General features: G+C 62.7%; 89 protein-coding genes (1 of these 89 cut by a window edge). 38 read left to right on the top strand and 51 right to left on the bottom strand.

Annotation, left to right across the window (positions count from 1 at the left end; translation table 11 throughout):
- The 5 genes from AB4037_RS09245 to AB4037_RS09265 form a co-directional block, all read right to left on the bottom strand.
- A protein-coding gene (locus tag AB4037_RS09245) for an ABC transporter transmembrane domain-containing protein (RefSeq protein WP_441771301.1) crosses the window boundary here: on the bottom strand, window positions 1–340 show its 5' end (the start). Its footprint begins 2,765 nt before the window's first position; 340 of the gene's 3,105 nt are visible here — the first part of the coding sequence; the start codon lies at window positions 338–340; the stop codon falls past the left edge of the window.
- Window positions 341–596: 256 nt separating this feature from the next.
- Complete coding sequence (locus AB4037_RS09250; RefSeq protein WP_441771302.1) at window positions 597–1,382, bottom strand: winged helix-turn-helix domain-containing protein; 786 nt, start codon at window positions 1,380–1,382, stop codon at window positions 597–599.
- A 228-nt stretch (window positions 1,383–1,610) separates the two neighbouring features.
- A complete protein-coding gene (locus tag AB4037_RS09255) occupies window positions 1,611–2,693 on the bottom strand; it encodes a helix-turn-helix transcriptional regulator (RefSeq protein WP_434955071.1) in 1,083 nt (360 codons plus the stop codon).
- Window positions 2,694–2,776: 83 nt separating this feature from the next.
- A complete protein-coding gene (locus AB4037_RS09260) occupies window positions 2,777–3,241 on the bottom strand; it encodes a GNAT family N-acetyltransferase (protein WP_441771303.1) in 465 nt (154 codons plus the stop codon).
- A 28-nt stretch (window positions 3,242–3,269) separates the two neighbouring features.
- The gene (locus AB4037_RS09265; RefSeq protein ID WP_441771304.1) at window positions 3,270–4,187 is read right to left on the bottom strand and encodes a LysR family transcriptional regulator; all 918 of its coding nucleotides are present in this window, start codon (window positions 4,185–4,187) and stop codon (window positions 3,270–3,272) included.
- Between the two features lie 169 nt (window positions 4,188–4,356).
- Here AB4037_RS09265 and AB4037_RS09270 point away from each other — a divergent pair, with 169 nt between their 5' ends.
- Together AB4037_RS09270 and AB4037_RS09275 are read left to right on the top strand one after the other, a co-directional pair.
- The gene (locus AB4037_RS09270; protein ID WP_441771305.1) at window positions 4,357–5,301 is read left to right on the top strand and encodes a ring-cleaving dioxygenase; all 945 of its coding nucleotides are present in this window, start codon (window positions 4,357–4,359) and stop codon (window positions 5,299–5,301) included.
- A gap of 179 nt (window positions 5,302–5,480) precedes the next feature.
- Entirely contained in the window at window positions 5,481–5,852 is a 372-nt protein-coding gene (locus AB4037_RS09275) for a cupin domain-containing protein (RefSeq protein ID WP_441771306.1), read from the top strand.
- Between the two features lie 19 nt (window positions 5,853–5,871).
- Here AB4037_RS09275 and AB4037_RS09280 read toward each other — a convergent pair whose 3' ends face one another.
- The 3 genes from AB4037_RS09280 to AB4037_RS09290 form a co-directional block, all read right to left on the bottom strand.
- Window positions 5,872–6,894: a hypothetical protein gene (locus tag AB4037_RS09280; RefSeq protein WP_441771307.1), complete on the bottom strand. Its 1,023-nt coding sequence runs from the start codon at window positions 6,892–6,894 to the stop codon at window positions 5,872–5,874.
- Between the two features lie 125 nt (window positions 6,895–7,019).
- Window positions 7,020–7,349 carry a GNAT family N-acetyltransferase gene (locus AB4037_RS09285; protein WP_441771308.1) on the bottom strand — a complete coding sequence of 110 codons (330 nt, stop codon included), beginning with the start codon at window positions 7,347–7,349 and terminating at the stop codon, window positions 7,020–7,022.
- Window positions 7,342–8,904: a VOC family protein gene (locus tag AB4037_RS09290; RefSeq protein ID WP_441771309.1), complete on the bottom strand. Its 1,563-nt coding sequence runs from the start codon at window positions 8,902–8,904 to the stop codon at window positions 7,342–7,344. The genes AB4037_RS09285 and AB4037_RS09290 overlap by 8 nt, the downstream gene beginning before the upstream one ends.
- Before the next feature lie 185 nt (window positions 8,905–9,089).
- Here AB4037_RS09290 and AB4037_RS09295 point away from each other — a divergent pair, with 185 nt between their 5' ends.
- The 7 genes from AB4037_RS09295 to tkt all read left to right on the top strand — a co-directional run bounded on the left by AB4037_RS09295 (window position 9,090) and on the right by tkt (window position 16,967).
- Window positions 9,090–10,025, top strand: coding sequence for a pirin family protein (locus tag AB4037_RS09295; protein ID WP_441771310.1), 936 nt, complete (start codon window positions 9,090–9,092; stop codon window positions 10,023–10,025).
- A 259-nt stretch (window positions 10,026–10,284) separates the two neighbouring features.
- Window positions 10,285–11,718: an ABC transporter substrate-binding protein gene (locus tag AB4037_RS09300; protein ID WP_434955062.1), complete on the top strand. Its 1,434-nt coding sequence runs from the start codon at window positions 10,285–10,287 to the stop codon at window positions 11,716–11,718.
- Window positions 11,719–11,834: 116 nt separating this feature from the next.
- Window positions 11,835–12,716, top strand: coding sequence for a carbohydrate ABC transporter permease (locus tag AB4037_RS09305; RefSeq protein WP_434955061.1), 882 nt, complete (start codon window positions 11,835–11,837; stop codon window positions 12,714–12,716).
- On the top strand, window positions 12,716–13,552 hold the full coding sequence (locus tag AB4037_RS09310) for a carbohydrate ABC transporter permease (RefSeq protein WP_434955060.1): 837 nt from the start codon (window positions 12,716–12,718) through the stop codon (window positions 13,550–13,552). The genes AB4037_RS09305 and AB4037_RS09310 overlap by 1 nt, the downstream gene beginning before the upstream one ends.
- A gap of 4 nt (window positions 13,553–13,556) precedes the next feature.
- A complete protein-coding gene (locus AB4037_RS09315) occupies window positions 13,557–13,787 on the top strand; it encodes a DUF2160 family membrane protein (RefSeq protein WP_441771311.1) in 231 nt (76 codons plus the stop codon).
- A gap of 110 nt (window positions 13,788–13,897) precedes the next feature.
- Window positions 13,898–14,794 carry an NAD-dependent epimerase/dehydratase family protein gene (locus tag AB4037_RS09320; RefSeq protein ID WP_434955058.1) on the top strand — a complete coding sequence of 299 codons (897 nt, stop codon included), beginning with the start codon at window positions 13,898–13,900 and terminating at the stop codon, window positions 14,792–14,794.
- 148 nt (window positions 14,795–14,942) lie between these two features.
- Window positions 14,943–16,967, top strand: a complete 2,025-nt coding sequence (gene tkt, locus AB4037_RS09325; RefSeq protein ID WP_441771312.1) for a transketolase — start codon at window positions 14,943–14,945, stop codon at window positions 16,965–16,967.
- A gap of 10 nt (window positions 16,968–16,977) precedes the next feature.
- On the opposite strand, the gene AB4037_RS09330 is transcribed toward tkt, so the two are convergent.
- The 7 genes from AB4037_RS09330 to AB4037_RS09360 form a co-directional block, all read right to left on the bottom strand.
- Window positions 16,978–17,739: a GntR family transcriptional regulator gene (locus AB4037_RS09330; protein WP_441771313.1), complete on the bottom strand. Its 762-nt coding sequence runs from the start codon at window positions 17,737–17,739 to the stop codon at window positions 16,978–16,980.
- A gap of 77 nt (window positions 17,740–17,816) precedes the next feature.
- Window positions 17,817–18,131, bottom strand: a complete 315-nt coding sequence (locus AB4037_RS09335) for a helix-turn-helix domain-containing protein (RefSeq protein ID WP_434955055.1) — start codon at window positions 18,129–18,131, stop codon at window positions 17,817–17,819.
- 309 nt (window positions 18,132–18,440) lie between these two features.
- Window positions 18,441–19,838, bottom strand: a complete 1,398-nt coding sequence (locus AB4037_RS09340) for a porin (RefSeq protein ID WP_441771314.1) — start codon at window positions 19,836–19,838, stop codon at window positions 18,441–18,443.
- A 629-nt stretch (window positions 19,839–20,467) separates the two neighbouring features.
- Window positions 20,468–21,439 carry a 2-hydroxyacid dehydrogenase gene (locus AB4037_RS09345; RefSeq protein ID WP_441771315.1) on the bottom strand — a complete coding sequence of 324 codons (972 nt, stop codon included), beginning with the start codon at window positions 21,437–21,439 and terminating at the stop codon, window positions 20,468–20,470.
- Between the two features lie 218 nt (window positions 21,440–21,657).
- A complete protein-coding gene (gene denD / locus AB4037_RS09350; protein WP_441771316.1) occupies window positions 21,658–22,662 on the bottom strand; it encodes a D-erythronate dehydrogenase in 1,005 nt (334 codons plus the stop codon).
- 270 nt (window positions 22,663–22,932) lie between these two features.
- The gene (locus AB4037_RS09355) at window positions 22,933–23,709 is read right to left on the bottom strand and encodes a VOC family protein (protein WP_441771317.1); all 777 of its coding nucleotides are present in this window, start codon (window positions 23,707–23,709) and stop codon (window positions 22,933–22,935) included.
- A gap of 240 nt (window positions 23,710–23,949) precedes the next feature.
- On the bottom strand, window positions 23,950–24,654 hold the full coding sequence (locus tag AB4037_RS09360) for a DUF899 domain-containing protein (protein ID WP_441771318.1): 705 nt from the start codon (window positions 24,652–24,654) through the stop codon (window positions 23,950–23,952).
- 65 nt (window positions 24,655–24,719) lie between these two features.
- Between AB4037_RS09360 and AB4037_RS09365 the strand changes: the two genes are divergently transcribed.
- The gene (locus AB4037_RS09365; RefSeq protein WP_441771319.1) at window positions 24,720–25,241 is read left to right on the top strand and encodes a MarR family winged helix-turn-helix transcriptional regulator; all 522 of its coding nucleotides are present in this window, start codon (window positions 24,720–24,722) and stop codon (window positions 25,239–25,241) included.
- 65 nt (window positions 25,242–25,306) lie between these two features.
- Here the strand turns inward: AB4037_RS09365 and AB4037_RS09370 are convergent, their stop codons facing one another.
- On the bottom strand, window positions 25,307–35,704 hold the full coding sequence (locus AB4037_RS09370) for a beta strand repeat-containing protein (protein ID WP_441771320.1): 10,398 nt from the start codon (window positions 35,702–35,704) through the stop codon (window positions 25,307–25,309).
- 869 nt (window positions 35,705–36,573) lie between these two features.
- Window positions 36,574–37,353 (bottom strand): hypothetical protein, encoded by a 780-nt coding sequence (locus tag AB4037_RS09375; RefSeq protein WP_441771463.1) that lies wholly within the window; start codon window positions 37,351–37,353, stop codon window positions 36,574–36,576.
- Between the two features lie 158 nt (window positions 37,354–37,511).
- On the opposite strand from AB4037_RS09375, the gene AB4037_RS09380 reads away from it, so the two are divergent.
- From AB4037_RS09380 to AB4037_RS09395, 4 genes are all read left to right on the top strand, one after another.
- Window positions 37,512–38,282: a hypothetical protein gene (locus tag AB4037_RS09380; protein ID WP_441771321.1), complete on the top strand. Its 771-nt coding sequence runs from the start codon at window positions 37,512–37,514 to the stop codon at window positions 38,280–38,282.
- A gap of 149 nt (window positions 38,283–38,431) precedes the next feature.
- Window positions 38,432–39,211 carry a hypothetical protein gene (locus tag AB4037_RS09385; protein WP_434955047.1) on the top strand — a complete coding sequence of 260 codons (780 nt, stop codon included), beginning with the start codon at window positions 38,432–38,434 and terminating at the stop codon, window positions 39,209–39,211.
- Between the two features lie 28 nt (window positions 39,212–39,239).
- On the top strand, window positions 39,240–40,118 hold the full coding sequence (locus AB4037_RS09390; RefSeq protein WP_441771322.1) for an FkbM family methyltransferase: 879 nt from the start codon (window positions 39,240–39,242) through the stop codon (window positions 40,116–40,118).
- Between the two features lie 59 nt (window positions 40,119–40,177).
- On the top strand, window positions 40,178–41,548 hold the full coding sequence (locus AB4037_RS09395; RefSeq protein WP_434955045.1) for a glutamine synthetase family protein: 1,371 nt from the start codon (window positions 40,178–40,180) through the stop codon (window positions 41,546–41,548).
- Window positions 41,549–41,690: 142 nt separating this feature from the next.
- On the opposite strand, the gene AB4037_RS09400 is transcribed toward AB4037_RS09395, so the two are convergent.
- Window positions 41,691–43,526: a chloride channel protein gene (locus tag AB4037_RS09400; RefSeq protein WP_441771323.1), complete on the bottom strand. Its 1,836-nt coding sequence runs from the start codon at window positions 43,524–43,526 to the stop codon at window positions 41,691–41,693.
- 128 nt (window positions 43,527–43,654) lie between these two features.
- Between AB4037_RS09400 and AB4037_RS09405 the strand changes: the two genes are divergently transcribed.
- Together AB4037_RS09405 and msrA are read left to right on the top strand one after the other, a co-directional pair.
- Window positions 43,655–44,059: a MarR family winged helix-turn-helix transcriptional regulator gene (locus AB4037_RS09405; protein WP_441771324.1), complete on the top strand. Its 405-nt coding sequence runs from the start codon at window positions 43,655–43,657 to the stop codon at window positions 44,057–44,059.
- Window positions 44,060–44,307: 248 nt separating this feature from the next.
- Entirely contained in the window at window positions 44,308–45,006 is a 699-nt protein-coding gene (gene msrA, locus AB4037_RS09410; protein WP_441771464.1) for a peptide-methionine (S)-S-oxide reductase MsrA, read from the top strand.
- 7 nt (window positions 45,007–45,013) lie between these two features.
- Here the strand turns inward: msrA and AB4037_RS09415 are convergent, their stop codons facing one another.
- Both AB4037_RS09415 and AB4037_RS09420 read right to left on the bottom strand, forming a co-directional pair.
- Complete coding sequence (locus tag AB4037_RS09415; RefSeq protein WP_441771325.1) at window positions 45,014–45,472, bottom strand: GNAT family N-acetyltransferase; 459 nt, start codon at window positions 45,470–45,472, stop codon at window positions 45,014–45,016.
- 178 nt (window positions 45,473–45,650) lie between these two features.
- Window positions 45,651–46,283, bottom strand: a complete 633-nt coding sequence (locus AB4037_RS09420) for a TetR family transcriptional regulator (protein ID WP_434955041.1) — start codon at window positions 46,281–46,283, stop codon at window positions 45,651–45,653.
- A gap of 92 nt (window positions 46,284–46,375) precedes the next feature.
- Between AB4037_RS09420 and AB4037_RS09425 the strand changes: the two genes are divergently transcribed.
- Both AB4037_RS09425 and AB4037_RS09430 read left to right on the top strand, forming a co-directional pair.
- Window positions 46,376–47,041, top strand: coding sequence for an O-methyltransferase (locus tag AB4037_RS09425; RefSeq protein WP_441771326.1), 666 nt, complete (start codon window positions 46,376–46,378; stop codon window positions 47,039–47,041).
- Between the two features lie 156 nt (window positions 47,042–47,197).
- Window positions 47,198–47,647, top strand: coding sequence for a group II truncated hemoglobin (locus tag AB4037_RS09430; RefSeq protein WP_441771327.1), 450 nt, complete (start codon window positions 47,198–47,200; stop codon window positions 47,645–47,647).
- 49 nt (window positions 47,648–47,696) lie between these two features.
- Here the strand turns inward: AB4037_RS09430 and AB4037_RS09435 are convergent, their stop codons facing one another.
- The 3 genes from AB4037_RS09435 to AB4037_RS09445 all read right to left on the bottom strand — a co-directional run bounded on the left by AB4037_RS09435 (window position 47,697) and on the right by AB4037_RS09445 (window position 51,176).
- A complete protein-coding gene (locus AB4037_RS09435) occupies window positions 47,697–48,359 on the bottom strand; it encodes a GNAT family N-acetyltransferase (RefSeq protein ID WP_441771328.1) in 663 nt (220 codons plus the stop codon).
- 89 nt (window positions 48,360–48,448) lie between these two features.
- Entirely contained in the window at window positions 48,449–49,156 is a 708-nt protein-coding gene (locus AB4037_RS09440; RefSeq protein ID WP_441771329.1) for a DUF2865 domain-containing protein, read from the bottom strand.
- 217 nt (window positions 49,157–49,373) lie between these two features.
- Window positions 49,374–51,176: an IlvD/Edd family dehydratase gene (locus AB4037_RS09445; RefSeq protein WP_441771330.1), complete on the bottom strand. Its 1,803-nt coding sequence runs from the start codon at window positions 51,174–51,176 to the stop codon at window positions 49,374–49,376.
- 196 nt (window positions 51,177–51,372) lie between these two features.
- Between AB4037_RS09445 and AB4037_RS09450 the strand changes: the two genes are divergently transcribed.
- The 8 genes from AB4037_RS09450 to AB4037_RS09485 all read left to right on the top strand — a co-directional run bounded on the left by AB4037_RS09450 (window position 51,373) and on the right by AB4037_RS09485 (window position 64,898).
- Entirely contained in the window at window positions 51,373–52,560 is a 1,188-nt protein-coding gene (locus tag AB4037_RS09450; protein ID WP_441771331.1) for a pyridoxal phosphate-dependent aminotransferase, read from the top strand.
- Between the two features lie 108 nt (window positions 52,561–52,668).
- Window positions 52,669–53,580: a sugar kinase gene (locus tag AB4037_RS09455; protein ID WP_441771332.1), complete on the top strand. Its 912-nt coding sequence runs from the start codon at window positions 52,669–52,671 to the stop codon at window positions 53,578–53,580.
- Between the two features lie 200 nt (window positions 53,581–53,780).
- On the top strand, window positions 53,781–56,450 hold the full coding sequence (gene mprF / locus AB4037_RS09460; RefSeq protein ID WP_441771333.1) for a bifunctional lysylphosphatidylglycerol flippase/synthetase MprF: 2,670 nt from the start codon (window positions 53,781–53,783) through the stop codon (window positions 56,448–56,450).
- Window positions 56,450–57,799, top strand: a complete 1,350-nt coding sequence (locus AB4037_RS09465) for a virulence factor family protein (RefSeq protein ID WP_434955032.1) — start codon at window positions 56,450–56,452, stop codon at window positions 57,797–57,799. The genes mprF and AB4037_RS09465 overlap by 1 nt, the downstream gene beginning before the upstream one ends.
- A 118-nt stretch (window positions 57,800–57,917) precedes the next feature.
- The gene (locus AB4037_RS09470; RefSeq protein WP_434955031.1) at window positions 57,918–58,727 is read left to right on the top strand and encodes an MBL fold metallo-hydrolase; all 810 of its coding nucleotides are present in this window, start codon (window positions 57,918–57,920) and stop codon (window positions 58,725–58,727) included.
- 434 nt (window positions 58,728–59,161) lie between these two features.
- Complete coding sequence (locus tag AB4037_RS09475) at window positions 59,162–60,271, top strand: SIR2 family protein (RefSeq protein ID WP_441771334.1); 1,110 nt, start codon at window positions 59,162–59,164, stop codon at window positions 60,269–60,271.
- Window positions 60,268–63,030: a hypothetical protein gene (locus AB4037_RS09480; protein WP_434955029.1), complete on the top strand. Its 2,763-nt coding sequence runs from the start codon at window positions 60,268–60,270 to the stop codon at window positions 63,028–63,030. The genes AB4037_RS09475 and AB4037_RS09480 overlap by 4 nt, the downstream gene beginning before the upstream one ends.
- A gap of 332 nt (window positions 63,031–63,362) precedes the next feature.
- On the top strand, window positions 63,363–64,898 hold the full coding sequence (locus tag AB4037_RS09485) for a bifunctional metallophosphatase/5'-nucleotidase (RefSeq protein ID WP_441771335.1): 1,536 nt from the start codon (window positions 63,363–63,365) through the stop codon (window positions 64,896–64,898).
- Between the two features lie 220 nt (window positions 64,899–65,118).
- Here AB4037_RS09485 and AB4037_RS09490 read toward each other — a convergent pair whose 3' ends face one another.
- Together AB4037_RS09490 and AB4037_RS09495 are read right to left on the bottom strand one after the other, a co-directional pair.
- The gene (locus AB4037_RS09490) at window positions 65,119–66,441 is read right to left on the bottom strand and encodes an AcvB/VirJ family lysyl-phosphatidylglycerol hydrolase (RefSeq protein WP_441771336.1); all 1,323 of its coding nucleotides are present in this window, start codon (window positions 66,439–66,441) and stop codon (window positions 65,119–65,121) included.
- 101 nt (window positions 66,442–66,542) lie between these two features.
- A complete protein-coding gene (locus AB4037_RS09495) occupies window positions 66,543–67,460 on the bottom strand; it encodes a DMT family transporter (protein ID WP_441771337.1) in 918 nt (305 codons plus the stop codon).
- Window positions 67,461–67,572: 112 nt separating this feature from the next.
- Here AB4037_RS09495 and AB4037_RS09500 point away from each other — a divergent pair, with 112 nt between their 5' ends.
- Complete coding sequence (locus AB4037_RS09500) at window positions 67,573–68,439, top strand: LysR substrate-binding domain-containing protein (protein ID WP_434955025.1); 867 nt, start codon at window positions 67,573–67,575, stop codon at window positions 68,437–68,439.
- Here the strand turns inward: AB4037_RS09500 and AB4037_RS09505 are convergent.
- Entirely contained in the window at window positions 68,436–69,020 is a 585-nt protein-coding gene (locus AB4037_RS09505) for an SDR family NAD(P)-dependent oxidoreductase (protein ID WP_441771338.1), read from the bottom strand. The two genes, AB4037_RS09500 and AB4037_RS09505, sit on opposite strands and share 4 nt — an antisense overlap.
- A 160-nt stretch (window positions 69,021–69,180) precedes the next feature.
- On the bottom strand, window positions 69,181–70,395 hold the full coding sequence (locus AB4037_RS09510) for a ubiquinone biosynthesis hydroxylase (RefSeq protein ID WP_441771339.1): 1,215 nt from the start codon (window positions 70,393–70,395) through the stop codon (window positions 69,181–69,183).
- Between the two features lie 165 nt (window positions 70,396–70,560).
- Here AB4037_RS09510 and tesB point away from each other — a divergent pair, with 165 nt between their 5' ends.
- Complete coding sequence (gene tesB / locus AB4037_RS09515; protein WP_441771340.1) at window positions 70,561–71,433, top strand: acyl-CoA thioesterase II; 873 nt, start codon at window positions 70,561–70,563, stop codon at window positions 71,431–71,433.
- Window positions 71,434–71,468: 35 nt separating this feature from the next.
- Here the strand turns inward: tesB and AB4037_RS09520 are convergent, their stop codons facing one another.
- From AB4037_RS09520 to AB4037_RS09530, 3 genes are all read right to left on the bottom strand, one after another.
- Window positions 71,469–71,801, bottom strand: coding sequence for a hypothetical protein (locus AB4037_RS09520; RefSeq protein WP_441771341.1), 333 nt, complete (start codon window positions 71,799–71,801; stop codon window positions 71,469–71,471).
- Between the two features lie 73 nt (window positions 71,802–71,874).
- Window positions 71,875–72,144 carry a DUF167 family protein gene (locus tag AB4037_RS09525; RefSeq protein WP_441771342.1) on the bottom strand — a complete coding sequence of 90 codons (270 nt, stop codon included), beginning with the start codon at window positions 72,142–72,144 and terminating at the stop codon, window positions 71,875–71,877.
- Window positions 72,145–72,200: 56 nt separating this feature from the next.
- The gene (locus AB4037_RS09530) at window positions 72,201–72,491 is read right to left on the bottom strand and encodes a YggT family protein (RefSeq protein ID WP_434955019.1); all 291 of its coding nucleotides are present in this window, start codon (window positions 72,489–72,491) and stop codon (window positions 72,201–72,203) included.
- 155 nt (window positions 72,492–72,646) lie between these two features.
- On the opposite strand from AB4037_RS09530, the gene nthA reads away from it, so the two are divergent.
- Complete coding sequence (nthA, locus tag AB4037_RS09535) at window positions 72,647–73,282, top strand: nitrile hydratase subunit alpha (protein WP_434955018.1); 636 nt, start codon at window positions 72,647–72,649, stop codon at window positions 73,280–73,282.
- A 39-nt stretch (window positions 73,283–73,321) separates the two neighbouring features.
- Window positions 73,322–74,137 (top strand): phosphate/phosphite/phosphonate ABC transporter substrate-binding protein, encoded by an 816-nt coding sequence (locus AB4037_RS09540; RefSeq protein WP_441771343.1) that lies wholly within the window; start codon window positions 73,322–73,324, stop codon window positions 74,135–74,137.
- A 101-nt stretch (window positions 74,138–74,238) separates the two neighbouring features.
- Here the strand turns inward: AB4037_RS09540 and AB4037_RS09545 are convergent, their stop codons facing one another.
- Window positions 74,239–75,327 carry a cell wall hydrolase gene (locus AB4037_RS09545; RefSeq protein WP_441771344.1) on the bottom strand — a complete coding sequence of 363 codons (1,089 nt, stop codon included), beginning with the start codon at window positions 75,325–75,327 and terminating at the stop codon, window positions 74,239–74,241.
- 311 nt (window positions 75,328–75,638) lie between these two features.
- Complete coding sequence (locus tag AB4037_RS09550; protein WP_441771345.1) at window positions 75,639–76,634, bottom strand: LysR substrate-binding domain-containing protein; 996 nt, start codon at window positions 76,632–76,634, stop codon at window positions 75,639–75,641.
- 319 nt (window positions 76,635–76,953) lie between these two features.
- Here AB4037_RS09550 and gabT point away from each other — a divergent pair, with 319 nt between their 5' ends.
- Complete coding sequence (gene gabT, locus AB4037_RS09555; RefSeq protein ID WP_441771346.1) at window positions 76,954–78,273, top strand: 4-aminobutyrate--2-oxoglutarate transaminase; 1,320 nt, start codon at window positions 76,954–76,956, stop codon at window positions 78,271–78,273.
- 10 nt (window positions 78,274–78,283) lie between these two features.
- Window positions 78,284–78,598: a hypothetical protein gene (locus AB4037_RS09560; RefSeq protein WP_441771347.1), complete on the top strand. Its 315-nt coding sequence runs from the start codon at window positions 78,284–78,286 to the stop codon at window positions 78,596–78,598.
- Here AB4037_RS09560 and AB4037_RS09565 read toward each other — a convergent pair.
- Window positions 78,580–79,137, bottom strand: coding sequence for a hypothetical protein (locus tag AB4037_RS09565; protein WP_441771348.1), 558 nt, complete (start codon window positions 79,135–79,137; stop codon window positions 78,580–78,582). The two genes, AB4037_RS09560 and AB4037_RS09565, sit on opposite strands and share 19 nt — an antisense overlap.
- 104 nt (window positions 79,138–79,241) lie before the next feature.
- Window positions 79,242–80,240, bottom strand: a complete 999-nt coding sequence (locus tag AB4037_RS09570; protein ID WP_441771349.1) for a Gfo/Idh/MocA family protein — start codon at window positions 80,238–80,240, stop codon at window positions 79,242–79,244.
- A 204-nt stretch (window positions 80,241–80,444) separates the two neighbouring features.
- On the opposite strand from AB4037_RS09570, the gene AB4037_RS09575 reads away from it, so the two are divergent.
- Entirely contained in the window at window positions 80,445–80,684 is a 240-nt protein-coding gene (locus tag AB4037_RS09575) for a BrnA antitoxin family protein (protein WP_441771350.1), read from the top strand.
- Window positions 80,685–80,754: 70 nt separating this feature from the next.
- On the opposite strand, the gene AB4037_RS09580 is transcribed toward AB4037_RS09575, so the two are convergent.
- The 5 genes from AB4037_RS09580 to AB4037_RS09600 form a co-directional block, all read right to left on the bottom strand.
- Window positions 80,755–81,165, bottom strand: coding sequence for a carboxymuconolactone decarboxylase family protein (locus tag AB4037_RS09580; protein WP_441771351.1), 411 nt, complete (start codon window positions 81,163–81,165; stop codon window positions 80,755–80,757).
- A gap of 225 nt (window positions 81,166–81,390) precedes the next feature.
- Window positions 81,391–82,440, bottom strand: coding sequence for an ABC transporter ATP-binding protein (locus AB4037_RS09585; RefSeq protein ID WP_441771352.1), 1,050 nt, complete (start codon window positions 82,438–82,440; stop codon window positions 81,391–81,393).
- A 2-nt stretch (window positions 82,441–82,442) separates the two neighbouring features.
- Entirely contained in the window at window positions 82,443–83,495 is a 1,053-nt protein-coding gene (locus AB4037_RS09590; protein WP_441771353.1) for a carbohydrate ABC transporter permease, read from the bottom strand.
- Window positions 83,492–84,628 (bottom strand): carbohydrate ABC transporter permease, encoded by a 1,137-nt coding sequence (locus AB4037_RS09595; RefSeq protein ID WP_434955008.1) that lies wholly within the window; start codon window positions 84,626–84,628, stop codon window positions 83,492–83,494. Before AB4037_RS09595 ends, AB4037_RS09590 begins: the two co-directional genes overlap by 4 nt.
- A 318-nt stretch (window positions 84,629–84,946) precedes the next feature.
- Window positions 84,947–86,416: an ABC transporter substrate-binding protein gene (locus AB4037_RS09600; protein WP_441771354.1), complete on the bottom strand. Its 1,470-nt coding sequence runs from the start codon at window positions 86,414–86,416 to the stop codon at window positions 84,947–84,949.
- Between the two features lie 413 nt (window positions 86,417–86,829).
- On the opposite strand from AB4037_RS09600, the gene AB4037_RS09605 reads away from it, so the two are divergent.
- The 5 genes from AB4037_RS09605 to AB4037_RS09625 all read left to right on the top strand — a co-directional run bounded on the left by AB4037_RS09605 (window position 86,830) and on the right by AB4037_RS09625 (window position 97,155).
- Window positions 86,830–89,067 (top strand): glycosyltransferase family 2 protein, encoded by a 2,238-nt coding sequence (locus AB4037_RS09605; RefSeq protein WP_441771355.1) that lies wholly within the window; start codon window positions 86,830–86,832, stop codon window positions 89,065–89,067.
- A 43-nt stretch (window positions 89,068–89,110) separates the two neighbouring features.
- The gene (locus AB4037_RS09610; protein WP_441771356.1) at window positions 89,111–91,015 is read left to right on the top strand and encodes a glycosyltransferase; all 1,905 of its coding nucleotides are present in this window, start codon (window positions 89,111–89,113) and stop codon (window positions 91,013–91,015) included.
- Between the two features lie 271 nt (window positions 91,016–91,286).
- Entirely contained in the window at window positions 91,287–92,027 is a 741-nt protein-coding gene (locus AB4037_RS09615; RefSeq protein WP_434955004.1) for a class I SAM-dependent methyltransferase, read from the top strand.
- Window positions 92,028–92,120: 93 nt separating this feature from the next.
- Entirely contained in the window at window positions 92,121–93,431 is a 1,311-nt protein-coding gene (locus AB4037_RS09620; protein ID WP_441771357.1) for a capsule biosynthesis protein, read from the top strand.
- Window positions 93,432–93,537: 106 nt separating this feature from the next.
- Window positions 93,538–97,155, top strand: coding sequence for a glycosyltransferase (locus tag AB4037_RS09625; protein WP_441771358.1), 3,618 nt, complete (start codon window positions 93,538–93,540; stop codon window positions 97,153–97,155).
- A 20-nt stretch (window positions 97,156–97,175) separates the two neighbouring features.
- Here the strand turns inward: AB4037_RS09625 and AB4037_RS09630 are convergent, their stop codons facing one another.
- From AB4037_RS09630 to rfbC, 12 genes are all read right to left on the bottom strand, one after another.
- A complete protein-coding gene (locus tag AB4037_RS09630) occupies window positions 97,176–98,432 on the bottom strand; it encodes a lipopolysaccharide biosynthesis protein (protein WP_434955001.1) in 1,257 nt (418 codons plus the stop codon).
- Between the two features lie 7 nt (window positions 98,433–98,439).
- Window positions 98,440–99,093: an ABC transporter ATP-binding protein gene (locus tag AB4037_RS09635; protein ID WP_434955000.1), complete on the bottom strand. Its 654-nt coding sequence runs from the start codon at window positions 99,091–99,093 to the stop codon at window positions 98,440–98,442.
- A 105-nt stretch (window positions 99,094–99,198) separates the two neighbouring features.
- Window positions 99,199–102,174, bottom strand: coding sequence for a glycosyltransferase (locus AB4037_RS09640; protein ID WP_434959583.1), 2,976 nt, complete (start codon window positions 102,172–102,174; stop codon window positions 99,199–99,201).
- A 119-nt stretch (window positions 102,175–102,293) separates the two neighbouring features.
- Window positions 102,294–106,175 (bottom strand): glycosyltransferase, encoded by a 3,882-nt coding sequence (locus AB4037_RS09645; RefSeq protein ID WP_441771359.1) that lies wholly within the window; start codon window positions 106,173–106,175, stop codon window positions 102,294–102,296.
- 564 nt (window positions 106,176–106,739) lie between these two features.
- On the bottom strand, window positions 106,740–107,216 hold the full coding sequence (locus tag AB4037_RS09650) for a hypothetical protein (RefSeq protein ID WP_441771360.1): 477 nt from the start codon (window positions 107,214–107,216) through the stop codon (window positions 106,740–106,742).
- Window positions 107,217–107,642: 426 nt separating this feature from the next.
- Window positions 107,643–108,149: a helix-turn-helix domain-containing protein gene (locus AB4037_RS09655; protein ID WP_441771361.1), complete on the bottom strand. Its 507-nt coding sequence runs from the start codon at window positions 108,147–108,149 to the stop codon at window positions 107,643–107,645.
- Window positions 108,150–108,280: 131 nt separating this feature from the next.
- Window positions 108,281–109,933: a Hint domain-containing protein gene (locus AB4037_RS09660; RefSeq protein ID WP_441771362.1), complete on the bottom strand. Its 1,653-nt coding sequence runs from the start codon at window positions 109,931–109,933 to the stop codon at window positions 108,281–108,283.
- Window positions 109,934–110,305: 372 nt separating this feature from the next.
- Entirely contained in the window at window positions 110,306–111,340 is a 1,035-nt protein-coding gene (locus AB4037_RS09665; RefSeq protein WP_441771363.1) for a hypothetical protein, read from the bottom strand.
- 168 nt (window positions 111,341–111,508) lie between these two features.
- Complete coding sequence (gene rfbA / locus AB4037_RS09670; protein ID WP_434954994.1) at window positions 111,509–112,390, bottom strand: glucose-1-phosphate thymidylyltransferase RfbA; 882 nt, start codon at window positions 112,388–112,390, stop codon at window positions 111,509–111,511.
- A gap of 62 nt (window positions 112,391–112,452) precedes the next feature.
- Window positions 112,453–113,391, bottom strand: coding sequence for a dTDP-4-dehydrorhamnose reductase (gene rfbD, locus AB4037_RS09675; RefSeq protein ID WP_441771364.1), 939 nt, complete (start codon window positions 113,389–113,391; stop codon window positions 112,453–112,455).
- Window positions 113,392–113,540: 149 nt separating this feature from the next.
- On the bottom strand, window positions 113,541–114,593 hold the full coding sequence (gene rfbB, locus AB4037_RS09680) for a dTDP-glucose 4,6-dehydratase (RefSeq protein ID WP_441771465.1): 1,053 nt from the start codon (window positions 114,591–114,593) through the stop codon (window positions 113,541–113,543).
- Window positions 114,593–115,174, bottom strand: coding sequence for a dTDP-4-dehydrorhamnose 3,5-epimerase (gene rfbC / locus AB4037_RS09685; RefSeq protein WP_441771365.1), 582 nt, complete (start codon window positions 115,172–115,174; stop codon window positions 114,593–114,595). Before rfbC ends, rfbB begins: the two co-directional genes overlap by 1 nt.
- Window positions 115,175–115,343: the final 169 nt, after the last annotated feature.

Consider the following 115,343-nt stretch of genomic DNA (forward strand, 5'->3'; position numbering starts at 1 on the left):
TCAGCTTGTAGCGCAGCCGCCGGATCATGCGTTCGCCGATGACGCCCCTGTAGATGCTGAGCTGCATCTTGATGACGCCATTGGCCAAGGTGCAGATCAGGAAGGCAACGCACAGCACCACAAGGAGCGTGGTCTGATCGAGATGAAGACCCAGGCGGTTGAGCGGCGTGGCATGCCCCTGAAGCGCCCCGTTCAGGATGTATTTGGGCAGCTCCAGCGATAGATAGAGGACCGGAAAGGAGGCCACGGTCGCGGCAAGCAACAAAAGCTGATGCCGCCTGCTATGGCGCCAGACGAAGGAAAACAGTCCGGATTTGTCCGGATCGCCATTTTTGGACAAAAGCCGCCTCCCGCCCGTTGCGAGATCCCCACATCTTCATGTGTGACTACAACCCACAATAGCAAGCCACCGGCAGGCGAAAAGCGCTTCGATGTACGTATTGTCGAGCGATGAAGGCCTGTTTCCATAGCGTTTTGCGATTTGACGGTTTCACCTGGAATCGCAAAGGCGCCCAAGCCAATCCGTCGGATTGGCTTGGAAACAAGGAGGCGAAGCAAACCAGCGTTCAGTCATGACCGCGCTTTGCTCAAGGCCATCACCACATATGCAGGGAGGTCGTGCCTTGCGCCGTACCGCACCAGGAGGCCGTCTCGATATTGAAGATGAGCGCGCTGACGACCTGCCTGGCGACGTTCTGGTGGAAGGCCATGACGCTCTCGGCCTTGATGAAGAAGGATTGCGTCAGCAGGCGATGGCCCGATCGGGCATCGGACAGGGTCACGATGACATTGAGGTGGGGCACGCCGGCCACGACCTGCCCTTCGACCAGATAGTCGATACCGGCGACCGATCTGGACGATGTCTTGCGCCGCGCCGGCGGCTGCACCAGGATCACGCGCGAATTGGCGATCGCCCCCCTGATTTCCTGCACGATGGTGTCGAAGGCAGGCTTCATCGCGCCATCCACCCCACGCAGGCTGAATGGCATCACCGCGACTTTGGCCTCCGCCGCACCACCATCGAAGTCAACGTCGTCGGGCGCCTGCTCCAGTGCCTCCGGCGAATCGGTGAGGCCGCCGGTCGGCATGTACATGTAGCCCCGGCCCGGTACGGTATGGATGATGCGATGCCGCTCGTCTCCGACACTCTGCCGCGCATCGCGAATGCAGCGCAGCAGGGCTGCTTCCGTGACCACCGCGCGCGGCCAGACCGCCGCGAACAATTCGTCCTTGCGGACGACCCTCCCGGCATTGCGGGCAAGGTAGCTCAGCAATTTGAAGGTTCTGGAACGCACCGGCACGCGAGCACCGGCCTTGCGCAATGTACCTCGGCTGAGATCCAGAACGGATTCGCCGAGCCTGTATGTCAGCTCCTGATCCATGTCTCTACTCTCTCGGCAGTGGGTCCGGGCGGGGTTTGCCCCTGCTCCATCTGATCTGGTGCCGCCGAGAAAGCGCAGGAGGATTTGCAGGAAGCCTCCGACTGTCTCAGCCGCAGGTCCAGTTTCGCTATTATTGCGAATGAAACATCACCAAAACAGATGAGAGAAAGCCGGTTTTGCCACGACCACGACGCTCTTCGAGCGATTGAAGGGAAGATCCGGCCGGCTTCACGCCATGCGCGGCAGCGGCGCCAGCCCGGCGAGCAGAGCGACCACCTCGGCCTGGCGCCTGCAACCGGTCTTCTCCAGCACACCGCGCACCTGGGTGCGCACCGTATTCGACGTTACCCCGCTATGCTGGGCAATGTCCTCCACGCTGTCGCCCGTGGCGAGGCTGCGGGCGACACGGGCCTCCGCCGGCGTGAGATCGAAAAGGGACTGCACCAGCTCCACCGGCGGTGCCTGCGGCGCCGTCACCGGCGTCAGGATCAGGGTCGCCGCGCTGCTCACGAAAATATCGCGCGCGCTCAGGCGGATCGGCACGATATGGGCAACCATGGCCTCCGGTTCACCCCGTACCGGGAAGGAGCGTACGCTCGCGCCATGCGGCTGATCGATGGTGATGATGGCATCGCGCAGGAGCTTGTCAGCCGCCTTGTCGACGAAGGAGACGCCATCGAAGGCGCGCCAATGCACGAAATCGCCGAGATCCTCGATCAGGTCGTTGGCGGCCAGCACCTTGCCCAGCCGGTCGAGCACCAGCGCCGGCAGACCGAGCGCGGCCAGGGTCTGGCTGGCGACGCGGGCGCGCTCGAGCTGCAAGCGGGCGGTCATCAGCGCACTGCGGGCAAGGTGGGGGCGCAGCGTGTCGAAACGATCGACAAGGGCGCGCTCGGCCGGCCCCTGGGCGAGCCAGCGCGTGAACAAGAGCAGCAGCATTTCCCGGGTCGGCAATTCCACCGTGGTCACGATCATCGAGCCGATGCCGGAGGGGCGCCAGAAATCCCGATAGAGCGGCTCCTGCTCGAGCTCGATCTCCGTCATGATGTCCCGCTCGGTGATGAAGCCCGCTCGCGAGGACGCCAGCACCCGGTTCAGCCCATGGCCGCGCTGCGCGAAACCGCCGGCCAGCGCCGCCTTGGCCCGCTCCCGGGCGCCGGACGACGCCGTGAGCATGGTGGCGTCCTTGCCGAAGACATAGAGGCTGCCGCCAGCGCCCGACGTCATGTCCGAAAGCGCGTCCAGCGTGCCCGGCCATTGCTCCGGCACGAAGGCACATTCGTAGATCCGATCGACCAGTTGCTGATCCATGACGGCTTCCTCGCGAAAGCAACGCTGCATTATTCCAGATCACGTCGCTATTTCACAAAGGAAATAAGGCCTTCGGTCTCTCATCAGTCGAGTTTCAACTCGAAAAACACCTGATCGCGTAAGAATATACCATCAATCAGTATCCCCTCGGGGTAGCCGGTCTCCGGCCGGAAGGCATCCGGCACGATTCGGGTCATGCGAAAACCCCGGCGCTGATAGAAGCGCAGATTGGCAATATCGGCCGTTGCCGTCGAGACGACCAGCGAGTGCGCGCAGCGTTCCCGGCAGAAGGCGATGGCCGCCTCGACCAGTTCTCGCCCGATACCCACGCCCCGATGCTCGGCCAGCACCGCCAAGCTCTTGAGCTCGAGCACGCCGGGCTCGTCGGTGGCGAGGATCTGGGCATGGCCGATGATGGCCTCCCCCTGGCGGGCTACCAGCACATCGCCCAGTCCGATATAGGAGGCGACCTGAACGGGTGAATCATCGGCCAGAGCGAACAGCGCCAGCAAGGCCTCGCGCGGCTCCTCATATCGTTCTATCGGCATCGACACATCCGCAGGCAGGGATCGGGCATCACACGGGTCCGCTCAGCCAGTCCGGGACCTCGCCGAAACCCTCGACCAGGTGATCGACAATGGCCCGCAGCTTGCGCGGCATCGGCTTGACCGGCGGCCAGATCGCGGCGATCGGCAGGGGCAGCGGCGGATGGTCGGGCAGCAGGGCAACCAGCCGGCCATCGGCCAGCGCCTCATGGGCGATGAACATCGGCAGCAGGGCCAGTCCCAGGCCGGCAATCGCCATGTCCCGCATCACCTCGCCATTATTGGCGGCGATGCGCCCGCGCATCGGGACGCTGACGACACCGCCAGAGCCATCGGCCAACTGCCAGACCTGGGTGGCCTGCAGGTTGCGATAGCCGATCGCGGGATGATCGGGCAGGCCGGCAAGATCCTTCGGTGTCCCTCGCCGTTCCAGATAGTCGGGGCTGGCACACACCACCCGCGGATCGTCGCACAATTTGCGGGCGATCAGGCCGGAATCCGACATCTGGCCGATGCGCACGGCGAGGTCGAAGCCGCCGCGCACCAGATCGACGAAGCGATCCTCGTAATCGACCACCAGTTCCAGATCGGGGTGGCGCAGGGCGAAGGCTGCCAGCAACGGGCTGAGATGGCGAATGCCGAAACTCATCGGCGCCGAGATGGCGAGCGAACCGCGCAGGCCCGACATGCCCCAGGCCACGCTCTCGACCGCATTGGTCATCTCGGCCAGAGCCGGCCGCAGCCTCACGGCCAGTTCGGCCGCCGTCTCATTGGGCAGGATGCGCCCGGCATGGCGCTGGAACAGCGGCGCGCCCAAGGCCAGCTCCAGATCGGTGATGCGCTTGCTGACCACCGATTTCGACAGGTTCGCCCGCGCCGCCGCGCCGGAGACCGTGCCGGCCTCCATCACATCCAGGAAGGTCTTGATCTCGTCGATGGTCCATTTCATGGCGAGCGTCCAAACCGGTGGGCCGGTCCCACCTCTGCCTACCCCGTCAGCCCTGCCTTTCCAAGCCCAGCCGTTCGAAATTTTCGAACGCAGCGTGTGCAGGGATCACGCTACACGGCACAACCGTTCGCGGCGATATTACGGTCAACGCAACACATAGGAGGCTGCCATGCAGCTCACCGGCATTCATCATCTCACCGCAATCACCGCGAACGCCCCCGGCAACAAGCGCTTCTACACCGATACGCTCGGCCTGAGGCTGGTCAAGAAGACCGTCAACCAGGACGACACCAGCGCCTATCACCTGTTCTACGCCGACGGCGAGGCCACGCCCGGCAGCGACCTCACCTTCTTCGACTGGCCGGTGGCGCCAGAGCGCCGCGGTACCCATTCGATCAGCCGCACGGGCCTGCGTGTGTCCGGTGAGGATAGCCTGAACTACTGGGCCGCCCGTCTCAAGGATTTGGGCGCTGCCGCCGGTGACGTCGGCCTGATCGACGGCCGCGCCAGCCTCGAATTCGAGGATCCGGAGGGCCAGCGTTTCCGCCTGGTGGACGATGGCGGCAACGGTACGCTGCACCCCTGGAGCCGCAGCCCCGTGCCGTCGGAACACCAGATCCGGGGCCTTGGTCCGATCACCATCTCGGTGCCGAAGAAGGAGCCCACCGATGCCATACTCACCCGCGTGCTCAACATGAAGGAGGAGCGCGACTACGCTTCGCCCGACGGCGAGGGCCGGGTGCATGTCTACCGCATGGGCGAAGGCGGTGCGGCCGCCGAGTTGCATGTCGCGGTGCAGCCAGGGCTCGGCACTGCCCGGCAGGGTGCCGGCGCCGTGCATCACGTCGCCTTCCGCACCCCCGACGTGGCGGGGATCCATGCCTGGACCGAACGGCTCGGCCAGTTCGGCATTCCGAGCTCGGGCGAAGTGGAACGCTACTACTTCCGCTCGCTCTATTTCCGCGAGCCCGGCGGCAATCTCTTCGAGATCGCCACCGATGGCCCCGGTTTCGCCGTCGACGAGCCGCTGGAGACCCTCGGCGAACGCCTGTCGCTGCCGCCCTTCCTCGAAGGCCGCCGCGCCACCATCGAAGCCGGCCTGCAGCCTCTGTAGAAGTACCAGGACGGCGACAATCAGCAAACCTACAGCCGGCGCCGGGGCATGCCCTGGCGCTGGTTTTTTTGCTGAGGGCAGGCCTCGAAGCCACGCCACAACGGAAACGCACAATCGTTCAAGATCGCGGCCGCTGAAGGCCCCATAGATTGCGCCATTCGAGAATGGAGCAAAGCAGCATGGAAACGACACCCAAAGCGATCAACTTCGCCGAGAAAATCTCAAGGATCAGCGATCTCTGGCAGCCTCGCGTCATCGCCGAAATGAACGACTATCAGTTCAAGCTGGTGCGCATCGAGGGTGATTTCATCTGGCACGATCATCCCGAGACGGACGAGACATTCATCGTCCTCAGCGGCCGCCTGCGCATCGATTTTCGCCATGGCGCCGTTGTCATCGGCCCTGGCGAGATGGCCGTGGTGCCCAAGGGGCTGGAGCACAAGCCCTATGCGGAAAGCGAGGTCCATCTCCTGCTGATCGAACCACGCGGCACCCTCAACACCGGCCATAAAGGCGGCGAGCGCACCGCCCAAAACGACGTCTGGGCCTGAGATCGCAGCGCACTCTGCCTCAACTCTCGACCACCACGTCAAGCAACTCGCCACCGAGAGAAAACTTGGCTGCAAACAATTCGTTGTCGTTACGGGCCGGCAGGATCGCATAGTCGAGGGTCAGCGCCGCGCCGCCGCTTTTCTCGGGCGAAAGCGAAAAGCATCCGCGCTTGAGAACGAGCGCCGCGGCAAAGGCCTGTGGAGAGACGGCACCAGGATCCGTTGCATCGGGAAAGATCTGATCGAGAGCCCGGCGCAGGGTCGGGGTACCATATGTGAAACGCTCCTCCAGCCATTCAAGGCGCATTGCCTCGGGAAAGCCCAACCGCACGCCGGCATCCAGCCTGTCCAATTTCTCGACCAGGGGTACGAACGGATCCAGATGCTCCGGCTCGAAGGCAGCCATGGTTTTCTTGGTCATGAAGAGATTGAGCGGAATCTTGCGCCCCGCAACGGTCGACGTTGTCAGGCGCGAAAAATCCGACAGCTTGCGCCGCCCGAAATAGGGATGGCGATATCCCGCCTCCCACCGTGATGGTGCGATTGAATCCGGCAGGTCGCGCATCGCCTGTTCGACCTGGTACTCGATCCCCGAGAAATTTCCGGCCACATCGAAGAGAGCGGCAAAAACCGGCGGCCACCAGGTGACGCCGGCAAACTCCCAGGCAGCTTGGTCAAGCGCGCGATATTGCAAGGCGAAGGGCCGCTGATCATAGGGGTAAGGCGTGAGCGAGGATGGAAGCAATTCATCGCCGCCGCCCATCATGGCGCAGATGAGTTCGAATGCCCCCACGGAGGGTGGCCAGGAACGAAAATGATCGCGAACGCGCCGGTCATTCTCTTCCAGATTGCGGCAGAAGGCTTCGAAGGCCGGCAGGCGCGGTAAGAGCGCCTCGTAATGCTCACGCGTCGGATGGCACATATACCCCGCCCTGTAGGCGACGTCGGAGCGATTGTCAGGCGGATGGAAGATGAGATCCCACCCGTCCGCCGTGACCTGTCGGAAATAGGCGTGCGTAGCGATTGTCTCGGGAGACTGCATGACGACCTCGAGGTTCGATCCCCGCACGGTGCCGCAACTGTGCTCGGGAGGCAATCAGGCCAGATCCGATCGCCCCAGCTTGAGCAGTTCCGTTAGATCTTTCGCCAAGAAGAGAAGCCGTGGAGCTACGCCGTCGCCGGCGGATCCTCACCCGGCGCCAGCGTCATCACGTCGGCCCAGTCGGGATGCTTGCGGTATTGCGCCCGCACATAGGGGCAGAGCGGCAGGATGCGAAATCCGTCCCTGCGGGCATCCTCCACCATGTAAGCCACCAGCGCGGCGGCAGCACCGGTGCCGCGCATCGTCTCGGGCGCGCCGGTGTGGTCGGCACTGATCAGGGCGGGATCGCGCCTGGTGAAGACGATCTCGGCCTCCCCTTCCACGCCGTCGATGCGCGCGACATAGCGCCCGCGCGGCTCGGCAAGCTCTTCGCGACGAATATCGATGTCAGCCATTCCGGCCTCCCTCACTGTTTTCTTCATACCAATGACGCGCCGCCGACAGATCGGCGGATGACAATTCGTGGCCGGCCTCGATGCTGTGGGCGGCGACGTCAGCGCCCTGATGCCGCAGCCAGGTTTCGAGCCGGGGCGCCTCCTGTCCGAAGGGATCGCGTGCCCCGGTCAAGATCAGGGCCAATGTCCCGGCAAGATCGGCATCTGGCAAGGTTTCGAGCACCGGCATCGCCCGTAGGAGAATGGCGCGCCTGACGATGCCGGGATGCAATCCCATCACGGCGGCGATGAAGTTCGCGCCGTTTGAATAGCCCAGAAAGGTCAGGCGGTGGTGGTCGAGTCCATAGCCTGCCACGGCCCCGTCGACGAAAGCCGCGAAGGCCTTCGCCTCGAAGGCGATATCGGCCTGATCGAACTTCGTCATCCCAATGCGCCGGAACCAACGCAGCACGCCTTCCTCATGGCTCCGCCCACGCACGCCGAGCAAGGTCGCATGGGGTGCGATCTGGCGAGCGAGCGGCATCAAATCGGCCTCGTTCCCGCCGGTGCCGTGCAATAGGACCAATGTGCTGCCGTCGGGCTGGTCCGGCGTATGGAAGCGATGCACGAAAGGCAGATCCCGGCGCGGCAGGCGCGGCTCTCCTGGCAGGGAGAATTGCGGCAGCATCGCCTTCAGGTCGTCCGCCCGCTCGGCATCGCCGGGCGGCACGAACAGGCGTTCGCCAAGATGATCGGCTGCCTCGTCGATGGCAAAACCTGGACCATCCGTCGCCACTTCGATCAATGTGCCGCCCGGCTCGCGCACATAGAGCGAGGTGAAGTAGTTGCGATCGTGGAAATTGGTCGGCGACGAATTGAGACGCGACAGCGCAGCCTGATGCTTGCGCACCTCGGCTACATCCGCCGCGCGAAAGGCGACATGATCGGCCGTGCCGGTGCCGGGAATGCCGGGCACATAGCCGGAGGCATCCCGGATATCGACAGCATCCGTATCCGACAGCAGGCGCTGGAGATTGCCCTCGCGCGGCCCTGGCCGGTAGCCGAACCGCGCGATGAAGGCCGCCGTTTCCTCTGGCTGGTCGGTCAGCAGGGTCACGGCGCGCAAGCGCCTCGGCGCGATCGCTTCATTGCCCCAGGGCGTGGCTGATGACTGGTCTGCACCGACCAGCTTGACGATGACGCCGTCGGGATCCTTGAGCCGTAGGACAGATTCGCCGAATTCCTGCGATGGCCCCGTCATCGGCACGCCATGGCTCAAGGCCCGCGTCATCCAATCGCCGATGCTCGCCAAAGGCACGGCAAAGGCGATCTCGGAAACCTGGCCATTGCCGACACGACCGGCGGCACCGTCTTCCCAGACGAGGAAGGTGACGATGGAGCCGGGCGAGCCGAGACGATCGCCATAGAAGAGATGGAGCTGCTGGGCATCTTCGTAGCCGCCCGTGCGCTTGACCAGGCGCAGGCCAAGGAAGCCGACATAGAAATCGACATTCGCCTGCACGTTGCGCGTCATCAAGGTGACGTGATGGATACCGTTCGCGGCAATTGCCGTCATGAGCGCGCCTCGTCTTCCCCGTCGGTGATTTGGCAAACCTCGCATGATCGTTTCCTTCAGTCCAAGCCACTGATGCCGAATTCGGCGTTCTCGATTGACGAACAGCAAAAAGGTTTTGGGCGAACAGCTCCCTGTTTATGCTGAGCCATGGGCCGGATACGGCCGACAACCTCCCGGAGGATCGAATGAGCTGGAATCCCGCCCTGACACCCGGTTGCCCCGATGCGATCGGCATCGACGCGATCGAAACCTTGATCGTGCCGCGTTCGCGCGATCTCGGCGGCTTCGAAGTGCGCCGCGCCTTGCCGGCCCCCAAGCGCCAGATGGTGGGCCCGTTCATCTTCTTCGACCAGGCGGGGCCCGCCGAATTCCTGACCGGGCAAGGCGTCGACGTGCGCCCACACCCCCATATCGGCCTGGGCACCGTCACCTATCTCTATCGCGGCGATTTCCACCATCGCGACAGTCTGGGCACCGACCAGGTCATCCAGCCCGGCGCCCTGAATTGGATGGTGGCCGGGCGCGGCGTCACCCATTCCGAACGAACCTCTGCGGAAGCCCGCCGCGGCCCCAACAGCCTGTTCGGCATCCAGACCTGGATCGCCCTGCCTGAAACGCATGAGGACATGGCGCCGATGTTCGAGCATCACGGCAAGGAGAGCCTGCCGGTGATCGAGAGCGACGGCGTCAGCGTGAAGCTCATCCTCGGCAATGCCTATGGCGAGAAGGCGGCGGCGACATTGTTCTCGGAAACCTTCTATGGCGACGTCGTGCTGGCCCCCCGTGCAAGACTGCCGCTGCCGGACGAGCACGAAGATCGCGGCCTCTATATCACGCAAGGTTCCGTCACCATCGCCGGCCAGGATTTCACGGCGGGGCAGATGATGGTCTTCCGCCCCGGCGATGCCATCACCGTGGCGGCCGGCGACCAGGGGGCCCGCCTGATGATCCTGGGCGGCGCCACCCTCGGCGGGCCGCGCTATATCTGGTGGAACTTCGTCGCCTCCTCCAAGGAGCGCATCGAGGAGGCCAAAGCCCAGTGGCAGGCGCAGAAGTGGGGCCAGGGCCTGTTCGATCTGCCCCCGGATGATCGCGCCGAACACATTCCTCTACCGGATTGAGGCTGGTCGCGGCGTTCATTCTCCCAGGCAAACAGTCGTCGACGAACCTTCTTCATCACCTGGAGAAGGTTCGTCATATTTTAGGGATGACTTTGCGCAAGATTCTTCATACAACTTCACCTTGCGCGTGACCTTGCCCATTGACTCAGTTTGTGGAAATGCGCAACAAAATGAAGGGCGCCCCCAATGATGTGGCTCGGGCGCCTATCCCGTCGCCACGCGGGCAAAAAGAAACAAGCCATTTCCAGGGAGAAACCAGATGTACAGGAAGATAGGGGCCGGCCTCGCCGCACTGACGGTCAGCGTCCTGCTCGCCACCACCTCCGCCTATGCCGATTTCTGGTCCGACGCCTCCAAGGACCTCCAGGGCGTCACCATCCACGGCATCTCGGAGAGCACGCCACCCTCCAACTATGTGAAGAACGTGCTGGGCCCGGCTTTCACCAAGGCCACCGGCATCAAGGTGGAGTTCGAAGCCACCTCCTGGGACCAGATGTACGACAAGGCGATCAAGGACATGGAGGCCAAGACCGGCGTCTATGACTTCGTCTATATCGAGCAGGACATCATCTACAGCTATCTGGCCCGCAACTTCCTGGTCGACATCACCAAGACGCTCGCCGACAAGCCGGCGCTGAAGGCACCAGATTACGATCCTGCCAAGTTCACCACCTTCGCCAACTACTTCAAGGACGACAAGGGTGACCTCTACGGCGTGCCGATGGAGGCCTTCATCAAGATCTATCTCTATCGCAAGGATCTGTTCGATGATCCGGCGGTGAAGGAAGCCTACAAGAAGAAGACCGGCAAGGATCTCGCCCCCGCCAAGACCCATGAGGACTACAAGGCCATCGCCGATTTCTTCACCGAATGGGGCAAGGACAAGGGCGAGGAATTGTGGGGCTCGACGGTGCAGGCCAATACCGGCCATCCCGCCTCCTGGTACGAATTCTTCGAAAGCGTCGCACCGACCTTCGGCGTCTATAATTGGGGCATCGACGCCTCCAAGAACTATGCCGCCACCGTCGCCAATGGCGGCTCGATGAACAGCCCAGAGGCCAAGAAGGCGCTGGAATACTGGTTGAGCCTGCTGCCGGACGCTCCGCCCGAATCCACCGCCAGCACCTGGGACGAAGTCGCAGCCACCTTCGCGGCCGGCCGCGCCGCACAGGGCCTCGTCTATGGCGAGAATGCCGCCTGGATCGCCACCGATGCCGGCAAGTCCAAGGTGGTGGGCAAGGTCGGTGTCGCCCTGCCTCCGACCTCTCCGGGGGTGATCGAGGCCGCCGAAGCCGGCAAAGGCTATATCGGCTATTATGACGGCGGCGCCTTCGGCATCTCCTATGCCTCCAAGAACAAGGAGGCGGCCCTGCTCTTCCTGCAATATATCGCCCAGGAGAGCGTCCAAGCCGATTGGGCCGTCGCCGGCTCGCGCATCACCCATAACTCGACTTATGACGATCCCAAGGTAAAGGCGCAGGACGAGAAGACCAACGGCTATTATTCGCTGATGAAGAAGGACGGCAAGCTCTTCGCCGGCGCGCCGCCCTACCCCTTCCATGCCCAGGTGCGCGAAGCGACCGCCTCTATCTTCTACAAGGCGATCACGGGCGATCTCTCGGCGTCCGACGCCCTCGACCAGATGGCGGCCACGACGGAGGCCGAACTCAAGAAGCTGGGCTATCGCAAATAGCGGGCCTGCCGGAGCCGCCCAGGGCGGTTCCGATTTACCGGAAATAGCGGCGGGGCCCCTGGCTTAGCGGGAGCCGCGCCGCTGTCCTTTACTGCCTCGCGGGTGAAGGAATCCCCATGCGATCGTCGACAACCGGCTGGCTGCTGCTGGCACCCACGCTGTTCATCCTCGCTCTGTTCGGTATCGTGCCGTTCATCTACGTGATGGTGGTCTCCTTCACGCAGTGGAACAGCTTCGCCGCCGATCCGGCCATGCATTTCAACGGGCTCGACAATTTCCGCGCCCTAGTCTTCGACACCGACTTCCTCAAGTCGATCTGGGGGACGTTGAAATTCGGCTTCTTTGCCGTGGTCAGCGAGATCGTGCTCGGCTATTTCCTCGCCCAGCTCTTCATGCGCGACTTTCCGGGCAAGGGCTTCTTCCGCACCATCCATACCCTGCCGCTGGTGATCGCGCCCATTGCCGTGGGCGCGATCTGGCGCCTGCTGCTCACGCCGGGTCTCGGCCCGGTGCCGAGCTATCTGCGCAGTTGGTTCGGCTATGACCTCAATATCAGCCGCTTCTCGGACCAGGCCTTCGCGGCCGTGGTGATCATGGACATCTGGCACTGGACGCCGCTGGTGACGCTGACCTTGCTCGCGGCCCTGTCCTCCCTGCCCAAGGATCCTTTCGAGCAGGCGCAGATCGACGGGGCCAGCCGCTTCCAGATCTTCTGGCACATCACCCTGCCGATGCTGAAGCCGGCCATCCTCGCCACCGTGTTCATCCGCCTGATGGACGCTTTGCGCACCTTCGATGAGATCTTCATGCTGACCAGCGGCGGCCCGGGCGACGCCACCCGCTTCGTCGGCCTCTACATCTACCGCGTGGTGTTTCCCAAGAAGGATTACGGCTATGGCGGCGCCATGTCCGTGCTCGTGCTCTACCTCACCATCGTGATGTGCTGGCTGCTCTATTCGGCCCTGGTAGCCCGACGCGACCTCAGGAGGCCCGAGTGATGCGCAAGCCCAATGTCTTCGTAAGCCTGCTGCTCTGGATCGTGCTCAGCCTGATCACGCTGGCGCCGATCTACTGGCTGTTCGTCGTCTCAGCCAAAAGCCGTGTCGAGCTGTTCGGCAGGCCGAGCTTCCTGTTGACCTCGTTCTTTCCGGACAATTACGCCAACGCCCTGACGGATCCGAACCTGCAGAAATACATGCTGAATTCGGTCATCGTCGCCACCTCCAACGCGCTGCTGGTGACCCTGCTCGGCTTCCTGGCCACCTATGCGCTGACGCGCTACAAGCTGGTCGGCAAGGAAAACGTCTTCTTCTGGACCATCACCAACCGCATGGCGCCACCGGCGGTATTCCTGCTGCCCTTGTTCCTGCTCTATACGCAGGTCTTCGCCATCGGCGACTGGAAGCTGTACGATACCCGTATCGGCCTCATCCTGCTCTATTGCGTGTTCAATCTGCCCTTCGCGGTGTGGACGCTGCGCCCGGTGCTCGACGCCATTCCGCAGGAACTCGACGAGGCTGCCACCATCGATGGCGCCTCGACCTTCCAGCTTCTGACCAAGGTGATCTATCCGCTGGCCCGCCCGGGCCTCGCCGTCACCATGATCCTCACCTGGATCTTCGCCTGGAACGAGTATCTGCTGGCAGCCACCCTCACCAGCGTGGAGGCACGCACCATCACCACGTTGCTCGCCGAATATGTCTCGGTCACCGGTACCAATTGGGGCCAACTCGCCGCCACCGCCATGCTGACGCTGATCCCGGCCCTGGTGATCCTCGGTGTCGTGCAGCGCCATATCGTCGCCGGCCTGACCTTCGGCGCCGTGAAGGGATGAGGCCATGAACCAGTTTACGAATCTCGACGAACAGAACGAAGAGGCCAAGAAAGTCGCCGAGAAGACGGGCTTCCTGCCGATCCACACCAACGGCTTCGACCGCGGCTTCATCGCCGTGGTGTTGCTGATCGCCATCCATCTGTTCTGGATGCGCTTTCTGGAGCAGTCGCTGTCGATCTACATCGCCACTGCGATCTCACTGGTGCTGGGCTATGTGATCATCAAGAAGGGGTGAGTTCTTCCCCTGTCGAGGCATACTGCCAGGGCAGAATCTTGCTCTTGCACTTCGGCGCTCTCCCACTATTGTCATACAAAATAACATGACAATAGTGGGAGACAGCGAGCATGGCCAAGCGCATCATGTTCACCGGCGGCAGCGGCAAGGCCGGGCGCCATGTGGTGAAGGATCTCCTCGATCACGGCTACCAGGTGCTCAATATCGACACCCGGCCATTGGACGATCCGCGCGTACGCACGCTGATCGCCGACATCACAGATGCCGGCCAGGTCTTCAATGCGCTGTCGAGCTATATGGGCACCCACGAGTTCGACGCCTCCTTGCGCCCGCAGAAGGTCGATGCCGTCGTTCATTTCGCCGCCATTCCGCGCATCATGATCGTGCCTGACAACGAGGTGTTCCGCGTCAATGCGCTCGGTACCTACAACGTCATCGAGGCAGCGACCAAGCTCGGCATCCGCAAGGTCGTGATTGCCTCGAGCGAGACGACCTATGGCGTCGTCTTCGCCCATGAACATCGCAGTCCCGCCTATTTTCCCCTCGACGAGGACTATGACGTCGACCCGATGGACAGCTACGCCCTCTCCAAGGTCGTCAACGAGAAGACGGCTCGCGCTTTCGCGCTGCGCGAAGCCACCGACATCTATGCGCTTCGCATCGGCAACGTCCTCATCCCCGAAGACTACACCGAAAACTTCCCCAAATGGTTCGCCGATCCAGGCTTCCGCAAGCGCATCGCTTGGAGCTATATCGATGCGCGCGACCTCGGCCAGATCACCCGGCTCGCCATTGAGAAGGACGGCCTCGGCTTCCAGGTCTTCAATGCCGTCAACGACGACACCTCGTCCAATCTGCCGACCGCCGAACTGCTCCGGCGCTTCTATCCCGATGTGCCGGTGAAAGGCACGCTCGGCGAATATGAGACGCTGCTTTCCAACAAGAAGGCTCGCGAGCTCCTGGGCTTCCGGGAGGAACATCCCTGGCGGCGCTATGTGAAGGGCTAGGGCGGCTTCGACCGGGCCAGTTCCTGCCTTCGTCATTGCGCGCTGAGCAAGGCAATCCAGGCCAGGAAACCGCGGCATTTGACAGCATAACTTATGCGCCCTACTTGTACGGACAGGATTACAAGATACGAACCATCTGGGAAACGCCATGAGCTTCCACGAACGCCCCGCCCTCTCCCCGCGCGACCTCGCCAACGCCATCCGCTTCCTGACCGTCGATACCATCGAGGCGGCTGGGACAGGTCATCCCGGCACCGCCATGGGCATGGCCGATATCGCCGAGGTGCTGTGGAACCGCTTCCTCAAGTACAATCCGGCCGACCCGGCCTGGATCGATCGCGACCGCTTCGTACAGTCGAACGGCCATGGCGCGATGCTGATCTATTCCCTGCTGCATCTGTCAGGCTATGATCTCTCGCTGGAAGATTTGAAGGCCCATCGCAAGCCTGGATCCAAGACGCCGGGCCATCCCGAACATGGCATGACGCCGGGGGTCGAGACGACCACCGGCCCGCTCGGCCAAGGTTTCGCCAATGCCGTCGGCATGGCGCTTGCGGAGCGCAAGCTCGCGGCCGAATTCAACCGCGATGGCTTTCCCGTCATCGATCACCACACCTATGTCTTCGTCGGTGACGGCTGCCTGATGGAGGGCGTGGCGCAGGAGGCTGCTTCGCTCGCCGGCGCGCTCGGCCTCGGCAGGCTGATCGCCTTCTATGACGACAACGGCATCTCGATCGACGGCGAGGTCAAGGCGTGGTTCGCGGACGACACGCCGGCGCGCTTCCGGGCGCTGGGCTGGCACGTGGTCGCCGATGTCGACGGCCATGATGCGGGCACCGTGCAGGCGGCGATCGAGGAGGCGCGCGCCGTGCATGACAGGCCGAGCCTGATCTGCTGCCGCACCATCATCGGTTTCGGCGCCCCCAACAAGCAGGGCAAGGAAGAAGTCCACGGCGCCCCGCTGGGTGCCACCGAGGCCGCCGCGACCCGCGAGACACTGGGCTGGCCGTATCCGCCGCATGAGGTGCCGCCCTCCATCCGCGCCGGCTGGGATGCGCACGGTCGTGGAGCTGAAAGCCAGGCGGCCTGGGAGGCGCTGTTCACCCGCTATCAGGCGGCCTATCCAGATCTTGCCGCGGATTTGCAGCGTCGCATGGCCGGCGAAGCGCCCGCAGCCTTCGCCACGGCCGTGGCCGATTATGCCGATGCCCTGCTGAGGGAGCCGCCGGCCCGCCAGCCTCTGCGCAAGGCCTCCAGCAAGGTACTTGCTCGCTTCACGGCGATGCTGCCGGAGCTGATCGGCGGCTCGGCCGATCTCAGCCAGTCCACTCTGGCCTGGACACCGGCTTCCAAATCAATCCTGCCCGGGGATTTCGCCGGCAATTTCATCCACTACGGCGTGCGCGAATTCGGCATGTCCGCCGTGATGAACGGCATGGCTGCTCACGGCGGCCTGATCCCCTTCGGCTCGACCTATCTGGTCTTCAGCGACTATGCCCGCAACGCCGTGCGCCTCGCCGCCCTGATGAAACTCAAGGCGATCTTCCTCTACACGCATGATTCCATCGGCGTCGGTGAGGACGGGCCGACTCACCAGCCCGCCGAACAACTCCTCGCCTTGCGCGCCATTCCCGGCCTGTCGCTATGGCGCCCCGGGAGCGAACTCGAAGCGCTCCTTGCCTGGGAAGCGGCAGTGGGCCGTGAGGGCCCCAGCGTCATCGTCGCGGCCCGCCAGGACGCTCCGGCGATTGCCCATGTCCCTGAGCACCGGCAGGCGATCCGGCGTGGCGGCTATGTGCTTTCCGAACCGGCGGAGCACCCTGATCTCGTCCTTGCCGGAACCGGCTCCGAGCTGGGACTCGTCGCCGAAGCCGCAGCGCATCTCGCAGCAGAGGGCATCCACACGCGGGTGGTATCGATCCCCAACGCCAATATTTTTGCCAGCCAGCCCGCGGCCTATCGCGACGCGGTGCTGGCCCCCGGCACGCCCACTTTGTTCGTCGAGGCTGCCTCGTCGATCTACTGGTACCAATTCCTGCGCGGTCCCGGCGCGGTTGTTGGCATCGACGCCTTCGGCGAGAGTGCGCCCGGCCCGCTACTTTACCGGCATTTCGGCCTCACGCCCGAAGCGATCGCGGCAAAAGCGAGAGCTTTGCTCCCGGCAACTTCTTAAGAACCGTCCTTCAGCGCGTCCGATGCAATTCGATGGTCAGGCGCGTACGATCGGGGTGGTGCCAGGATTCGTAATATTCCACCGGCCTCCCTTCCTGATCATAGGTAAGTTCACGGTTGAAGAGCACATGCGATCCGGGATCGAGCCCGAGATGGCCGGCAATCTCCGCATCGGCCGTGCCGATTTCCACGGTGCGCTGGCCGCTGGAAACGATCACGCCGAAATCCCGTTCGAGGCATTCGTAGAGCGAGACCTGCTCGAGCCCCGGATGGGTCAGCAATCCCGGCACCCGGCCATAGGGCAGGTAGTTGCGCACCAGCAGCAGCACCTCGCCATCGGCATAGCGCAGGCGTTCGATCAACACGGCCTTGCTGTCGCCGATACGCTCGGCGATGGCCGCGGGAGCGTCGATCAGGCGTTGCACCAGGATTTTTGTGCTCAGCTTGAAGCCGGCCCGTGCCAGATCCTCGCGCAACGGGTCAAGGCGCTGGCTTAGATTGATCGGCACCTTGCGCTCGCGCACGAAGGCACCGCGTCCCCGCTCGGTTTCGATCAGCCCCTGCAGCGCCAGCGACTGCAGTGCCTGGCGAACGACGCTGCGCGAGACGTCGTAGCGGGCGCAAAGCTCATGTTCAGAGGGAAGCCTCCCGCCCGCGGCATAGAGGCCCTGCGAAATTCCAGCTCTCAAGGTCTCGGCGAGTTGGAAATAGAGGGGAACCGGCGTGGAGCGATCGAGCATGAAGGGAGCGGGCAAATCGGCAAAGGGGACCAAAGGACCCTATCAGCTTTACCACCGGAGCAACAGGCGCGCCTGCCCCTCCTTGCCCGGCGTTTCAACCGCGCCGGCGATCAGGCCGCGTCGGTTTCCTGAGCGAGCACGCCGCTCACACCAGCACTGCCGCGGATCGCATAAGTCAGCGGATCTCGGCCCATCTCTACCGCGAGGGTCACGAAAGTTTCGGCATTGCAAGGCAGATAGGAGGATTCAAGGCGCGCCAGCGTGCTGAAGGTCACGCCCGTGAGCGCACCGAATTGCCGATAGGTCAGCCCGCGCGTTGCGCGCACACTCCGCAAATCGTCGCCAAATCGCTTCCAATCGATCTGTAGCGATGTGGCGTTCTTCTGGAAGGGACGGCTCGCTCTTTCCTGCATTTCTTCGCTCACTTCACGCCCGGTTCGATCGCGCTACATTGCTTGACACTCTTTCAGCAAACACTTTGAAATATTCCATCGCGACTTCCCCAGGACTGGGAAGACTCCGCAAAATGCACTGCACTTCAACATCTATACGTAAGGCATTCCAATATACGGAACCATATCGAAATACATTTAGCGTTACATCTAAAAAACGTAACATCACATTTTCTTGAGGGCACTGCAAAAACGCACAGCACAACTTCGCGGCAACAAGCACAATAGGCCAAGCGGGGCCCGGCTCACGCCGGGCCCCGCTTTCAGATCGTCCAGTTCGGATCAGAAGGTGCGCTTCAGGCGAACACCGCCCTGCCAGGAGCTGGCGGAGCCATCCAGAGACCCCAGCGGCCCGATGCCAACTTCCTGCTTGGTGTGGGTATAGGATACTTCGCCAGCCACTGAGAGGCCCTTGACGATCATATAGGTCAGATTGCCCGCGATGGAGTATTCCTTGAGCGAGATATCGATACCCGGGACAACGTTGCGCAGTATACCGTCGGCCTTCACGTCGATGTAGCTACCCACAAGATTGGCGTTGAGCTGCGGCGTGATATTGCCACCGAGTTCGGCCACGATCGACCAGCCCTTGGTTCTGCCATAGCCCGAAATACCTCCTGGCCCGATCGACGAGGGGAAGAGGTCCGACAAGCCGATGAGTGTGCCGAGGCTGTTCTTGACACCGAGATATTCGGTGGCGCCATCAGCATACTGACCTTCAACGATAAAATGCCCGCCATCGATAACCGGTATTTTAATGAGGGCAGTACCACCGATGGCGTAGCCGTATTTGTTGTCATGAGTCGTGGGGATCGAAAAGGGGATGTTGGTGCCGCCCAACGTGAGCGTCCCGTCGACACTCTCGGGTGCGCGCAACTGGTGGAGAGCTCCTTGGAGAGCCAAGGATCCCCAACTCGAGTCATAACGCAATTGACCAACGACATCCGGGATTTGCTGCCCGCCCTGCAGATTAATGCCCACGCCGCTAAGTCCGATGCCGGGGACCGTGCCAGCGATGCCAACCTTGTTGACACGGTGGTCGCGGCCATCTTCGATCGACAGCGTGGCGCTGAAGCCACCGCCGAACTGACCGGTGTAGGCGAGCAGGTTAACCGTGCTGGTTTCTGCGTAATAGGGTGCCCAGATCGTATCGCCATACTCGTTATCGTAGAAGCCGAAGAACGAATGGGCGTAACCGGCCGTCAGGCCACCGAACTGGATGAAGGCCTTGTCGATCGTGAAGGTGTTGCCGTTGTAGATGCCGCCACGGCCTTGAGCCGAAATCGGATGCGAGTCGGCATTGATCTGGAAATAGGAGCGCAGCAAGCCCCAATCGGTCTCGGTGCGGGCGTCGAACCAGATACGGGCCTGAGTGTTGAAGGCCGAGCGATCATCCTTCCGGTTCTGCCCAACATTGGTCAAGACATTGTTAAGTGATGTCGGAGCTGAATTGATGCCTACCCGGTCGCCGCCGAACGCGCGATAGTCGGCGCGGATCTCTCCGCCGATCTTGAGGCAGGTGTCGCTGCCGGGAATGTAGAAAAAGCCAGGCCCGAAGGCCGAGCAGACCTTCACATATTCAACGGCTTCGCCCTTGGTCATGGGCAGGTCGGCAGCCTGCGCGGCGCCAATGGCGGCAATGCCTGCAGCAGCGCCGAGAAGTGCGGATTTCATCGTCATCAGAACCCCCTCCGGGACATTATTTTACTTGCACGAGGGGACTTCTTGACATGACACCCCACTCGCAACAGCCGACCGAACTTGGCGCATGCTTGAGAAGCATTTGGCCGCCACGTGAATCGTCGCAGTAAGGGTGCGATATTCTAGAAAGTGCTACAATAGAATTCCCACGTCTCGGAACCGACAGAAAACATTTTGGCGAATATGTGTCACTCAAAAGACACAACTCGGATACACGAGCTTCCGCTGAATAAATTACTACCAATTTTGGTATTTTTAATTTATAAATCTGCACATTAGAAGTCTATATTGGTGTTTTATAATTGGAACATATTAAATAAACACATATTATCTCTACCCATCAGGCAAAATTCGAAATACGACTCCCACCACGGGAAAATCATTTTCCGTGTGGTAATATAAGACTTGCAGGTCCGCTGCCGACGCGTAGGGACGCCGGAACGAGTTCGCAAAAATGCCTATCCGGCATCGCGTTTTGCTTGCAGGCACGGTTGCCATGCAACGAGATGGAGAGCTCGCTCCTCCTGGATCAGGCGCGAGCACCCCTACGCCGGACCAGGGGGCCGGCGGGACTCGACTGTCGTGTACGCAGATGCAGCCGCCGGCCCTCAGGTCGTCTTTCGCGGCCAGGGCGTTTCACCCACCGGCGTCAGCGGGCCCTTGCCATCGCGCCAGGAGACGAGATTGTCGACCACCAGCTGGCCCATGGCTCGGCGGGTATGAATGGTGGCCGAGCCGACATGCGGCAACAACACCGCATTGTCGAGCGCCGCCAGCCCCTCGGGCACGCGCGGCTCGTCGGCGAAGACGTCGAGCCCTGCCGCGAGAATGGTGCGATTGCGCAGAGCCTCGATGAGGGCATCCTCATCGACCACCGAACCACGGGCGACATTGATAAGCACGCCTTCGGGGCCAAGTGCCTTGAGCACATCGGCATCGACCAGATTGCGCGTTTCCGCCCCACCGGGGACGATGATCATCAGCGTATCCACCGCCTCCGCCAGCGCCCGCACGCTGGCATGATAGGCATAGACCACATCCGCCTGCCGGCTGCGTCCGTAATAGGCGATCTTCAGGCCAAAGGCCTCGGCGCGGCGAGCGATCGCCTTGCCGATCCGCCCCAGGCCCACGATACCCAGCGTGCGCCCGCGCAGCGTTGCCTTCGTCAGCGGATAGTTCTCGCTCAGCCATTTGCCCTCCCGCAGGAAGCGATCCGCCTGCGGTATTTCGCGGATGGTCGCCAGCAGCAAGGCCATAGCGAGATCGGCGACATCCTCATTGAGGACTTCGGGCGTGTTGGTGACGATGACGCCATGCCTCGCCGCTGCCGCGGCATCGACGGAATCATAGCCGACGCCGAAATTGGCAATGATTTCGAGCTTGGGCAGGGCCGCGAGCAGCGCCTCGTCGACATGGGCGTGACCGCCGGCAGCGAGGAAACGCACCCGGTCCGCAATTCCGGCCAGCATGGCATCGGGATCTTTGGCCAGCCAGAGCTTGTGCACGGTGAAGGCCTGGTCAAGGGCCTCGACCGTTTGGGCAAGCATGGGCTTGGGCATCAGAAGATCGGGTGCGGACATGCCGGAATACTCTCGCGGAACAAAATTGATCGAAGGGCGCTGCCAACGCCTACAGCATCAGGTCCGATTCCGGAATTGGGCCTGATGCTGCAGGTTGTTGTTACCGCGTGGTTTTTGCCGAAAATCAGCATCTATTTTTCGGCCCGGCGCTCCAAAACGTTTTGCGGTTTGGTGAAATCGCCTGCCGCAAGGAGGCGTTTTGCCCAAACACGCCTCGGTCAGAGAGCCGTCAGCTTGCCGCCGAGTTCGTCCTCGATGTGAGCCTGCACGATGGCATCCATGTCGCGATCCGCGATGAAGCCGAGTTCGAGGGCACGTGCCGTATCGAAATCGCGCGGCCAACCCGCCACGATCTTCTCGATCACGGGATCGGGCTGATGTTTGATCAGCGCCACCGCCTTGTCGCCGGCCGCCCTACGCAGGGCCTCGATCTCCTCGGCCACCGTTGCGGAAAGGCCGGGCATGGAAAGATTGCGCCGAGCGCCCAGGCGGGCGGTGTCGATCGCCGCGGAATGGTGCAGGAAACCGACCGCCGAGCGCGGGCTGGCGAACCAATGGCGCACGTCGTCCGAGACAGGCAGGATCGCCTCCTGCCCGTTCAGCGGCTCGCGCAGAATGCCCGAGAAGAAGCCGGAGGCCGCCTTGTTGGGCTTGCCGGGACGCACCGCAATGGTCGGCAGGCGGATGCCGATGCCGTCGAAGAAGCCGCGGCGGCTGTAGTCGGCCAGCAGCAATTCCCCGATTGCCTTCTGCGTGCCATAGGAAGTCAGGGGCGTGTTGAAGAACTCGTCGCCGATACGCTCCGGGAAGGGCGCGCCGAACACCGCAATCGAAGAGGAAAAAATCACGCGCGGATAATAGCCCTCGCCCGGCCTGGCATCGCCATGGGCCTGACGGATCGCGTCGAACAGGCGCTGGGTGCCTTCCAGATTGATACGATAGCCCTTTTCGAAGTCGGCCTCGGCCTCACCCGATACGATGGCGGCGAGATGGACGATCACATCCGGGCGGGTATCGATCAGGCGCTCGACCGTGCCGGGCACCGGCAGGTCGTCCTGGCTGGTGCTGCAGGCGAAGGGCAAGCCGGCGGGGACCTCGGGCAGCACGACGTCGCTGAGCAGGACTTCGCTTACGGGCTTGCCGCCAAGCTTGCCGTCGCGGCTCATGCTCTCCAGCAATTTGCGGCCAACCATGCCGGCCGCACCCAGAATCAGGACTTTCATCGCCTCGCCTCGTCATTTCCCCGCGACCGAAAACCGCCAGCCGAAGCCCCGCGCATCGCGTCGCACCTTTTGTCTCATGATGCCCGTTGCGGGCCCGAAGGACGGCTCGAATCCGCCGTTTCTCCTTGTAGCGATAAGGCCTTTGCCAGAGCGAGGCAAGCTCTTGTCTTACAAATTGAGCGAGAGCGTTTGCGATGGGACCTGGTGTATGATGAAGGCTCCGCAGCCACTTCCTGCGGAGCCTTCATCATCCCCAATCGGGTGTCGTGATCAGGACCGGGGTCGGGGTCCGACCATGGCGGTCAGCGCACCCTGAGGATCGCGGGCCTGGATCACCCACATCTCGCCGGGCACTTCCATCGGCTCCAGCGTGATCGTGCCGCCATTGGCGGCAACGCGCCGGGCCGTCTCGTCGATGTCCTCGACCTGGACATAGTAGACCCACATCGGTCCGCACATGTCCTCAGTCCGGGTCATCATGCCACCATAGTCGGCGCCCTTCTTGCCATAGAGCTGATAGACGCCCATCGGCCCCATATCGAGGCCCTCGCGCTTCTCCCAGCCGAACAGCTTGGAATAGAATGCAAGAGCGCCCGCCGCGTCGCCGGCATGCAGCTCACGCCAGGCGATATGGCCGGGCGTGCCCAGGCCCGGCATCTCCGGCGCCTCGCCCTGCCCCTTGAACAAGCCGAACACGGCACCGTCGGGATCGGCCGCAATGGCGAAACGGCCGATGCCCGGAATATCGTCCGGAGCGCGGTAGATCTTGCCTCCGAGCCTGGTCACCTCGGCCGCCGAAGCGTCAACGTCGTCGGCTGCGACGAAACCGCTCCAGTTCGGCGGGGTGTTGCGGGCGGCGGCATCGGGCGGAATGTCCATGAGGCCGGCGACCAGCGCGCCCTTGTTGGAAAACAGCATATAGGCCGGGCCCGGCATGCCGGAATCCGCCGCCTCCCAACCCAGCACGGCGGCATAGAAGGCCGCGGCCCCCTTCACATCCGTGGTCATCAATTCATACCAGACGAAGTCTCCGTGTGTGACCGCCATGACAGGCTCCCTTGGATGCCGGATTTCTGTTCTTGGAAGAAACGATAGGCGAACGACAGGGCGGCCTGGCGACAGGCCTCCGCTGCTCATGAATGCAACCGCCTCGACCGCGGCAATCTGGAGCAAAGCGCATTCATGACTGAACACGCTTTGCTCCAGCTCTTTGTTTCCAAGCCAATCCAACGGATTGGCTGGAGCGTCTTTGCGATTCTTGGTGACGCCGTCTCATCGCAAAACGCTTTAGTCCTGGTATTCGTCGTGCCGGCGCACGAAATCCATGGTGGTCGCCTCGTTGCGCCCCTTGGGCGCCCGGTCGAGGATCATCAGGGTGCCGATCAGTTCCTCCGGACCACGGGCATAGCTCGAATAGGTGTGAAACACCTTGCCCTGCTCATCCTTGTAGAAGGCGCTCAGCCCGGGCAGTTCGTCATGGCCCTGGGCACTCGGCTGGCTGGTGAAATTATAGGTGATCTCTTCGCCCGCCAGGTCCTCCCGGCTGAAGGAGACGTGATAGTCGAAGTTGAAATCGCTGCCGAAGGCCGAAGCCCAGGGGAAACGCCACCCCATGCGCGCCTTATAGGCCTCGATCTTCTCCAGCGGCGCGCGCGAGACGGCCGTGAGCGTGACGTCGTGATGGTTGAGATGAGCCAGGGCGCCGTCGAGATGATCCGCCAGGAAGGAGCAGCCGGGGCAGCCAGCCTTCCAATCGGGGCCCAGCATGAAATGATAGACGATCAACTGGCTGCGCCCGTCGAACAACTCCGCCAGCGTGCGCCGCCCCTCGGGCGTGTCGAACAGATAGGCCTTGTCGAGTTTGACCCAGGGTAGAGCCATGCGCTCGGCATTGAGGCGATCGCGCGCCCGCGTCGCCTCCTTTTCCTTGATCAGAAGCGCCTTGCGCGCCGTCAGCCACTCTTCCCGGGACACGACTGAATGGGCCGGCATGTCGACCTCCCTCGCTCGGATTTGTATTGCTTGACTAAATAGGTTGATATCAACATTATTAGATCATGTCAAAACACCTTTCCCATGAGCGGTTCTCCTCCAAGATAGGGCTCGATGCCGAAGAGCCTCCCGCTTCGGACTGCGAGCCGCAACCTCTGGTTGCTTTTGCAACGACCCTGATCGTGCGCGATACCTGCCTATGCCTGCATGTGCAGCGGGCAGCGCGAACGCTGGCGCGCCGCTTCGACGATGCCTTGCGGCCGCTGGGGCTGACCAACAGCCAGTTTTCGCTGCTGATGGCGCTCAACCGCCCCTCCCCCCCACCGATGGGCCCTGTGGCGGCACTTCTGGCCATGGATCGCACCACCCTCACCGCCGCGCTCAAGCGGCTCGAAGCCCGTGGCCTGGTGCAGGTGATGCGCGATCCCGTGGACCGGCGTTCGCGCCTGCTGGCGCTGACGCAGGCTGGAAAGCAGCTCCTCGCCCGGGCCATACCGATCTGGCAGGACAGCCATGCCCGCCTCGAGGCCGGGATGCCCGACGGCCACGCCATCCGCCTGAGGCAGGATCTCGCCGCTCTCGGTTGACCCATGACACGACAAAGGCCCCGGTTGCCCAGGGCCTCGGTCAGAGACGTCCGATGTCTGTCGCCTCAGTTGAAGGTGTAGGACAGGCCGCCCATCACGCCGAAATCAGGCTTGCGTCCACCGGGCGAATAGGTGCCGGCGACATTGGCGCGCCACTTGGCATCCTCCGAAGTCCAGCCCAGGCCCGCGGCCATGCCGACCTGACGATGATAGACCGCCATGCCACCGGCAACCGAGACCTTGCCCGGCCTGTCGTCATAGCGCAGGGCCGAGGCCGCCATGGCAGAGGCAATGCCCTGCCGGGCTTCCTTGAGATTGTTGGACACCTGGCTCTGCAGATTGGCGATGTTGCCGCCGATGCTGTCGATACGCTTGTCGAGGGCAGTGATAGCGCCGCCGACATTAGTGTAGCTGTTTCCGCCGACCGTATAGTTGGGTAACTTGACCGTCCCATCCGGGTTGACCGTGGAACCACCGCCCAGAGCATCCGCAACGGATTGCGCGGAACTCGTCAACTGGCCAAAGTTCACAGCATCTGTTGCAGCCGTACCTGCGGCAACGTTGGTGATTTTCTTGCCGGCAGCATTTATGCCGTCTACGGTCATGCTCGGGCCATTCGCGATGCTGACACCATTCGAGGTCACCGTCGTGCCACCAACCGTCAGGCCGGTCTTGTCTAGCGTGTTCCCGCCCGCCGTGACACTGTCCACCTTGATGTCTTTGGCCAAAGCATATTGCACGTTGACGTCGCCGGTCTGGGTAACCGTCTTGGTGACCACCATGTTGTTGTCGGAACTGAAATCGACCGTCGCTCCTGGCGCAACCTTGCTTGCATTCGCCGTGTCGCCAGCTGTGCTCAGATTCCAGCCCTTATTGGCAGTCTGCTGCACGTCGTAGAGCTGCGAGCCATTCACCGCATCCGAGGATCCTGCGTTTACCGCCCCGTTTGCGACATTGGTGATAGTCGTACCGTTCTTGCCACCTAAGGTGATGCTGCCCTTGTCGGTACCCGCATCATATTGCACGGCATTCTCGGCCAGATTGGCAACCTGTTGACCGACCTTGCCGATCTCCTGATTGGTGGCATAGAGCTGCGAACCGTTGACGGCATCGGTCGAGGTCGCGGTCACCTGGCCTGCGGCCACATTGGTCACCGTACGCTCATTGCCCGCCGAGCCGACGCTGACGGTACTGGTCGGCGAACCGCCCGCATAATCATAGGTCGTCCCGTTGACCGTGCCGCTCTTCGTCTGCACCACGGTCGAGGTTTTCGAGCCCGCACCCAGCGCCACGTCGCCGGCCTGCCCGCCGGAAGTATCGGCGCCCGTACCCATGGCGACCGAGTTGGCCTGCGTCGCCTTGCTGCCCGTGCCGGTCGCGATGGAATCCGTGCCACCGGCCTCGGCCCCATTGCCGCTCGCTATCGCACCATCGGCACTGGCCTTCGCGCCGGTACCCGATGCCATCGAATTGTTGCCGCTGGCCTCTGCCCCGGTGCCGGTCGCAATCGAGCTCTCGCCACTCGACTTCGCACCATTACCCGTGGCAACCGAGGATGCTCCGCTCGCCTCGGCGGCATTGCCGGTGGCGATTGCATTGTCCGCGCTTGCGCTGGCTAGGGTACCGGTAGCGATCGCATTCTTGCCGCTCGACTGAGCGCCATTGCCCATGGCAACGGAACTGTCGCCGCTCGCCACGGAACGCGGACCGATACCAACCGAATCCGTGCCGGACGCGACGGAATCCGGCCCCGTCGAATTGGCATGGAAATATTTGATGCCGCCGCCATTGATGGAGCCGCCGATCTTGTCGAGCACGCTCTGCACCGAGGTGAAGGTGCTGCCGCCATAGTTCAGGCTGGTGATCACCGTGCCGCTGCCGGGATCGAAGCTCGAGCCACCGCCGAGGCCGCTCGCCACCGAATTGCCCAGGCTGAAGATTTGCGAGCCGTTGACCGCATCGGTGGAGGTCGTCGACACGTCGCCCTTGGCGACATTGGTGATCTTCTTGCCGCCGGCATCGATGCCACTGGTGGTCACGCTCGGGCCGCCATCAATGACAAGGCCGGTCGTGTCGATCTTGGCGGCCCCGATCGTCAGGCTGTTGGCGATGGTGACATCGCTGGCAAGGTTGAAGGTAACCGCGTTGCCCGACTTGGTGATGGCGATATTGCCGTCGGTGTTGTTGAGGTCCACCGTATCGCCCGGAGCGACATTGGACGAATTGGCGCCGTTGGCGGTGAGGTTCCAGCCCTTGTTGGCGGTCTGGTTTACAGCATCCAGCTGGCTGAGGTTCACCACATCGTTCGGAGCGACGCCGTTGGCGACATTGGAGATCTTCTGCGGCGAGCCACTGCCATGGCTGGCGTCATAGGCACCCAGTGCCGAGTTCCATTGCAGGGCATCTGTCTGCAAGGCCGTCACTGAGGTGTTCACCGCGTTGAAGGCATTGCCGACATTGTTGTAGTCCGTGCCGCCAATAGTGTAGCTCGGCGCACTCACCGTGCCGGTGGTCGGGTCATAGGTCGAGCCGCCGCCGAGATTGCTGGCGACCGAATTGCCCAGATTGTTGGCGGCGTTGCTGACCGTCTGCAACTGGCCGACATTCACCGCATCGGTGACGTTGGTGCCTGCTGCGACATTGGTGATCGCCTTGTTGCCGGCGTCCACACCATTGACGGTCACGCTCGGACCGCCCGCGATGGTCAGCCCCGTCGCATCGAGCCTGGAGGCGCCGACCCCCACGCTGCTGGTATCGATGGTCACGGCGCCAACCGACAGGCTGTTGGCGATCTTTACATCGGAAGCCAGGTTGAACGTCGCGTTCGACCCGGCCTGTGTGATCACGATGTTCTTGTCGGTGTTGTTGAGATCGACCGTGCCTCCAGGCGCTACGTTGCTGGTGGTCGTGCCGTTGTTGGTGCTGAGGTTCCAGCCCTTGTTGGCCGTCTGGTTCACCGCATCGAGCTGACTGACATTGACGGCATCATTGGCGGCAACGCCATTGGCGACATTGCCGATGGTCACCGGCGTGCCGGCATTGCCCAGCGTGATGGTGTCCTTCTTGGTCGGGTCGTCATATTTGACGGCCGCGTTCGACAGGTTCGTCGTGTTGGTGTCGAGCTGTGTCAGCGCGCCGGCCACAGTAGTCTGCGGGGTCGTGGCCCCGATATTGCCCTTCCCGTCGATGGCCGTGATGTTCTGACTGAAGTTCGCGATCTTGCCGGTGGTCGGATCGTAAGTCGCCCCGCCGCCGATGGTCGAGACCGTTGTGCTGCCCAGATTGTTGACGTTGTTGCCGAGATTCGTCACCGACGTGGCGACAGTGTTGAGCTGGCTGAAGTTCACCGCGTCGTTGGGATCGCTGCCATCGGCGAGATTGGTGATCTTCTGGCTCGCCGCGTTGATACCGGCCGTCGTCACGCTCGGCCCGCCCGCGATGGTCAGGCCCGTGGTTGTTACCGTGGTGCCCCCCACCGTGAGGCCAGTGGCGTCAAGCGTATTGCCGCCTGCCGTAACGCTGTCCAGGGTGATGCTCTTGGCGAGATCGAAGGTCGCGTTCGGGCCGTTATGGGCGATGACGATATTGCCGTCGGTGTTACTCAGATCCACCGTGCCACCGGGCCCGACATTGCTCTTGCCCGCCGTATCGCCGCCCGTCGACAGGTTCCAGCCGGCATTGGCATTGTTGCCCACCGCCTGCAGCTGGCTGACATTGACCGCATCATTGGCGGCCACGCCGTTCGCGACGTTGCCGATGGTCACCGGCGTGCCGGCATTGCCCAGGGTGATCCTGTCCTTCACTGCCGGGTCGTCGTACTTCACCGCGGCATTGGCGAGATTGGTCGTGTTGGTGTCGAGCTGCGTCAGCGCGCCGCCGACCGTGGTGTAGTTGGTTGGTGCTCCGGCAGCGTCACCCTTGTTGTCGACGGCCGTGACATTCTGGCTGAAGCCGGACAGCGTGCCGGTGTTGGGATCGTAGGTCGTGCCGCTGCCAATGGTAGAGGCGCTCGAATTGCCCAGATTGTTGACGTTGTTGCCCAGGTTGGTCACCGAGGTGGAGACGGTGTTGAGCTGGCCCAGATTGACCGCGTCCGTCGCATTCGTGCCGGCGGCCACATTGGTGATCGCCTTGCTCCCCGCATCAACGCCGGCCGTGGTCACGCTTGGCCCGCCCGCGATGGTCAGCCCATTGGTGGTCACCGTGGTGTTGCCGACCGTCAGACCGGAGGAGTCCAGCTTGTTGCCGCCCGCCGTGACGCTGTCGAAGGTTGGCGTCATCGAAGTGGCGATGGCGATGGTGTTCCCGGTCTGGGTCAGCGCGATGTTGTTGCCGGCCTGGTAGGTCACCGTATCGCCGGGAGCGATCTTGGTCGAGCCGCTTCCCGTGGCCGTACCGGTGCTGCCGGCAACCGTGCCGGTATTGGCATTCCACCCCTTGTTCGCCGTAGTATCCAGGGCCGAAAGTGCGTTACCGACATTGTTGTAGGTGTTGCCCGAGATATTATAGCTCGGCGCGCTCACCGTGCCGTCCGGATTCACTACCGAGCCACCGCCGAAATTGTTGGCGACCGAATTCGACACGCCGTAAAGCTGGCTGCCGTTCACCGCGTCGGTCGAGGTCGCGCTGATATTGCCCTTGGCGAGGTTGGTGATCAGGGTGAGATCGCCAGCCCCGATGCCGCCCAGCGTGATCTTGGTCTTGCTCGTGGGGTCGTCATACTTCACCGCGGCATTGGCGAGATTGGTCGTGTTGGTGTCGAGCTGCGTCAGCGCGTTGGACACCGTGGTGTACTTGGTCGGCGCACCGGCCGCATTGCCCTTACCGTCGACCGCCGTGATGTTCTGATTGAAGCCTGTCAATGTACCCGTATTGGGATCATAGGTCGTGCCGCCGCCAAGGGTCGAGGCGGTCGAATTGCCCAGATTGTTGACGTTGTTGCCCAGGTTGGTCACCGAGGTGGAGACGGTGTTCAGCTGCCCCAGATTGACCGCGTCGGTGGCGTTGGTGCCGGCGGCCACATTGGTGATCGCCTTGCTGGCAGCATTAATGCCGGCCGAAGTCACACTCGGGCCGCCGGTGATGGTCAGGCCGTTGGTATCGAGCTTGGAATTACCCGCCGTCAGGGTGTCGACCGTGACGTCCTTGGACAGGTTGAAGGTGACGGCGTTGCCAGTCTTGGTGATAGCGAGATTGCCGTCGGTATTGTTGAGGTCGACCGTGCCGCCGGGCGCAACGTTGGAAGAATCGGCGCCATTGGCAGTCAGGTTCCAGCCCTTGTTGGCGGTCTGCTGCACGTCATAGAGCTGCGAGCCATTGACCGCGTCGGTAGAACCCGCGACCACCGCACCATTGGCAAGGTTGGTGATCTGGGTCGGCTGGGTCGCACCGACACCGCCGAGGGTGATCTTGGTCTTGGTCGCATCGTCATATTGCACCGCGTTGGCGGTGGCGTTGCTGACGACACCGAACAATTGCGAACCATTGATCGCATCGGTCGAGGTTGCCGTCACATCGCCATTGGCAACATTGGTGACCTTCTTGCCGCCCGCATCGACGCCAGCGGTGGTTACGCTCGGACCGCCCGTGATGCTCAAGCCGGCCGCGTCGAGCTTGGAGGCGCCCACCACCACGCTTGAGGTGTTGATGGTGACGGCGCCGACCGACAGGCTGCTGGCGATCTTCAAATTGGAGGCGAGATCGAAAGTTGCGTTCGGGCCGTTATGGGCGATGACGATGTTGCCGTCGGTGTTGCTGAAATCCACCGTGCCGCCGGGGCCGACATTGCTCTTGGCGCCTGTCGCGCCATTGGTCGACAGGTTCCAGCCGGCATTGGCGTTGTTGCCAACCGCCTGCAACTGGCTGACATTCACAGCGTCATTGGCGGCAATGCCATTAGCGAGATTGCCGATGGTGGTGCCGCCGGCCCCGCCGAGCGTGATCTTGGACTTGGTCGCCGGGTCGTCATACTTGACCGCGGCATTGGCAAGGTTGGTCGTGTTGGTGTCGAGTTGCGTCAGCGCAGCGCCTACCGTCGTCGTCGCCGTCGGTGCAGCCGCCGCGTTGCCCTTGTTGTCGACGGCGGTGATGTTCTGACTGAAGCCCGACAGTGTACCGGTCGCCGGATCATATTTGGTGCCGCTGCCGATGGTAGAGGCCGTCGAGTTGCCGAGATTGTTGACGTTGTTGCCCAGGTTCGTCACCGAGGTCGAGACACTGTTGAGCTGGCTCAGATTGACCGCGTCGGTGGCATTGGTGCCGACAGCCACATTGGTGATCGCCTTGCTCGCAGCGTTGATGCCGGCCGTGGTCACGCTCGGACCACCCGTGATGGTCAGGCCGGTCGTCGTCACCGTGGTGTTACCGACCGTCAAACCGCCGGCATCGAGCTTGTTGCCGCCCGCCGTCACACTGGTGAAGGTCGGCGTCATCGAAGTGGCGATGGCGATGGTGTTGCCGGTCTGGGTGATCGCGATGTTGTTGCCGGCCTGGTAGGTTACGGTGTCGCCGGGGGCGATCTTGGTCGACGCGCTGCCCGAAGCCGTGCCCGTACTGCCGGCAACCGCTCCGGTATTGGCGTTCCAGCCCTTGTTGGCCGTCTGTTGCACGTCGAAAAGCTGCTGGCCGTTGACCGCATCGGTGGATGTCGACGTCACCGCGCCATTGGCGACATTGGTGATCTTCTGCGGCGAGCCGCTGCCATGGCTGGCATCATAGGCGCCGAGCGTTTTGTTCCACTGCAAGGCGTCCGTCTGCAGCGCGGTCACGCTGGTATTCACCGCGTTGAAGGCGTTGCCGACATTGTTGTAGGTGGTGCCGCCGATATTGTAGCTCGGCGCGCTTACCGTGCCCGTCGTCGAATTGTAGGTCGAGCCACCGCCGAGATTGCTGGCTGTCGAATTGCCGAGATTGTTGACGTTGTTGCCCAGGTTCGTCACCGAGGTGGAGACGGTGTTGAGCTGGCTGAGATTGACTGCGTCGGTAGCATTGGTGCCGGCGGCGACATTGGTGATCGCCTTGCTCGCAGCGTTGATGCCGGCCGTCGTCACGCTTGGACCGCCCGTGATGGTCAGGCCGGTGGTGTCGAGCTTGGAATTGCCGACGGTGATGCTGCTGGCGATATTGAGATTGCTCGCCAGGTTGAAGGTCGCGTTCGGGCCGCTATGGGCGATGACGACATTGCCGTCATTGTTGCTCAGATCGACCGTCCCGCCAGGGCCGACATTGCTCTTGGCGCCCGTAGCGCCATTGGTCGACAGATTCCAGCCGGCATTGGCATTGTTGCCCACCGCCTGCAACTGGCTGACATTGACGGCGTCATTGGCCGCCACGCCATTGGCGACATTGCCGATGGTTACCGGAGTGCCGGCATTGCCCAGGGTGATCTTGGTCTTGGTCGCCGGGTCGTCATACTTCACCGCGGCGTTTGAAAGATTGGTGGTGTTGGCGTCGAGCTGCGTCAACGCGCCGGCCACCGTGGTGAAGTTGGTGGCAGCCGCCGCCGCATTGCCTTTGGCATCAACAGCCTTGATGCCCTGGCTGAAGCCAGACAACGTGCCGGTCGAGGTGTTGAACGTCGTGCCGCCGCCAATGGTCGAGGCCGTCGAATTGCCGAGATTATTGACGTTGTTGCCCAGGTTCGTCACCGAGGTCGAGACAGTGTTGAGCTGGCTCAGATTGACCGCGTCGGTGGCGTTGGTGCCGGCGGCGACATTGGTGATCGCCTTGCTGGCAGCGTTGATGCCGGCCGTGGTTACGCTCGGCCCGCCGGTGATGGTCAGGCCGGTCGTCGTCACCGTGGTGTTACCGACCGTCAAACCGCTGGCATCGAGCTTGTTGCCGCCCGCTGTCACACTGGTGAAGGTCGGCGTCATCGAAGTGGCGATGGCGATGGTGTTGCCGGTCTGGGTGATCGCGATGTTGTTGCCGGCCTGATAGGTTACGGTGTCGCCGGGGGCGATCTTGGTCGAGGCACTGCCGGAAGCCGTGCCGGTGCTGCCCGCCACTGTGCCCGTATTGGCGTTCCAGCCCTTGTTGGCAATGGTGCTGACGGCGGTCAACTGACTGACGTTCACCGCGTCATTGGCGGCAATGCCATTGGCGACGTTGCCGATGGTCACGGGCGTGCCGGCATTGCCGAGGGTGATGCTGTTCTTCGTCAGCGGATCGTCATACTTCACCGCGGCGTTGGCGAGATTGCTCGTATTCTTGTCGAGCTGCGTCAGCGCAGCGCCCACCGTCGTCGTCGCCGTCGGTGCAGCCGCCGCGTTGCCCTTGTTGTCGACGGCGGTGATGTTCTGGCTGAAGCCGGACAGTGTGCCGGTCGCCGGATCATATTTGGTGCCGCTGCCAATCGTCGAGGCTGTCGAATTGCCTAGATTGTTGACGTTGTTGCCCAGGTTCGTCACCGAGGTGAAGACAGTGTTGAGCTGACCCAGATTGACCGCATCGGTGGCATTGGTACCGGCGGCGACATTGGTGATTGCCTTGCTGGCGGCATTGATGCCGGCCGTCGTCACGCTCGGCCCGCCGGTGATGGTCAGGCCGGTGGTGTCGAGCTTGGAATTGCCGACGGTGATGCTGCTGGCGATATTGAGATTGCTCGCCAGGTTGAAGGTCGCGTTCGGACCGGTGTGGGCGATCACGACATTGCCGTCGGTGTTGCTGAAATCCACCGTGCCGCCGGGGCCGACATTGCTCTTGGCGCCTGTCGCGCCATTGGTCGACAGGTTCCAGCCGGCATTGGCATTGTTGCCCACCGCCTGCAACTGGCTGACATTGACCGCATCATTGGCAGCCACGCCGTTGGCCACATTGGTGATCGCCTTGCTGGCGGCGTTGATGCCGGCCGTGGTCACGCTCGGACCACCCGTGATGGTCAGGCCTGTGGTGTTGAGCGTGGAATTGCCGGCCGTGACGCTGGTGAAGGTGGGCGTCATCGAGGTGGCGATGGCGATGGTGCTGCCGGTCTGCGTGATCGCGATGTTGTTGCCGGCCTGATAGGTCACGGTGCCGCCTGGCACGATATTGGTGAGCGCACTGCCGGAAGCCGTGCCGGTGCTGCCGGCAACCGCACCCGTATTGGCATTCCAGCCCTTGTTGGCTGTCTGCTGCACGGCAAAGAGCTGAGAGCCATTGACTCCGTCGGTGGAAGCAGCCGTTACCGCGCCATTGGCCAGGTTGGTGATCGTCACGCCGCCGGCCGGAGCTCCCACGCCACCCGTGGCGCCGAGCGTGATCTTGTTGCCGCCGGGAGCATCGTATTTGACCGCGACATTGGCCAAATTGGAGGTGTTGGTGTTCAACTGGTTCAGGGCACCGGCGACCGTGGTCTGCGCCGCCGCCGCACCGACCGCGCCGGTGTTGCTGACCGGATTGATATTCTGGCTGAAGCCCGACAGCGTGCCGGTCGCGGTGTTGAAGGTCGTGCCGCCACCGATGGTCGAGGCTGCCGAATTCCCAAGATTGTTGACGTTGCTGCCGATCGTGGTCACCGAAGTGCCGATCGCGTTCACCGCCTGGTTGGTGGCGAAGAGCTGCGAGCCGTTCACCGCATCGGTGGAGGTACCGCTGATCTGGCCTGCCGCGACATTGGTGATCGTGCGCTCCTTGCCAGTGGCGCCAACGCTCACCGTGCCGATCGGGCTCGTGCCTGCGAAGCTATAAGCCTTGCCGTTGATCGTGGCACCCGTCGTGTTGACGACCGCTGCCGTTGTCGAACCGGAACCGAGAGCGACGGAGTTCGCGATGTTGGCGACCGAATTGGTTCCGATCGCAATCGCATTGGCCACGCTTGCATTGGCGCCGAATCCCATCGCCGAAGCGCTGGCAACCGATGCATTGGAGTTGACGCCGATCGCGAAGGAATTCTGGACGGCGTTTGCCCCCATGCCGATCGCCATCTGATTGGCATAGACATTGAATGTCGTCGCTTGGCGGTTCGGATCACCGAGTTGGATGAAGACGTTGTTGCTGTTGTCGATGCCGCCACGGAAGAATTGGGCGATGCCGGCTGTCCCCGTATTTCCGCCGCCGCCCAGGACCAGATCTTCGGGCGTCGCGCCCTGTGCACCGTCCTGATTGGAGATGATCTGCAGAGCCTGTCCGGTGCTCGGAGAACACCGCATGGTGTTCTGGGCCGGGATCGAGCCGATTGCCGTATTGACGGTACTGCAAGACAACTGTGCCCAGGCCTTGTCCGGGCTCAGGCCGACGACACCTAAGACAGCGAGGGCAGTCGATGCGAGCAGAAACTTGTAGTAGCCGCTCACTGCGCCGCCGGAAGCCTGCGCGACAACAGATATCCCGCACGGCACGCTCCCGCCCGTCGTCAAGGAGCCGACACCCAGTCTCTTGTTTCGCATGCCCATACAACGATGCGCCATGCGCAAAACGGCATGGATGCGCCGGCGCAGGCTGCGATGGACATGCTTGGCGAGATGAAGGCTGTCGTGGTTCGGCATGGGCCCCCGGTCTGTCTTGAACGTCGCGTCTTGCAGGCAAAGCCGTCCCTTCCGAAGACGGCCCTGATAGCAGTTGACCTAGGGATTCCCGTTTCCCGGGCAACGATTCATGCTTCGAATACTTGATCCCCCGACCTCGGGTACCCCTTTAGGAATAGCCGACAGCCGTAGCGTCAGGGCAAAGAATCCCGCGCGTTCTTAGCTAATACCCTCGATTACGTAGACGTGTAAATACAGACTAAAACACTAAGTGAAGTATCTTTTTACCTTTAAACAAATTTATAAATTAATTTTATTCGAGAAAACGATTTCCATGCCGAATTATTATAATTCCAAAGGAGTATTCCCTAGAGTATATATGAAATTATTGGGATAAAAATTTCAAAAAAAATGATAAAAATATTTAAGATTATTTATGATCGAATAAAGAAAATAAATCAGTAAATCGATTTACAATTTTTAAAATTTAGTATTAAAAACATAACAAAGGATGCTTGACGTAATTTTAATTTAACCAAATCACGCAAATACATTTAGGCGATACGATGAGATGCACACGCGAAATTCTGGGTCACCTGGTTGACCAGGAATGCTTTCCTGAATAGCTAGCCTGCCACAAGCGAGATGGAGGGCATCCCTAATTCGAAGGGATTAAGCCTATTGAGCAGGCCTCGCAGCCCCCGGGGACTGTTGCGAACAAGCAACAAGGCGAAAAAATCGGATGCCGCCAGCCCGGCACGCGCCTTGCGTCAACAAGTCAGTCAACAGGCACCAGAAAGGCCGACCAGGCCCAGGCAGCAATCGAGAACTTCCGGATTTGAACCGCGACAAAGAAAAAGGGCGGCCCGAAAGCCGCCCTCTCGCAAGATCTATTGGATCGAAGCCGGATCAGGCTCCGGCTTCGGCTTGGGTTTGGGTTTCGGCTTGGGTTTCGGTTTCGGCTTGGCTTCCGGCGCAGCCGCTGGTGCGGGCGTCGCGGGAGCGGCGGCGGCCGGCGACGCTTCCGCCGGCGGCGACACTGGTATCTGCGCTGCGTTCGGTCCGCCGGCCGAGGGCGACGCACCCGCCTGCGCGATGTTGACGCTGAGCCCATCGACGAGCAAACGCCGATCGCCCCCCTGGAAGAGCAGCTCGAAAGTCAGCTTCGTGTCGCCATTCACCGGAAAGAAACCCGCGAGGTGGAGCAACCCGTTCTTCTCAACCTGGGGAGCGAGGGTGATCGTCGGCTCGAGCACCAGCGCCGCCGCCAGATCCAGCCCCGCCTTGCGCTGGCCGGCGAAGACCTCGGCCAGTTTGGCATCGCTGTTCTCACGCTGGAATCCAGGCGAGCCGAGATCGCGCAGCACCGAGTAATTGCCGGTCTTGTTGGCCTGATCGAGCGCTATCAGGGTGGAGCGTACCAGCATCAGAACGGTCTTGGAGTCGAGATTCATCACCTGCGGGCTGGCAGGTGCCGCATTTGCAGGCGCCGGCATGGCCGGAGTGGGCACTGGCTGCTGCTGGGCCATGGCAGGCAGAGCCAGGCCGGCCGCAACGGCGAGGGCAAGCAGGCCGACGCGTGTGAAAGGAGAAGAATGCCTCCGGCAGGCCGCTTTTCTCTGCGATACACCAAATTTCATGAGGATCGAGGTCTCGTTGGAGAGGGGCACAATGATCAAGCTTTCACAGATTTCCTCGTGCCTGTCACCCCGCATGTTTCAATCTATCCACGCCAGCCGAGACCCGATACATGTGACGGCAGCAGATGGTCGAGCATGATGGCGCCGCCGCCGCGTCCTTCGGTTCGACAACGTTACGGAAAGAAACAATGCGCGTTCGTGTCGGTTGCCTTCTCGTCGCCTTGGCCGCAGGCGGCCTCGAAATGTGTCTACCGATCCCGGCCATGGCGCAGGATCAACCGGCGCCCAAACCGGCCAGAAAGCACAAGCCAGCCGTAAAGCAGCCCGCCAAACCGGCCCCTGCGCTGCCGACCCCGGTGGTGCTGCCGGAGCCGCCGCTGCCCGTGCAGCAGATCCGCCAGTTCGGGACGACGTCCTGCATCAACCTGGTCGACCAGATGTCACGCGGCTCGCTCAACAGCAAATATGACGTGCAATCGGGCTGGAACCGCCAGGCTCCCGCCCAGCATGTGTTCCAGAGCGTCGCCGTCATCGACCGGCCGGAAGTAACGCCGGCCAACGGCCTGGCCGCCATCATCGCCACGCCAACGCCATCGGGCAGTTGCGACGGGGTGACGGTGCAGGTCTTTCCGCTTGCCAGCGATTGCGCCACCGCGCAGACCTATATGCGCTCGACTGGTGCCAGCCCGATCCCCATTCTCAACACTCAGATCATGATCGACCGCAACGGCAAGCGCATCTTCCTGCTGCCGGGCGTGAACAAGACCTGCATCGCCGTCTCCGTCGATTCCAGTTTCGGTCCCGTACCTGTCGCGCAGACGCCGTCGTCACCGGCTCCCGGGCCTGCACCTGTGCCGGTCCCCGAACCGTCGCCGGCGCCGGACGCCATCGTGCCGCATGCCGTCCCGGTCACGCCGCCAAGCTCGGAAATCCTGCCAACGGCCCAGCCGCCGAAATGAGCCCGAGCACGCGGGAAAGCTTCCCGCGGACCGGCTGTGCATGACCGAAGGGAATGGCTTGATTCGGGTTTCCAACCTGCTCTAATCGCCGAACGCGCCGCTTCCCTCGCCATCCGGCGCACCATCAGGCCTCAATAGAAAAGCAGGTCATGCTCGATATTTCCGCGCTCCAGTCGATGAAGGTGTTGTTCGCAACGCCCTGCTATATCTCTGCCGTCAGCATGAATTATGTGGTCAGCATGTATAGCCTGGCCTGCGATGCCACGCAGCTTGGCCTGAAGACCGTGCTGCACATGCATTCGGAGAGCCTGATCACACGCGGACGCAATATGGTCGTGCTGAAGTTCATGCAGGACGAGTCCTATACGCATCTGTTCTGGATCGATTCCGACATTTCCTTCACCACCCAGCAGGTGGTCCGCCTGCTGCTCGCCGATCGCGACGTGGCCGGCGGGGTCTATCCGATCAAGTCGCTGGCCTGGCCCGATCCTTTGCCGGGCGGCTTGACCAAGGACGAGATGGAAATCCGCTTCGCCCGTTATGCCTTCAATCCCGTCGACCACGGCAAGACGCCGATCGGCCAGCATGTCGACGATGAAGGCTTCATCGAGGTCTCGGAGGCGCCCACCGGCTTCATGGTGATCAAGCGCCATGTCTTCCCCAAGCTGATGCAGGCCTATCCCCATCTCAACTACACGCCGGACGGCCCCCCCGACAATCCGCTCAAGCCGCTGCACTGGCTGTTCTTCGACTGCATGGTCGATCCCGATTCCGGGCGCTATCTGTCGGAAGACTATGCCTTTTGCCGGCGCTGGCGCGACATCGGCGGCAAGGTCTGGGTCGATTCCCAATCCAAGCTGCAGCATCTGGGCCAGTACAATTATGTCGGCGATGTCGAGACCAGCCTGAAGCAGCAGGGGCACTGGTAGAGCCGCATCGAGACGGCGAGGAGCACGAATGCCGGACTATGCCATGACGGCGCCCCTCGTCGAGCTTCTCGGCCCGGTGCGCCGCACCCATATCGTCGATATCGGCGCCAATCCCATCGATGGGGAGCCGCCCTATAAGTCGATGCTGGCGGCAGGCCTCGCCCGGCTCACCGGTTTCGAGCCGCAGGCCGAGGCGCTGGCCAGGCTGGAGGCAACCAAGGGGCCCAATGAGAATTATCTGCCCCACGCCATCGGCGACGGCAGCGAGGCCTATCTCAATCTGTGCGCCTATTCGGGCTGGAGCAGCCTGCTTACCCCGCGCCAGGCCGCGCTCAAGGTGTTTTCCTATTTCAAGCCCAATGCGGAGGTGATCGGCCGCATTCCCGTGCGCACCACCCGCCTCGACGATCTCTCGGTGCTCCCGGAGATCGACATGCTCAAGATCGACGTGCAGGGCGCCGAGCTCGCGGTATTCCAGAACGGCCGCGAGAAACTGCGCTCGGCCGTGGCCGTCCAGACCGAGATCTCCTTCATCGCCCTCTACGAGAACCAGCCGGGCTTCGGGGAGATCGACACCGAACTGCGCTCGCAGGGTTTCGTGCCGCATTGCTTCAAGGCGGTGAAGTTCAGCCCGATGGCGCCCTATGTCAGACCGGAGAACTGGACGCCGGCCGCCAACCAGCTGCTGGAGGCCGATATCGTCTATGTCCGGGATTTCGTCGATCCGGATGCCATGACCGACGAGCAGCTCAAGCATCTGTGTCTGCTGGCTCAATATTGCTATGGCAGCATCGAGCTCTGCGGCCGCTGCATCGACCTGCTGTGCCGGCGCGGCGCCCTGCCGCAGGACGCGCTCGCCCGCTACACCGCACTGCTGGAGGCGGCGCGCCCCTCTACCTCCGCCTGAGAGGGCTTGACGACACAGCGGCGGGCGCGTTCTGTGGAGCATCAGTGAGACCCCTCCCCATGCCCGCCGACACCAGCGCTTCCCGTCACCCCGAAGTCGCCGCTTTTCTTGCCGCCCATCCCGATACCCGCTTCATCGAAGCCTTTACCCCCGATTTGACCGGCTATGGTTTTGGCAAGCGCCTGCCGATCGAGGAGATCGACAGCCTCTACCGTTCCGGCATGGGCTTTTCCGCCGCGCCCTATGTGCTCGATGCCAGGCATGACGGCTATGGCTCCGGCGGCATCGGCTGGGACGATGGCGACCCGGATGCCAAGGGCGTGCCGATACCAGGCACGCTCAAGCCGATGCCCTGGGCAGCCGTGCCGACGGCGCAGGTCATGCTCGACATCTCCTATGCCGTTTCGGGCGAACCGTTATGGACCGATCCGCGCCACCTGCTTAAGACCATCCTCGCCCGCCTCGCTGCCGACGGGCTCCATCCCACCGTTGCTTGCGAATACGAGTTCTTCCTCACCGACGGCACTCGCGAGGCCGATGGCCGCATCCGCCCACCCATCCTCAAGCGCACCGGCCGGCCGCTCGGTCCGCCGACCAACCTGTCGGTGCTGACGCTGGAGGAAGTGGCACTGTGGTCGGCGAAGGCCGATGATGCGGCGCGGGCGCAGAATGTGCCGATGGGCAGCATCATCGCCGAGATGGGTGTGGCCCAGTTCGAGACCAATCTGCATCATACTGATGATGCCATGCTCGCCGGTGATCACGCCGTGCTGCTGAAAAGACTGATCCGCGGTACCGCCCGTGCCGAAGGCTGGGACGCCACCTTCATGGCCAAACCCTATGAGGACGAGGCGGGATCGGGCCTGCATGTGCATGTCAGTCTCGCCGATGCCGAAGGCCGCAACATCTTCGCCAATCCCGCCACCGGCGAACAGACGATCCGCCATGCCATCGCCGGCATGCAGCGCCTGATGCCTGAATCGCTCGCCTTCTTTGCGCCCAACCACAATTCCTTCCGCCGCTTCGGCGGACTGTTCGCACCGGTCAATCGCAAATGGGGTGAGGATAACCGCACCGTCGCCCTGCGCATACCCACCGACAAGGGCGCGGGACGGCGCATCGAGCATCGCGTCGCCGGTGCGGATGCCAATCCCTATCTGGTATTGGCGGCCATCCTCGCCGCCGCCCATTACGGCATTACTAGGAAACTAGAACCGGATGCGCCCGTTGTCGGCAAGCATGCCGGCTTCACGCGCGATCCCGGCCTGCCGGCCGATGTCTTCGAAGCCGCGCGCCGGCTGGCGCGGGCGAGCCTGTTGAAGGAGTATTTCTCCAAGCGCTATCTGGAGACCTACGCCCATTTGGTCCATGGCCAGCACGAGGATTTCCTCTCGGTGCTGAGTCCGCGTGAATACGATCTGTTCTTCTGAAACCCGCCCTCATCCCGATCGGCGAACAAAGTTAACCGCTATCGCGAGCGGAGCGAAGCGATCCAGATCCCAAAAGGCCTGGATTGCCGCGTTGCTCCGCTCCTCGCAATGACTTCAAGCGGGTTGAACGTTCCAGCCGGCCTCAGATCCCCCGCGCGCCCCGGGCTCTTAGCCGGATCATCACGCCGCGGTCGTGCTCCTCGGCTCGCCGATGCGCCCTGACCTGGAGCAGATCCTTGCGCGCCATCAAGCCGACCAGGGTCCCGCTCTTGCGATCAAGCACCGGTACCCGGCCAATATCGGCAATCGCCATGCGATCGGCGAGCGCGCCGGCGAGTTCATCGGCGTAGCCGATCTCGAGTTCCTGCCCCTCGAGTATCTCCTCCAGCGACAGGGATTGAATGTCGTCATCCTCCGAGGCATGCACCGACCAATCGAGGATATGGCCCCGAGAAACCATGCCGACCACGCGCCGCTCGGCATCGACGACCGGATAGCTCTTGTGGCGGGGCTCCCCGCCAGTGAAGAAGGCAACCGCCCGCGCCACCGTCATCGCTGCCGGTAGCGTGTCGACCTCACGCACCATCAGATCGGCTACACGGGCAAGATCGAACGGATCGGTGTGGTACTCGCCCGAAATATGATGGCCACGACGAGCGATCTTCTCCGTCAGGATGGAACGCTTCATGGTCAGCACGGTGGTGGCATAGGCCATGCCGCAGGCCGTGAGGAGTGGCAGGAGTACGCCGAGATTGCCGGTGAGCTCCACCGCAAAGAGCGTCGCAGTCAGCGGCGCGCGCATGGTGCCGCCCATCATCGCCGCCATGCCGAGCAGGGCCCAGAAACCCGGATCGGCCTGCGGCAGGACAAGGCCTGCCAGCGCTCCCAGAGCGCCGCCGAGCATCATCAAGGGCGCGAGGACACCGCCGGACGTCCCCGAACCGAGCGAGATTGACCAGATCAGGGACTTGACCACCAGGAGCAGGATCACCGCCTTGAGAGCCATCTCGCCGGAGAGCAGATGGCGGATATTGTCGTAGCCCACGCCGAGGGCACTCGGATCGAACAGGCCGCCAATGCCGATCGCCAGGCCTCCGAACAGAGGCCACCACATCCAATGCAGCGGCAAACGATGGAAGAAGTCCTCGCTGGCATAGACCATGGCTGTGAGGACGCCCGAACCCACGCCGGCGACGATGCCCATCAAGACCCAGCCGAGGAAACCGGGCAGGGACAACGCCATGTGCCCGGTGAAGCCGAACAGGGGTGTGGGGTCGAGCAGCAGTCCGCGTTCCGCGGCTGCCACGGCGGCCGCGACCACCACCGGCAGGAAGCTGCGAGGCTTCCATTCGAACAGCAAGAGCTCTATTGCCAGCAGCACCGCTGCGATCGGGGTACCGAACACCGCCGTCATGCCCGCCGCGGCGCCGGCGACCAACAACGCCTTGCGCTCATTGGCGCTGAGATGAATCATCTGGGCGATGAGGGAGCCGATGGCCCCGCCCGTCATGATGATCGGCCCTTCGGCGCCGAAGGGACCACCCGAGCCGATCGAGATGGCCGAGGACAGCGGCTTCAGCACCGCCACCTTGGGATTGATCCGGCTCTTGCCGATCAGGATCGCCTCCATCGCCTCGGGAATGCCATGGCCGCGGATCTTCTCAGAGCCGTAGCGTGCCATCAGGCCGATGATCAGGCAGCCGATCACTGGCACGAACACGGCCGCCCAACCGAGCGGCGTACCGGAGATCGGCAGGCTCTCCAGCGAAAAACGGCCATAATAGGCGATGTTGGTGCACAGCGTGATCAGGCGCAGCAGCACGAAGGCGGCGCCCACGCCAGCCGTGCCGACAAAAACGGCGATCGCCATCAGGAGGATCACCCGCCTGTCCGTGGTGAAGTCGCCCAGGCGCGCCGGCAACCCGCGGGTCCCCGCCTCGGCATCATGCCCCGGGGTGCCCAGAGTCGAAGTGGTCATGTCTCTGATATCCATCTGTCGGGCCTGGCCCGGCTGAATTTTATATCGCAATACGATATATTTTGCGCAAGTCAACGGATTTTCGTAGAGAGTGCGGCAGACAGAAGAATCGTGGAGCGATGGACCCTATGCGGCAACAAGATCCGGACTACGCCGCCCTCGCACGCTTTCGGCATGCCTTGCGCAAATTCCTCGCCTTCAGCGAGGAGGCGGCGGCCGCGGAGGGCCTGACCTCGCAGCAGCACCAGGCCTTGCTCGCCATCGCCGGCCTGTCGCAGGGCGGTGCCCTCTCGATCGGCGAATTGGCCGAGATCCTGATCCTGCGCCACCACAGCGTCGTCGAACTGGTCGACCGGCTCGGCAAGCTCAGCCTTGTCGAACGCATGGCCGATCCGTCCGATGGCCGGCGCGTGCTGGTGCGGCTCAGCGAGGCAGGCCGACAGAAGCTGCAGGCCTTATCGGAAACCCATCTGAAGGAACTGGCAGCCATCGGACCGACGCTTTCCGAGCTCCTGCAGGCCTTCCGCGGCTGATCACGCGACCGGTATCCGCGGCGGCATCGACCTCAAATCGGCGTGAAGCGTAACGAACCTACCCTGCCCGCTCGTATAATCCTCCAGACGCGATGATGTCTTGCTTCGGCAAAGCGTTCTGTGACTTGAATGAATCATTCCTGATCGCAAAGACGCTCCAGCCAATCCTTTGGATTGGCTCGGAAACAAGGAGCTAGAGCAAATGAGCGTTCACGCTCAAACGCGTTTTGCTCGAGTGGAGGACGATGATGAAACGACGCGGCATCCTGATCCTGGCGGCAACCCTTACGGCCTGCCTCGGCACCGGCCTGTGGTTCTCGGCATCGAACGCCGAAGAATCGCCGCGCAGGGTCGCCGCCCCCGGCCTCGACACCCGATCGACAGCAGGCTCGGAAACAGCGGTGCTGGCAGGCGGCTGCTTCTGGGGCGTGCAGGGCGTGTTCCAGCATGTGAAAGGCGTCACCTCGGCGGTTTCGGGCTATGCCGGCGGCACGGCCGACACCGCCACCTACGACACCGTCTCGACCGGATCGACCGGTCACGCCGAAGCGGTGCGCATCCGTTTCGATCCCCGCTTCATCTCCTACGGCCAGATCCTGCAGATCTATTTCTCGGTGGCGCATGATCCCACCCAGCTCAATCGGCAGGGTCCCGACAGCGGCACGCAATACCGCTCGCAGATCTTCACCGCCAGCGCGGAACAGGCCCGCATCGCCGCCGCCTATGTCAGCCAGCTCGACGGTGCCAAGGCCTTCGCCCGGCCGATCGCGACGCGCATCGCGCCGCTGCAGGGCTTCTTTGCGGCGGAGGCCTATCACCAGGATTACCTGACCCGCCATCCGACCCAGCCCTATATCGTCATCAACGACCTGCCCAAGGTCGCCGCCCTCCGGCAGCTCTTCCCGTCCGTCTATCGCAGCGACCCGGTCCTGGTAGCCGGCCGCTGAGGCCGAACTACGGAACAAGAGCCGTGACGTCGCGGCTGAAATGCACGATGCGGCGATCGGGGCGTTCCTCCACCCGCTCGATGGTGTAGCCGCGCCGCTGGTACCAGGCGACATTCTCGGTGAAGCGCTCATTGGTGTAGAGCCGCACGAGCCTATGCCCGTCGCGCCGGGCCCGGTCTTCGGCAAAATCGAGCAGGGCCGAACCCAGGCGACGGCCCTTGAGCGCAGGGGCCACGGCAAGGCTCCAGATCAGCAGATGATCGGGTTTCGGCTCGACGATGAGGGCAGTTTCGAGGGCCTCGGACGAACCGGACACCCAGATCTCCATCGCCTCGAACAGGGCCATGAAATCCGCATCATGCGGCGGCAGGGATATGCCGATGCGCTGTTTCAAGGGAGCATAGGCCGCCTGCTGCAGGACGGTGATCGCAGGGATCTCGGTTCTGGCGGCGCGACGAAATTTCATGACGAGGCTCGAAATCGTGCAGCTATCGGGGATCGAGGGGGACCGGCGATGATGCACATCCGAATCCGCCCGATCGAGCATTCGCGCAATCGATGCCGACCCGCAAGAGGTTCCAAAGCAAGGACGTTCATCCGCCCTCGAAGCCTCGCCGGGATTGTCGGCTCTCCCGGGCTCCTCCTCAATTCGCCATCAACCGTTCGAGATAGGCGCACACCATGTCGGCCATGGCATCGGAATAGGCCTCGATCTCCGCCGGCGTCCGCGGGCTTTCCGAAAATTGCTTGCCGACCGCGCTCAGCGTAGAGGCGATCAGGTCCCCGGCCAAGGTTCGTGTCGTTTCCGAAGCCTTCGGCAGAGCCTCCCGCATGAAGGCCTCGACGATGCCGTCTCCCGCTGCCTTGGCTGCCTCCGCCTCGGGCGCGTCACGGTAGAGCGGCGCAGCATCGTCGAGCGCCCCGCGCACCGTGGCCTCGTCGCATTCCGAGCGGATGAAGGTATGGACGAGAACACGCAGCCTTTCGAGCGGCGGCTTGTCGCCATCCTGCAGGATGGCGCGCAGTAACTCGGTCGTCTGCCGCCATTCGTCGCTCTGGAGCCTGAAGAGAATCGACGCCTTGTTGGGGAAATATTGATAGAGCGAACCGACGCTGACGCCGGCCTTCTCGGCCACCCGCGCCGTGGTGAAGCGCTGAGCGCCCTCCTTCCTCAAAACCTGAATGGCAGCCTCCAGAATGACGGCGACCAGCTCGGTCGAGCGGGTCTGCCGAGGCTGTTTTCGTAAGGAAACAGAAGAGCTTCGACGATCGGTCATCGGGATGCAGGCCAATGCGAATAGTGAACGCGACGAATTAATCGTATTTCTAGTCCGGCGCAAGAATGCGTTTTCCCAAACCGGAGCCTGCCATGACCACCCTGACCGCCGCCCCGCTTGCGCTCCTGCTGGACCGCCTGTTCGAAGAGGCCGACGCCACCTCGCCGGCGGCGATCCCCGCCGTGGCCGAGCTCTCCCGCCCGGAACGCGAGCGCCTGATGCACAGCAAGACCGAATATCTCGACCTTTATGGCCGGCTGAAGGACCTGCCGCTCGCCGTTTCGCGCGAAACCGGCCTGCTGCTCTACATGCTGGCCCGCAGTTGCCGGGCGCAGACGATCGTCGAATTCGGAACCTCGTTCGGCATCTCGACCCTGCATCTGGCCGCGGCGCTGCGGGACAATGGCGGCGGCCGTCTGATCACCAGCGAGTTCGAGCCGTCCAAGGTGGAACGGGCCCGGCAAAACCTTGCCGCCGGCGGTCTTCTCGATCTCGTCGAAATCCGGGAGGGAGATGCACTGCGCACGCTGAGCATCGGCCTGCCGGAGGCGATCGATCTGGTCCTGCTCGACGGCGCCAAGGCCCTCTACCCCGAGATCCTCGATCTGGTGGAGAGCCGGCTCAGGCCTGGCGCCCTCATCATTGCCGACAATGCCGACTACAGCCCCGACTATCTCGCCCGCGTGCGCTCGCCGGCCCGAGGCTATCTGTCGACCCCCTTCGGCGAGGATGTCGAACTCTCGATGCGGATTGGCTGAGCCCAATCCCATCGCTGCGAGGCGTCAGGAACGCTGCAAGGAGCTGGAGGCGAACTTCCGGCCCTTGCCAACCGCGACGTGATGGCAGATTGCCGAGCCGGCACATTGCCATCACGATGTCGACGCAACCCGTGCAGCGCTCGACAGGTCGAAACGATGCAACAGCAGCGTCCCTCCATTTACCAGCAATTGGGCGGCGAAGACGGTATCTCCCGGCTTGTGGACTTGTTTTACGACATCGTCGAGCAGGATCCGGCGGCGGCCGCACTCCACATGCTGCATCTCGACGGCCATGGCGTCGCTCATTCCCGCGTCGAGCAGACCCGCTTCCTGATGGGCTTCTTCGGGGGAGCGCGTCTCTATGTCGAGTTTCACGGCCATTCGGATGTGAGGGCCATCCATGCCCATGTGGCCGTGACAGCCGAGACGCGCGACATCTGGATCCGCAGCATGGACAAGGCGTTCGACCAGACCGGCTTACCCCCGGAGGTGAAAAAGAGGGCGATGACCGCTCTCGCGACCGCAGCCCGCCTGGTGCACGACGTCAATCCCCTGCGCAATCGTGACGAAGAAATCGAAGCTGGAACGGGCTCGAATCCACCTTAGCGACTAAGGAGCCCGATTTTGAATCGGACCATTTCCGCCCGGCAAGCCTTCAGCCGAAGCTCAGCTTGCTCTTCTGCTGACCTTGAGCGTCAAAATTGGCTGGATCCAGCCAGGCTTCGTAGCCCGCCTTGAGACGTGGCCATTCGCCGTCAATGATCGAAAACCAGGCAGTATCGCGGTTTTGGCCCTTGGCCACCATATGCTGGCGGAAGACGCCCTCGAAGGTGAAGCCGAAGCGCGTCGCCGCCCGCTTGGACGGTTCGTTGAGATTGTGGCACTTCCATTCGAAGCGCCGATAGCCAAGCGTCTCGAAGGCATGGCGGGCGAAGAGATAGAGAGCTTCCGTCGTCACCCGCGTGCGGGCGATCGCCGGCCCCCAGAGAATGCTGCCGATCTCGATGACGCCGTGCACGGGCTCGATCCGCATCAGCGCCTGTCGGCCCTCGGCCTTGCCGCTCGCTCTGTCGATCACCGCAAAGAACATCGGATCCGCCGTCGAGGACGCTTTGTCGAGCCAGGCCGAGAAGTCGGCGGCATTCCCCGGTACGCCCTCGAACAGGTAGCGGAAGCGCCCGTCGGCCCCCGGCTCCTGGGCCGAATGCAGGAGATCGGCGCCATGGCGCACCGGATCGAGTGGCTCCAGGCGGGTATAACGTCCATCGAGCACGACGCGCTCCGGGCGCGGCACGCCCTTCCAAGTCGACAAGTCCATCGAATGTCCTTCGCGCCTACGCGATCAGGAAAGCGGCCCGTGCCGATTCCGATCCATCACCCCAACGATCAAATGATCAGATGATCGCATTATTGCGGCGGCGCGATGCGTTGTTCAAGCGAAAGCACCTGCTGGCGCACTACGCCGGACAGAGCCTTGGAGGAGGCGACCGAGCTGAAATCCGTATCGGGGTGAGGCACATTGCCAGCGCCGCGGAACACCTTGAGGCCATCCGGCATCACCACGATGTCGCCATTGCGCAAAGTGGGATCGACCGAGATCGGGATCTGCGGCAGACCACGCGCATTGGACTGGCAGGTACAGGCCGGGTTTTCGCTGTCGCGGAAGGCATAAGCGGTGGGCAGCGCGGTGTAGAGCGCGCCTGCACTGTCGACGGCCGATTCGATCGCCGGCTTGGTGTTGCCATTGCTGCCGTCATTGGAACCGCTGGCCTTGTAGAGCACCATCTGGCCGCCCGAGCACGAGGCTTCGCACATCGAGCTCTGCATGTCCTCGTCGCGCTGGGAGCGGATGAAGCCGGTGGCGAAATAATAGCCGTCACAGGTGCGCACGCAGTAGCCCCGCGCCTTGGGCGCGCTGACCACGGGCGCGGGTGCCGGACGAGCGCGTTGCTGCTGTTGCTGTTGCTGTTGCTGAGGCACAGGTGCTGGCGCCGGCCGCGATTCCTGGCGGGGCCGGAACAGGAAATCGAACAGGCCAGCCTGAGCGCTGCCACCCACGGCAACCGTCAGGAGCAATCCGGCGGCAAGGGGAGCGGCAAGGCGTTTCAAGGTCATGGCACGGGTCCTGGCAGGTCCAAACAGAATTTCCCGATATTACTCACGAATGAGCAATATCGGGAAATTCCGCAAGCGTTTGAAATCCCGTGGGTTCCTCCTGATCGAGCCTGTGGCTCGATCAGGAGGAACCCACTTGGGAAGGGCCGGCAACGACCGGCCCCGTCTTCTATGCGAGCATCCCGTCAAAATCATGTCGGTGACACTTTGTCACCAACTAGTGATTGTCGCGGGGGATGCCATAGGTCTGGGCGACCCTCTGATACTTGACTGCGGGCTTGAGCACCATACCGTCGCCGAGTTGATCCACCATGGCGCGCTGGATTTCCTGCCAGGGCGTCTGGCTCGGCGCATAGTGAAAGCCACCCGCCGCGGCGAGATCGGCCCGGCGCTTGGCCAGTTCCTCGTCGGAGATCAGGATGTTGGCCTCGCCCTTGTTGAGGTCGATGCGCACCCGATCGCCGGTCTGCAGGATCGCGAGACCGCCGCCCGCGGCTGCTTCCGGCGAGGCGTTGAGGATGGAGGGCGAGCCCGAGGTGCCCGACTGGCGCCCGTCGCCGATGCAGGGCAGCGAGGTGATGCCGCGCTTGATCAGCGCGGCCGGCGGCTGCATGTTCACCACCTCCGCCGCGCCGGGATAGCCGATCGGCCCGGTGCCGCGGATGAACAACATGCAGTGTTCGTCGATGCCGAGAGCCGGATCCTCGATGCGGTGGTGGTAGTCCTCGGGCCCTTCGAACACGATGGCCCGCCCCTCGAAGGCGCCGGGGTTCTTGGGATCTGCGAGATAGCGGTCGTGGAATTCCTTGGAGATCACGCTGGTCTTCATGATCGCCGAATCGAACAAATTGCCCGAGAGCACGATGAAGCCGGCATCCTGCACCAGCGCGGTGTCGAAGCTGCGGATCACGTCGGGCAGCTCGATCTTGGTGTCCTTGCAGTTTTCGCCGATCGACTTGCCGTTCACGGTGAGCGCATTCTCGTGGATGAGTTTGTGCTTCATCAGTTCGTTGACCACCGCCGGCACACCGCCGGCATGCTGGTAGTCCTCGCCGAGATATTTGCCGGCCGGCTGCAGGTTCACCAGCAGCGGCACCTTGTGGCCGACGGTCTGCCAGTCGCGGATGTCGAGCTCGACCCCGATATGGCGGGCGATGGCGTTGATGTGGATCGGCGCATTGGTGGAACCGCCGATGGCCGAATTGACCACGATGACGTTTTCGAAGGCCTCGCGCGTCATGATGTCGGAGGGCTTGAGGTCCTCATGCACCATGTCGACGATGCGCTTGCCGGTCTCGTAGGAAATCTGCTGACGTTCGCGATAGGGCGCGGGAATGGCGGCCGAACCGGGAAGCTGCATGCCGAGCGCCTCGGCCAGCGAGTTCATGGTGGTGGCGGTGCCCATGGTGTTGCAATAGCCGGTCGAGGGGGCCGAGGAGGCCACCATGTCCATGAAGTTCTCGTAGTCGATCTCGCCGGTGGCGAGCATCTCGCGCGCCTTCCAGACCACCGTGCCCGAACCGGTGCGCTCGCCATGCCACCAGCCGTTGAGCATCGGGCCGACCGACAGGGCGATGGCCGGGATGTTCACGGTGGCCGCGGCCATCAGGCAGGCAGGCGTGGTCTTGTCGCAGCCGATGGTCAGCACCACGCCATCGATCGGATAGCCGTAGAGCAATTCGACCAGGCCGAGATAAGCCAGGTTGCGGTCGAGCGCGGCGCCGGGACGCTTGCCGGTCTCCTGGATCGGATGCACCGGAAATTCGAAGGCGATGCCGCCCGCCTCGCGGATGCCCTCGCGCACGCGCTCGGCGAGCACGAGATGGTGGCGGTTGCAGGGGGAAAGGTCCGAGCCGGTCTGGGCGATGCCGATGATCGGCTTGCCCGACTGCAATTCCTTGCGGGTCAGGCCGAAATTGAGCTGGCGTTCGATATAGAGCGCGGTCATACCCGGATTGTCCGGATTGTCGTACCAGGCTTGCGACCGCAATCTTGTCGTCTTGTTCTTGGTGTCAGCCATGGCAAGCCTCCCTGTCTTTCGTGCCCCGCCCGCGCTCTACCGCGGACAGCATTTACGCTCTACTTCACGAGTTAACACTTTTGTCAGACTATTCGCAACGGCAAAGCTCATGCGGCCGATTGCCGATTCCCAGTTTCGTGATTCTGGTGCTAGCAATGCAATTCAGCCGACATCCCGCCGCAATGGAATGACCCAAATGCCCGATCTCGTTCCCGCCTTTTCCCGCATCGGCGAGGAGAACGCCTTCGCTGTCCTTGCCAGGGCCACGGATCTGGCACGCGAGGGGCGCGACATCATCAATCTGGGCATCGGCCAGCCTGATTTTCCCACGCCTGACCATATCGTCGAGGCCGCCATCAAGGCGCTGCGCGACGGTCATCATGGCTATACGCCGGCCACGGGCATCCTGCCGCTGCGCGAAGCTGTCGCCGCCGATGTCGAGCACCGCACCGGCGTTGCCGTCTCGCCCGACGAGGTGATCGTGGTGCCCGGCGGCAAGGTCACCATGTTCATGGCCATCCTGATGTTCGGCGAGCCGGGGTCGGAGATCCTCTATCCCGATCCCGGCTTTCCGATCTATCGCTCGATGATCGAGTTCACCGGTGCCACGCCGGTGCCGGTGCCGATCCGCGAGGAGAACGGCTTCGCCTTTTCGGCCGCCGAGACGCTGGCGCTGATCACGCCGCGCACCCGCCTTCTCATTCTCAATTCGCCGGCCAACCCCACCGGCGGCGTCACGCCCAAGGCCGAGATCGACGCGCTGGTGAAGGGGCTGGAGGCCCATCCTCATGTCGCCATCCTCTCCGACGAGATCTACAGCCAGATGAGCTATGACGGCCTGCAGCATGTCTCGCTGCTGACCTATCCCTCCATCCGCGACCGCCTGATCCTGCTCGACGGCTGGTCCAAGACCTATGCCATGACGGGCTGGCGCATGGGCTTCTCGCTCTGGCCGAAGCTTTGGGGAGATGCCGCCCGCAAGCTGGCGGTCAATTCCTATTCCTGCGTCAATGCCAGCGCGCAATGGGCCGGGCTTGCCGCCCTCACCGGCCCGCAGGATGCGGTGCATGCCATGGTCGCCGAGTTCGACCGGCGCCGGAAGATCGTGGTGGATGGCCTCAACGGCCTGCCCGGCGTCAGCTCCGTGGTGCCGAAGGGCGCCTTCTATGCCTTCCCCAACATCCGGGCGACCGGCTGGAAGGCCAAGCCCCTCGCCTCCGCCCTTCTGGAGAAGGCCGGCGTCGCCACCATCGGCGGGCCCGATTTCGGCGTATATGGCGAGGGCTATATCCGGCTGTCCTACGCCAACTCAGCCGAGAACATCAGGCGGGCTTTGGCGCGCATGGGCGAGTTCCTCAGCGCCAATCCGGGAGCGGGCGTGTAAGCCCCAGCCAAGCCAACGGATTGGCTATTGCGGCTTTGCGGTTCCAGGCGATTCCGTCTAATCGCAAAACGCTTTGGCCGCCGCCCCGCAATCCGCAAGGAAAACGATATGACTGATCTCGTCGCCATCGGCGAATGCATGGTGGAATTGTCGCGCCGCGGGGACGGCATGTCGCTGGGCTATGGCGGCGACACCTTCAACACCGCCGTCTATGCGGCCCGTCTCGGGCTCGACGTCGCCTATGCCACGGCGCTGGGGGACGACCCCTATTCCCAGGCGATCTCGGACCTGGCCGCCAGCGAGAAGGTCGACATGGCCGGCGTGCCGCGCCTGGCCGGCCGCGTGCCGGGGCTCTATGTCATCGAGACCGATGCCAAGGGCGAGCGACGCTTCTACTACTGGCGCGACAGTGCGCCGGCGCGCAGCCTGTTCGAGCTCCCAGAGGCCGAGGCGCTGATCGCCCGCATCGAAACCGCCGCGATCGTCTATTTCTCCGGGATTACGCTGTCGCTCTATACATCTGCGGGCCTCGAGCGTTTCGGCGCAGTCCTTGCTCGGGCCAAGGCCGGCGGCGCCAGCATCGCCTTCGACGGCAATTACCGTCCGCGCGGCTGGGGTGGCGATCCCGCCCGGGCCCGGCAGGCTTTCGGCCGTTTCCTGCCCTTGGTGGATATCATGCTGCCGACCTTCGACGACGAGCAGGCGCTGTGGGGCGATGCCACGCCGCAGGACACGCTCACGCGCCTGGCCGGCCATGGCATCGGCGAAATCGCGGTGAAGGACGGCACCAACGGCGCCTTCCTGCGCCGGGACGGCACCGATGGCCACGTTCCGGTGCCGCAGGCGGTCTCGCCTGTCGACACCACCGCCGCCGGCGACAGCTTCAACGCGGGCTATCTTGCCGCCCGCCGGCGCGAGCGCTCCAACGAGGAGGCGGCGCTGCAGGGCCACCGGCTCGCCGCGCGCGTGATCACCCATCGCGGCGCCATCATTCCCCCCGAGGCGATGGCCGGATTGTGACCCATATTTCACGCGACTGCCGTTGGAATGCCATCTTCTGTCAGCATGAACGGCCCGTCTCCTGATCTTAGACTGAACAATTCAGGAGTGGATACCGGGCACGGTGGCCACTTCGAACCCGTTCTACTGCTGACAGGAGGCTCTGATCGTATAGAAACGATTCAGTAGCTGGGACAATCGCATTGAAACGGGAACAAGGCATGGCTGAAGTGGTGGGCTCGCTCGACCGCGCCGTGGCGCGCGACGACGGCCCCAAGGTCTCGGCGGCCGCCATCCCAACGGCTGAGCGCCCGAAGACCGGCCTGCTCAAGCACATCGACTGGAGCAAGGCCGGCCTGCTGGTCGGGCTGGTGGTCTTCACCATCGCCGCGGCCGCGCTCTACCAGATTTTCGCCGGCATCACCTGGTCCGAGGTGAGCAATGCGGTGTCCCGCATCGCCTGGAGCCAGGTCGCGCTCGCCTTCGTCGCCACCGCGCTCTCCTATGGCGCCCTGATCGGCTATGACCTGCTGGCCCTGCGCCATGTCGGCGCGCGGCAGGTGCCCTTGCCGGCGATCGCCTTCACTTCCTTCATCAGCCACGCCTTCACCTATACGCTCGGCTTCGGCGTGCTGACCGGCGGCGCCGTGCGCTGGCGCCTCTACCAGGCCCATGGCCTGAAACCGAGCCAGATCCTGGCCGTGGGCGCCCTGACGACGCTGACCTTCTGGCTCGGCATCGCCACCGTCGCGGCGGTCTGCCTCTTGTTCCAGCCCTCCGTGCTGGCGCCCCTGGACGGGCTTGCGCCCGGCCTCAACCTCGCCATCGGCCTCACCGTGATCGGCGGCGTCGCGCTCTGGCTGATCATCTCGGCCCTTCGCCCGCGGACGATCAGCATCGGCGAGCACACCATGCCCCTGCCCGGCCCGCAGGCGACGCTCGGGGCCATCCTGGTCGGCCTGCTGGATACGGTGGCCGCCGCCGGCGCGCTCTGGCTGATCATGCCGGCCGGTCCGGACGCCGGTTTCGTCAGCTTCCTGGTGGTGTTCGCCATCGCCACCGTGCTCGGCGTCATCAGCCATGTGCCGGGCGGCGTCGGCGTGTTCGAGACCACGCTGATCCTGGCCCAGCCGCAGATTCCCGCCGCGGACATGCTGGTCTCGCTGATCCTGTTCCGGCTGGTCTACTACGTCATTCCCTTCGCCATCGCCTGCGTGCTGTTCGGCGCCTATGAAATCCGCCAGCGCCAGCATTCGGTGGGCCGGATCGCCAAGACGGTGCATGCGATCGCCCGGCCGATCATCCCGCGCATCGCCAGCGTCGCGGTGTTCATCGGCGGCGTCATCCTGCTGTTCTCCAGCGCCACGCCCGAAGAACATTATCGCATCGATATCCTGAGCGATCTGGTGCCGCTACCCTTCCTGGAGGTGTCGCAGCTCGCAGCCAGCATCGCCGGCCTGGTGCTGCTGATCGTCTCCTATGGCCTGGTGCGGCGCATGGCCAATGCCCAGCGGCTGGCCGTCTTGCTGCTGATCGCGGGCGCCGTCTCCGCTTTGTTCAAGGGCCTCGATGTCGAGGAGGCCATCATCTGCAGCATCGTCGCCGGGCTGCTGGTGCTCTACAGGGACGAGTTCTATCGGCAGGCCGATCTGTTCTCGGTGCGGCCTTCCTTCGAATGGATCATCGCCTGTCTCGTGGCGGTGGGCGCAACCGTCTGGCTCGGCTTCTTCGTCTATGCCAATGTCGACTACCAGCACAAATTGTGGTGGGATTTCGCCTACAACGCCGATGCCCCGCGCTTCCTGCGCGCCACGCTGGCCATGGCCGTGGTCGCCATCGGCATCGCTGCCTATATCCTGATGCATCCCAGCCGCGCCGCCTTCGATCCGGCGACGCCCGAGGAACTGGAAACGCTGGTGCCCCTGATCAGCGATTCCACCCGCTCGGATGCGCACCTGGCCCTGCTCGGCGACAAGCGCTTCCTGTTGTCGGCCAGCGGCAAGGGCTTCACCATGTATGGCGTGCAGGGGCGAAGCTGGATCGCCATGGGCGATCCCGTCGCGCCCGAGGACGAGGTCGACGCCATGGTCTGGCGCTTCAAGGAACTGGTGGACCGCAATGGCGGCACGCCGGTGTTCTACCAGGTCACCACTGGCCATCTGCCTGCTTATCTCGACGCCGGCTTTTCGCTCGCCAAGCTCGGCGAGGAAGCCTGGGTCGACCTGACGAAGTTCACGCTCGAAGGCAGCGAGGGCCGCCGCCTGCGCCAGGCCCGCGCCAAGGCCGAGCGCTCCGGCGCCTCCTTCGAGATCGTGCCGGCCGCCGAAGTCGACGCCATCCTCGGCGAGCTCCAGGCAGTCTCGGACGCCTGGCTCGAGGAGAAGGGCAACAAAGAAAAGGGCTTTTCGCTCGGCTTCTGGTCCTCAGACTATATCAGGCGCTACGACCAGGCCGTGATCCGCCAGGACGGGCGCATCGTCGCCTTCGCCAATATCTGGCGCGGCGCCGACAAGCAGGAATATACGGTCGACCTGATGCGCTATCTGCCGCAAGGCCCGGCCGGCATGATGGACCTGTTGTTCATCGGCCTTCTGGCCCAGGCCAAAAGCGAGGGCTTTGCCTGGTTCAATCTCGGCATGGCGCCGCTCTCCGGCCTGGCGCGCCACCGCCTAGCGTCGCTGTGGAGCCGCATCGGCTCCTTCGTCTACAAGCGCGGCGACCGCTTCTACAATTTCGAAGGCCTCAGGGCCTATAAGGACAAGTTCAAGCCGGATTGGCGACCGAAATATCTTGCCTTTCCGGGGGGGCTGGCCCTACCGCAGATTCTCATGGATGTTACCGGCTTGATCGCTTCGAGCCCGAGACGCGCTTTGCCCGAGGAGGCCAGTTGATGCGCCGCATCGCCTTGTTCTGTTTCGCCCTGCTGGCCTCCACGGCATCGGCGCTGTCGGCCCCGCGTGAGGTCAAGGTGCAGGAGGAGGTCCTCGGCACCGTCACGGTGCTGGCCCCCGAGGAGGAACCCACCAAATTCGTCGCCCTGCTCTCCGACAAGGACGGGCTCACGCCGGCCTACCGCGCCGTGGCCGACAAATTGGTGGACCAGGGCGCCGCCGTGATGCTGATCGACAGCCAGGCCTTCATCGACGGCCTCGCCAAGGGCGACGAGGAAGATTGCCACTATGCCTTCGGCGACATCGAGGACTCGGCCCGCGAGGCCCAGCGCCAATTGGGCATGCAGACCTGGCGCTGGCCGGTGGTCGTCGGCCTCGGCACGCTCGGCGGCACCTTCGCCTACATCAATCTCGCCCAGGCCCCGGAAAACACCGCCGCCGGTGCCGTCTCCACCGGCTTTTCCGACGAGATGGCCTCCAAGCTGCGCATGTGCGAAGGCGCGCCGGTCTCCAAGGCCGCCGACGGCAAATGGCAGTACAAGCCGCTCGCCAAGGTGCCGGGACGCTGGACCTATGTCGGCGCCGCCGCCCCCGATCCGACGACGCAGGCCTTCGTCGCCGGCACCAAGGATGCCCAATCGGTCGTCGCCGACGGCGGGGCTGACGCCGTTGTCGATGCCGTGGTGAAAGCCGCCGTCGAGATGGGCGCGCCGCCCAACCAGGAACTCAGCGACCTGCCTCTGGTGGAGCTGCCGGCCTCCGGCCCGCCGACGGGCCTTGCCATCTTCATCTCCGGTGACGGCGGCTGGCGCGACATCGACAAGACCATCGGCGAGATCCTGCAGAAGGAAGGCGTCGCCGTGGTCGGCGTCGATTCGCTGCGCTATTTCTGGAGCACCAAGGAGCCTGATGTCATCGCCGGCGACCTCACCCGCATCATCGGCTATTACACCAAGCTGTGGGGCGCCAAGCGCGTGGCCATCATCGGCTATTCGCTGGGCGCGGACGTGATCCCCTTCGTCTGGCAGAAACTGCCGCCGCCCATGCAGAAGAAGATCAACCTGCTCGCCATGCTGGGCCTGGAGCCGACCGCCGATTTCGAGATCTCGGTCTCCGGCTGGCTCGGCGTCGCCTCCTCCTCGGACGTCGACCTCAAGCCCTATCTGCCCAGCCTGCCCTTCGAAAAGACCATGTGCTTCTACGGCAAGGAGGAAGTGGTCGAGAACGGCACCGCCTGCGTCTTCCCCGAAATGAGCAAGGCCACGCTGATCGAACGGCCGGGCGGGCACCATTTCGACGGCAATTACGAGCCGGTGGCCCGGGCGATTTTGGATCGGCTGAAGAAGTAGCTGGGAACATCGGCCAGCGCCCATCTCCAGGCTCCCTGGCACGCTGGAACGGCTGCTCGTCGTATCGCGGCACAACGCCCGACGCCATGCGAGAGGGCGACATTGACAGGAGACATCGATGAAGCGCGTTGCCGCCGGCGAGCATCATGCCGCCTATGAATTCGGTCGCTTGGCGTTGATTTCCCTCCGGGACGGCTATGTCGACATGCCCGTCACCCGGCTGCGCCAGCCGGGCGACCGCCCCTTCGGCCCCGACCTGCCGCCACAGCTTCATCTCGTCGAGGGCGGACTGAGGCTATCGGTCAACGCCTTCGCCATCGATGACGGCGAGGCGGTTACGCTGATCGACAGCGGATCATCGAACGCCTGGCACCCGAGCATGGGCTTTCTGCCTCAAGCCCTGCACGAGGCGGGCATTGCCGTCGACCGTATCCAGACCGTCGCCTTTACCCACACGCATCTCGATCATATTCACGGGCTCATTCTGCCCAATGGCGAGGATGCCTTCCCGAACCTCTCCCGTCTCTTCGTACCCCGCGAGGAACTCGGCCTGTTCCGGGACGAGGCCAGGCTCGAACGGTTCCACGAGAGAGCGGAACCCTTCGAACCGGGGCAATTCCTGGGGGCTGGTATCGAGGCCTTGGCTGCTCCCGGCCACGAGGCCGGCCATACGTGTTTTCGCGTCACCAGCGAGGGCGATACGGTCCTGATCTGGGGTGACACCATCCACGTGCCATCGCTTCAATTCGACAGGCCGGAGCTGACCTGGGAGTTCGACGCCGACCAGGAACAGGCGCGCGAAAGCCGCATGCACCTCATGGCCCTGGCCGCCGACAATGGCTATTGCGTTGCAGGGGCCCATCTCGACTCGCCCGGCGTCGGCCGCCTCTCACGCGCGGAAAAGGGTTTCCGTTTCGAGCCTTTGTAGTATCGGCAAGCGGCAAGCAAAGAGAGAGGCGTTGCCGCCATACCAATTCACCCTCTGGAACGACGATTTGGATGCGAGCCCCGAAACATTCAAATTGGGGCCGAGAGCAGACCGTCGGCTCTTGGGGCCACTACGAAGATAGCCGCCGTTCAGCAACCGACCCCGCTGCGGTCGTTCGGGATACTCGCTGCCGCTGCCTGAACCTTGTCATTCGCATAGGTACTGGCTTCTTGGGTTGATGAGGCCGGAGGGCGACAGGCAGAAGTTAACTGTTCAATCAGGAAACAGGAAAATAGAATGAAGAAAATGATTCGTGAGTTAAAGGCTTAGAGGCTGTGGCAGCCAATACCGCTGTAGAGGATAGAGTTATACAATTGGGCCTTGGGCTCCCCGTAATACCGGAGCGGCTCCTTCTGTCTCATGCGCGCGGAGAAGTGCTGTTCATTTGCGGTGCAGGTATCTCCCGGCCCGCAGGACTTCCGGATTTTCGTCAACTTGTTCTCGATGTCTACGCCAAACTCGATGCTTCGACGCACAGCATCTTAAAGGGGCTGCCAGCGGGAGTTTGCAACCAGTGGCAGGCCAATTGTGCTGGCCTGACGGATCGGCAGACAGCTGAAGTGAAGCGATTCATCTTCGGGGACTATGATGTTGTCCTCGGCATGCTTGAGCGCCGACTTGACGATCAGACAAGTGGCGATAGCCAAGTGAGGCGGACAGTCGCGGCAATCCTGCGTTCGGGTGCAGCAAGCCCAGCAGCGATCCACAAGGCGCTCATAGCCCTTGCCGATCGCGGCGGAGCCAAAACCATCGTGACAACAAACTTCGATCTGCTACTTCAAATCGCCGCCCAACGCCTTCGGTCGCCGGTTGAGACCTATTCGCTCGGCTCGATCCCGAGGCCATCGCGGAATTCTGAGTTCTCTGGTGTTCTCCATATCCATGGCGCGCTGGACAAGAGGCCGGAAAGAACTTCTGAACTCGTTCTATCGGATCAGGATTTCGGCGAGTTCTATCTGCGCCGCCGCGTTGTTCCAGATTTCATCTACGATGCCGCGCGCCTGTATCATTTGGTGCTGGTCGGCTACAGCGCCAACGATCCGCCTATGCGTTATCTGCTCAATGCGGTCGCAGCAGACGGCAAGCGTTTTGACGACTTGAAGGAGCGCTTCACTTTTTTCGGCACGAGCTCGCCGGACGCGGTTGCACTTGCGGACTGGAATGGGCGCGGTATCACGCCGATCCACTACGACTCAACGAACGGCCACAACGCGCTAAGGACAACCCTAGAACGATGGGCTGCTTTGTCTGCAATCAATGGGAAGAAAGAAATTGTCGATGCCGAACTGCGAAGAATTGTAACAGTACCGCGGTCTGCGTCTAAGGACTCTGACCGCGACCTTTTTGACCATTTCTTCCGAAGAAGCAACGCAGGCGAACGCGTGCGTCTTTCAGCGCTGATTTCCGACGCGAAGGCAGAGATCGGTTGGCTCGATGCAGTTGTAAAGGTTTGCGCTGAAGCCGAGCGGGGACGGAAGCCATGATCCGGCCCTGGGCTTATCTTGACCCGCAAGACCGCGAGACGTTCCGAACGATAATCGCGTTTCTGAACAAGCGCCTTGCTGAGCAAGGAACAATCGACTGGGCTCTGAAACTCAGACCCGGGCAGCGAGTCGAGCGCATCGCGGTTGAGGACTTATTGACCGGCCCAAGTGCGCGCGATCTTGCAGAACCATGGGCCTCGGCATGGCGGCTGATCGAAGAAAGCTGGGCAGCGCCTCATTCGGACGGACACAACGGAACTGCCATTTACGGCATTCAGAAGCGGCTACGGGCAGGAGATCGGTCGGGTGCGGCGATCGCGGCAATTGTTGATCTCGTTGCACCGCGACTCAAAGTCGAGCCAATTGATGCGTGGCGATGGACCTACATCAAGAAACCGCGCAAGCCGAAAATGGTCGAGCACATCCTGTCCGCCGGCCTGACGAGCGGAGATCTGGTTGATCTGAATGTACTCGAACTGGCTAACCTCAATGATGTCGCTTTTCTGACGTCGCTCGCCAATGCGCTGGAAGCCGCGGTCAATCACGGCCTCGATACTGCTCGCAGGCTGGGATGGGATGGACAAAGGCGCCTATGGCAACTTGGCGACTTAGGACGCGCGTACTACGTGGCTGACGCCCCAAGAGCGCGCGAGGATGGTGACCCAGACGCCTACCACCATGGCATCGCGCCGTCAGTGAAACTCCTGCATGCCGTCGTCGCTAGGATTTCTGAACTTGACCTCGCTGCTGCGCGGAGCTTTGCTCGGCGCTGGAGGCTGAATAGCTCGCCGGTGCATCTTCGTTTGTGGGCTGCGATGTCTCGGAACGAACAGATCACCCCCACTGATGGGGTGTCGGCCTTCCTCACTGCCCTTGATCAGGATCGGTTTTGGGATGTGCAAGGCTTCCCGGAAATCGCGGAGCTTCGCGCCGTCCGCTTCCGCGACATGAACGCAGAAGCACAAGACGCCATCGTGGCTAGGATTCAGAAAGGCCCTCCACGGCATCATTGGCCGAAGAAGGTGGATGCCGCGGAGATAAAGAATGCGCGGCTATTTTGGTCCTTGCGGGAACTACGGCGCATCGAAGTCGGCAGAGGTGTCTTACCAGATCGAGCCAAGACTTGGCTTGATGCTCGGACGGCGCAATTCGCTGAACTCGCGGAGATGACAATCGATGAAGGTTTTCCCGGAGGGGTTACCATTACTCGTCGTGAAGCGAAACCGGATGCGAAATTCGAAATGGTTTCAGGCGTCGAACGGCTGAAGGCGCTCGAAGCAGCCTTGGGAACCGGGCGTCGTGGCTGGGATGATGACCCTGCGGAACGCGCAAATGATTGGATCAACCAGCAGGGCAATGCCGACGAGGTACTTGCTGACTTCGAGACCACGAATAACGGCGGCGATGACTTCCCGAAGGTCTGGAACCGCTTTGGTTGGGCGCATAGACCGCGCCAGCAGGAAGGCGATGCTGCACAGGATGCGCAACTGGGCAGAGAGGCTAGCAGGGTTCTCGGCCTGCTGAACCAGCTATCCGACACAACGTTTTCGAGTTCGATCGACGGAATTTGTGCTTGGCTGGATGCCTGGGAGAAGTACGCCGCTAAGTTGCCGCTAGCCTTGCCGATCTGGCTTCGTCTTTGGCCTATCGCCGTAAACGCAACTAACCACGGGCCTGAAGAGAACAGCGATGAAGAATTGACGGTTATTGCTGACGCAAAAGGCAACGAGAATGATCGGGACGGAAGCGCGGCGTTGAATACGCCTGCAGGGAAGCTTACAGGTGTTTTCTTTGCAGCTTGGCGAACGCACGTAGGTCCGCAGAATCCATTTCATGACGGGAGCGGATTGCGCCAGATGCGCGACACATTGATCGCTACCGATGGTCGGAGCGGATTGCTCGTGCGATACCGTTTGATCGAATACCTGCCTCACTTCCTTCACGCTGACCCCGATTGGGCACAGGAACATCTCATCGAGCCGTTGCTTAAGGATGATGGCACCGCGCTGGCGCTATGGCGAGCCGTTGCAAGACGCCCGCACTTCACCAAAGTCCTGGAAAGCATCGGCGCGGCGATGGCCGAACGCGCAAATGATCGCCGGCTGGGTCGGGAAACGCGCCGCAGGCTGGTTTTCAGTCTCGTGATCGAATCCCTTCACGCTTTCCGCGAGGGCCGTGCGCCTGCAGTACCTAACCAACGCATTCAGCAGATGCTACGAACGCTGGAGGATGAAGTGCGCGCATCAGCGGCAAATGCGATTCAGCAATTCGTTCGTGAACTCTCAGCGAAGGGAGTAACCAACGCGCCAGAGGATGGCGAAGAGCAAGTGGCCCCCGCAACCGCAGCAACCCTCTTTCGTTCAAGCGCTGCGCCGTTCCTTCGCGAGGTTTGGCCGCAGGAGCGGTCGCTGGTGACGCCTGGGGTCAGCAGCGCGCTTGCTGATCTTCCCGCGACATCAGGCGAGGCATTCGCCGAAGCCGTGGACACAATCACCCGCTTTCTTGTGCCCTTCGATTGTTGGTCGATGCTCAATTACGGCCTTTATGGCGACGAAGGCGAAGCAAAAAAGCTCGCTGTCATCAATGACGCAGCAAAGGCGCGAGCTCTCTTGAAGCTGCTTGATCTCACAGTCGGTACGTCAGAAGGAGCTGTCATTCCTCACGACCTTACCGATGCATTGGATCAAATTTTGAAGGTTGATCCTACACTTTCTACAAGCGCAGTCTTCCGTCGCCTAGCGACTGCGGCTCGGCGCTAGAAAAACACTGGCAGACAGAAAATTGGTGTCTGCTACCGGCCGTTCTGAATTGGGTGGGAGCGCTTCGCGGTCGATGTGCGGCGGCTACCTGAATGGCCGCTTGCCGAGCTCCGTACCCAAAAGCGGACAGGCAGGAAACCACCCCAATGCAGTCATTCCGGCTTGGTGCGTGAAAGCAACCTTCTGGTAAGGCCAGTCTACCAAACTGAATATCAGCTTCCCCTTCATTCCGCTCGATAGCTGACTGCCTCCAATCCTTCCGCCCACGCGACTTGCCCCCGTCACATCCCTGTGGAACCCTCCCTCCTCCACCGCCTTTCGGGATACCCGCCATGCCTCGCCTCAATCGCCGCCAGACGCTGGGCCTCGGCCTTGCCGCCGGCTTCTCCGTCACCATGCTGTCGGACGCGGCCGAGACCGCCGAGGCGGCGCCGGCGGGCACCACCTTCTCTCTGCTGCTCGTCAACGACATCTACAAGGCCGGCGACACCAAGGGCCGCGGCGGCTTTGCCAAGCTCGCGGCAGTGGTGAAGGCCGAGCGCGCCCGCGGCGTGCCCATGCTGTTCTGCCATGCCGGCGATTGCTTCTCGCCCTCGCTGATGTCGGGCTTCGACCAGGGCGAACACATCGTCGCCCTCACCAACATGATCCGGCCCGACATCTTCGTGCCCGGCAATCACGAGTTCGACTTCGGCACGGAGGTCTATTTCAAGCACATGGCCGAGGCGAACTTTGCCTTTTACGGCGCCAATATGCGCCGGGCCGACGGCAGTCCGATCCCCGGCATGAAGGACAATTCGATCCACGAGCTCGGCGACATCAAGGTCGGCGTCACCGGCCTCGCTTTGGCGGCGACGCCCCAGATGTCGCAGAGCGGCGACCTCATCTTCGCGCCCGAACTGGAGACGCTGAAGCGGGAGGTGGCGATCCTGCGCAAGGCCGGCGCCGAATTCATCGTCTGCGTCGCCCATACCGATCGCGACATGGACAACCAGATCGTGCGCTCCCGGCTGGTCGACGTGCTGCTGACGGGCCACGACCATGATCTTGCCATCACCTATGACGGGCGCACGGTGATGGTCGAGTCCAACGAAGAGGGCAATTTCGTCACCGCCATCGATTTCGTGGTGACGGCGAGCGGCGAAGGCGAGAGCCGCAAGCTCGCCTGGCTGCCGAGCTTTCGCGTACATGACAGCCTGTCGGTGCAGCCCGATCCTGAGGTGCAGGCCGCCGTCGACAAGCTCGAGGCCGAGCTGTCGCGCGAACTCGACGTTGAAATCGCCACCACCGCCGTCGAGCTCGACAGCCGCACCGCCAGCGTGCGGTCCCAGGAAACCGCCATGGGCGATCTCATCGCCGATGCCATCCGCGCCCGCACCGGCGCCGATTGCGCCATCACCAATGGCGGCGGCATCCGTGCCAACAAGCTCTATCCGGCCGGCGCCCGGCTGACCCGCCGCGACATCCTCTCCGAACTGCCCTTCGGCAACACTACCGTGCTGGTCGAGCTCAAGGGCGCGGATATCAAGGCCGCGCTCGAAAACGGCGTCTCGCAGTTGCAGAACTATGCCGGCCGCTTCCCGCAGGTCTCGGGCCTGGCCATCGTGGTGGATGCCAGGGCGCCCGTCGGCGCGCGCATCGCCTCGGTCAGCGTCAACGGCGAAAAGCTCGATCCTGTCAGGCGCTACAAGGTCGCCTCCAACAATTTTCTGCTGGCGGGCGGCGACGGCTATGAGGCGCTCGGCCGCGGGCGCGTGCTGATCGGGGAGACCGACGGCAAGCTGCTCGCCAATGAGGTGATGGTCTATCTGCGCGAGAAGGGCACCGTCACCACCGGCGTCGGCGGGCGGATCAAGGTGGAGAGCTGAGGCGAGGACTCTTTACCCTCCCCTGGAGGGGGAGGGTCGAGGCGAAGCCTCGGGGGGGGACTTCCTTACAAGAAGATGTCGTCTCATCCTCAAAGCCGGAGCTTCTTCACCCCACCCCGGCCTTCCAGGCCGACCCTCCCCCTCCAGGGGAGGGTAAAGAGCGTACTCTCATCGCAAAGTAGCCCCTATGGACGAGGACATCTGCGCCCCAGGCCTGCCCTCAATGCCCGTGATTACCGCTCACGCCGGCCCGGGCATGGCGCTCCACCGCCGGGGCGGACAGCAACGGCGCCACGATGAGATCGGCCAGGCGCTCGGCATCGCCGCTGAAGCCATGGCCGCCCGCCTCGCGCAGGATGGCGAAATCCGGACGGGCCTTGGCCAGGGCGGGACAGGCCAGTGCGGCCATGCGATCGTCCTGGCCATAGATGCATTGCACATTCGGCGCGTCGATGCGCGCCGCCTCGGGCAGGAGCGGGATCTCGTTGGGATAGTCGTCGTCGCTCAACTCGACGCGCATGTCCGTCACCGGCGCGATCGACAGCAGGGAGACCACCGCGACGATGCTCTTGATGCGTTTGGACAGGCGGTTATAGACCAGCGGCAGCGCATCGCCGCCGAAGGAATAGCCGACCAGCGCCACCCGCTCGACCGGCCAGGCCGCGCGGTAATGCTTGATGATGCGCTTGAGGTCGGCGGCGACTTCATCGGGATCGCGCTTGGCCCAGAAATAGCGCCTGGAATCGATGGAAACCACGCCGACCCCGCGCCGGGTCAGGGCCGTCGCCAGATCGACGTTGAGCTGGCCCATGCCGCCATCCCCCGTCAGCACCACGGCGAGGCGGCTGGCGGGCTGCTCGGGTTCGGAGACATAGAGCGGCAGGTCGGACAGATCGCCCGGACCATGCGGCCCGGCGTCCTTGCCCAGGGCCTCCGCCGCCTCTTCGGCGGCGCTCTCGTCGCCATCCTCGATTTCCCGCAGCGCCACAAAACTGGCGGTGGTCGCCGCCGAGACGTCGGCGCTGGCGAGGGCCGCCTTGTCGACAAGGCAGGCCGAGATCGTATCGGGCTTCATCGTGGTGGTGTGCACCGCGATCACGCCGGCGAGGCGATGGCTGTCCGCCTGCAGGGCCAGGGAGCGCGCGGCATCCCGGCCCAGACCGGCCCCGGCCAGCACGGGCGTTACATAGGGGGTGATGGCCTGCTCGCGTTCGATGCGCAGCGTGGTGTCTTCGATATGGCCGGCGAGTTCGGGGCAGGTCATGCGATGGCGGCCGCCCGCGGTGCGACGGGTCGTCGGCCAGTCCAGGCCGATCACCAGATCGCCGCGCTGCTGGAACTCCGCGGCGAGGGTTTCCTCGTCATTGCCGAAGCCGTCGGCATCGGACAGCAGCACGATCACCTTGGCCGGCTTGTCGGCCGGACGATACAATTTGACGTCGTCGAAGATCGCGTCTTCCAGCTCTTGCGGGGCGGCAGCCTGCGCCGCGGCCGGCAATTGCGCGAGAATCATCACGGCGGACAGGGCAAAGAACAAACGCATGCATCACCTACTAGCAAGCGACGGCCCACCGCTTCGCATGCCTCAAGGTAAACTATGCCGGGCTCGATGTGCTGTCGAGTCCGCGAAAGGACGTAGCCCCATCACTTCATGTTGATGCGCGTCATCATCACGGCCGCCAGGATCAGGATGCCGCCGACGAGCTGGTCGAGGCTCAGGGCTTCGCCGAAGACGAAATAGGCGATGATCGCCGACAGCACCGGATGCGAAAGCAGGATGATCGCCACCACGCCGGCGGGCAGCCGCCCGATGCCGACCGCGCTCAGCCCCTGGCCGAGCACCTGGCAGATCAGGCCGAGGCCGATGACCACCGCCCAGCCCTGCGGCGACTGCGGCAGGAAGGTGCCGCCCTCGACCAGCATGATCGCCACCAGGCCGAGGGCGGCGACCACCGTCGAAACCAGCGAGGCATCGGCGGCCAGGCGCGTGTTGCGCGCCACCCGGAGGGCGACGAGATAGAAGGCATAGGCGAGCGCCGCGCCGAGAGCCAGGAGGTCGCCCTTGCCCATGGTGAGGCCGGTGCGGTGGGCGCCGCTGGTGATGGCCACGCCGACGAGGGCGATGGCGAGCGCTCCCAGCACCGCCGGCCGGATGCGGTCGCGCAGCAGCACGAAGCCGGCGACCACCGAGGCCACCGGGGCGAGGTTCGAAATGAAGCTGGCATTGGCCACCGAGGTCAGCGGCAAGGCGGCATGGTAGAAGGCAAGATCGGCTGAAAAAGCCACGCCGGCCAGGCTCGCCGCCAACAGGCCCGGGCGCGTGAGCAGGGAGGCCATGCTCGTGCCGCCGGCCCGCCGCCTTTCTGCCTCGGCCCACACGAACAGCACCGGCAGCGAGAACACCAGCCGCCAGAAGGCGGCGGCGGCCGGCGCGACATCGCTGAACCGGATCAGGATGGGCGACCAGGCAATCGCCAGAACGGAGGCGATCATGGCGCCCAGGCCGACGGAATCGAGCGCCGGCAGGGGGGTGGGGCGGGGGGCGGAAACGATGTCGCTCATGACATACTCGGGGGCTGATACGCGTACTTGCCGCGAAGATAGGTCACGCTTCACATAAGCGAAAACGAATGTATCTTATGGCAGGATTTCATTTTCTTATGGAACGCCGGATATGCGCCATTTCGATACGGACAGCCTGGAAACGCTGGTCACCATCATCGATCGCGGCGGCTTCACGGCCGCCGGCGAAGCGCTGGGCAAGACGCAGGCCGCCGTCAGCGTGATCGTCTCGCGCATGGAAGCGCGCATCGGCAAGCGCCTGCTGGAACGCTCGCGCAAGGGGGTGACGCCGACTTTCGCCGGCGAGATCCTGATCGGCTATGCCCGCCGCATCCTCAGCCTGGAGGATGAGGCGCTCGCCGCCATCGGCGGCGACGAGGCGGCAGGCCGGGTGCGCCTGGCCGTGCCGGATGACTTCGTCGACATGATGGTGTCGCCGCTGATCGGCGCCTTCTCCCGGCGCTTCCCGCGCGTGCAGCTCGAAATGCGCTGCGATCTCTCCTTCCGCCTCGAACCCATGCTGGAACGCGGCGAGGTCGATCTTGCCATCATCACCCAGGACCCCGCCCGCCCGCTCGGCGAAGTGCTGCGCCGCGAGCCGAGGGCCTGGTGCGCGGCGCGCGACCATCGGCCGGAGCTGATCGATCCCCTGCCGCTCGCCATGTTCCCCGAGGGCTGCCGCTGCCGGCCCGATGCGCTCGCCGCCCTCGACGCCATGAACAGGCCCTGGCGCATCGCCTATACGTCGAGCCACATGCCCGGCATCCATTCGGCCGTGAATGCCGGCATGGCGATCACCATTCTCGGCATTTCCTCGATTCCCAAGGAATGGCGCCGCCTGGGCGAAGACGAGGGCTTCCCGGAGCTGCCGCATCTCGACATCGCCCTGGTCGTGCCCGCCAATGCCAGCGTCGCCACCAAGCGCTTCGCCACCTTCCTGCGCGAAACCGTGCTGCAGCAGGAGGCCCTGGCGGCCTAGAGCAACGCGCCCTTGATCCCCTCTGCGCGCTGCGACAGCAGGAAGGCGGCGCTATCGGCCAGCGCCTCGCTCTTGCGGCCAATCAGGTTGACGCGCACGGCGTGCCGCTCGGCCGCGGCCGCCAGCCCGGCCCGGCAGGCCGCCTGCGGCCAGCTGTCGGCATCGGCTCCGACGATGAACAGCATGCTGCCGGTCGGCGCCAGCACGGGCAGCACCGCGTCCAGGGCCTCGACGCCATGACCGAGATTGAGCGCCAGTTCCGCCTGCCAGGCCTCGCGTTCCTGCCCCTGCCCGGTCGCCATGGTCGCGTTGCAGACCAGGCCGTCCAGGCGCCCGAAGATCTCGATCACGGCGCCGATGAAGGCGGCCGCCTCTCCGGCCACGGAAAGGTCACAGGCATAGGCCAGGCAGCGCCCGCCATGGCCCTCGATCGCGGCATGGGCATCGGCCAGCTCCTGCGCCGAGCGCGCCGCGATCGCCACCGCCGCCCCTTCCGCCGCCAGGCGCTCGGCAATGGCCCGCCCGACACCGCGCGAAGCCCCCGTCACGGCGATGACCTTGCCGGCAAACTCCAGATCCATGCAGCCCTCATTCACAACCGAGCAGCGACAGTGTCAGATTGGTGAAAAGGGGGCAACTGGGCGCTTTCGGAGTGCGGACATCTTGTCCGCCTCTTTCTTTCCAACGAGCATTGCGCTTGGGTTGGGGGAACAAGCGGACAGGATGTCCGCGCTCCGTCCCTTACCGCATCAGGCGCGGCACCGTGCCGGTCAGGCCAGTAGCCTCACGAATGAACAGCTTCTTGGCAGCCGGAAAACGCTCCACCAGGCCAAGGCCGACATCGCGCACCAGGCGGATGGCATCGTGGTCGTTGGAGAACAGGCGGTTCAGACCGTCGGTGGCGATGCCCATCGAGACGGTGTCGAAACGCCGCCAGCGCTGATAGCGCTCCAGCACGTCCGGGCTGCCGATATCCAGGCCGAGGGCGGCGGCATCGGCGACACATTCCGCAAGAGCGGCGGCATCGCGGATACCCAGATTGAGGCCCTGCCCGGCAATGGGATGGATGATATGGGCGGCATCGCCGACCAGGGCCAACCGGTCGCCCACGAAATTGCGGGCGATGCGCATCGATAGCGGAAAGGCGGCGCGCGGCCCGATCACCTTGAGTTCGCCGAGCTTGAGGCCGAAGCGGCGCTCCAGTTCGGCATGGAAGCCGGCATCGTCGAGGCCGAGGATGCGGGTCGCCTCCTCGGTCTTCTCGGTCCAGACCAAAGAGGAGCGCCGGCCCGTCAGCGGCAGGATGGCGAAGGGACCGGCGGGCAGGAAATGCTCTTCCGCCCGCCCTTCATGGTCGAGTTCATGCTCGACGGTGGTGACGATGCCGGACTGGCCGTAATCCCAGCCATGCATGGCGATGCCGGCCTGCTCGCGCAGCCGCGAGCGCCCGCCATCGGCCGCCGCCAGCAAGTGCGTGGCGATGTCGTCGCCGGAAGGCAGTTCGGCGGTGATGCCGTCCTCGGTCAGCTTGTAGCGGCTGACAGTGGCCCCCTGCCCGCGCAGCTCGATGCCGAGGGCTTCGGCCCGCGCCACCAGGGCATCGAGCAGCAGCCGGTTCTCCACCATATGGCCGAAAGGCTCGCCCGGCTCGACGTCACCGCCGAAGGACAGGAAGGTCGGCCGGATCGGATCGTCGAGCTTGGAATCGGTGATCACCATGTCGAGGATCGGCTGGGCCTCACCGGCCACGGCTTCCCAGACCTCGAGCTTCTCGAGAAACCGCCGCGCGCCGGTGGCGATGGAAGAGGAGCGCGGATCGCGCGAGGGACCCTTGCCGAGCATGGGATCGACGATGATGACCGAAAAGCTCGCGCCGAGCTCGGTCTTCAGTGCCAAAGCGAGGCCGAGGCCGGCAAAGCCGGCACCGGCTATGACAAGATCGGCTTTGCTGGCCATGTGCGAACCCCGCGCTTGACTTTCCAAAGCGTTTTGCGATTTGACGGAACCATCTCAAATCGCAAAGACGCGTCCGACCAAAGAGCTAGAGTAAAAGGGCGTTTCTACCAAAACGCGCTTTGCTCTAGGAAGGACCGATGCTCTGCCTCCATCAAGGAAAGCTTCATGTCCGATCCCTTTGCGAATCTCCTCTCGATACTCGATCTCGAACAGCTCGAACACAATCTTTACCGCGGCACGAGCCCGCAGGGCGGCTGGCAGCGCGTTTTTGGCGGCCTGGTGATCAGCCAGGCCCTGGTGGCAGCGACCCGCACCGTCGAGCCCGACCGCCATGTGCATTCCCTGCACGGCTATTTCCTGCGGCCGGGCGATCCGAGCGTGCCGATCATCTACCAGGTCGACCGGCTGCGTGATGGCAAGAGCTTCACCACCCGCCGCGCCATCGCCATCCAGCATGGCCAGCCGATCTTCTCGCTATCCTGTTCCTATCATCGCCCCGAAGAAGGCTGGCACCACCAGGCGACCATGCCGGATGTGCCTACCCCCGATCAATTGCCAAGCATCGCCGAGCTCAAGGATCAGTTCCTCGGCCATCTACCCAAGATGGTCCGCGACTATTGGGAGCGCGAACGTCCGATCGAGCTCAGGCCCGTCGACATGAAGCGCTACATCGCGCGCACGCCCCAGGAGCCTCGGCAATATATCTGGATCCGTGCCGCCCGTAAGCTGCCCGAAGACAGGGCCCTGCACGAGGCCGTGCTGGCCTACACCACCGACATGACCCTGCTCGACACCACGCTCGTCGCCCATGGCAAGAGCGTGTTCGATCCCGACGTGCAGCCGGCCTCGATCGACCACGCCATGTGGTTTCATGCCCCGTTCAAGATGGACGAATGGCTGCTCTACGCGCAGGAGAGCCCCTTCACCGGCGGCGCCCGCGGCTTTGCCCGCGGCGAGATCTGGCAGGATGGCCGCCTGATCGCCTCGGTGGCCCAGGAAGGCCTGATCCGCAAGCGCTGGGACAAGCCGCCGGCATGAGACATCGCGTCGAGAGGGAGCTAGGGCGGTCGCGGCTATTTCGCCGTGAAGAATGTCAGGAGCACCTTGCCCTTCTCGCCGATGAGGCAGACGAAACGGTCGGGCCGGCCCGTCTCCTTGGCCCGCTTGATATAGGCCTCCCCGAGCACGACGACCTTGACCGGCACATCGCCGACCTTGGTATCCGCCGCCGAGACGGCGATGCTTTCCTGGTCGATGACGAGATCGGCAATGTCGGGCGACTTCTGCTGAAGGGCGAGCAGGCCGCTTGCCTTGCAGGCTGCGACCTCAGGAGCTTCGGCCGCCTGGGCATCGAGCGCCAGCACCATGCCGCCCGCGGCCAGAAGTGAACGCAAAATCATCGCCATATGGCCAAATCCCCTACCCTTGCCTGTGCAAAATTGCCCTGGTTAACGCAAGGTGAGGTTATTTGTTCCGCAACTAACTGCCCATCCTGTCGAGAATTGATTGTTCCAGTGCGGCGCCGTCGCCCTCCACCAGCACCAGCTTGATCCGGCTGGTCGCTCCCTGCGTGATCGACACGCGGCTCGTCGGCACGCCCACAGCCTTGGCGACCAGCTTGACCAGGGCCTGATTGGCTTCTCCACCGGCGGGAATTGCCCGCACCTTGGCCGTCAGCACGGATCTGCCGTCCGACATGATTTCCACGGCCCCGATCACATCCTTGCCGCCCCGAGGCGTCAAGCGCATCGCGACGAGCAGCCCATCCGACGTGATTCGCCAGGGTGTGCCGAAACCGGTATCGCTCAAAGCACGTTGGGATAGATGTAATAGGCGATGATCCGCTCGATGAAGATCGCGATCAGGATCGCCACGAAGGGCGCGAAATCGATGCTGCCGAAATCGGGCAGGCGGCGCCGGATCGGTGCGAAGACCGGCTCGGTCAAGCGATAGAGGGCATCGCCGATCGCCGCCACCGTCGGATTGCGGCGGCTGACGACGTTGAACGCCACCAGATATGAAAATACCACGGAAGCCAGCACGATATAGATATAGAGCTGCAGCAGGATGAGGATGATGTCGAGGATTGCGCGCATCGGGTCTCCAAGCCTTCCGGGCCATTCACACCTGCCCCTGATCTAGCGACCGGAAGGGTGCACCGCAAGTGCGGGGGATTGGGAAGAAGCGGACTTGACGTCCGCCCGTCCACCGCACCATTGCCTCTCCTTGCGATCTCTGCGACACATTCGCCATGAGCACGCACGATCACGATCACGACCATGACGACCATCACCATGGCGCGCCGCCCTCCCCCATGGCCGAGCGGGTGAAGAAGCTCGAAGCCGTGCTGGTCGAGAAGGGCTATGTCGACCCGGCTGCACTCGACGTCTTCATCGACACCTATGAGAACAAGGTCGGTCCGCGCAACGGCGCCCATGTCGTCGCCCATGCCTGGCGCGACGAGGAATTCCGGACCTGGCTCCTGGAAGACGCCACGGCGGCCATCGCCTCGCTCGGCTATTCCGGCCGCCAGGGCGAGCATATGAAGGTGGTGGAGAACAAGCCGGGGCTCCATAACCTCATCGTCTGCACTCTGTGCTCCTGCTATCCCTGGTCCGTGCTCGGCCTGCCGCCGGTCTGGTACAAATCTGCGCCCTATCGCTCGCGCGCCGTGATCGATCCGCGCGGGGTGCTGGCCGAATTCGGCGTCACCCTGCCTGATGACACCGAAATCCGGGTCTGGGACTCGACCGCGGAACTGCGCTACCTCGTACTGCCTCAGCGGCCCGACGGCACCAAGGGGTGGAGTGAGATGGCATTGGCCCAGCTCGTCACCCGCGATTCCATGATCGGTACCGGCCTTGCCATCCAGCCTGGAGGGCTGTGAGTTCCAACTCGCAACGACGAAACTTCAACCGGTGCCCGCATGACCCGCTTTATCGCCAATGCCCGCATGTACTCGGTCACGCCGGAGGTCGAGGATCATTGGAAGACCCTGCTCGGCCATGTGATGGCGAGCGCCGGTGTGGCCTTCGACTATGAGCCCTACCCCGCCCCGCAGCCCCTGGAAGTGCTGTGGGAGCGTGACGATCTCGGCTGCGTCTTCATGTGCGGCTATCCGATCGCCTTCCAGCTCTCCGAGGTGATCCCGATTGCGGCGCCCATCCCGGCCGCCGAATGGGCCGGCGGCAAGCCGCTCTATCGCTCCGACCTGATCGTGAAGGCGGACAGCCCCTTCCGGCGCATCGAGGATACGTTCGGCCATCGCATCGGCTGGACGGTCGAGCACTCCCATTCCGGCTTCAACGCGCTACGCCATCACCTGCTGCGCTATCGCTCGCCCGATCATCCGGTGCTCTATCGCGAGGTCGTCGGCAATCTCGTCACCGCGCGCGGTATCCTCGACAAGGTATTGGCGGGGGAGATCGATGTCGGCCCGCTCGACGGCTATTGGCACGAGCTCATTCGCGCCTATCGCCCGGACCTGACCGAGGATATCCGCGTGATCGGCTCCACCGGGCTGGCACCGATCCCTTCCTTCGTGGCGGCTCCCGGCCTGCCGGCGGAGACCATCGTGCGGCTCAAGGCCGCCTTTGCGGCCGCCCATCACCAGCCCTGGTTCCCACCGCTCGGCGAGGCGCTTCGGCTCAACGGCTTCGCGCCGGTGGAACAAGCGGATTTCGAGAAGACGCTGGCCTGGGACCGCGAGGCGCGGGAACAGGGCTACGCTACCATCGCCTGACCGCCACAGGGTCTGATAAAGGAAAAGGGCGGAGAGACCCCTCACCCGCCCTTCGGGAGCCTTCCCTGTATGGGGAAGGCTCGACAGATCTTGATTGTGCCTCAGTAGAGCGGTTCCGGCTCCAGGCTCGAACGCCGCTTGGCCTTGGGAGCAGGCGCCGGCTCGGGCATGCCGCCCATATCCGCCTGCACGGCTTCGGGCTGGATACGGATCGTGGGAACGGTACGCGACTGGGCCACCATGGGCCGCCTCGGCTTGGCCGCAGGTGCAGCGGCCTCAGCACCGGACGGCCCTTGCTGGAAGTTGAACTGCGGCTGCGAGCGGCCACGAACCGGCGGCAACGCGACATGAGAACCGTCAGCCTGGCTTGCACCGATATGCGCTTTGCCGATGGAACCGCGCGGCCGCACCGGCGGCAAGGCCTCCGGCATCATGCCGGCATCCGGATCATTCTGGGCGACCTGCACCTGGGGTTCGGCGCGGCGCTTGACCGGGCCGAGGCGAGGACGGGTCGGTGGCAGGATGTCGATGACGGGATCGGCCTGCGGGCTGGCATCATCCTGATAGGCCACAGTCGGCAGAGGCCGGGCAGCAGGCCGCGAATATTTGCGCGGCTGCGGCGAGGGCATCGGCTCAGCAGCGGCCACCGTCGTCGGCAGCGGCGGCATCTCAGCCTGCGCCACCATCACCGGCGGAGCATAGGGCGCATCGCCACCGCGGCGGCGCTTCTCGTAGAAGGCATTGCCACCGGCAACAGCGACGTAATGCATGTTGTTGTAGGGGTAGGTGTAACCGGCCGTGTGGAAGAAATGCACATTCTTCGACATGCCCGGATAGCGCTTGCCGCTGATCACCTGATCCGCCACGCGGAAGGCACGCTCGCGGCCCGAGTCGTTCATCCGCTTCGTCAGCACGCCCGGGGCGAACTGCACGCGCTGGCCGACCGTGCCGCAGATCGAGCGCGGATATTTGCCGGACTCGACGCGGTTCATCACCACCGTGCCGACGGCAAGCATGCCGTCATCGCTGGATCGGTTGGACTCGAAATACATGGCACGGGCCAGACACTCACGCTCATTCGTGGTGCTGGCCACGCGCGAGGTCGAAAAGAGGGCGCAGCCGCCAAGAGCCGAGGTTACCGCCGCTATCGCGAGGAAACGCAGGGCAGATGTGAGGGTTCGTGTCTTCATGCGCTCGTTGTGTCGTGAGAAAGTTAACGACCGGTAATCATTTTTGTGGCGGAATTGCAACGAGCCTGCAAAACTTCTCCATAAGGGTGTCTTTTTAACGGGATGGTTACCCGAATCTTGCCAGCCGTGCCCGATTTGCAACACTTTTGGGCGAGCAGAAGGCGTCTGATACCAAGTCTCGAAAACGCTGACCTGTCGAAGTATGTGCTCTTGAAAGTGCTTCGACTGATGGGTGGGAAGGGCAGGCGAGGACGCCTGCGATCCCGGGAAAAGTCAGCATCTTCGCGACTTGGTGTGAGGACGAGACGCCTCTAGTCTCTCTCTGCGGCGGAACGACCTCCGATCTCCTGGCGCAGCCATTTGAGCAGGGTCGATATGGTGCGATGGCGCCAGCGCGTTTCGGGGGCGATCAGCCAATAGCCACCGAGCGAGACGTCGGTCTGCAGAAGTTCGACCAGCCGCCCCGCCGCGATGTCCCCGTCTGCCTGCAGGCTGGTCGACAGCGCCACGCCCTGGCCCGCCAAGGCCGCATCATGGGTGGATGAGGCCGACCACAGCCACGGCCCCTTGAGCGTGGCGGCCCGGTAGCCGGCGAGACGCAAGAAGCGGTGCCATTGGCTGGCATTGTCTTCATGAATGAGCTTCTGGCCGGCAAGGTCGGCCAGGCTGGCTATCGGCGCCTGCGTCGCCAGCCAGGCCGGGCTGGCGACGGGAAAGATGCGCACGCGCTGGAGAAGTGCAGCCATCACGGGCGATGCTGGAGCCTCCTCGGCGAAGATGATGGCGGCATCGGCTTCATGCCGCTCGAAATCGGGCTGGTCGGAGGTCGCACGCACCATGATGATCGTGTCCCGCAGCACCGACTGCAGGGCATCGAGCCGCGGCGTGAGCCAGCGTGCTGCCAAGCCCGGGGCGCACCACAGCCGCAGCTGGCCGCGCAGGCGCTGGGCCGGCCGCAGTTCCACGGTGACTTCGGCGAGCTGGCCGAAAGCCGCGGTCGTCACCTCGAACAGGCGGGCGCCGGCCTTGGTCAGCCTGACGCCGCGCGCCCCGGAAGTGACGAGGTGAAGATCGAACCAGGCCTCCAGGTGGCGCACATGCCGGGACACCACGGTGTGGCTGACGCCGAGCGCCTCGCCGGCCTTGCGCATGGAGGAAAAGCGCCCGACCGCCTCGAAGGCCCGGAGCATCGACAAAGGCGGCAGCCGGCCGCCGAAGGGCGCCTCGGCGCCATCGCCGRCATTCATCTCCTCGCCGCCGCCCGGTGCGTCTTCGCTCGAAGACTGATTGCCTGGACCCACCACCACGCCGCGCCCTTTCCATGCCCGATCCCGACCCGCAGCCCGGCCTGCTGCAATGCGCCGGGTGACTGGTGTCTCAAGGCTTCAGTGGTTACAAATCCGCACCGCCGCGGCAGGCATAAAGCACCTGCCGCCTTGCGGCAAGACGTGGCAGGATTCCAACCAAGCGCCTGATCAGCCGCAATCCAAGAGCGTCGTCACGGAAGGGCTCCGAACCGATCGGACAACAGCCCGTCGATGGTCCCGCACGGAGATTGACGAGCCGGTCGCACAGCGCCATAGCATGCGCCCACAGCGCATTGATCAAGCAATCGGAGTTCGATCCATGAATGCACCCGCCACCAAGGCGCATGGCGCCAACCGCACCCAGACGGAAGACCTTCTGGAAAGGCGCGCCAGCGTCTTCACGCGCGGCATGAGCGCGGGCCAGCCGGTCTTCGCCGCCAAGGCCAAAAACTCCGAGATCTGGGACGTGGAAGGCCGCCGCTTCATCGATTTCGGCGGCGGCATCGCCGTGCTCAACACCGGCCATCGTCACCCCACCGTGATGAAGCGGGTGCAGGAGCAGCTCGAGCGCTACACCCATACCTGCTTGATGGTGACGCCCTACGAGCCGGCCGTGCAGGTGGCCGAGAAGCTCATCGAGATCGCGCCGATCTCTGGCCCCAAGAAGGTGATGCTGGTCACCACCGGCGCCGAGGCCGTCGAAAACGCCATCAAGATCGCCAGAGCCCATACCGGCCGCTCCGACGTCGTGGTGTTCAACGGCGCCTTCCACGGTCGCACCCTGCTGGCGATGGCGATGACCGGCAAGGTCGTGCCCTACAAGACCAAGTTCGGCCCCTTCCCGGGCGGTGTGTGGCGCGTGCCCTATCCGATCGAGCACAAGGGCATTTCGGTCGACGACACCTTCGAGGCGCTGAAGTGGCTGTTCAAGACGGATGTCGATCCCAAGAACGTCGCCGCCATGGTGATCGAGCCGGTGCAGGGTGAAGGCGGCTTCTACATCGCCTCGCCGGAATTCCTCAAGCGCCTGCGCGCGCTGTGCGACGAGCACGGCATCCTCCTGGTCGCCGACGAGATCCAGACAGGCTTCGGCCGTACCGGCAAGTGGTTCGCCATGGAGCACGCCGGCGTCGAGCCCGACATGATCACCACCGCCAAGAGCCTGGCCGGCGGCTTCCCGCTCGCCGGCATCGTCGGCAAGGCCGCGATCATGGATGCGCCGGAGCCCGGCGGCCTGGGTGGCACCTATGCCGGCAATCCGGTGGCCTGCGCCGCCGCGCTCGGCGTGTTCGAGGCCTTCGAGGCCGAGGACCTGCTCGACAAGTCGATGAAGCAGGGTGAACTCATCCTCAAGCGCCTCAAGGCCATCAAGCGCAAGAAGACCGGGCGCCCGATCGGCGACATCCGTGGCCTCGGCGGCATGACGGCATTCGAGCTCGTCACCAGCCATGGCGGCAACGAACCCGATCCCGCCGCGGCCAAGGCCCTGGCGGCCGAGTGCCTCGAGCGCGGCCTGATGATCCTCACCTGCGGCGTCTATGGTGAGACGGTGCGCCTGCTCGCCCCGCTCACCATCCAGCCGAAGGTGCTCAAGGAAGGTCTCGACATCCTCGAAGCCGCTCTGCTCGGGCAGAAGTAAAATCGGCGCGATGGGGCGTTTGCGGCTCCTCGCCGTCCCCATCCTGCTGGCGCTCATCGGCGCCGGCGGGCCTGCTCTTGCCGAGGTCCGCTTCGGCAAGAACGTTTACATCGGCGGTCATGATTTCTCCCACCGCCGCTACAAGTCCGTGCATATCGAAACGACGACGCGGCGCCCGCCCTGGTATGGCTGTCGCTGGTATCGGCCGGGATCGCGCTATCAGGGCCGGCTGATCCGCACCCGCACGCAGATCTGCAATCTCAGGCAGATCCCGTATTCGCAAAGGCAGCGCAGGTTCTCGCCTGCTCAGCACCTCTCACGATAGATATTCTCCCTGCCGTTTCTTGGCGGCGGCTCAGCCATCAGAATATCCATGCACTCATCGGCTTCTCCAGCGGGAGAAAACTGCAACTTTTGTTGCAATCGAACGAAAGTTCCAAGGTATTTCCAATCTTTCGAAGGAGTATCCGACTTCATGACAAATGAATCTCTGGAAATTCTGAACGTGTCACCAAAGTCCATAATGGCAATATTCTTTGAATCCACGCGGTATAGATTCACTCTTAAATTCGGCCCCCAATCCGCGATAAGCTTTTGATCCAGCGTATTTCCGTTGCGACTGACAACCGATAGAGATCTATCCCCTCCATACTGGATAACCGTTAAAGTAATACCAATATCCAAAATTGTTATACTAGCTTCCTGATATCGCAAAGAAAATACATCGCGCGCATAAGATCCAAACAAAATACCCAATGCCAGCAAAAACATGCTGCACCCAGAACGGTATCTGCGACCTGTATTTCCTCTTTTCCTCATGACAAGCAATTGAACGGCTTGCCATGAAGACGTGTCGGCTTCCACGACACAATTCCATGCAAAACTCATGGATTATCGACAAAGGGTCGTCACCCGCCCGGAACCGACGCAGGCCTCATGCCGGTCCGAAGACCGGCACACCGAAAAACCTACACGGTCTCCCAAACCCCGCTCTTTTCCGAGCGGAAGAGCGCGTCGATGATCTTCATGTTCTGCACGGCGTCGGCCGGGCCGTAGGGCAGCGTGATCTCGCCACGGATGGCGGCGGAGAAGGCATCGACCTCCTCGGCATATTGATCGACCGGCGCGATGGTTTCAGCCACCGCCGAGGCGTCGCCGAGCTTGGAGCCGTCATCGGTATAGACGGTCACGGCCTCGGCCTGGGGTGCGTTGAAGGGGATGGTGATCTCGAAACGCTTCTTGGTACCGACGATGTCGACCCGCTGCAGCGGGGTGAGCTGGGTCGACACCGTGAACTCGGCGCGGCGCCCCTCGCCGAAATCGAGAATGGCCGAGGCGAGGCGGTCGACGCCCGTCGCCGGATCGCGATCGATGAGGGCGATTACCCGCCGCGGTTCCGCATCGAAGATGAAGCGGCCGGCGACGATCGGATAGCAGCCGATATCCAGGATGCCGCCACCGCCGATGTCGAGCTGGTTGCGCACATTGGCCGGATCGACATTGTAGTAGGAGAAGAAGGCCTGGATGGCCCTGACCTCACCCAATTCGCCCGAGCGCGCGGCCTCCCTGGCCCGCAGCCATTGTGGATGGAAGCGCACCATGAAGGCTTCCATCACCAGCCGGTCGCGCGGCAGCACCAAGAGCTGCGCCGCGTCCTGGGCCGTCAGCCCGATCGGCTTCTCGCACAGCACATGCTTGCCCGCCGCCACGGCCTGCAAGGTGAGCGGCACGTGGAGATGGTTGGGCAGGGGATTGTAGATGGCATCGATATCCGGATCGGCCAGCAAGGCTTCATAGGAACCATAGGCCTTGGGAATGCCGAGTTCCTTGGCAACGGCCTCGGCGCGGGCAAGGTCGCGCGAGGCGATGGCGACAGCTTCCGCGCCCTTCGCCCGCTGAATGCCGGGAATGACCTTGCCCGTGCCGATCTTTGCCGTGGATAGGATACCCCAACGCGTTTTGGCCATGCCGGCTCGCTCCCAGGAAATTAGTCCGACTTATCGATGGGCGGCATTCTTGGCATGGCCGGAGACGAGAGGGAAGACCTGTCGTGGCTGTGGATGACCAAACGCATTTGCGCTGCCGCATCAGGCCCCGGCTATGGACTCGACCTTCCTATTGGCGGCAGATAGACAGATCCCATCATTCGCCAACAGAAACAGTTTCAGCCCATGAGCAACAACAGAACACGCCGCCCGGGCGATCCTTGGAAGAATGCCGAGGCGGTCTTCAAGCCCGCGGCGCCCAAGGCTCCGGCGGCTACCGCGCTGCGGCCGGCGCTGCCCAATGCCAAGGAATTGGTTTCGCTGCGGATTGACCGCGACGTGCTGGAGCACTTCCAGGGCGATGGGCCCGGATGGCAAGACCGCATCAATGCGATCCTGCGGGAGGCTTCCGGCGTCGATCACTAGAGCAAAACGCTTTAGCCCGGTCTTCGGCCGGACAAGCTGAATGCGGAAAACGAGGGCTGAAAACTCGATCTCAGCCCGTCACCAGAAACTCGGGATCGGCCGGAATCTGCATGGCCGTGACCAGATGATTGGTCTTGCCGGCCAGGCCGATGATGGCGAGCAGCTCGCCATATTGTGCGTCGTTCATCCCCTTGGCCCGCGCGGCAGCCGTATGGGAATGCACGCAATATTGGCAGGCATTGGCCGAGGAGACCGCGATATAGATCAATTCGCGCACCAGGGGATCGAGGGCACCCTCGCCCACCATCACCGCCTTGACCTCCTCCCACGTGCGTTTCAGCAGCACCGGATCATTGGCGAGACCACGCCAGAAATTATTGACGAAATCGGATTTGCGCGTCGCCCTGATATCGTCGAACACCGCCTTCGCGGCCGGATTGGTCGCGACCTCGTCGTCGCTGAGAAGTTTTACGGTGGCCATTATGTGCTCCTGTGTAAGGTGGACGTCGATCGGGGGGCGCACATCTCTACCCTCCCCTCGATGGGGAGGATCGATGTGGAGCATCGGGGTGGAGTGGCCGGCGCTTCGCGCCCTTGAAAATCATGTTGGGGCAAGTGTGTTCCCAAGAAAAGAATTGCCCCACCCCGACACTACGTGTCGCCCCTCCCCATCGAGGGGAGGGTAAAGAGAGAGCCTGTTCTCCTCCTACGCCAGCCTCTCCCCGCTCTCGCCATCGAAGAGATGCAGGGCCCTGTCGTCAAATCCGATGCCAACCTTTTCCCCGATATCGCGCTGAAAATCCTTGTCGACCTTCACCGTCACGCTGGCGCCACCACAGCGGCAGGTAACCAGCGAATGATCGCCGATCAGCTCGATGGCGAAGACTTCGCCGGCGAACTTGCCGAGATCCGGCTCGGTCACCCGGCAATCCTCGGGCCGTATGCCGGCAACCGCGCGCGGCGCCGAGGTGGTGTTGGTGGTGCTGAAAGCGCCGGCCTCGGAGGAAAAACGCCCCTCCTTCAGCCCCCCCTCCAGGAAGTTCATCGGCGGCGAGCCGATGAAGCCGGCGACGAAGAGATTGGCGGGGCGGTTGTAGATGGTCGCCGGCGTATCCAATTGCTGCAGCACGCCCTTGTCGAGCAGGGCCACGCGATGGGCAAGCGTCATCGCCTCCACCTGGTCATGGGTGACGTAGATCGTGGTGATGCCGAGCTCATGCTGCATGTGCTTGAGCTCGGCGCGCATGTGGCCGCGCAGCTTGGCATCGAGATTGGACAGGGGCTCGTCCATCAGGAAGGCGGCGGGGCGGCGGATGATGGCTCTTGCGAGCGCCACACGTTGGCGCTGGCCGCCGGAAAGCTGGCGGGGCAGGCGATCGAGTAGATGATCGAGCTGCACCTGACGGGCCACGTCCTTCACCGCCGCCTCGATCTCGGCCTTGGGGCGTTTGCGCACCATCAACGGATAGGCGATGTTGGCGAACACCGTCTTGTGCGGATAGAGCGCATAGGACTGGAACACCATGGCGATGTCGCGATATTTCGGCAGGACATGGGTGACGTCGCGCTCGCCGATCCGTACCGAGCCCGATGTCACCGTCTCCAGCCCGGCGATCATGCGCAGGGCCGTGGTCTTGCCGGAGCCGGAGGCGCCCAGCAGCACCAGGAACTCGCCGTCCTTGACCTCGAGATCGAGCCCCTTGACGACATCGACCGCGCCGAAGGATTTGTGGACGTTGTTGAGCGTGACTTGCATCTTCAACCCTTGACGGCGCCGACCATCAGGCCTCGCGCGATATGCTTTTGCAGGAATGCGGCAATGGCGATGACGGGCACGATCATGATGACGATCAGCACCGACATGTACCACCATTGCGGGCCGCGGGTGGTGTTCTGCGCCGAGACCAGCACGGGCATGGTCTGCGCATTGGCATTGGAGAGGAACAGGGCCAAGAGATATTCGTTCCAGGCCAGGATCAGCACCAGCATGAAGGTGGCGGCCAGGCCCGAACGCACCAGCGGCAGGGCGATGGTGAAGAACACGCGCAGCTTGGAGGCGCCGTCGATCTCGGCGCTCTCCTCGAGGTCGAGCGGAATGCCGGCGAAGAAATCGCGGGTCAACCACACCACGATCGGCAGGTTGATGGCAGTATAAGTCGAGATCAATGCGATCTGGGTATCGAGCAGCTTCAGGTTCTGGAACATCACATAGATCGGCAGCACGGCCACGATCGGCGGCATGATGCGGTTGGAGATCATCCAGAACTCGATGTCGTTGTTGCCGAGCGCCGCCTTGAAGCGCCGGCCGATGGTGCCGAGGATCATGAAGAACAGCACCAGGGCCGCCACCACCGCTGCCGGCCAGGGCACGGCAAACAGGGTCACGGCGACGACGACGCCGGCGGCTAATACGATGAAGGCAAGGATTGCCGCAAGCTTGACCTGGAACCGGATGCGCACCAGGGCATAGGCGGCGAGCGAGCCGATGATCAGGGCCAGGATCGTGCTCACCAACGCCACGATGATCGAGTTCACATAGGGCCAGAGCGTGTTGTTCTGGAACAGCATGAAGTTCCAGGCATCCAGCGTCGGCTGGAAGTCGACGAAGGGCAGGTAATAGGGGCCGGCATCGACCTGGATCTGCACCTTCAGCGAGGTGACCAGCACCCAATAGAGCGGGAAGAGCACCACGAAGGTCCAGCCCAGCAGCGCGGCATAGGTCAAGGCCTTCGGGATCGGTGCCAGTTCCTCGAGGCTGCGGCGCTCGAACAAGCGGCGCAGCAGAGGGCGGTCGTCTGTGTCGGCACTCATCCCTGATACCTCCGGCTGGGGCGCACCACGAAGTTGAAGAAGGAGACGCAGGTGATCGTCGACACGAACAGCAAGAGGTAGCCGACCGCCGCCGAGCCGCCGAAATCCTGGGTGCGCCAGGCGATGAAGGAGTGCAGGGTCAGCGACTCGGTCGCCAGGCCCGGGCCACCGGCCGTGAGCACGTTCGGCATGTCGATGATCTTGAAGGCCTCGATCAGGCGGATCAGCACCACCGTGGCCGCCACCGGCGCGATCGCCGGCCAGGTGATGTCCCTGAAGATCTGCCAGGGGCCGGCCCCGTCGAGATGAGCGGCCTCGAGCTGGTCGCGCGGCTGATTCTCGATCGCCGCCAGCAGCACGATGAACATGAAGGGCGTCCATTGCCAGGTATCGCCGACCAGTACCATCAGCCGCGCCGACCAGGCTTCCGTCGCCCAGGACCATTGGCTGACGCCGAAGAGCTGGCTGAGCGGAGCGAACGGTCCCTTCTGCATGTCGGCCAGCATGCGGAAGATGTAGGCGACGCCCACCGGCGTCACCATCACCGGAATGAAGAAGATCACCCGGAACCAGCTGCGGGCGCGGATCGGCTGGGCGCAGAGCAAAGCGAGGCCGAGCCCGATCAGGAACTGCACGGAAACGCCCACCACGACATAGAGCAGCGTGTTGAGGAGCGTGCCGGGAATGCCGCCCGCCACCGTGGTCGCAAGCACGACGTAGAAGATTCCGGCGATCAGGCTGGAAGCGATCAGCCGCCCGAGGAAACCGAAGAGTGCGAATCCATTGGTCGCAAAGCGAAATAGCCAGAGCCCGAGCAAGGCGAGAAGGGCTGCGAACAACAGCCATTCCAGCCAGCCGAAGGCCTTGAGCGTGCCGAGGAAATGATATTGCTGGGCGCCGAGAAACAGGCGCAGATAATTGTAGAATCCGATGAAGGTGAGCGTGAAACTGCCGCCGGCGAGCTTGAAGCGCGAAAGCGACAGATAGGCCGAGGCGATCAGTGGGAAGATGGCGAAGGCCAGGAGGATGAGCACGGCAGGCAGCACCATGATGCGGCCGGAATGGCGATCGACCCATTGGGAAAGTCGCTCCCACCGGTCCGTTTCATCAGGGATGGAGAGGTTGACGGCCATGGCTATCCTGGCTTGGGTTCTAAGCGCTCAGATAATGTCGGGACGGCCGACTTCCTCGCTCCTCGGAAGGCTGGCGTGGGTACCGATCCCTAGCTCTCAAGATAAGGCGCAACAATCCTTCCCCGACTTCGGGGAAGGTGTCGATGCACAGCATCGACGGAAGGGGGGGAGCGTGGCTCGAACTGAACCAGTAAAGCAGCAAGGTCACGCCATCCTACCCCAGCCGAGCCGGCTATGCCGGCCCACCCTCCCCGAAGTCGGGGAGGGATTGTCGCGTCCCACATGGCTTGGTTAAAGCCTGCCACCAGAGGTTACCCCCTATTTCGCGCCCAGCGTGTTCTTGTAGAACTTCAGCTGGTCTTCCGTACCGATCTGCTCGTTGAGATCCTTCCAGCCGTCGGCAACCGCCTTGATCGTGGCCTCCTCGTCGATCTCGCCGGCCAGGAAGCGCGCGATCGCCTCGTCCAGCACGACCTGCTGATATTTCTGGTTCTGCGGGATACGCAGGTCCAGGATCATGTTCGGGCTGTTGAGGCTGTCCTTGATGGCGCCGAGATAGAAAGAAGCTGCCTTCTCGCTCATGCCACCCTTCTTCCAGGAATCATTGTAGCTGAGCTGCGACAGGCGATAGGGATTGAAGCCGGTCTTGCCGATGGTGACGTCGACATTCGACTGGGCAGGCGCGGTCATATAGGAGAAGAAGGCGTAGGCCGCGTCCTTGACCTTATCCTGCGCCTTGGCATTGATGCCGCCGCTCCAGCCCCCGAAGGCAGCATAGGGCGCATGGTTCACGCCGTCGATGGCATTCGGGCAGGTTTCCTTGGAGCAAGCTTCCAGCTTGCCGCTCTCCCAGTTCAGCACCTGCTTGGAGCCGGGCATGAGGGTGGCGCCGGTCTTGTCGATCACCTTCGAGGTCGCGGGATCGATGGCGAGCACGCCGACGTCGCCCCAGTCGAGATTGAGGGCGCATTTGCCGGAGGTGAAGAGCGGGCGGGTATCCGACACGTCCATGTTCAGTTCGTCCGGCGGACCATACTTGCCGGATTCCTTGAGGAAGGCCAGCGCCTTGCGGAAGGCCTCGTTATCGACGAGAGGCGCCATGTCCTTGGTGTTGAAGAAGGTGCCCTGCGACGTCCCCCTCGACTGCGTCATCGACCCGACCACGTCGGTGACGAACCAGTAACTCTGGGCGTTGCGCTTCTTGGCGATGCAGGAGCCGTAGACCTTCTGGCCGTCGACCTCCATGCCGTTCAGCTTCTTGGCCGCTTCCAGATATTCGTCCCAGGTCGTCGGCGGCTTGAGGCCGGCCTTCTCGAAGATGTCGGTGCGATAATACAGCATATGAAAATCGCCATCGAGCGGGACCAGATAGGTCTTGCCGCCATAGCTCGACGAAAAGTCGCGGAAGAAAGGGGCGATGTCGTCCCAGGCGATCGCCTTGTCCTTGGCGACCCGGCCACCGATGTCCTCCAGATAACCGCCGGAGACATAGTCCACCATCCATTGAGGCGCGAACACCGCCGCATCGACGGAATTGGTGCCGCTGGCCCAGTCTGTCAGCACCTTCTGATAGAGATCGGAGAAAGGCACCGCGATCACGTTGATCTTGGCGCCGGTAAGTTTCTCGAATTCCGGGGCGCGCCGCTGCAGCGGCTCCTGGATGGCGCCCGTCTGCGTCATGATGTTGACGGTAACGCCATCGAATTCGCCCGCCTTGGCCGGCAGCGCCACCCCAGCGAGCGCGACTGCCAATAACGCAGCACCAATAACTCCGTTTCTCGAAGCCATTCGTCCCTCCCAAATGTCGTTTTTGTTTTTATGCCGATATCAGGCGCTGCATTCACGCCAACACATCCCTGCAGCAGGACATCGCGGTTCGATTATGGCACCGCCGCTGAGAAAACGTCAAATGTCTGATCAATGACGGGAAGATCGCTTTTATTCTAGAATCAGCTATAGGATCCGCGATGAGTTCTTGAACGCTATACCGTCGACGAAAGCATTGTTTACCTGCTTTTCAAGTTCCCCTTTTCGCCTCCTTGCCGCAAGGAACAGTACAGTCTATCGTTCAATATTCTCCCGCCAATTCCTCTACTGTATTCTCCCGATTTAGTCGCCAACAACCACAAAAGCCCAAAGACCAGCAACGACATGTCTCTCCGGTTCGCGATGAATGACTGGCCATGTGAGGAAGCGGCATCGTGTTTACGCCCGTGATGAAAGGCCATAAGGGGCTGGCTCGCGTCGGGGGATCGCAGTGGAGCGTGCGCGAGGCCGATCCTCATTTCATCTTCAAGCTCGGCCCCTGGCCGGCCAGATATATCGCCATCGAGATCATCTCGAGCGGCCCCGAGTTCGAACCGCATCTGTATATCGATACCGGTTATGGTTTTCGGCCCGAGCAGGTGCTGCCGCTACCGCCGGAGCGCCATGGCGTCTATGCCTTCAGGACCGGGGGGATCAGGGGCTTCCGTCGTGTGCGCTTCGACCCCTGCGAGGAATATCCCGGAGCGGATGCGGAGCCAGGCAGCTTCACCCTGAACATTCGTACCGCCCGCTCGCTGGCCTCCCTCCGCCGCCAGCTCGGCACTGCCGCCGACCGCCTGCATCTCATCGAACTCGACGAGTTGGCCAACGCGCCACCGCCGCCGCGCCAGCTCGCGCCGGAGGAGCACTTCCAGGCCGTCCTGCACCTGGCGGAAGCGGGCCTCGCCGACATGGAGCAGCCTGACGAAGGGCTGCCGGCACCGCTGCTTTCCTTCGTGGTTCCACTGCACGATACGCCGCCCGCCTTTCTCGACACCCTCCTGAACTCACTGCGCAGCCAGCGCGCCCGCAACTGGGAACTGCTCCTGTGCGACGACGCGTCCAGCAGCAGGGCCACTCTTGCCTGGCTCGAACGCATGGCGGGGCAACCCCAGATCCACATCCTGCGCACGCCGCACAATCTGGGCATCGCCGGGGCGACCAATCTCGGGCTCGCGGCGGCGCGCGGGGACTGGGTCGGCCTCATCGACCATGACGACGCCCTCGCGCCGCTGGCCCTCGACTATCTCAACGATACCATCCGGCGCCATCCCGATGCGCAGTTCATCTACACTGATGAAACCATCACCGATGCCAGGCTGAAGCCGATGGGGTATTTCTTCAAGCCGGCCTATGACCCCGTGCTGCTGTCCGGGGTCAACTACATCAATCATCTCTCGCTCTATCGCCGCCAACGCCTGCAGGCGCTGGGCGGCCTGAGTTCTGGCTTTGACGGGTCGCAGGACTATGAACTCCTGTTGCGCTATCTCTCGGAGCTCCCCCGGCAAGCCATCATCCATCTGCCTTACCCCGCCTATCTGTGGCGACGGCATCGGGCCTCCTATTCCGCCACCTTCACGGCCACGGCTGTCAGCCATGCCCGCCGGGCCCTGGCCGCGCATTACGCCAGCAACGGTGTCGCCGCCCCCGTCGGCCCGGCACTGGTGTCCGATCTCCACCGTGTCGAGCTTTCACCCGATCGCCGTGTTTGGCCCTTCATAAGCATCGTCATTCCCAATCGCGACAGCCCCGCCCTCCTCGCTCGCCTGCTGGCCGATCTCTATGAGCGTACCGATTACGCCGACTTCGAGATCATCATCGTCGACAATGGCAGCACGAACGCGCAGACGCTGTCGCTCTACGAGACCATGCGCCGGCAGCATGGGAACTTCCGGACATTGATATCGGCCGAACCCTTCAATTTCTCGCGCCAGGTCAACCGCGGCATGCGGGATGCGAGGGGCCAGGCGATCCTTCTTCTCAACAACGATATCGCAATCATCACCGCCGACTGGCTCAAGGAAATGGTGAGCTGCCTCGACTATCCTGAAACCGGCATTGTCGGGGCCCGCCTGCTCTATCCCACCGGCAGGCTGCAGCATGCTGGGGTTATCGTCGGGCTGGGTGGCCTGGCCGGCCATTGGTACGCCAATGCAGCGCAGGACACGTCGGGGCCGATGAACCGCCTCAAGGTGCGCCAGACCCTGAGTGCCGTCACCGGCGCGTGCATGCTGATCTCGCGCCAATGCTACGTCCGGGTCGGCGAGTTCGACGAGACGGCTTTCGCCATCGCCTATAACGACGTCGACTACTGCCTGCGCGCAGCGGCCGCCGGCCTCCGCACCGTATGGACGCCCTTCGCCACTCTCACCCATCACGAATCCGCCTCACGGGGCAGCGACGAGACAAAGGCGAACAGGGAACGCTTTCAGCGCGAAAAGGAGGCCCTGCGCCAAAAATACCGCACGGACGTTTTCCAGGACCCGGCCTACAGCCCTTGGTATTCCAGACATTCGTCCGCCCCTCGCGACATTCTGCCGCCGAACCTGCCGCCGCCGCGCTCCTGGGCGGCAACAACGACCGTTCCCGACGAATCCGATGCTTTCCTCGTGTTCAAGGCCGACCAAGCATGACCGTCATCATCGGGTGTCATTTCCGCAAGGCGCGGCCACCGGCATGAAGCTCACGCCGCTCGTCGATGTCGTCCTGCAGGACGGCCGGACCATCTCGCAGAGCCGCCTGCCCTGGTTGCGGATCGAAGCCCCGGTACGGCAATGGGCCGGGCGTTGGATCCGCCTCGTCTTCGAGGCCAGTCTGCTGGATCCGTTGACCCGCCCGATCCTGCGCATCATCCGTCCGGGCGGCGAGGAGGAGGTGATGCTGCCTGCGCCATCCTTTGGCCGCGGGATTTGGATCGGCTTCCTGCCCCCGGACGCAACCGAGCTGCATCTGTCACCGGCCGACTGGGCCGGTCCGTTCGCCTTCCGGGTGGTGAGCCTGGGCCGCATCGGCCCCCTCCCGCGGCTGGCCAGGGGCGCGAGGCGCCATCCCAAGGCGGTCCTGAGCGCATTGTGGGCGAGCATGCGCGGCAATCGGCGCGTAGAGGTGGCCCGGCTCAGGCGCGCCCTCGGCGCGACGCCCCTCGCGATGTATGAAGCCTGGCGCATCGAGCGCAGCCGCGCCATCGAGTGGACGGGCCTCGACATGCCATCACCTGCGGCAGCCAGTGCACGCTTCCGTCTCGTCATCATCGGAGATCCATCGAAGCACGGACCGGCATGGCATGACTTCGCCGCTAACCAGCCTCTCAAGGGCATCGCCCTGTCATGGGCTTCGCCGCAAATGCCGCTCTTCCCCCTCCTGGACGAGAGCGGGAACGACGACCTGATGATTGTCCTGCATGCCGATGATCGGCTGAGCGATTTCGCCCTGGCGGCGGTCGCCCAGCGATCCGTCGAGGACCCCGCGGCCCTCTATTATGGCGACGAGGAATGCGATGGGGCGCCCCGCTTCAAGCCGGACTGGAGCCCTGTCCTGGCCCGCCATGCCGCGTTGGTCGGGCGAGCCTGGTTTGCGCGTGCGGGTTGGCTGCGCCAAGCCATGCCGTCCGGTGCGACGGCGAAAGACCTGCTGTTTCGCCCGCCCGTCGACTCCCTCGCCCGGGCCGTGCACGTCCGCCGCATTCTGCTCGCCACCTCGCATGCCAGCCCGGCGGCTCCTCTTTCCCCGCTCAGCCCTGCCGCCATCACTGCCGGCGGACAGCCGCCAATGTCGACGATCATCATTCCGACCCGGGACCGCGCCGACCTGTTGTCGGCCTGCATTCGCAGCCTGCTCGACCACAGCACCCAGGACCATTTCGAGGTCGTCATCATCGACAATGGCAGCACGGAGCCGGGCACCCTGGCCTATCTGGACAGCGTGGCGAAGGACCCTCGCTTTTCCATCCTGCGCAGCCCCGGCTCCTTCAACTTCGCGGCAATCTGCAACGAGGCCGCCGAGCGAGCCCGCGGCGATATGCTGGTCTTCCTGAACAACGACACCGAGATCCTGTCCAACGATTGGCTGTCCCGGCTGACGGGCTGGGCTCGGCAACCGGATATCGGAGCCGTCGGAGCAAAACTTCTCTACAAGGACGATACGCTGCAGCATGGCGGCGTCGTCCTCGGCATGGGCGGGCGGGCCGCCCATTTCGAACGACGCCTTCCGCGCACCGATACTGGCTTTTTCGGGCGCCTTTCCATACCGCATGAATTGTCGGCCGTCACTGCCGCCTGCCTGGCGGTTTCGCGCGAGAAGTTCCGGGGTATCGGCGGCTTCGACCAGAACAATCTCCCGATCGACCTGAACGATATCGATCTATGCCTGCGGCTCAACGAGCGCGGCTGGCGAACCTTGCTGGATCCGTGCGTGGTGTTGCACCATCACGAGTCTGCCTCGCGTAGCAACAAGATGCCGTCCGAGATGCTGTACAGAAAAGAAATAGGGTATTTTCGCTCGAAATGGCTTCACCTGCTCAGGAACGACCCCTACTTCCATCCTGCACTCTCACTGGAGTGGTATAAGGCAGCGCTTGGTTGAGTGCGGGATTTTGAGAATTCGTCCCGGGATAGATCATTTGGACATAAATTTAGGGCTACATATTGCGGCGCAGCGATTTTAAGGTCTCATCCATGCCAAATTGCGCTATGAAGAGATGGAGGCTGGGCCATCATAGTGGGGCATCTAGAAACACCGCCGAGTGGAAAAGTAAATGTTATCGAAATGGCTTGGCAAGCAGAGGCGCCGATCGGTTGCCGCATTCCAATCCGCACAGAAACCGACAAAGATATTTGACCGCTATGTAATTTCGATGCCCAGCCATCAGAACGCCGTTGATGTCATTCAAGGTTGGAGCAGTGCTTTTCCACCGGAACTGGGTATTACGGCCGGACCGCTGGCCACCTATACGGATTCCCGGATCGCCTGGATGATGAACCAGCATGGTCCGCTCGAGGGCAAGGTCGTTCTGGAGCTCGGGCCGCTGGAGGGCGGCCATACGGTCATGCTCGAACGCGCCGGCGCCATCGTCGATGCCATCGAGGCCAATCAGTCGGCTTTTCTGCGCTGCCTGATTACCAAGGAGATCTTTGGTCTGTCACGCTCTCGCATCTGGCTCGGCGATTTTGTCAAATGGCTCGAGGGCACCGAGAAGACCTACGATCTCATCGTGGCTTCCGGCGTGCTCTACCATGCCAACGATCCTCTGCATTTGATCGAACTGATCGCCAAGCGAACCGACGCCACCTATTTCTGGACCCATTTCGTGGACGACGAGCTCATGCCGCCATCCGACCCGCGACGGGCCGTCTTCGCCAGCAAGCCACAAATCCAGGATTTTCATGGCATCGCCGTGCGAACCTATCTGCGCACCTATCGCGGCGCCGCCAAGCATGCCGAGTTCTGCGGCGGTCCCATGGATCAGCACCGCTGGCTCAATCGCGACGACATGCTGGCGGCCCTCAGGGCGGTCGGCTTCACGCACATCACCTTGGAGGATGAGCAACCCGACCATCGTTACGGGCCGGCGATGTCGATCTATGCACGAAAATAGAACGGTCGCCCCCAAGATCCTCGAGCAAGCCGGCGCCCGCCGCGGCAGGCTCGATTGGACAGAAACAGCGATACGGATGAGCGCGATCTGGATATGAGAACGGATCTGAAGCAGCAAAAGGACGGCGAAGCCGAGGAGCTTCTGCCGCCCCCCGTCAAGGAGGACAAGCGCCGGCGCACCGGGCTTGCCTTACGCCAGTTCGCCAATGCCACCAAGGTATTCCGCGGGCGGAGCACCGACGTCACCGTCGTCGATGAAGCTCCCTCTCCCGAAGTCATCCCCGACCTCGGTTCGCGGCGGTCGAGACCTTATCTGTGGAGCTTCCTCCTGCTGGTGCTCATTCCGAGCATCGCTGCCTTCGTCTATTTCTTCGCCATCGCATCGAACCAGTTCCAGTCCGAAGCCCGTTTCACCGTGCGGGCCATGGAGCCGGAACTGTCGGAGAAGGGCGGCGAGTCGGAAACTGCGGCTACCCCGACGAGCGGCTCTATGATACCGGTGTCCACAGCCCAGAACGCCTATATCGTCGCCAATTACATTCGCAGCCGCGCCATCATCGACGACATCGCTCCGCAGCTGAATATCCGCGAGATCTTCCAGCGCCCGGAAGTGGACCGAATTGCCCGCTTGTCCGAGAATGCATCGATCGACGAACTCACCGACTATTGGCAGCGCAAGGTGGATGCCTATGTCGATCCGGTCTCCAACATCGTCACAGTGAATGTCACCGCCTTTCGGGCCGAGGATGCACTCAGGCTCAACCAGGCCGTACTCGCCGAAAGTGAGACGCTGATCAATCGTCTGTCGGAGCGGGCGCGGCGGGATGCGACGCAAGCCGCCGAGATCGAAACACGCCAGGTCTTCAAGCAGTTGCAGGACAGCCTCAAGGCGTTGCAGGACTTCCGCAACAAGGACGCCCTGATCGATCCGAGTCAATCCGGCACCCAGATCACCACTTTGCTGATGCCCTTGATGACGGAACGGCTGAAGCTGAAGAATGACGAGGCGGTGATGGCCGCCGAACTCCAGCCCGACGCCCCCAGTCTGCGCGTCCTGCGCAATCGCATCGCCTCCCTGGACGAGCAGATCGCCACGTTGCGTGGACAGTTGACGGGCAGCGACTCCCAGACCCTGGCAGCCTCACTTGCCAAGTACGAGGAACTCGACGTGGACCGCCTGCTCAACGAGCGCAAATATGCCCGGGCACAGGCGGCGCTGGATCGCGCCGAAATCAGGGCACGGCGGCAGGCCTCCTATCTGAGCATGTTCGTGCCGCCGAGCCTGCCCGAATTCGCCAAGTATCCCTACCGCCTCCTCTACCCGCTGATGTGCTTTCTCTCCCTGCTGGTCATCTGGGCGATTGGCGCCCTCACCTACGCTTCCGTGGAAGATCATCGGCTGTGAGCAGCGCAGATCGACATCCGTCAATCGGGGCGGTGGCCCGAACGCAACCAGCCCCGCGGCGTGACCGCTATCGCAGTTCGGTCATGCGGGTGGGAGATCGCGGCCGGTGAAACGGCTCAGATCCCTGCTGAAATCGTTCCGGGAACGCCCCGTGATCGCGCGGGATTTCGACCCTGCCTTCTATGCCGCGCATCATCCCGATCTGCAGGATCTGCCCAGTGCCGAGCGCCTGTGGGCGCACTATGTCGAGCACGGCCGTCGAGAAGGGCGTCCGCGTAATCTCGACGAGGCGATCGCCGCTTGGGAAGAACGCTTCGGTCCGTTGCCGCCCTCCTTCGACGTCACCGCCTATCGCCTCCTCAATGAGGATCTCGGCCGCGCTTACGTGCATGACCATCAATTCATCCGTCATTTTCTGGAACATGGCAGACAGGAAGGACGGCCCTTCGTCGTAGACATGCCCATCGGCGGATCGAACGGCATTCCCGCCGGCGCCTGGCCTGCTCTGTTCCGCACGGCCGAATTCACGGCCATGGCGCAGGATTGGCTGCCCTCGATCACCTTGTCGCGTACCGAAGCGTTGCGCGTCTTCGTGGAGCAGGGAATCGAGCGTCTCGCTCCGATCAGCTTCAAGCACGGTTTCGATCCGCAGTTTTATCGCCAGACCTATGATCTGACCGATCCGGCCGACACGGTCGACCTTTACCGGAACTGGCTCACCGAAGGTGTTTCGGCCGGTCGTGCCCCCAACGAAACCGCCTTCCTGCAGCCTTATCTCGGTGAGCGCTGCTATCCCACGGATTTTGCCTGGCAGGCCTATAGGACGGGACTGCCACCGGCCGAAAGGGCCGGGATCGCCAATCGCGCCGGGGCCCTAGCGCATTTGTTCGAGCGGGGCTTCGAGGCAAACGAGGAAGTCGCGGACAGCACCGATTTCGATCTCCTTGCGGCGATCGGCGACTTTCAACTGCGGCGAGGCCGCCTCGGGCTGGCAGCCCGAGCCTATGACCTAGCCGAGCGGCACGATCCGGCCAGATTTGATGCCTCCCTGCTCTATCGGCGCGGTAAAGCCCGTCAGGCTCGATCCGCCGGCGAAGCCCTGTCCGATTTTCGCATGGCAATCGCACGGGATAACCATCCCTGGGATGCCGTGGAAGCAGCGGTCTCGCTGCTGATCGGCGAGAAAGCCTTCGAGCAAGTCCTGCACGTCCTGCGCGAGCAGCGGGAACGCTGGAGCGAGCGTGCCGATTTCCTCGCCTGTGTCCATCGCACCCTGGAGGCCTGGTTCGATCATGCCAAGGCCAGCGCTCTCGAGCTCTACGGTCGCGGGGCGCGCGAGAAGGCCGATGGTGTGATCGAGACAGCGCTGAGTGGGATCCAGGAGGCACTCGTCGCGCTCGACCGCCTGCCGCCCGCGCTACCGCCCCAAGCCGAAGGCGCCGTCGTCATCCTGGCCAACCAGGAACTGCGCCAATGCCGGCATTACCGGGTGGAGCAGAAACTGCGCCAGTTCGAACAAGCCGGCTTGCAGGCCCAGGCCTTTGCCGAGACACAAGCCGAAGCTTTCATCGCCGCCCTTACGGGCGCCAAGGCAGCGCTCTTCTATCGGGTCACAGCCTCGCCCGCCGTGCTGCGTGCGATTCTCCATGCCCGTGCCCTCGGCTTGCCGACCTATTACGAGATCGACGATCTCGTGTTCGACAGCCGTTATTTCCCACAGGATCTGGCAACCTATGAGGGCCAGATCACGCCGCAGGAGCATCTCCATCTCCAGCTCGGCGTGCCGCTCCATCGCTTTGCCATGGCGCTATGCGACATGGCAATCGCCTCCACATCCGCTCTCGCCCAGCACATGCAGCCACTGGTTCGCCTGGGCAGGTCCCTGGTGCTGCCCAACGGCCTCGACGCGCGCAACGACGCCTTCCTCGCGCACAGGCGCGAATTGCAGCTCGCCGATACACCAGTGACTCTGTTCTACGGATCGGGGACCAGAGCGCATAATCTCGACTTCACCCGGGCGCTGGCCCCAGTCCTCCTCGACCTCCTGCACGAATATCCGCGGTTGCGCCTGGTGGTCGCCGGCCATCTGCGACTCGGGCCGGAATTCACCGCCCATGCCGCCCGGATCACCCAGATCGGCTTCGTCGACGACATCGACGAATATTGGAGTGTGCTGCAGGCCTGCGACGTCAATCTCGCCGTGCTCTCGCCCGGGGAGATCGCCGATTGCAAAAGCGAGATCAAATGGCTGGAGGCCGCGGCCTGCGCCATTCCGTCCGTCGTCAGTGCCACAGCCACCTATCGCAAGGTACTGTCGCATGGCGTCGACGGCTTTCTGGCCGGAAACGAACAGGAATGGCGAGACGGCCTGAAGGCTCTGATCGGCGCCCCGAAGCTGCGCCTGGAGATGGGAAACCGCGCCCGCGAGAAAGCGCTGCAGTTCTATGCCATCGGCAGGGGCGCCGAAATTCTGGCGGCGACCTTCACGCCTTCGCAGTCGGAGTCCCTCGCCCAGCCATCCCCGCCACGGCTTAAACTACTGATATGCAACGTCTTCTTCGCACCGCAAAGTTATGGCGGCGCCACGCGGGTGGTAGAGGACAATGTCGATTATCTCATCGATCATTGCCCGGACATCGAGGTCAGCGTCTTCGCCAGCGACGAAGGGCGCCAGACCTATGAGGCCCTGAGCTGCGACAGTTACAGAGGCCGTCCGGTCTTTCGGGTTTCCGTCCCGCCGGACCGGCTCCGCGACTGGCGTCCCTTCAACCAGAGCCATGGCCAGGAATTCCGCCGAGTGCTCGATCTCGTCCGGCCGGACATCGTGCATTTTCACTGCATCCAACGCCTGGGCGCCTCCATCGTCGAAGCCACGGAACAAGCCGGGATTTCCTATCTCGTTACCCTGCATGATGGCTGGTGGATCAGCGACTCCCAGTTCTTCATCGATCGCGACGGCGTTCTGCAACTGCCCGATCAGGATCCGTTCAACATCTGCCCGGTCGAGGGCGTCCGTCTCTCCCAGTCGGTCGCGCGCCGCCAGGCTCTGGCCGCGCTGCTGGGCAAGGCTGCTGCCGTCCTCGCAGTGTCACAGTCCTTCGCCGCCCTCCATCGTCATGCCGGCATCGCCGCGGTGGGCGTGCTCGAAAACGGCGTCTCTCCCCTCCAGCTCCATGCGCGCCGCCCCAGAACGGACGGACGCCTCGCTCTCGGACATCTGGGCGGCCGCTCGATCCAGAAGGGCGCCATCCTGGTCGAGGCGGCCCTGCGCAAAGGCCGTTTCGAGCGGCTGGCTCTAACCATGATCGACCACACTCTCGCGCCGGATGAACGCCGGTCCACCTGCTGGGGCGCCACGCCGGTTCAGCTGCGCGGGCCTTGTCGCTCCGCCGAGGTCGCGACACTCTATGGGGAACTCGACGCGGTGCTGGCGCCTTCGATTTGGCCGGAGAGCTTCGGCTTGGTGGCCCGAGAGGCGCTTTCACTGGGCCTGCGTGTGGTGGCTTCCGACAGGGGAGCGATCGGCGAGTGCATCCGGGTGCCCGAGCAAGGCGCGATCATCGACGTCTCCAGCGATGCGGCGCTCACCGATATTCTGGGTGCCATGAACGCAAATCCCGAGGCGTGGCGCGCCGGATCCTCCCCAGCGCAGGCCCCCCTGCGTCAGTCGGCTGACCAGGGCCGGGAATTGGCGCATCTCTATCGTACCATCGCGCAGCGCTGAGCGCAGCGGATCGGGCCCGCTCAGGCCAGACGGCGACGAATGACACCCACCAGGCCGATACAGGTGAACCAAGCCAGGATCGAGCCCAGCAAGACCAGGCCAATATTGAGCCAGCGGCGCGGATAGCGGGGTTCCTCGGCCTCGGCCGGCATTTCGACGGGATGCAGATACAGCATCTTCCGTTCGCTGTAGATGCGCGCCATGTTCAGGCTGATCGAGGCCTGGGCATAGCGTCTTTCCGCGATCTTCTGCTCGAGCTCGAGATTGGCGAAGCGGCTGAGCTTCTGGGACAGGGCACCCTCGTCGCCCTGCTGCTGCATCGTGGTGATACGGCCCTGCATGCCCTTCACCTGCTCCTTGAGCGAGGCGATCCGCTGGGCGGCCAGGCGCATCTGGGGCGCGTCGGCTGCGATATAGGCCGAACGGGTCGCATATTCCGACTGCATCTTCAACAGTTGGCCCTCGATCTGGGTCAGAAGCGTGCCCAGATTCTTGCTCTCCTCCTTGATGTCGAAGACCCCTTCAGCGTTACGGGCCTTCTCATAGGCGACCCTCGTACTCTTGAGAGCCTCCCCAGCCAGCATCAAATCCCGCTCCGACGCCGCGACGGTGTCCTTGAACATGCGCTCATTGAGCTGGTTGATCATCGCCTCGCATTGCTCGATCACCGCGGTTGCAATCGTCTTCGCATCCGCTGCACTGAATGCCCTTACCCGCAACGTGACGATGCCGGATGGCATAGAGACTGCAGCGGAGGAATGTCGTGTCCAGTAAGCGGTAAATTTCTCGATCGGCAACGCAGCATTGAAGCGGGAGAAATGATCGATCTTGTCCGAGCTGTAATATTTGCGCAGATCCAGGGATTCCTGCAGCTTTGATACTAAAGTCTGACTCTCGGCATAGGATACGACGATCATCGTATCCTGCACGATCGCTATTGGCGGCAGGCCCGTGGCCGAGCCGAGATCGTCCATCTTGGGCAAAGCGCCGCTGGAGACCGTGAATTTGGCGATCGATTCATACTGGTCGGAAGCGATGAAACCGAAATAGCCTATCGAAGCGATATTCGGCAGAACCACGACAAGAACCAGCAGAACGAGGCGGATGACGCGTTCGCGCGCACGCCGGCGCTGGCCCTGCGCCCCATAGAAGGCCTGCTTGGACCGGCTGGAGAAGCGGGCGCGACGCGAAGCATCTGACAGCGCCCTGGAGACGGACCGCGTGCGTTCGATCGATCTGCTTTGCCGATCATCGATTTCAGTCTGGATATCGTTCATCGATCCGTCAGCGGTTCAAGCGGTTATACATGGCAATGGCATCGGGCACGTTCGGGTACATGGTCAGCCGTCCATCCGCCAGCACACCGCCACGGTCGCAATAGGTCGCGATCGTGCCCATCGAATGGGAGACCACGATCAGGCCGGCATTCCTACGCCTCTCGTCGAAAGCCTGCCGGCAGCGCAGTTGAAACTTGGCGTCGCCGACGGCCGTGATCTCGTCAATGAGGTAGACGTCGAACTCGATCGCCATCGACAAGCCGAAGGCCAGGCGGGCCGCCATGCCCGAGGAATAGGTCTTGATGGGGACGTCGAGATAGTCGCCGAGATCAGAGAAATCCTCCACGAAGCGAGCCGCCTTGGCGATATCGGCGCCATAAGCCCTGGCGACGAAATGTACGTTCTCGCGGCCCGACATAGCAGGATGAAAGCCTCCCCCAAACCCGATCGGCCAGGATATTCGGACGGATCGACGGATCTTGCCGCCATTAGGCATTTCCGTACCGGAGATCAAACGCAACAAAGTGGATTTCCCGGCCCCATTCACTCCCATCAGGCCATAGGAATAGGACGTATCGAAGATCATGGAGACGCGGTCGAGGATCATCTTTCGATGCTTCTCGACCTTGTAATACTTCGTCACATTGTTGAGTTGAATCATGTCGACCGAAGAACTGCCATCCTGGATTGACGCCCCATCCCTCGCGGACGACGGCACCATATCAGGTTCACGCTCAATTCACTATTCAAATGGCCAGGCACAGTATCAACGCGACCGTTCGAGGGCCGGCAGGACATGCGACAAAGCTTCTTTGTACCTTTCCTTGCTATGCTCTGATTGCAGCCTATCGCAGCTGCCTTGCCGGAGACGCTGCCACAGGTCTTCGGAACGGTAGAGCCGGACGATCGCTGCGGCGAAGCCCTCGGCATCGTCCACCGGCACGGCGAGCACTTCCTGTTCATGCTTCCAGCCGAGCTGAGCTGCCAGCAGATCGGTGATCACCGTGGGTACACCGAAGGAAGCTGCTTCGTAGACCTTGTAGGGCGTCCCCGCGGCAAAGCGCGTCGGTGCGATGGCGATGCGGCAGGCATCGTAGATCGGAGTGAGATCGGCCACAGGTCCATGCCAGGTGACCCGGCTATGCGCCAGGAAACGGTCGAGAGCCAAGCCCGGAGCGACGTAGCCGACCAGATTGAGCCGGGTTTCCCAGCCGAGTTCCGCCTCGACACGCGGCAGGATTTCCTCGATGAACCAGTTCAATGAATCGTAGTTGGGCGTGTTCTCGGCATAGAGGCTGCCGACGAAGACCAGGCCATCCCGGTCCTGGAAGTTGCGGAGGGTCGGGGTCACGGGCCGATAGGTCCCCACGACCCTGGCATGGGGGAAGCCGAATTTGTGCAATACTTCGGCTTCGGACGGGCTGACCGTGATGATCTCCTGGCAGAAATGCCCATGCTGGAATTCACGCGCCATGGCCTCGCCGAGATCGAAGGGTCTGTTTTCCCGCTTGGCCTGCAATTCCTCTCGAAGCGAAAATATCGCCTCCGTATCGAGGATGACGCTCGTCTTGTTCGGATTCAAATTGAGATCCTCAAGATATCCGTAAAGAAAATTCAGATTGTGTGCCCGACAAATCCAGATGCAATCGAAATAACTCTTTCTATCATGAATGAATTTATTGAAATCATGATGATTGAGATCGTGGATTATCTCGACGTTGTCAGGAAAATCCGCATAGATTTCGGTAAGTGGCGCTGCCGTGCCATGCACCGGGAATACCGTGACCTGATAACCCGCCTCCGCCATCACGCGGATGAGGTCATTACTGCGTACCGCACCGGCTCCGAGGCTGCGCAACGGTATATAGTCTTCGATATAGAGGATCTTCGACTGGATCCTGCCGGCGAAACGTGCCTCCAGTAGTGCCTCCGGCGTGTTCGGAAAGCGATGCTTCAAGGCCTGGAAATGCTTGGCGTGGAAGGCCTTCTGGTTCCTGTGCATCAGCCCGAACGCCGCGCCCGAGTCGCGCGAGCTGCCATATTCGTAATGGTAGACCACCACATTCGGATCGTAGACGACGCGGTAGCCTTCCTTCCACACCTGCAGACAGAGGTCGGCATCCTCGTAATAGGCCGGAGCGAATTGCGGATCGAAGCCTCCGATCTCTGCAATTAGATCGGCACGCGTCATCAGGAAGACCCCGGAGACGAAATCCACGTCGCGCACGAAATTCGCTTCCGGGCTGAGCGGGGCCCAGTCCCGCATATAGCCGTTCGTCTTGCCGTCCCGCCAGATGATGCAGCCGGCTTCCTGCAACTTTTCATTGGTGCGGATCACCTTAGCGCCGACCACGCCGATCTGCGGATCGGCCTCCAGCCGCGCCATGGCTGCGGCGATCGCCCCGGTCGACAGCTTCACATCATTGTTCAGGAACAGGATGAAGGGGGCATTCGCGTGCAGCAGCGCGCTGTTGCACGCGTGAATGAAGCCGACATTGGTCTCGAAACGCATATGCACCATGCCCGTGACATAGCGCTGGATCTGTTTGACCTCGTCGGTCGAGCCTGAATCCACCAGAATGAGCTGCAGGGCGCCGGCATAATTGTCGCGCAGCGAAGCCAGCGTCATCAATGTCATGGCCAGATGGTTGTGCACCACCACGATGACACAGACATCGGCGCGGCCGTCGACGGTGAAGTCGATCGGCCGGCGCGCATGTTGGGGGGCCATGTTCTCGGCATGGCTGAGGAACAGAGCGCGGGCCTGCTTCTCCGGCACGTCGATGGGGGCTCCGGTCGGCGCGAAGGGCAGCCCTTTCAGGAGGCCGACGGTAAGGAGATGGGCGAAGGGATCGACGACCTTGGCAAGCTCGGCATTCACAACCACGCTGGAGCGGCGGGCCCAGTAATATTGCAGATTGATATAGTTGGTGGGATTGCGCAGCTCATGCTGGCCATAGCGCAGGAAATGCAGATAGGCGTTACGGAACCACTTGCCCCTGCCGATGACCTTCTCGATATCCCCGTAGCGTTCGATGTAAAACCGTTCGCGGAAATGTTCGAGCGGATCGAAGGCGGAAGGATCTGGGTTCGACAAATAGTGATGCAGCGCGCATTTGAACCGCTGCTCTGCAACGGCCTGTTCGACGTCGGGATAATGCAGATAATACCAAGCGGCGTCGAAATAGGGGGACGTGGTGACATCCCCCCTGCCCTCGTCGATCCACGCCAGATAATGCTGAAACGCTGCCACGCCATGCGGCACAGGATGGCCGACATTGTCGGCCATGTGACGGCGATAGATTTGTGGCGAGAACAGCAGATGGGCCTGTCGGCCTTCCTGCGCTCCCCTCTTCAGATAATGGTCATAGAGATTGGTGAAGCCCCCCTTGATCAGGGCGGCATCGGTCAAATCCGCGTGAAGCTGTCGGTAAAAGCCTGGTTCGAACAGCCAATGGGCCGAGCGCTCGCTGCGCCCGCTCTGGCAATAATGCTCGAAACCACAAGTGATCCGCCCCTCGGCGATCTCCTGGGCCACCTGATCGTACTCGGAAACGTAGAAAGCCTCGTCGAAGTAACGATTGGGCGAATGCCCGAGCTTCATACCCTGGGTGAGATAGAACTCCAGCGGATCCGCTTCTTCGGCCGCAATGGGATAGGTTCGCCGATACCAATCCGGGTCGAACCGGCCCCATAGCGGCCCGCCTCCGTCAGCCGAACCCGTGAGCGTCTCCAGAACCACCCCTTCCAACGCCTTCCACTCCCCCAATACCCGACCGCGCTAGAGCACAACGCATCTCGGAAAAACGCCATTCTTCTACAACTATTTGTTTTTACTTGTATTTTCTGCTTCTCGCGACATCATTGGGTGCCACCTCCCTTGGTGTTGCCAAAGTCGGCAAAGAAGGTCTTGCGCTTGCCCTTCAGCCAATCGCGATCCTCCTGGCTGGCATCCTCGTCTTCCACGAAGTCTCCGGTCATGAAATAGGGCCAGGGCTGCTGTTCGGGCGGGCGCTTGAGAATATCGCGATAGATCGCGATCAGATCGCGCGCTTGGTCCGCGGCACTCCGGGGCTTCACGGCCAGAGCCGGCGGCGAATCGAGATAGCGCTCGGGAGAAGCGTTGATCTCCTCGAGCGTACTCAACAACGGTTCTATCGTGGCGACGTCGAGCACCCAGCCATTGATGCCATGCTCGATGCCTTCTCCGATCGCGCCGCGATCGGAGGCGATCACCCACAGGCCGGCAGCCGTGGCCTCGCGCGAGACCAGGCCGAAGCTTTCGGGCCAGACCGAGGGCACGAGCAGGACATCCTGCTGGGCGTAGAGCGTGTGCATGTCCTCCTGCTTGGTCTTGCCGACGAAGCGCACCAGCGTCTCGCCCCAGCGGGTTTCCAGCACCGGACCTCCGAAACGCTGATGATCGACGATCGTCAGTTCGAGATTGGCAAAACGGCCCTGTTTGAAGACAGCCTGCACGAGATGAAACCCCTTATGATGGGTTTCGCCACTGACCTGGACCAGGCGTATCTTGCCATTGGGGGAGCGGGTCTTCCTGACGCGCTCCATCGCCGGCACACCATTGGGTACCGAGCGCGTCGCCGGATAACCGGAGCGATGCATGATCTCGGTGAAGGCATCCGAGACCCCCAGAATGGCGGCGGAGCGCTCGAGCAGGATACGCAGGCGGCGGCGGCGTTCGAGCGAGCGCCCGATCGACTTGCCGAAAGGGGGCCTCGAGGGCAGCGCCTCTTCCGGCTCGACGGGCGCGCCGGTGACATCGGTCAGGAAATTGTAATCCGACACCCACCAACCGTCGTGGATGGTGTTGATATAGGGCACGCCCGCCCGGATGCAGGCCGTCATCAGGGAGGCACTCCCTCGCTGGGGGGAATGGATGTGCACCAGATCGGGTCGCCAGAACTCCAGCACACGGGCAAAAAGCTCGCCATAGCGCTCGTTGAAGGGGCGCCATTCCTGGATGTCCTCGATCGGGGAATTGGCTCGGAAGACCGGGATGCCCTTATAGTTCTCGACCCGGAGCTGATAGGCCTTGCGATTGTCATTGTCCGACGTCATCACCGCAAAATCGCATTCGGTGGCGAAGTTCGAGCCAATGAAGCTGTCGATATTGTCGCGAATGACACGCGTCGAACCGCCAATGGTCTGCGGCGGGAAGAAGATGTTGAAGAACAAGATCCGTTTCTTGCGCCTGGAGACCTGCAGCCTGGTATCGCTGCGCGTGAAGGCTGGTGCCAGCAACTCCTTGAAGCGCTCGGCGTTGCGTTCGAGGCTGTGGAAATTCACGGCCTTGGCGCGCGCGGCCTCGGCCATGGCCTGGCGGCGTTCGGGGGAGCGGATCAGCGTCTCGAGCGCTGTCTCCCAATCCTCCGATGTATGGGCGAGAAAGGCGTCGACACCGTCTTCGAGCACTTCCTCGTAGCGATGGGTGGCACTGACCACCGAAGGCACGTTGAAGGCGGCCGCCTCCAGCCATTTGATCTCGCTCTTGCAGTTCGTGGTCGGCGCGGGCACGAGCACGGCCATGTTGATGTCGGCCTCGGCCAGCAGCGACCAATAGGACTGCACATCCTTGGTCCATTCGAGCTGGGTGATGCGGTCCCGCATCGCATCGAAACGCTGGTCGAGCGAAAGATAGCCCACCACCATCAGACGCACATTGGCGTGGCGTTCCATGAGGTGCAGCAATGGTCCCCCGACGAGATCGAGGAAGTCGCTGTTGTGGGCCTTGGTGCCCGAGCCGTAGAACAGCACGACATCGTCATTGCGGCGCACGCGTGGAATGTGTTGCTGGAAATGGTCGGCGTCATGACTGTCGATGCCGTTGGGCAGCACGAAGCAACGGCCGGTGCGCACCAGCTTTTCCATGTAGCCAGCGAGCAGGGTCGTCGAGGCGATGCCGTAATCGCACATGGCAAGGGCCGCCCGGAACAAGGGCACTCCCATCTGCAGCGAATGATAGAAATTCTTGCTGACCGAAGCGCCATAGGTCTCGATCGGCTCGGGATAATGGGTGCCGTCGAAAATCAGGTCATCGATGTCGTAATAGCTGGGAATGCCGAGTGCCCGGCAGATCGAGATGGCGCGGATGTTCGACGGCAGGGCGGGCAAGCGATAGAAGATGGCCGCACTGGCGCCCGGCATGGCCGTGATGAACTCGTCGACTTCCGCCTGGGTGTAGACCTCCAGCTTGAGGCCGGCCACCTTGGCGATCTCGATCTTCTGGGTGACGCGATATTGCGTGCATTGCCGTAAATCGACATTGGCCAGCATGACGATACGCTGATCGGGCGTCGCCGGCAGCGGCGGGCCGGGCGGATCGAAGGTGTTCCACCAGCTTGCGATATCGGCGACCACCTTGGCCATGACATCGTCAGCCTCCTGACGACGCTCCTTGGCATAGAGCTCCTCGGCCGCCATCCAGGCTTCCCGGAATGCGGCGTCGATGGTCAGGCGCAATGCCTCGCGCCACCGAATGTCACCGCCGGAAGCCGTCCTGGTCTGGAGAAGCACCTCCACAGCCTGCTCCGGCTCGCGAATCTTCAGGGCGGCCTCGATGGCCTTGACGGCGGTCTTGACCTGGATCGAGCCAGCATCGATGGCCTGGCGATAGAGGGTCAGCGCCTCTTGCCAATTTTCCCGCGCGGCCAGGCAATCGGCCCAACGCTCCCGCTCCGCCAGGCCGAGCGGGTTCTTGCGGTCGACGAAGGCATAGAGGCTCGCCGCGCGGTCGGGATTTCGCGTCTTCAAGGCACCCGCCAATGCCAGCAGGAAGTCCGGCCCGCCGCTCGGCCCGAGGGGAATCTCGTGGGCCGGGATCGCATCGTTGACGGTGAGATGATAGAGCAGGTCCCAGCGATGCCTGGGCGTCACGCCAGGCCGGCTGCCATAGGCCCGCCAGTCGAACCCGGCAGGATATTCGAGCAGCGCCAGGCCATGCAGCTTGAGATGTTCGGCAGCATTGCCGGGCACCTTCGCTTTCAGTCCGGTAAACAGCCAATATTGATAGAGTTCGGCTGGCGTCTTGCCGGTCTGGGCCGGATTGGCATCGGCAAAATAGACCGGATCGAAGGCATGTGCGAAGGAGATCGGCGCCAGGCGCTCGAACCCTTCACGGATCATCGCCTGCAGGGCCTCCTGCTTGTTGGCGACCTCCCCGACCCAGCGCGAGTTCAGGAGGTTGAACTCCTCCAGATTGAGAAAACGCAGCCAATATCCATCCTGCAGCCCCTCGCGTTGCGCGAGTTGATCCAGGGTGGCAACCGCGCCGGCCGGTTTGCCGATGGACTGATAATGCTCGAGCAGGGCGTCGTTCGGCATCTGAACGCCCTTGAAATAGAGGGCGCGGTAGAGGTCGGCATCGAAGTGATAGGGAACCCGCCCTTCCTTGCGGCCATGCAACAGGAAATGCTTGGCCGCCGCATAGGACGAGCCGAGGGAGGCGAGATCCGGATAGCGGTCGAGATATTCCTTCCAGTCGAACAATTCCGGCAGCTTGCCATGCTCGGCTTCGAGCTCGGCAATGAACAGGCCGACGCCTTCCTCGCTATAGAGACGGCCTTCCGCCGCTCCATGACTGGCATAGTGTTTTTCGGCCCTGGCCTGCGAGAAGGATTGCAGATCGGTATGGGCGCCGACATAGACCTGCCAGTCGAAACCGGCGGGTAGATTGAGGTCCGGGTTGGCTTGTTGCCCTGACGGCACGAAATGGGGCGCCTTCATGATCGGCGCCAATTTTGTCCAGAAACGAGAGCTCTTGCCCATACTACACCGGTATTCGTAACACGCTTTCAATTCCGATCGCGGAGGCAGGTCAGTTCTCGTCCTGCAGCCGGGTCTCGGGCGGTAAAGACGCCCCGCCAAACGGCGGAACTTGGCCAAACGGCAAAACAATCATCCCTGGGCTGCTGGCTCCTGATTGGCATCTTCGTCGATACGTCGAACAGATTACTATCTGTTGACGATCGGCGTCGCCATGACAATGATATTTCGATCCAGCACGACATGTGGTTTGTGGATATAGTTTCACAGGAAATCATCAGCGCGAAAAAAACTGTAGGAGATATGAATCTTTCCTGTTTTCCTCGTTCAGTTGCTGATCTTCACCGGATTGAAAACAAACATCAAGCGGTCCCAAGGATTGGATCGCGAGGTAAAAACTGTGGAAGAAAAACGCCGTATATCTCCAATACAGGAATGAATGTGTCATTCCTGCACTTCCACCGCATCCCGGCAAAACCTATTCCAACTAGGAATGACCCGCTACGCGGCCGCTCTCTTGTGGACTCATCCGTTAGTGACGCTGCCGTTCCCGCTCGATTCGACCCGGTAGACTGGCAATTTTGCGTGAAGGTGGATCTCGAGCAGGATCGGGGGAGAGCCGTCATAGTCCAGCAGGTCGGCTGGTATCAGGGCGTCCCCGTTCGACCAGCGCCACATGACCTCACCTTGACGCTCGCAGGCATAAAACCCTTGCTCCAGCCTGGGATGATCGAGCGCGATCTCGCGGAGGCCATGCGCGCCACGCAGGCATAGGCGCCCTATGGCCACGCCGAGCAGACGCTCGTCATCTCCGGGGGGTTCGGCACAGCCGGATCGCGAGACGAACCGTGCCTGTTTGAAACCCGGCGGCACGACAAAGGTGTGGATAGCGCCCTCGATCGACACGGGCCTGTATTCTCGCTCGTCGAACCGCAGGCGTAGAGCCGGATCGCCCACCATCCTGTGATCCGCCATATCGGCTTGCGGCAGGGAGTCCAGCATGGGCTTACTTTCCATGGCCGGGACGCAACAGGCAGGGTGCGGCGGGGGGCGGCGGCGATATCAACGCGTCCGGGCCGGACTCAGGCCAAATCTCGAATGTCGCCGCGCGAGACAGGCAAGAAGGCGGGAGCGAATGCAACAGCTTCGCGAGACTGACCGACACCAAGCGATCCCTTCCGATGACAAGTGCCATTCCGTCCCTGGCGAGGCGCCGTCGACGCCGTGGCGCGAATACCTCTTTTGACTATACAATTGCACTTTCGGCTAATCTAGACCCTTTCCTGGACGGCAGCCGACGATGACCAGCCTGATAGCGGAGGCTTTGTCCAGAAAGGCTGGCAGGCGCTTTCAGCCAAGATAGAATTTGAAAAATCAAGATCTAGGGACGAATTCCGATGCAAGCAGATTCCTGCTGGCGTGGATGGCTCATCTGTCATCAGGTTCGTGCTGATTCGTCTGGCGTTCCAGCCATTTCTGCGCACTCAGCTTCCGGCTTGGGCTGAGCATGCGGTAGAGCGCAATGAGATCGGCCTCGTCCGGCGACAGGGTGGTCTCGATACGCTCCTCGGCGAGCCCGTTCAGCAAGGTGTCTTCACCGACACCCAGGGCCTGGCACAGACCGGCCAGATGCTTGTTGACACTGCCTTCTCTACCGGTTTCCCAAAAGGCGACGGCCGCGCGCGAAACCTCGACCGCGTCGGCAAGTTGCTGCTGGGTCATGCCGGCCGCCTGCCGCAATGCCCGGATCCGCTTTCCAAGTTCGGCGCTGGGCGAAACCTTCTGCCCCGCCTCGACGTCCTGATCCGCCAGTTCGGCCTGATTCTCGGCGATCCAGCGTCGGAATTCACTGCGGGAATGCGCATGCGGGGGGCCGTCGGCCGGCTCGGAACCCATGCGGTACAGCACCTTTCCCTTGAAGACGTCGACGATCACCCGCCGAGGGACACGGCGATTAGGAGACGTCCAAACCTGGCCAGGTTGCAGGATCGTGGCATAGCGCATGCCCCTGAAAAGCATGCCAGCCAGCCCTGTTCAAGGGCTGGCTGCTCTTGTCGTCGATATTGTCAGCCGTTCAGCACAGCATCCGCGGCGGCGTCACCGTCGACCACATAGGGTCCCGCAGCCAGGACCTGCAGGCCCAGCATGGCGATCGCGTTGGGGGCGCGCTCGCCGAGCGGCAGCATGGCATCGCCATCCGTCCAGCGGCGAGCCCCTTCCGGCACCGACCAGCCACGCAGATTGCGGGAGGTCAGATGGGTGTCGATCTCGCGGCGGACATTGCCGTCCTGCAGCGTGACGGCACCCACGAGCACGCCGAGGAAACGGCGGTCATCGACATAGGGTCCGATCGTGTCGGCCGGACGGCTGGCACGCGAGACGATGCGCACCGACCGCACATTCGAGGGGATCATGAACAGCGCCATGCCATCGGCTTCGCGAGCCTGGCGGATGATGCGGCCGCTCTCGGTGACCAGATGCAGATCGGCTTCGCGCGTCAGCACGGCCGGCTGCGACTGCAGCGGATCGTTGCGCAGGGCAGCCCGGGCCTCGATGGCGCGGAAGATCGGCTCGACGAAAGCGCGGTCGACGCAAAGCGGCGCCGCGGCATCAACAGCCCAGTCCTTGGCCTTGCCGGGGAACGGCACCACGCCATGCTGGTCAACGAAGTTCTTGCGATTGCCCGTGTCGAGATAGCTCTCCGAGAGCATGCCGTTGGCGTGGATGATGGCGTGCTCGGCCAGTTCGACATGGTAGTACGCGTAAGTCTGAAGGGAGAGATCGTAGAAAATGCTCCGGCCATTGACCAGCATGCGGACCGGTACCAGCCTGCCTTCGAAGAGGAAGCTGTGCTCGGCCGTGACCAGCAGATCCTGATAGGGCACGCCCTCGGCGATGGCATCCTTGAGAATACGCACCGGATATCCGCCCATGTCGAGGGAGCGGTTGGGATTGCTCATCACATGGCCCGAACCAATCCAGGTCACCGGACGCAGTTCATCCTTGCCGTTGATGGAAACGAAGACCTCGTCGCCGACCTGGATCTTCTCGATCGCAACTTCGCCAGTGGCCGTACGGATCAGGGTGCCAGCGAGGAAACAGACGACGGCCTGGTCGGTGATGGTCAGGGTGCTGCCATTGGTGCCGACGGTCAGCGGGCCCGGATCGCCAGGCGTGTAGGTGCCCGTATTGAGCGTCTGACCGGCGATAGTGGTTTGAGCAATAATGTTGCCGCCGGCGTCGCGTACCACAATGGTTTGGTTGGCGCCCGAGTTCGAGATCTGATAGGTGGCCGCCGCCGCCGAGGTGTTCTGGAACGCCAGATGGTTCAGACCATTGTTCGTCGCAAAACCATTGATGGTGGTGCTGGACAGATCGATCAGCGCGCCCCCCCCGTTAACGGTGAAGGTGCCGCCGCCGGGACCATAGTTGATCGTAGAACCGGTCAGCACATTGGCAAGGTTGTTGCCATTGGTAAAGCTGCCGCCATCCGTCAGATTGACCGTCGTGCCGCTCAGCGCACTCGCAATGACGCCGCTGGACAGCGTGGCGCTACCACCCGTGACATCGATTTCGAGGCCGGCAAGGAGGCTGGCACCCGATTGGATGGTCGCGTTACCGCCAACAAAGACCTTGTTGGCGGTCAGCGCCGGCAGAGTGGCAAGGATAGTGACATTGCCCGATACGCCTGGAGGAACGACATAGGTGCTCCCAAGCAAAACACTGGCAATGTTTACTGTGCCACCGTTGGTCGTAACAATATTATTAGTTGGCGCACTAAAGGATGAACTTCCAGAGGCGCCACCGTGAATAGATACGGTTGAATTAAAGGGATCTAAAATTCCATTAGGGTTGATGTCATAAATTACGCCGCCGCCATTCGGACCGAACGTTGCCATATCCTAGCTCCTGCCATCCCAAAAACGAGAATCATCCAATCCCCCTAATTTTGGGGGTGCTGCATACGCCTTTTTGATTACCACATAACGTTTGATTTATACAAACATAAATTTAACGCATGCGAGCTACCTGGCAAAGGCACAACCGGCCTGCTCCAAATAGGTCCAAAATGATAAATTGCCCTGAATTTCTTATCCCACTCCCATTACGGCCTCTTTGACCTGGCCGTAGATGTCGAGGTCGGCCTCGAGCAGCACCTCCGTCTCCGGCAGCCTGCGCAACCGTTCCGACAGGGCCTGCACCGGTGGCAACAGGGGAGCGATCTGCACGGCGCCCTGCGGCATGCGCATGATCTGTTCGAGATCCTCGGCGAAGGCATGGGGACGTTCGCGGATACCGACGACTCCGGCAGTGGCGAGATTGGCGAGCGCCGTCGCCACGGCGCCGCGCGGCAACAGCCCCTCGAAGCTCTCGGCCGCGAGCTGGCGTGCGAGCGGATTGGAGAGGATGGTAATCACCTCCCCCGGCATCTCGGCGAAGGCTCGGACCAATCCTTCCGCATCCGTCTCCAGAGTGGCGACGAAATCGATGGCGGGCTTGAAGACGGAGAGATCACGCTGTCCCAGCAGGGCATCGCCATATTTCGGCACCAGCTTGAGCGCCATCAGCCGCTCGGCCAATTCGTAATAGGGATCGTGCAGCAGGGTCACCCAGGTAAAGCGTTCATAGATCAGCGCGTCATATTGCTTGAGGGTGAGCCGCCCGCTCACATAGAGCGAATGCGCGTGCTGCAGATGGAAGATCTGGGTTGCCGTCTCGGCCCCCAGCCGCTCGATGCCGCGGTGGAAATAGTTGAAATGCTGCTTGAGCGCGGCATCGAGCCCCCAGAGCGGAAACAGGTGGGTCTCCAGCCTGAACAACCGGTTGGGCAGGCCCTCGTCATCGAGATTGCGGCGATAGATCAGGATACCGCTTTCCTCGTCCACCACCTCGACATAGCGCAGGGCGCCGAGGCCGGGGACATTGGCGTCGTTGAGCAGGAAACCGCACAGGCCGTTGAGGTGGCGGCCCGCCGTCACCAGGGCCGGACGCGGCTCGCTGCAGCGGATTCGCGCCACCACCTGCCCGGCAACGAGAACATGCAGGATCGGCGTCTTTTCGTAATCGTCCGGAACGACATAGCCGGTGATCTCACCGCCCTCGTCCGATTCGATATTGAACAGCATGACCTTGCCCGATTCCTGGAGCAAAGTGCGCTTAGACGGAAACGCTTGTTTGCTCTCACTCTTTGGTTCCAAGCCAATCCTACGGATTGGCTGGAGTCTCTTTGCGATTCTTGGCGATTACGCCAAATCGCGAAACGCTTTAAGCTGGGTTTTTCGGCCGCATTGGCTTCACCACAGCAGCGACTCCTCCTCGAGCACACGCAGCAGATATTTGCCGTAGCTGCTATTCTCGACTTTCTTGGCGAGGTGGCGCATCTGATCGGCGTCGATCCAGCCGCTCGAAAAGGCGATCTCCTCCGGGCAGGCCAGCCGCACGCCTTGCCTGTGCTCGAGAACGCGCACGAATTCGGCGGCCTGCAGCAGGCTGTCGGGCGTGCCGGTATCGAGCCAGGCATAGCCTCGCCGCATGCGCTCCACATGCAGGTTGCCGCGCTCCATATAGATGCGGTTGATGTCGGTGATCTCGTATTCGCCGCGCGCCGAAGGCTTGATGGTCCGGGCGATGTCGACCACCTCGGCATCGTAGAAATAGAGCCCCGTCACTGCCCAGTTGGATCTGGGCTGCTTGGGCTTCTCCTCGATCGAGGTCGCCACCGCATTCTCGTCGAAGCCGACTACGCCATAGCGCTCGGGATCGGTGACGTGATAGGCGAACACCGTGGCGCCCTTCTGGCGGGAGACGGCCGAGCGCATCAGGCCGGGCAGGCCGGCACCATAGAACAGGTTGTCGCCCAGGATCAGCGCCGAGGGCTGCCCGTCGACGAAGTCGGCCCCGATGACGAAGGCCTGGGCCAGGCCGTCCGGACGCGGCTGTTCGGCATAGCTCAGCTTCAGGCCCCACTGCGTGCCATCGCCGAGCATTTTGCGGAACAGCGGCAGATCATGCGGCGTGGAGATCAGCAGGATTTCACGAATACCCGCCTGCATGAAGGTGCTGAGCGGGTAATAGATCATCGGCTTGTCGTAGATCGGCAGCAATTGCTTGGACGTGATGCTGGTCATCGGATAGAGCCGGGTGCCGCTGCCGCCGGCCAGAATGATACCACGCATGCTCAACAAATTCCTTGATCAAGGCCTCACGGACGGCCGATTGCGATAAACACGCCCTGGCATCAGGGCGAAGCAGAAGAGGATGAGCCGGTGCCGGCGCGCGCGCCCAGCAGGCGGGATACGCAGTCGCCGACCGAGGCGCGCCAGTCGGGCAAGACAATGCCGTAGCGCTCCTGCAGCTTGCCCGTATCCAGCCTGGAATCGGCGGGGCGGCGGGCCGGCGTGGGGTAATCCTTGGTGTCGATCCGCCGGACGCGGGCCGAGGGGCCGCCGGAGGATGCCGATGCCGCAAACACCGCCTCGGCGAGGTCGGCCCAACTTGCCTGTCCGCCGCCAGCGACATGGAACACGCCGAACAAGGGGGTGTCAGCCGCCTTCTCGTCCACGACTTTCTCGTCCAAGACCCGCCGGGCGATCCGCAGCAAGGCCTCGGCGAGATCGAGGGCATAAGTCGGGCTGCCGAGTTGGTCGGCCACGACGCCGACCTCGTCGCGCTCGCCGGCGAGCCGCAACATGGTCTTCACGAAATTCTGCCCATAGGGCGAATAGACCCATGAGGTGCGGCAGATGACATGGCGCGGATTGGCGGCGGCAACACGCAGCTCACCGTCATGCTTGGACGCGCCATAGGCGCCGAGCGGACAAACCCGATCCTCCTCGCGATAGGGATGCTGCCAACCGCCATCGAAGACATAATCGGTCGAGATATGCACAATCGGCACGCCGAGCCGCTGCGCGGCCTGCGCCACAAGCCCCGCACCGGCGGCATTGACCGCATGCGCCTTCTCCGGCTCGCTCTCGGCCCGGTCGACTGCCGTATAGGCGGCGGCGTTGATGATCACGTCCGCGCCCGTGCCAAGCAGCACGGCCGAAACCGTCGCTGCCTCGCTCAGATCAAGTTGGGGACGGCCGAGACAGACGATATCCACGCCCGAAGACGCGCCGACGGCCCGCAGGGAGTGAGCGAGCTGCCCCTCCCTGCCCGTCACCACAATACGCATCGCGAAACCTCCTAAGCCGCTTCCTCTTGACCGGGCCATGGCACAATCGAGAGGAAGCCGCAGGATATTGAACATTTGCAGGGTTTCTCGATGAGGCTCATCCGCAGGCCTCATCGAGAAATCCTGCTTGGATCCGACAGCCAGCAGGCTCAGGCGCTGACGAGCCCCAGCCGTTCGCCGGCATAAACCCCCGAGCGGATCGGGCGCCACCACCAATCATTATCGAGATACCATTGCACCGTATGCCGAATGCCGGATTCGAAGGTCTCGACGGCTCGCCAGCCCAGATCCGTCTCGAGCTTGTCGGCATCGATGGCGTAGCGCTGGTCATGGCCCGGACGGTCGGGCACGAAGGCGATCAAATCCCGTCGCGGACGCGAGCCGCCGACAAGGCCATCCAGGACATCGCAGATGGTTTCGACGACACTCAGATTGCTACGCTCGCTACGCCCGCCGACATTATAGGTCTCCCCGGGCCGGCCCGTCCGCACGATCGTCCACAGGGCACGGGCGTGATCCTCCACGAAAAGCCAGTCACGCACATTGCTGCCATCGCCATAGACCGGCAAAGTGCGGCCCTCCRGCGCGTTGAGAATGACGAGCGGGATGAGCTTTTCGGGAAAGTGGTACGGCCCGTAATTGTTCGAGCAATTGGAGATCAGGACCGGCAAGCCATAGGTGCGCATCCAGGCCCGTGCGAGGTGATCGGACGCCGCCTTGCTGGCCGAATAGGGCGAGCTCGGATCATAGCGCGTGGTCTCGGTAAATAGGCCGTCGCTGCCGAGCGAGCCATAGACCTCATCGGTGGAGACATGCAGGAAGCGGAACGCGTCGCGGTCCCGACCCGAAAGCGTGCGCCAATAGGCACGGGCCGCTTCCAGCAGGGTATAAGTTCCCACGATATTGGTCTGGATGAAGTCGTCGGCTCCGGCGATCGAGCGGTCGACATGACTTTCGGCGGCCAGATGCATCACAGCGTTCGGGCGGAAAGACGCCATGACCGCGTCCAGCTTCAGCCTGTCGGTGATATCGCCGCGCATGAAGCGATAGTTTCGTGAGCCGGCTATCGAACGCAGCGAATGGGGATTGCCCGCATAAGTGAGCTTGTCGAAGTTGAGCACCTCGACATCCCCCTCGCCCGCCAGCAGGCGCACCACAGCCGAACCAATGAAGCCTGCACCGCCTGTCACCAGAACACGCATCATGCGACGCCTTCCCGTTCATGATCGTAGAAAAAGCAATCCGGCAAATCCTTCAGGGCCGGCAGTTCGAGGTCCTTTGCCGAAAGGACCGGCCCCTGCGCCGGCACAGGCCAATCGATGGCAATGGCCGGATCGCTCCACAAAATGCCGCCGTCGTCGGCGGGGCTGTAGTAATTGGTCACCTTGTAGGTAACCAGCGTATCCGGCTCCAGCGTGCAATAGCCATGCGCGAAACCGACGGGCACCCAGAGCTGGTCACCGTCAGTGCCATCGAGACGAGCCGAAACATGCTTGCCATAGCTAGGCGAGCCCTTGCGAATATCGACGGCAACATCGAGTATCGCGCCCCGAATGACCCGGATCAACTTGCCCTGCGCCATCGGGGAGCGCTGGAAATGCAAGCCCCTCAGCGTACCGACTGCCCCGGATAGAGCCTCATTGTCCTGAACGAACTCGACATCAGCCACCTGCTGACGAAACGCGCGCGCATTGAAGACTTCCGAGAAATACCCACGCGCATCGCCGAAGCGCCTCGGGCGGACCCGCACCACTTCGGAAATGGACAAACGCTCGATGATCATCAAACTGGCACTCGTCAGAATTTATAATGATTTATTTGAAATTCATTACAGGTGTCAAGTTTATATTTCTCGTTAATGTGAAAAATAAAGTAGAATATAATTACATTATCGAACGGCGCCGTATTAAATGCAAATCTAAATAAGACACAATATTGCGTACAATATAAAT

Source organism: Labrys sp. KB_33_2 (assembly GCF_052114505.1).
In the GTDB taxonomy this organism is placed as follows: Bacteria; Pseudomonadota; Alphaproteobacteria; order Rhizobiales; family Labraceae; genus Labrys.

What these genes read in the sequence shown, in the direction of transcription:
- mprF (WP_441771333.1), top strand. Translation starts at nt 53,781, where the DNA reads ATGGCTGAAGTGGTGGGCTCGCTCGACCGCGCCGTGGCGCGCGACGAC.
- AB4037_RS09650 (WP_441771360.1), bottom strand. Translation starts at nt 107,216, where the DNA reads ATGCTGGACTCCCTGCCGCAAGCCGATATGGCGGATCACAGGATGGTG.
- AB4037_RS09290 (WP_441771309.1), bottom strand. Translation starts at nt 8,904, where the DNA reads ATGACGGCAATTGCCGCGAACGGTATCCATCACGTCACCTTGATGACG.
- AB4037_RS09465 (WP_434955032.1), top strand. Translation starts at nt 56,450, where the DNA reads ATGCGCCGCATCGCCTTGTTCTGTTTCGCCCTGCTGGCCTCCACGGCA.
- AB4037_RS09560 (WP_441771347.1), top strand. Translation starts at nt 78,284, where the DNA reads ATGGGGCGTTTGCGGCTCCTCGCCGTCCCCATCCTGCTGGCGCTCATC.
- AB4037_RS09340 (WP_441771314.1), bottom strand. Translation starts at nt 19,838, where the DNA reads ATGACGATGAAATCCGCACTTCTCGGCGCTGCTGCAGGCATTGCCGCC.
- AB4037_RS09380 (WP_441771321.1), top strand. Translation starts at nt 37,512, where the DNA reads ATGCGCGTTCGTGTCGGTTGCCTTCTCGTCGCCTTGGCCGCAGGCGGC.
- AB4037_RS09395 (WP_434955045.1), top strand. Translation starts at nt 40,178, where the DNA reads ATGCCCGCCGACACCAGCGCTTCCCGTCACCCCGAAGTCGCCGCTTTT.
- AB4037_RS09580 (WP_441771351.1), bottom strand. Translation starts at nt 81,165, where the DNA reads ATGGCCACCGTAAAACTTCTCAGCGACGACGAGGTCGCGACCAATCCG.
- AB4037_RS09530 (WP_434955019.1), bottom strand. Translation starts at nt 72,491, where the DNA reads ATGCGCGCAATCCTCGACATCATCCTCATCCTGCTGCAGCTCTATATC.
- AB4037_RS09575 (WP_441771350.1), top strand. Translation starts at nt 80,445, where the DNA reads ATGAGCAACAACAGAACACGCCGCCCGGGCGATCCTTGGAAGAATGCC.
- AB4037_RS09305 (WP_434955061.1), top strand. Translation starts at nt 11,835, where the DNA reads ATGCGATCGTCGACAACCGGCTGGCTGCTGCTGGCACCCACGCTGTTC.
- AB4037_RS09255 (WP_434955071.1), bottom strand. Translation starts at nt 2,693, where the DNA reads ATGGATCAGCAACTGGTCGATCGGATCTACGAATGTGCCTTCGTGCCG.
- rfbA (WP_434954994.1), bottom strand. Translation starts at nt 112,390, where the DNA reads ATGCGTGGTATCATTCTGGCCGGCGGCAGCGGCACCCGGCTCTATCCG.
- AB4037_RS09310 (WP_434955060.1), top strand. Translation starts at nt 12,716, where the DNA reads ATGCGCAAGCCCAATGTCTTCGTAAGCCTGCTGCTCTGGATCGTGCTC.
- AB4037_RS09585 (WP_441771352.1), bottom strand. Translation starts at nt 82,440, where the DNA reads ATGCAAGTCACGCTCAACAACGTCCACAAATCCTTCGGCGCGGTCGAT.
- AB4037_RS09285 (WP_441771308.1), bottom strand. Translation starts at nt 7,349, where the DNA reads ATGGCTGACATCGATATTCGTCGCGAAGAGCTTGCCGAGCCGCGCGGG.
- AB4037_RS09415 (WP_441771325.1), bottom strand. Translation starts at nt 45,472, where the DNA reads ATGAAATTTCGTCGCGCCGCCAGAACCGAGATCCCTGCGATCACCGTC.
- AB4037_RS09430 (WP_441771327.1), top strand. Translation starts at nt 47,198, where the DNA reads ATGCAACAGCAGCGTCCCTCCATTTACCAGCAATTGGGCGGCGAAGAC.
- AB4037_RS09520 (WP_441771341.1), bottom strand. Translation starts at nt 71,801, where the DNA reads ATGGCGATGATTTTGCGTTCACTTCTGGCCGCGGGCGGCATGGTGCTG.
- AB4037_RS09610 (WP_441771356.1), top strand. Translation starts at nt 89,111, where the DNA reads ATGAAGCTCACGCCGCTCGTCGATGTCGTCCTGCAGGACGGCCGGACC.
- AB4037_RS09260 (WP_441771303.1), bottom strand. Translation starts at nt 3,241, where the DNA reads ATGCCGATAGAACGATATGAGGAGCCGCGCGAGGCCTTGCTGGCGCTG.
- AB4037_RS09360 (WP_441771318.1), bottom strand. Translation starts at nt 24,654, where the DNA reads ATGCCGGCCCATTCAGTCGTGTCCCGGGAAGAGTGGCTGACGGCGCGC.
- AB4037_RS09510 (WP_441771339.1), bottom strand. Translation starts at nt 70,395, where the DNA reads ATGGCCAGCAAAGCCGATCTTGTCATAGCCGGTGCCGGCTTTGCCGGC.
- AB4037_RS09300 (WP_434955062.1), top strand. Translation starts at nt 10,285, where the DNA reads ATGTACAGGAAGATAGGGGCCGGCCTCGCCGCACTGACGGTCAGCGTC.
- AB4037_RS09590 (WP_441771353.1), bottom strand. Translation starts at nt 83,495, where the DNA reads ATGAGTGCCGACACAGACGACCGCCCTCTGCTGCGCCGCTTGTTCGAG.
- AB4037_RS09645 (WP_441771359.1), bottom strand. Translation starts at nt 106,175, where the DNA reads ATGAAGGCGCCCCATTTCGTGCCGTCAGGGCAACAAGCCAACCCGGAC.
- tkt (WP_441771312.1), top strand. Translation starts at nt 14,943, where the DNA reads ATGAGCTTCCACGAACGCCCCGCCCTCTCCCCGCGCGACCTCGCCAAC.
- AB4037_RS09505 (WP_441771338.1), bottom strand. Translation starts at nt 69,020, where the DNA reads ATGGATCTGGAGTTTGCCGGCAAGGTCATCGCCGTGACGGGGGCTTCG.
- AB4037_RS09525 (WP_441771342.1), bottom strand. Translation starts at nt 72,144, where the DNA reads ATGCGCTTGACGCCTCGGGGCGGCAAGGATGTGATCGGGGCCGTGGAA.
- AB4037_RS09595 (WP_434955008.1), bottom strand. Translation starts at nt 84,628, where the DNA reads ATGGCCGTCAACCTCTCCATCCCTGATGAAACGGACCGGTGGGAGCGA.
- AB4037_RS09615 (WP_434955004.1), top strand. Translation starts at nt 91,287, where the DNA reads ATGCCCAGCCATCAGAACGCCGTTGATGTCATTCAAGGTTGGAGCAGT.
- AB4037_RS09500 (WP_434955025.1), top strand. Translation starts at nt 67,573, where the DNA reads ATGCGCCATTTCGATACGGACAGCCTGGAAACGCTGGTCACCATCATC.
- AB4037_RS09345 (WP_441771315.1), bottom strand. Translation starts at nt 21,439, where the DNA reads ATGTCCGCACCCGATCTTCTGATGCCCAAGCCCATGCTTGCCCAAACG.
- AB4037_RS09635 (WP_434955000.1), bottom strand. Translation starts at nt 99,093, where the DNA reads ATGATTCAACTCAACAATGTGACGAAGTATTACAAGGTCGAGAAGCAT.
- denD (WP_441771316.1), bottom strand. Translation starts at nt 22,662, where the DNA reads ATGAAAGTCCTGATTCTGGGTGCGGCCGGCATGGTTGGCCGCAAATTG.
- AB4037_RS09600 (WP_441771354.1), bottom strand. Translation starts at nt 86,416, where the DNA reads ATGGCTTCGAGAAACGGAGTTATTGGTGCTGCGTTATTGGCAGTCGCG.
- AB4037_RS09485 (WP_441771335.1), top strand. Translation starts at nt 63,363, where the DNA reads ATGCCTCGCCTCAATCGCCGCCAGACGCTGGGCCTCGGCCTTGCCGCC.
- AB4037_RS09545 (WP_441771344.1), bottom strand. Translation starts at nt 75,327, where the DNA reads ATGAAGACACGAACCCTCACATCTGCCCTGCGTTTCCTCGCGATAGCG.
- AB4037_RS09435 (WP_441771328.1), bottom strand. Translation starts at nt 48,359, where the DNA reads ATGGACTTGTCGACTTGGAAGGGCGTGCCGCGCCCGGAGCGCGTCGTG.
- AB4037_RS09400 (WP_441771323.1), bottom strand. Translation starts at nt 43,526, where the DNA reads ATGACCACTTCGACTCTGGGCACCCCGGGGCATGATGCCGAGGCGGGG.
- AB4037_RS09250 (WP_441771302.1), bottom strand. Translation starts at nt 1,382, where the DNA reads ATGGATCAGGAGCTGACATACAGGCTCGGCGAATCCGTTCTGGATCTC.
- AB4037_RS09390 (WP_441771322.1), top strand. Translation starts at nt 39,240, where the DNA reads ATGCCGGACTATGCCATGACGGCGCCCCTCGTCGAGCTTCTCGGCCCG.
- AB4037_RS09270 (WP_441771305.1), top strand. Translation starts at nt 4,357, where the DNA reads ATGCAGCTCACCGGCATTCATCATCTCACCGCAATCACCGCGAACGCC.
- AB4037_RS09450 (WP_441771331.1), top strand. Translation starts at nt 51,373, where the DNA reads ATGCCCGATCTCGTTCCCGCCTTTTCCCGCATCGGCGAGGAGAACGCC.
- rfbD (WP_441771364.1), bottom strand. Translation starts at nt 113,391, where the DNA reads ATGCGTATTGTGGTGACGGGCAGGGAGGGGCAGCTCGCTCACTCCCTG.
- AB4037_RS09570 (WP_441771349.1), bottom strand. Translation starts at nt 80,240, where the DNA reads ATGGCCAAAACGCGTTGGGGTATCCTATCCACGGCAAAGATCGGCACG.
- AB4037_RS09440 (WP_441771329.1), bottom strand. Translation starts at nt 49,156, where the DNA reads ATGACCTTGAAACGCCTTGCCGCTCCCCTTGCCGCCGGATTGCTCCTG.
- AB4037_RS09665 (WP_441771363.1), bottom strand. Translation starts at nt 111,340, where the DNA reads ATGCTGTTCAATATCGAATCGGACGAGGGCGGTGAGATCACCGGCTAT.
- AB4037_RS09630 (WP_434955001.1), bottom strand. Translation starts at nt 98,432, where the DNA reads ATGAACGATATCCAGACTGAAATCGATGATCGGCAAAGCAGATCGATC.
- AB4037_RS09275 (WP_441771306.1), top strand. Translation starts at nt 5,481, where the DNA reads ATGGAAACGACACCCAAAGCGATCAACTTCGCCGAGAAAATCTCAAGG.
- tesB (WP_441771340.1), top strand. Translation starts at nt 70,561, where the DNA reads ATGTCCGATCCCTTTGCGAATCTCCTCTCGATACTCGATCTCGAACAG.
- AB4037_RS09480 (WP_434955029.1), top strand. Translation starts at nt 60,268, where the DNA reads ATGATCCGGCCCTGGGCTTATCTTGACCCGCAAGACCGCGAGACGTTC.
- AB4037_RS09265 (WP_441771304.1), bottom strand. Translation starts at nt 4,187, where the DNA reads ATGAAATGGACCATCGACGAGATCAAGACCTTCCTGGATGTGATGGAG.
- AB4037_RS09470 (WP_434955031.1), top strand. Translation starts at nt 57,918, where the DNA reads ATGAAGCGCGTTGCCGCCGGCGAGCATCATGCCGCCTATGAATTCGGT.
- AB4037_RS09355 (WP_441771317.1), bottom strand. Translation starts at nt 23,709, where the DNA reads ATGGCGGTCACACACGGAGACTTCGTCTGGTATGAATTGATGACCACG.
- msrA (WP_441771464.1), top strand. Translation starts at nt 44,308, where the DNA reads ATGAAACGACGCGGCATCCTGATCCTGGCGGCAACCCTTACGGCCTGC.
- AB4037_RS09385 (WP_434955047.1), top strand. Translation starts at nt 38,432, where the DNA reads ATGCTCGATATTTCCGCGCTCCAGTCGATGAAGGTGTTGTTCGCAACG.
- AB4037_RS09405 (WP_441771324.1), top strand. Translation starts at nt 43,655, where the DNA reads ATGCGGCAACAAGATCCGGACTACGCCGCCCTCGCACGCTTTCGGCAT.
- AB4037_RS09490 (WP_441771336.1), bottom strand. Translation starts at nt 66,441, where the DNA reads ATGCGTTTGTTCTTTGCCCTGTCCGCCGTGATGATTCTCGCGCAATTG.
- AB4037_RS09425 (WP_441771326.1), top strand. Translation starts at nt 46,376, where the DNA reads ATGACCACCCTGACCGCCGCCCCGCTTGCGCTCCTGCTGGACCGCCTG.
- AB4037_RS09445 (WP_441771330.1), bottom strand. Translation starts at nt 51,176, where the DNA reads ATGGCTGACACCAAGAACAAGACGACAAGATTGCGGTCGCAAGCCTGG.
- AB4037_RS09495 (WP_441771337.1), bottom strand. Translation starts at nt 67,460, where the DNA reads ATGAGCGACATCGTTTCCGCCCCCCGCCCCACCCCCCTGCCGGCGCTC.
- AB4037_RS09320 (WP_434955058.1), top strand. Translation starts at nt 13,898, where the DNA reads ATGGCCAAGCGCATCATGTTCACCGGCGGCAGCGGCAAGGCCGGGCGC.
- rfbC (WP_441771365.1), bottom strand. Translation starts at nt 115,174, where the DNA reads ATGATCATCGAGCGTTTGTCCATTTCCGAAGTGGTGCGGGTCCGCCCG.
- nthA (WP_434955018.1), top strand. Translation starts at nt 72,647, where the DNA reads ATGAGCACGCACGATCACGATCACGACCATGACGACCATCACCATGGC.
- gabT (WP_441771346.1), top strand. Translation starts at nt 76,954, where the DNA reads ATGAATGCACCCGCCACCAAGGCGCATGGCGCCAACCGCACCCAGACG.
- AB4037_RS09620 (WP_441771357.1), top strand. Translation starts at nt 92,121, where the DNA reads ATGAGAACGGATCTGAAGCAGCAAAAGGACGGCGAAGCCGAGGAGCTT.
- AB4037_RS09455 (WP_441771332.1), top strand. Translation starts at nt 52,669, where the DNA reads ATGACTGATCTCGTCGCCATCGGCGAATGCATGGTGGAATTGTCGCGC.
- AB4037_RS09370 (WP_441771320.1), bottom strand. Translation starts at nt 35,704, where the DNA reads ATGCCGAACCACGACAGCCTTCATCTCGCCAAGCATGTCCATCGCAGC.
- AB4037_RS09280 (WP_441771307.1), bottom strand. Translation starts at nt 6,894, where the DNA reads ATGCAGTCTCCCGAGACAATCGCTACGCACGCCTATTTCCGACAGGTC.
- AB4037_RS09295 (WP_441771310.1), top strand. Translation starts at nt 9,090, where the DNA reads ATGAGCTGGAATCCCGCCCTGACACCCGGTTGCCCCGATGCGATCGGC.
- AB4037_RS09420 (WP_434955041.1), bottom strand. Translation starts at nt 46,283, where the DNA reads ATGACCGATCGTCGAAGCTCTTCTGTTTCCTTACGAAAACAGCCTCGG.
- AB4037_RS09315 (WP_441771311.1), top strand. Translation starts at nt 13,557, where the DNA reads ATGAACCAGTTTACGAATCTCGACGAACAGAACGAAGAGGCCAAGAAA.
- AB4037_RS09365 (WP_441771319.1), top strand. Translation starts at nt 24,720, where the DNA reads ATGTCAAAACACCTTTCCCATGAGCGGTTCTCCTCCAAGATAGGGCTC.
- AB4037_RS09540 (WP_441771343.1), top strand. Translation starts at nt 73,322, where the DNA reads ATGACCCGCTTTATCGCCAATGCCCGCATGTACTCGGTCACGCCGGAG.